Origin of the sequence: Streptomyces sp. NPDC087787, assembly GCF_044743035.1 — a bacterium.
Lineage (GTDB): Bacteria > Actinomycetota > Actinomycetes > Streptomycetales > Streptomycetaceae > Streptomyces.
The window spans coordinates 113,287-215,081 of sequence record NZ_JBIUVQ010000016.1; the positions used below are offsets into that span (position 1 = coordinate 113,287).

Annotated in this window: 98 protein-coding genes, 2 tRNA genes and 2 pseudogenes (1 of these 102 running past the window's edge); 39 read left to right on the forward strand and 63 right to left on the reverse strand. The window is 71.6% G+C overall.

Annotated elements, in window-relative coordinates; all coding sequences use genetic code 11:
• Positions 1-2,336 carry the 5' portion of a phosphoenolpyruvate carboxylase gene (gene ppc, locus ACIOWN_RS24875; protein ID WP_401983354.1) on the reverse strand. Its footprint begins 406 nt before the window's first position, so only the first 2,336 of its 2,742 coding nucleotides appear in the window; it begins with the start codon at positions 2,334-2,336; the stop codon falls past the left edge of the window.
• Positions 2,337-2,626: 290 nt separating this feature from the next.
• Between ppc and ACIOWN_RS24880 the strand changes: the two genes are divergently transcribed.
• Genes ACIOWN_RS24880 through ACIOWN_RS24895 form a run of 4 tightly spaced genes read left to right on the forward strand, consistent with a single transcriptional unit; the run spans position 2,627 to position 4,865 of the window.
• Complete coding sequence (locus ACIOWN_RS24880; protein WP_362345416.1) at positions 2,627-3,634, forward strand: acyl-CoA desaturase; 1,008 nt, start codon at positions 2,627-2,629, stop codon at positions 3,632-3,634.
• Positions 3,631-4,305: a TetR/AcrR family transcriptional regulator gene (locus ACIOWN_RS24885; protein WP_358734940.1), complete on the forward strand. Its 675-nt coding sequence runs from the start codon at positions 3,631-3,633 to the stop codon at positions 4,303-4,305. The genes ACIOWN_RS24880 and ACIOWN_RS24885 overlap by 4 nt, the downstream gene beginning before the upstream one ends.
• A 60-nt stretch (positions 4,306-4,365) precedes the next feature.
• Positions 4,366-4,620 (forward strand): type II toxin-antitoxin system Phd/YefM family antitoxin, encoded by a 255-nt coding sequence (locus ACIOWN_RS24890; RefSeq protein WP_326802806.1) that lies wholly within the window; start codon positions 4,366-4,368, stop codon positions 4,618-4,620.
• Positions 4,617-4,865, forward strand: coding sequence for a type II toxin-antitoxin system RelE/ParE family toxin (locus tag ACIOWN_RS24895; protein WP_326802807.1), 249 nt, complete (start codon positions 4,617-4,619; stop codon positions 4,863-4,865). Before ACIOWN_RS24890 ends, ACIOWN_RS24895 begins: the two co-directional genes overlap by 4 nt.
• Here ACIOWN_RS24895 and ACIOWN_RS24900 read toward each other — a convergent pair.
• Entirely contained in the window at positions 4,840-5,220 is a 381-nt protein-coding gene (locus ACIOWN_RS24900) for a VOC family protein (RefSeq protein ID WP_401983355.1), read from the reverse strand. The genes ACIOWN_RS24895 and ACIOWN_RS24900 overlap by 26 nt on opposite strands.
• A 3-nt stretch (positions 5,221-5,223) precedes the next feature.
• Entirely contained in the window at positions 5,224-6,042 is an 819-nt protein-coding gene (locus ACIOWN_RS24905; RefSeq protein ID WP_401983394.1) for a trans-aconitate 2-methyltransferase, read from the reverse strand.
• 139 nt (positions 6,043-6,181) lie between these two features.
• On the opposite strand from ACIOWN_RS24905, the gene tamR reads away from it, so the two are divergent.
• Positions 6,182-6,679 carry a MarR family transcriptional regulator TamR gene (tamR, locus tag ACIOWN_RS24910; protein ID WP_100571061.1) on the forward strand — a complete coding sequence of 166 codons (498 nt, stop codon included), beginning with the start codon at positions 6,182-6,184 and terminating at the stop codon, positions 6,677-6,679.
• A 63-nt stretch (positions 6,680-6,742) separates the two neighbouring features.
• On the opposite strand, the gene ACIOWN_RS24915 is transcribed toward tamR, so the two are convergent.
• Positions 6,743-7,516, reverse strand: coding sequence for a response regulator transcription factor (locus ACIOWN_RS24915; RefSeq protein WP_362345421.1), 774 nt, complete (start codon positions 7,514-7,516; stop codon positions 6,743-6,745).
• A 188-nt stretch (positions 7,517-7,704) separates the two neighbouring features.
• On the opposite strand from ACIOWN_RS24915, the gene ACIOWN_RS24920 reads away from it, so the two are divergent.
• Positions 7,705-8,148, forward strand: coding sequence for a GNAT family N-acetyltransferase (locus ACIOWN_RS24920; protein WP_401740245.1), 444 nt, complete (start codon positions 7,705-7,707; stop codon positions 8,146-8,148).
• Between the two features lie 14 nt (positions 8,149-8,162).
• Here ACIOWN_RS24920 and ACIOWN_RS24925 read toward each other — a convergent pair whose 3' ends face one another.
• From ACIOWN_RS24925 to galT, 4 genes are all read right to left on the reverse strand, one after another.
• Complete coding sequence (locus ACIOWN_RS24925; RefSeq protein WP_401983356.1) at positions 8,163-8,777, reverse strand: Uma2 family endonuclease; 615 nt, start codon at positions 8,775-8,777, stop codon at positions 8,163-8,165.
• Positions 8,778-9,046: 269 nt separating this feature from the next.
• Positions 9,047-10,201 carry a galactokinase gene (gene galK / locus ACIOWN_RS24930; RefSeq protein ID WP_362345425.1) on the reverse strand — a complete coding sequence of 385 codons (1,155 nt, stop codon included), beginning with the start codon at positions 10,199-10,201 and terminating at the stop codon, positions 9,047-9,049.
• Positions 10,202-11,170: a UDP-glucose 4-epimerase GalE gene (galE, locus tag ACIOWN_RS24935; protein ID WP_401983357.1), complete on the reverse strand. Its 969-nt coding sequence runs from the start codon at positions 11,168-11,170 to the stop codon at positions 10,202-10,204. It lies immediately after the preceding gene.
• Positions 11,167-12,228, reverse strand: coding sequence for a galactose-1-phosphate uridylyltransferase (gene galT / locus ACIOWN_RS24940; RefSeq protein ID WP_362345429.1), 1,062 nt, complete (start codon positions 12,226-12,228; stop codon positions 11,167-11,169). The genes galE and galT overlap by 4 nt, the downstream gene beginning before the upstream one ends.
• Positions 12,229-12,450: 222 nt before the next feature.
• Between galT and ACIOWN_RS24945 the strand changes: the two genes are divergently transcribed.
• Positions 12,451-14,142 (forward strand): sodium:solute symporter family protein, encoded by a 1,692-nt coding sequence (locus ACIOWN_RS24945; protein WP_401983358.1) that lies wholly within the window; start codon positions 12,451-12,453, stop codon positions 14,140-14,142.
• 20 nt (positions 14,143-14,162) lie between these two features.
• Complete coding sequence (locus tag ACIOWN_RS24950) at positions 14,163-14,492, forward strand: hypothetical protein (RefSeq protein WP_401983359.1); 330 nt, start codon at positions 14,163-14,165, stop codon at positions 14,490-14,492.
• A gap of 35 nt (positions 14,493-14,527) precedes the next feature.
• Here ACIOWN_RS24950 and ACIOWN_RS24955 read toward each other — a convergent pair whose 3' ends face one another.
• The 4 genes from ACIOWN_RS24955 to ACIOWN_RS24970 form a co-directional block, all read right to left on the reverse strand.
• Positions 14,528-15,199 carry a LuxR C-terminal-related transcriptional regulator gene (locus ACIOWN_RS24955; protein WP_362345434.1) on the reverse strand — a complete coding sequence of 224 codons (672 nt, stop codon included), beginning with the start codon at positions 15,197-15,199 and terminating at the stop codon, positions 14,528-14,530.
• A 263-nt stretch (positions 15,200-15,462) separates the two neighbouring features.
• Positions 15,463-17,346 (reverse strand): PQQ-binding-like beta-propeller repeat protein, encoded by a 1,884-nt coding sequence (locus tag ACIOWN_RS24960; RefSeq protein ID WP_401983360.1) that lies wholly within the window; start codon positions 17,344-17,346, stop codon positions 15,463-15,465.
• A gap of 111 nt (positions 17,347-17,457) precedes the next feature.
• A complete protein-coding gene (locus tag ACIOWN_RS24965) occupies positions 17,458-19,353 on the reverse strand; it encodes a PQQ-binding-like beta-propeller repeat protein (RefSeq protein ID WP_362345438.1) in 1,896 nt (631 codons plus the stop codon).
• 266 nt (positions 19,354-19,619) lie between these two features.
• Complete coding sequence (locus ACIOWN_RS24970; protein WP_362345440.1) at positions 19,620-21,434, reverse strand: ABC-F family ATP-binding cassette domain-containing protein; 1,815 nt, start codon at positions 21,432-21,434, stop codon at positions 19,620-19,622.
• Positions 21,435-21,592: 158 nt separating this feature from the next.
• Between ACIOWN_RS24970 and ACIOWN_RS24975 the strand changes: the two genes are divergently transcribed.
• Positions 21,593-22,183 carry a Uma2 family endonuclease gene (locus ACIOWN_RS24975; protein ID WP_326802825.1) on the forward strand — a complete coding sequence of 197 codons (591 nt, stop codon included), beginning with the start codon at positions 21,593-21,595 and terminating at the stop codon, positions 22,181-22,183.
• 13 nt (positions 22,184-22,196) lie between these two features.
• Here the strand turns inward: ACIOWN_RS24975 and ACIOWN_RS24980 are convergent, their stop codons facing one another.
• From ACIOWN_RS24980 to rsmI, 6 genes are all read right to left on the reverse strand, one after another.
• A complete protein-coding gene (locus ACIOWN_RS24980; protein ID WP_401983361.1) occupies positions 22,197-23,090 on the reverse strand; it encodes a 4-(cytidine 5'-diphospho)-2-C-methyl-D-erythritol kinase in 894 nt (297 codons plus the stop codon).
• Positions 23,087-23,956, reverse strand: a complete 870-nt coding sequence (gene rsmA, locus ACIOWN_RS24985) for a 16S rRNA (adenine(1518)-N(6)/adenine(1519)-N(6))-dimethyltransferase RsmA (protein WP_362345445.1) — start codon at positions 23,954-23,956, stop codon at positions 23,087-23,089. The genes ACIOWN_RS24980 and rsmA overlap by 4 nt, the downstream gene beginning before the upstream one ends.
• Before the next feature lie 412 nt (positions 23,957-24,368).
• On the reverse strand, positions 24,369-25,928 hold the full coding sequence (locus ACIOWN_RS24990; RefSeq protein WP_401983362.1) for a ubiquitin-like domain-containing protein: 1,560 nt from the start codon (positions 25,926-25,928) through the stop codon (positions 24,369-24,371).
• Between the two features lie 53 nt (positions 25,929-25,981).
• Positions 25,982-26,860 carry a TatD family hydrolase gene (locus ACIOWN_RS24995; protein WP_401983363.1) on the reverse strand — a complete coding sequence of 293 codons (879 nt, stop codon included), beginning with the start codon at positions 26,858-26,860 and terminating at the stop codon, positions 25,982-25,984.
• Between the two features lie 120 nt (positions 26,861-26,980).
• On the reverse strand, positions 26,981-27,391 hold the full coding sequence (locus ACIOWN_RS25000; RefSeq protein WP_401983364.1) for a hypothetical protein: 411 nt from the start codon (positions 27,389-27,391) through the stop codon (positions 26,981-26,983).
• 246 nt (positions 27,392-27,637) lie between these two features.
• Complete coding sequence (rsmI, locus tag ACIOWN_RS25005; RefSeq protein WP_362345452.1) at positions 27,638-28,486, reverse strand: 16S rRNA (cytidine(1402)-2'-O)-methyltransferase; 849 nt, start codon at positions 28,484-28,486, stop codon at positions 27,638-27,640.
• Positions 28,487-28,606: 120 nt separating this feature from the next.
• On the opposite strand from rsmI, the gene ACIOWN_RS25010 reads away from it, so the two are divergent.
• On the forward strand, positions 28,607-30,355 hold the full coding sequence (locus tag ACIOWN_RS25010) for a phospholipid carrier-dependent glycosyltransferase (protein ID WP_362345454.1): 1,749 nt from the start codon (positions 28,607-28,609) through the stop codon (positions 30,353-30,355).
• Positions 30,356-30,813: 458 nt separating this feature from the next.
• Here the strand turns inward: ACIOWN_RS25010 and ACIOWN_RS25015 are convergent.
• Positions 30,814-30,918: pseudogene (locus ACIOWN_RS25015) on the reverse strand (D-2-hydroxyacid dehydrogenase family protein); the annotation flags it as partial.
• Between the two features lie 102 nt (positions 30,919-31,020).
• Between ACIOWN_RS25015 and ACIOWN_RS25020 the strand changes: the two are divergent.
• The 5 genes from ACIOWN_RS25020 to ACIOWN_RS25040 all read left to right on the forward strand — a co-directional run bounded on the left by ACIOWN_RS25020 (position 31,021) and on the right by ACIOWN_RS25040 (position 36,489).
• Complete coding sequence (locus ACIOWN_RS25020; RefSeq protein ID WP_362345456.1) at positions 31,021-31,290, forward strand: hypothetical protein; 270 nt, start codon at positions 31,021-31,023, stop codon at positions 31,288-31,290.
• A gap of 709 nt (positions 31,291-31,999) precedes the next feature.
• On the forward strand, positions 32,000-32,209 hold the full coding sequence (locus tag ACIOWN_RS25025) for a hypothetical protein (protein WP_362345458.1): 210 nt from the start codon (positions 32,000-32,002) through the stop codon (positions 32,207-32,209).
• Between the two features lie 138 nt (positions 32,210-32,347).
• Positions 32,348-32,896 carry a DUF4142 domain-containing protein gene (locus tag ACIOWN_RS25030; RefSeq protein WP_401983365.1) on the forward strand — a complete coding sequence of 183 codons (549 nt, stop codon included), beginning with the start codon at positions 32,348-32,350 and terminating at the stop codon, positions 32,894-32,896.
• Between the two features lie 152 nt (positions 32,897-33,048).
• A complete protein-coding gene (locus ACIOWN_RS25035; protein ID WP_362345461.1) occupies positions 33,049-34,674 on the forward strand; it encodes a penicillin-binding transpeptidase domain-containing protein in 1,626 nt (541 codons plus the stop codon).
• Positions 34,675-34,818: 144 nt separating this feature from the next.
• Complete coding sequence (locus tag ACIOWN_RS25040) at positions 34,819-36,489, forward strand: penicillin-binding transpeptidase domain-containing protein (RefSeq protein ID WP_401983366.1); 1,671 nt, start codon at positions 34,819-34,821, stop codon at positions 36,487-36,489.
• 33 nt (positions 36,490-36,522) lie between these two features.
• Here the strand turns inward: ACIOWN_RS25040 and ACIOWN_RS25045 are convergent, their stop codons facing one another.
• Positions 36,523-36,879 carry an SsgA family sporulation/cell division regulator gene (locus tag ACIOWN_RS25045; protein WP_401983367.1) on the reverse strand — a complete coding sequence of 119 codons (357 nt, stop codon included), beginning with the start codon at positions 36,877-36,879 and terminating at the stop codon, positions 36,523-36,525.
• A gap of 165 nt (positions 36,880-37,044) precedes the next feature.
• Between ACIOWN_RS25045 and ACIOWN_RS25050 the strand changes: the two genes are divergently transcribed.
• From ACIOWN_RS25050 to ACIOWN_RS25065, 4 genes are all read left to right on the forward strand, one after another.
• Positions 37,045-38,100, forward strand: a complete 1,056-nt coding sequence (locus ACIOWN_RS25050) for an energy-coupling factor ABC transporter permease (RefSeq protein WP_401983368.1) — start codon at positions 37,045-37,047, stop codon at positions 38,098-38,100.
• Between the two features lies 1 nt (position 38,101).
• Positions 38,102-38,893 (forward strand): cobalt ECF transporter T component CbiQ, encoded by a 792-nt coding sequence (gene cbiQ / locus ACIOWN_RS25055; protein ID WP_401983369.1) that lies wholly within the window; start codon positions 38,102-38,104, stop codon positions 38,891-38,893.
• Entirely contained in the window at positions 38,881-39,639 is a 759-nt protein-coding gene (locus ACIOWN_RS25060) for an ABC transporter ATP-binding protein (protein WP_362345471.1), read from the forward strand. The genes cbiQ and ACIOWN_RS25060 overlap by 13 nt, the downstream gene beginning before the upstream one ends.
• 155 nt (positions 39,640-39,794) lie before the next feature.
• A complete protein-coding gene (locus ACIOWN_RS25065; RefSeq protein ID WP_401983370.1) occupies positions 39,795-40,958 on the forward strand; it encodes a serine hydrolase domain-containing protein in 1,164 nt (387 codons plus the stop codon).
• 18 nt (positions 40,959-40,976) lie between these two features.
• Here the strand turns inward: ACIOWN_RS25065 and ACIOWN_RS25070 are convergent, their stop codons facing one another.
• The 8 genes and pseudogenes from ACIOWN_RS25070 to ACIOWN_RS25105 form a co-directional block, all read right to left on the reverse strand.
• The gene (locus ACIOWN_RS25070) at positions 40,977-41,252 is read right to left on the reverse strand and encodes a DUF1876 domain-containing protein (RefSeq protein ID WP_100571142.1); all 276 of its coding nucleotides are present in this window, start codon (positions 41,250-41,252) and stop codon (positions 40,977-40,979) included.
• A 71-nt stretch (positions 41,253-41,323) separates the two neighbouring features.
• A pseudogene (locus ACIOWN_RS25075) lies at positions 41,324-41,443 on the reverse strand (EamA family transporter); the annotation flags it as partial.
• Between the two features lie 182 nt (positions 41,444-41,625).
• Entirely contained in the window at positions 41,626-42,204 is a 579-nt protein-coding gene (locus tag ACIOWN_RS25080; RefSeq protein WP_362345474.1) for a class F sortase, read from the reverse strand.
• A 220-nt stretch (positions 42,205-42,424) separates the two neighbouring features.
• The gene (locus ACIOWN_RS25085; protein WP_362345476.1) at positions 42,425-42,919 is read right to left on the reverse strand and encodes a sortase; all 495 of its coding nucleotides are present in this window, start codon (positions 42,917-42,919) and stop codon (positions 42,425-42,427) included.
• 328 nt (positions 42,920-43,247) lie between these two features.
• The gene (locus ACIOWN_RS25090; RefSeq protein WP_362345478.1) at positions 43,248-44,036 is read right to left on the reverse strand and encodes an EamA family transporter; all 789 of its coding nucleotides are present in this window, start codon (positions 44,034-44,036) and stop codon (positions 43,248-43,250) included.
• On the reverse strand, positions 44,033-44,533 hold the full coding sequence (locus ACIOWN_RS25095; protein ID WP_362345480.1) for a YbaK/EbsC family protein: 501 nt from the start codon (positions 44,531-44,533) through the stop codon (positions 44,033-44,035). The genes ACIOWN_RS25090 and ACIOWN_RS25095 overlap by 4 nt, the downstream gene beginning before the upstream one ends.
• Before the next feature lie 143 nt (positions 44,534-44,676).
• A complete protein-coding gene (locus tag ACIOWN_RS25100) occupies positions 44,677-46,893 on the reverse strand; it encodes an MMPL family transporter (RefSeq protein ID WP_401983371.1) in 2,217 nt (738 codons plus the stop codon).
• 104 nt (positions 46,894-46,997) lie between these two features.
• Complete coding sequence (locus tag ACIOWN_RS25105; protein WP_362345483.1) at positions 46,998-47,594, reverse strand: TetR/AcrR family transcriptional regulator; 597 nt, start codon at positions 47,592-47,594, stop codon at positions 46,998-47,000.
• 155 nt (positions 47,595-47,749) lie between these two features.
• Between ACIOWN_RS25105 and ACIOWN_RS25110 the strand changes: the two genes are divergently transcribed.
• Positions 47,750-51,385, forward strand: a complete 3,636-nt coding sequence (locus ACIOWN_RS25110; RefSeq protein ID WP_401983372.1) for a S41 family peptidase — start codon at positions 47,750-47,752, stop codon at positions 51,383-51,385.
• A 122-nt stretch (positions 51,386-51,507) separates the two neighbouring features.
• Here ACIOWN_RS25110 and ACIOWN_RS25115 read toward each other — a convergent pair whose 3' ends face one another.
• From ACIOWN_RS25115 to ACIOWN_RS25130, 4 genes are read right to left on the reverse strand one after another with little or no spacing between them, the layout of a single operon-like run.
• The gene (locus ACIOWN_RS25115) at positions 51,508-51,786 is read right to left on the reverse strand and encodes a hypothetical protein (RefSeq protein ID WP_362345487.1); all 279 of its coding nucleotides are present in this window, start codon (positions 51,784-51,786) and stop codon (positions 51,508-51,510) included.
• A 5-nt stretch (positions 51,787-51,791) separates the two neighbouring features.
• Complete coding sequence (locus ACIOWN_RS25120) at positions 51,792-52,685, reverse strand: SDR family oxidoreductase (RefSeq protein WP_362345489.1); 894 nt, start codon at positions 52,683-52,685, stop codon at positions 51,792-51,794.
• The gene (locus ACIOWN_RS25125; protein WP_401983373.1) at positions 52,682-53,737 is read right to left on the reverse strand and encodes an alpha/beta fold hydrolase; all 1,056 of its coding nucleotides are present in this window, start codon (positions 53,735-53,737) and stop codon (positions 52,682-52,684) included. Before ACIOWN_RS25125 ends, ACIOWN_RS25120 begins: the two co-directional genes overlap by 4 nt.
• Entirely contained in the window at positions 53,734-55,299 is a 1,566-nt protein-coding gene (locus tag ACIOWN_RS25130) for an NAD(P)/FAD-dependent oxidoreductase (RefSeq protein WP_362345493.1), read from the reverse strand. Before ACIOWN_RS25130 ends, ACIOWN_RS25125 begins: the two co-directional genes overlap by 4 nt.
• Positions 55,300-55,506: 207 nt before the next feature.
• Between ACIOWN_RS25130 and ACIOWN_RS25135 the strand changes: the two genes are divergently transcribed.
• Positions 55,507-56,127, forward strand: coding sequence for a MerR family transcriptional regulator (locus tag ACIOWN_RS25135; protein WP_362345973.1), 621 nt, complete (start codon positions 55,507-55,509; stop codon positions 56,125-56,127).
• A 31-nt stretch (positions 56,128-56,158) separates the two neighbouring features.
• On the opposite strand, the gene ACIOWN_RS25140 is transcribed toward ACIOWN_RS25135, so the two are convergent.
• Entirely contained in the window at positions 56,159-56,962 is an 804-nt protein-coding gene (locus ACIOWN_RS25140; protein ID WP_362345495.1) for an exodeoxyribonuclease III, read from the reverse strand.
• 82 nt (positions 56,963-57,044) lie between these two features.
• Here ACIOWN_RS25140 and ACIOWN_RS25145 point away from each other — a divergent pair, with 82 nt between their 5' ends.
• Entirely contained in the window at positions 57,045-57,527 is a 483-nt protein-coding gene (locus tag ACIOWN_RS25145; RefSeq protein ID WP_362345497.1) for a GNAT family N-acetyltransferase, read from the forward strand.
• A gap of 256 nt (positions 57,528-57,783) precedes the next feature.
• Here ACIOWN_RS25145 and ACIOWN_RS25150 read toward each other — a convergent pair whose 3' ends face one another.
• The 8 genes from ACIOWN_RS25150 to galU all read right to left on the reverse strand — a co-directional run bounded on the left by ACIOWN_RS25150 (position 57,784) and on the right by galU (position 64,401).
• Positions 57,784-58,083 carry a hypothetical protein gene (locus ACIOWN_RS25150; RefSeq protein ID WP_401983374.1) on the reverse strand — a complete coding sequence of 100 codons (300 nt, stop codon included), beginning with the start codon at positions 58,081-58,083 and terminating at the stop codon, positions 57,784-57,786.
• A gap of 696 nt (positions 58,084-58,779) precedes the next feature.
• Positions 58,780-58,853 (reverse strand) — tRNA-Ala (locus ACIOWN_RS25155).
• Positions 58,854-58,927: 74 nt separating this feature from the next.
• Entirely contained in the window at positions 58,928-60,166 is a 1,239-nt protein-coding gene (gene glpR / locus ACIOWN_RS25160) for a gephyrin-like molybdotransferase receptor GlpR (protein WP_362345501.1), read from the reverse strand.
• A 195-nt stretch (positions 60,167-60,361) separates the two neighbouring features.
• Positions 60,362-60,988 carry a GNAT family protein gene (locus ACIOWN_RS25165; RefSeq protein ID WP_362345503.1) on the reverse strand — a complete coding sequence of 209 codons (627 nt, stop codon included), beginning with the start codon at positions 60,986-60,988 and terminating at the stop codon, positions 60,362-60,364.
• Positions 60,989-61,008: 20 nt separating this feature from the next.
• Positions 61,009-61,551 carry a molybdenum cofactor biosynthesis protein B gene (locus ACIOWN_RS25170; RefSeq protein WP_401983375.1) on the reverse strand — a complete coding sequence of 181 codons (543 nt, stop codon included), beginning with the start codon at positions 61,549-61,551 and terminating at the stop codon, positions 61,009-61,011.
• Entirely contained in the window at positions 61,548-62,060 is a 513-nt protein-coding gene (moaC, locus tag ACIOWN_RS25175; RefSeq protein ID WP_362345506.1) for a cyclic pyranopterin monophosphate synthase MoaC, read from the reverse strand. The genes ACIOWN_RS25170 and moaC overlap by 4 nt, the downstream gene beginning before the upstream one ends.
• An 86-nt stretch (positions 62,061-62,146) precedes the next feature.
• Positions 62,147-63,469 (reverse strand): gephyrin-like molybdotransferase Glp, encoded by a 1,323-nt coding sequence (glp, locus tag ACIOWN_RS25180; protein WP_401983376.1) that lies wholly within the window; start codon positions 63,467-63,469, stop codon positions 62,147-62,149.
• 5 nt (positions 63,470-63,474) lie between these two features.
• The gene (gene galU, locus ACIOWN_RS25185; RefSeq protein WP_362345510.1) at positions 63,475-64,401 is read right to left on the reverse strand and encodes a UTP--glucose-1-phosphate uridylyltransferase GalU; all 927 of its coding nucleotides are present in this window, start codon (positions 64,399-64,401) and stop codon (positions 63,475-63,477) included.
• A gap of 103 nt (positions 64,402-64,504) precedes the next feature.
• Here galU and ACIOWN_RS25190 point away from each other — a divergent pair, with 103 nt between their 5' ends.
• Positions 64,505-65,119 carry a 5-formyltetrahydrofolate cyclo-ligase gene (locus tag ACIOWN_RS25190; RefSeq protein ID WP_401983377.1) on the forward strand — a complete coding sequence of 205 codons (615 nt, stop codon included), beginning with the start codon at positions 64,505-64,507 and terminating at the stop codon, positions 65,117-65,119.
• Positions 65,120-65,218: 99 nt separating this feature from the next.
• Here ACIOWN_RS25190 and ACIOWN_RS25195 read toward each other — a convergent pair whose 3' ends face one another.
• Positions 65,219-68,095, reverse strand: a complete 2,877-nt coding sequence (locus ACIOWN_RS25195) for a penicillin acylase family protein (RefSeq protein WP_401983378.1) — start codon at positions 68,093-68,095, stop codon at positions 65,219-65,221.
• Between the two features lie 214 nt (positions 68,096-68,309).
• Between ACIOWN_RS25195 and ACIOWN_RS25200 the strand changes: the two genes are divergently transcribed.
• From ACIOWN_RS25200 to mscL, 6 genes are all read left to right on the forward strand, one after another.
• On the forward strand, positions 68,310-69,818 hold the full coding sequence (locus ACIOWN_RS25200) for a potassium/proton antiporter (RefSeq protein ID WP_362345975.1): 1,509 nt from the start codon (positions 68,310-68,312) through the stop codon (positions 69,816-69,818).
• Between the two features lie 208 nt (positions 69,819-70,026).
• A complete protein-coding gene (locus ACIOWN_RS25205; protein WP_362345515.1) occupies positions 70,027-71,319 on the forward strand; it encodes an MFS transporter in 1,293 nt (430 codons plus the stop codon).
• 67 nt (positions 71,320-71,386) lie between these two features.
• On the forward strand, positions 71,387-71,716 hold the full coding sequence (locus ACIOWN_RS25210; RefSeq protein ID WP_362345517.1) for an FmdB family zinc ribbon protein: 330 nt from the start codon (positions 71,387-71,389) through the stop codon (positions 71,714-71,716).
• 76 nt (positions 71,717-71,792) lie between these two features.
• The gene (locus tag ACIOWN_RS25215) at positions 71,793-72,626 is read left to right on the forward strand and encodes an S-methyl-5'-thioadenosine phosphorylase (protein WP_362345519.1); all 834 of its coding nucleotides are present in this window, start codon (positions 71,793-71,795) and stop codon (positions 72,624-72,626) included.
• Between the two features lie 237 nt (positions 72,627-72,863).
• Positions 72,864-73,448, forward strand: coding sequence for a hypothetical protein (locus ACIOWN_RS25220; protein WP_401983379.1), 585 nt, complete (start codon positions 72,864-72,866; stop codon positions 73,446-73,448).
• A gap of 63 nt (positions 73,449-73,511) precedes the next feature.
• Positions 73,512-73,973: a large conductance mechanosensitive channel protein MscL gene (gene mscL, locus ACIOWN_RS25225; protein WP_401983380.1), complete on the forward strand. Its 462-nt coding sequence runs from the start codon at positions 73,512-73,514 to the stop codon at positions 73,971-73,973.
• A 28-nt stretch (positions 73,974-74,001) separates the two neighbouring features.
• On the opposite strand, the gene ACIOWN_RS25230 is transcribed toward mscL, so the two are convergent.
• Positions 74,002-74,184 (reverse strand): hypothetical protein, encoded by a 183-nt coding sequence (locus ACIOWN_RS25230; protein WP_362345524.1) that lies wholly within the window; start codon positions 74,182-74,184, stop codon positions 74,002-74,004.
• 64 nt (positions 74,185-74,248) lie between these two features.
• Here ACIOWN_RS25230 and ACIOWN_RS25235 point away from each other — a divergent pair, with 64 nt between their 5' ends.
• Together ACIOWN_RS25235 and ACIOWN_RS25240 are read left to right on the forward strand one after the other, a co-directional pair.
• Positions 74,249-75,277: a P1 family peptidase gene (locus tag ACIOWN_RS25235; RefSeq protein ID WP_362345526.1), complete on the forward strand. Its 1,029-nt coding sequence runs from the start codon at positions 74,249-74,251 to the stop codon at positions 75,275-75,277.
• Positions 75,278-75,483: 206 nt separating this feature from the next.
• Complete coding sequence (locus tag ACIOWN_RS25240) at positions 75,484-76,230, forward strand: DUF6227 family protein (protein WP_100571112.1); 747 nt, start codon at positions 75,484-75,486, stop codon at positions 76,228-76,230.
• 68 nt (positions 76,231-76,298) lie between these two features.
• Here ACIOWN_RS25240 and ACIOWN_RS25245 read toward each other — a convergent pair whose 3' ends face one another.
• The 5 genes from ACIOWN_RS25245 to ACIOWN_RS25265 all read right to left on the reverse strand — a co-directional run bounded on the left by ACIOWN_RS25245 (position 76,299) and on the right by ACIOWN_RS25265 (position 82,590).
• Positions 76,299-76,550, reverse strand: a complete 252-nt coding sequence (locus ACIOWN_RS25245; protein ID WP_362345528.1) for a hypothetical protein — start codon at positions 76,548-76,550, stop codon at positions 76,299-76,301.
• A gap of 111 nt (positions 76,551-76,661) precedes the next feature.
• Complete coding sequence (locus ACIOWN_RS25250; RefSeq protein WP_401983381.1) at positions 76,662-78,875, reverse strand: fructose-specific PTS transporter subunit EIIC; 2,214 nt, start codon at positions 78,873-78,875, stop codon at positions 76,662-76,664.
• Between the two features lie 154 nt (positions 78,876-79,029).
• A complete protein-coding gene (gene pfkB / locus ACIOWN_RS25255) occupies positions 79,030-79,977 on the reverse strand; it encodes a 1-phosphofructokinase (protein WP_362345532.1) in 948 nt (315 codons plus the stop codon).
• Entirely contained in the window at positions 79,974-80,735 is a 762-nt protein-coding gene (locus tag ACIOWN_RS25260; RefSeq protein WP_362345534.1) for a DeoR/GlpR family DNA-binding transcription regulator, read from the reverse strand. Before ACIOWN_RS25260 ends, pfkB begins: the two co-directional genes overlap by 4 nt.
• Before the next feature lie 265 nt (positions 80,736-81,000).
• Positions 81,001-82,590, reverse strand: coding sequence for an MFS transporter (locus ACIOWN_RS25265; protein ID WP_401983382.1), 1,590 nt, complete (start codon positions 82,588-82,590; stop codon positions 81,001-81,003).
• A gap of 62 nt (positions 82,591-82,652) precedes the next feature.
• Between ACIOWN_RS25265 and ACIOWN_RS25270 the strand changes: the two genes are divergently transcribed.
• On the forward strand, positions 82,653-83,702 hold the full coding sequence (locus ACIOWN_RS25270) for a YafY family protein (protein ID WP_362345538.1): 1,050 nt from the start codon (positions 82,653-82,655) through the stop codon (positions 83,700-83,702).
• Between the two features lie 446 nt (positions 83,703-84,148).
• Here the strand turns inward: ACIOWN_RS25270 and ACIOWN_RS25275 are convergent, their stop codons facing one another.
• Positions 84,149-85,147 (reverse strand): sigma-70 family RNA polymerase sigma factor, encoded by a 999-nt coding sequence (locus tag ACIOWN_RS25275; protein WP_362345539.1) that lies wholly within the window; start codon positions 85,145-85,147, stop codon positions 84,149-84,151.
• Between the two features lie 438 nt (positions 85,148-85,585).
• Complete coding sequence (locus tag ACIOWN_RS25280; protein WP_362345541.1) at positions 85,586-86,371, reverse strand: class III extradiol ring-cleavage dioxygenase; 786 nt, start codon at positions 86,369-86,371, stop codon at positions 85,586-85,588.
• 99 nt (positions 86,372-86,470) lie between these two features.
• Between ACIOWN_RS25280 and ACIOWN_RS25285 the strand changes: the two genes are divergently transcribed.
• Positions 86,471-87,010 (forward strand): MarR family transcriptional regulator, encoded by a 540-nt coding sequence (locus ACIOWN_RS25285; RefSeq protein WP_362345543.1) that lies wholly within the window; start codon positions 86,471-86,473, stop codon positions 87,008-87,010.
• Positions 87,011-87,102: 92 nt separating this feature from the next.
• Here ACIOWN_RS25285 and ACIOWN_RS25290 read toward each other — a convergent pair whose 3' ends face one another.
• A complete protein-coding gene (locus ACIOWN_RS25290; protein WP_401983383.1) occupies positions 87,103-88,644 on the reverse strand; it encodes an MFS transporter in 1,542 nt (513 codons plus the stop codon).
• A gap of 228 nt (positions 88,645-88,872) precedes the next feature.
• Complete coding sequence (locus tag ACIOWN_RS25295; RefSeq protein WP_362345546.1) at positions 88,873-89,526, reverse strand: TetR/AcrR family transcriptional regulator; 654 nt, start codon at positions 89,524-89,526, stop codon at positions 88,873-88,875.
• Between the two features lie 353 nt (positions 89,527-89,879).
• Between ACIOWN_RS25295 and ACIOWN_RS25300 the strand changes: the two genes are divergently transcribed.
• The 3 genes from ACIOWN_RS25300 to ACIOWN_RS25310 all read left to right on the forward strand — a co-directional run bounded on the left by ACIOWN_RS25300 (position 89,880) and on the right by ACIOWN_RS25310 (position 93,154).
• Positions 89,880-91,175 carry a M6 family metalloprotease domain-containing protein gene (locus tag ACIOWN_RS25300; RefSeq protein ID WP_401983384.1) on the forward strand — a complete coding sequence of 432 codons (1,296 nt, stop codon included), beginning with the start codon at positions 89,880-89,882 and terminating at the stop codon, positions 91,173-91,175.
• Positions 91,176-91,378: 203 nt separating this feature from the next.
• Positions 91,379-93,025 carry an IclR family transcriptional regulator C-terminal domain-containing protein gene (locus ACIOWN_RS25305; protein WP_401983385.1) on the forward strand — a complete coding sequence of 549 codons (1,647 nt, stop codon included), beginning with the start codon at positions 91,379-91,381 and terminating at the stop codon, positions 93,023-93,025.
• Positions 93,026-93,081: 56 nt separating this feature from the next.
• A tRNA-Arg gene (locus ACIOWN_RS25310) sits at positions 93,082-93,154 on the forward strand.
• Positions 93,155-93,262: 108 nt separating this feature from the next.
• On the opposite strand, the gene ACIOWN_RS25315 is transcribed toward ACIOWN_RS25310, so the two are convergent.
• The 11 genes from ACIOWN_RS25315 to ACIOWN_RS25365 form a co-directional block, all read right to left on the reverse strand.
• A complete protein-coding gene (locus ACIOWN_RS25315) occupies positions 93,263-94,393 on the reverse strand; it encodes a tyrosine-type recombinase/integrase (RefSeq protein WP_401983386.1) in 1,131 nt (376 codons plus the stop codon).
• Entirely contained in the window at positions 94,393-94,605 is a 213-nt protein-coding gene (locus tag ACIOWN_RS25320) for a helix-turn-helix domain-containing protein (RefSeq protein ID WP_161243481.1), read from the reverse strand. The genes ACIOWN_RS25315 and ACIOWN_RS25320 overlap by 1 nt, the downstream gene beginning before the upstream one ends.
• On the reverse strand, positions 94,598-95,893 hold the full coding sequence (locus tag ACIOWN_RS25325) for a replication initiator (RefSeq protein ID WP_401983387.1): 1,296 nt from the start codon (positions 95,891-95,893) through the stop codon (positions 94,598-94,600). The genes ACIOWN_RS25320 and ACIOWN_RS25325 overlap by 8 nt, the downstream gene beginning before the upstream one ends.
• 153 nt (positions 95,894-96,046) lie before the next feature.
• Positions 96,047-96,292 (reverse strand): SpdD protein, encoded by a 246-nt coding sequence (locus ACIOWN_RS25330; protein WP_401983388.1) that lies wholly within the window; start codon positions 96,290-96,292, stop codon positions 96,047-96,049.
• A gap of 25 nt (positions 96,293-96,317) precedes the next feature.
• Positions 96,318-96,512 (reverse strand): hypothetical protein, encoded by a 195-nt coding sequence (locus ACIOWN_RS25335; protein WP_161243478.1) that lies wholly within the window; start codon positions 96,510-96,512, stop codon positions 96,318-96,320.
• 15 nt (positions 96,513-96,527) lie between these two features.
• On the reverse strand, positions 96,528-96,719 hold the full coding sequence (locus ACIOWN_RS25340) for a mobile element transfer protein (protein WP_161243477.1): 192 nt from the start codon (positions 96,717-96,719) through the stop codon (positions 96,528-96,530).
• Between the two features lie 2 nt (positions 96,720-96,721).
• Positions 96,722-96,904: a hypothetical protein gene (locus ACIOWN_RS25345; RefSeq protein ID WP_161243476.1), complete on the reverse strand. Its 183-nt coding sequence runs from the start codon at positions 96,902-96,904 to the stop codon at positions 96,722-96,724.
• A gap of 16 nt (positions 96,905-96,920) precedes the next feature.
• Positions 96,921-97,574, reverse strand: a complete 654-nt coding sequence (locus ACIOWN_RS25350) for a DUF2637 domain-containing protein (RefSeq protein ID WP_401983389.1) — start codon at positions 97,572-97,574, stop codon at positions 96,921-96,923.
• An 88-nt stretch (positions 97,575-97,662) separates the two neighbouring features.
• Complete coding sequence (locus ACIOWN_RS25355) at positions 97,663-99,039, reverse strand: FtsK/SpoIIIE domain-containing protein (protein ID WP_401983390.1); 1,377 nt, start codon at positions 99,037-99,039, stop codon at positions 97,663-97,665.
• Positions 99,039-99,395 (reverse strand): hypothetical protein, encoded by a 357-nt coding sequence (locus tag ACIOWN_RS25360; protein WP_161243473.1) that lies wholly within the window; start codon positions 99,393-99,395, stop codon positions 99,039-99,041. The genes ACIOWN_RS25355 and ACIOWN_RS25360 overlap by 1 nt, the downstream gene beginning before the upstream one ends.
• Before the next feature lie 155 nt (positions 99,396-99,550).
• The gene (locus tag ACIOWN_RS25365) at positions 99,551-100,336 is read right to left on the reverse strand and encodes a GntR family transcriptional regulator (RefSeq protein ID WP_401983391.1); all 786 of its coding nucleotides are present in this window, start codon (positions 100,334-100,336) and stop codon (positions 99,551-99,553) included.
• A 107-nt stretch (positions 100,337-100,443) separates the two neighbouring features.
• Here ACIOWN_RS25365 and ACIOWN_RS25370 point away from each other — a divergent pair, with 107 nt between their 5' ends.
• Genes ACIOWN_RS25370 through ACIOWN_RS25380 form a run of 3 tightly spaced genes read left to right on the forward strand, consistent with a single transcriptional unit; the run spans position 100,444 to position 101,718 of the window.
• On the forward strand, positions 100,444-100,851 hold the full coding sequence (locus ACIOWN_RS25370; protein ID WP_361426903.1) for an NUDIX hydrolase: 408 nt from the start codon (positions 100,444-100,446) through the stop codon (positions 100,849-100,851).
• Between the two features lie 46 nt (positions 100,852-100,897).
• A complete protein-coding gene (locus tag ACIOWN_RS25375) occupies positions 100,898-101,326 on the forward strand; it encodes an ATP-binding protein (RefSeq protein ID WP_401983392.1) in 429 nt (142 codons plus the stop codon).
• Positions 101,326-101,718: a hypothetical protein gene (locus ACIOWN_RS25380; protein WP_401983395.1), complete on the forward strand. Its 393-nt coding sequence runs from the start codon at positions 101,326-101,328 to the stop codon at positions 101,716-101,718. Before ACIOWN_RS25375 ends, ACIOWN_RS25380 begins: the two co-directional genes overlap by 1 nt.
• The last annotated feature ends 77 nt before the right edge of the window (positions 101,719-101,795 follow it).

Sequence of the window (101,795 nt, forward strand, 5' to 3'; positions counted from 1 at the left end):
ACGGTGTCCCCTTCCAGCCGCAGGCCGGCCTCGCGCAGCGCCTTCAGGCCGGAGCCCACGCCGAACCAGCCGGGCACGATCTGCCGGGACTGGGTCCAGCCGAACACCCAGGGGATGGCCCGCAGTCCGTCGAGTCCGGCGCCGGAGTCGGGGCGGCGCGAGGGCCGTGAGCCCAGGTGCAGGTCGGCGAGCTGGTCCACGGGGGTGGAGGCGAAGAAGTACGCCGGCAGGTCGGGGTCCTCGACGAGCCTGCGGTAGGCGGCGTGGGCGGCGTCGGACACCACGTCCATCGCCGCGTCCCAGCGGGCCAGCGCCTCCACCGACTGGCGCGGGGCGGTGTGCAGGGCGGATGCCTGGAGGGTCGCCGCGAGCGTCAGTTCCAGGTTCTCCCGGGCCAGGGACGGGATGAGGTACTTGTCGGAGATGACCTCGCCCTGCTCGGTCACCTTGATCTCGCCCTCCAGGGTGCCCCAGGGCTGGGCGAGGATCGCGTCGTGGGTGGGGCCGCCGCCGCGGCCGACGGTGCCGCCACGGCCGTGGAAGAGCCGCAGCCGTACGCCGTAGCGGTGGGCGACGTCGCGCAGCCGCCGCTGGGCGCGGTGGATCTCCCACTGGCTGGTGGTGATGCCGCCGAACTTGGAGGAGTCGGAGTAGCCGAGCATGACCTCCTGCACATCGCCCCTCAGCGCGACCAGGCGCCGGTAGGACGGGTCGGAGAGCATGTCCTCCAGGATGGTGTCGGCTGCCCTGAGCTCGTCGGTGGTCTCAAGGAGCGGCACGATGCCGATCTTCGCCCAGCCGGCGTGCAGGTCGACGAGTCCGGCCTCGCGGGCCAGGACGGCGGCGGCGAAGACGTCGTCGGCACCCTGGCACATGGAGATGATGTACGACTCGATCACCTCGGGCCCGAAGACGCGCAGGGCCCGCTTGACCGTCTCGAAGACGCCGAGCGTCTTGGCGCCGGCCGCGTCGACGGGAGCCGGGCTCGGGCCGAGCGGCCGCCTGGACCTCAGCTCCTTGGCGAGCAGCTTGGCGCGGTACTCGCGGGGCATGTCGGCGTAGCGCCAGGACTCCTCGCCAAGTCGGTCGAACAGCTGACCGAGGGCGTGGTGGTGGGCGTCGGCGTGCTCGCGGACGTCCATGGTGGCCAGCTGGAGGCCGAAGGCGGCCAGGGTGCGGATGGTGCGGCCCAGGCGGCCGTCGGCGAACAGGCCGCCGCGGTTCTCGCGCAGGGACTCCTGGATGATCCGCAGGTCGCCCAGGAGTTCGGCGGTGCCGAGGTAGTCGCGTCCCGGCTCGTGCGGGGTGCCGGTGGCCAGGCGCTGCTTGGTGTTGACGAGCTTCTGGCGGATGCAGGTGGCCTTGAGCCGGTAGGGCTCCTCGGCGTTGAGCCGCTTGTAGCGGGGGCTGATCTCCGGCAGGTTCTCCAGGTCGGTCCCGAGGGACTGGAGCAGCGCGTCGGTGGCGCCGGTGTAGCGGATCGAGTTGGACAGGAAGCCGCGCAGCTCGTCGATCATGTCGAGGGCGTCGTTGATGCCGTGCTCGTGCTGGAGGATCAGCACGTCCCAGGTGACCTCGGGAGTCACGTTGGGGTTTCCGTCGCGGTCGCCGCCGATCCAGGTGCCGAAGGTGAGGGGGCGGGTGTCGTCGGGCAGCTTGACGCCGACGCGCTCCAGTTCCGCGGTGAGGTCCTCCAGGACGTCGCCGACGGCGCCGGCGTGGAGTTCGTCGAGGTAGTAGATGGCGTTGCGGGACTCGTCGGCGGGCTCGGGGCGGACCACGCGGAGTTCGTCGGTCTGCCAGACGAGGTCGATGTTCTCCGCCAGCCGGGTGTCCAGGCGGCGGCGGTCGGACTCGGCGACCGGGGCCTCCAGGAGCGCGGCGATGCGCCGGAGCTTGTTGAGCACCGAGCGGCGGGCGGCCTCGGTGGGGTGGGCGGTGAACACCGGGCGGACGTTGAGGTGCCGGACGGTCTCCCGCAGGTGCTCGGGGTCGGCGTCCTTGAGGCGGTCGGCGGTGCGGGCCAGCAGTCCGCCCTCCGCGGCACGCCGGGCACGCAGTTCGCGTCCGCGGTGCACCTGCTCGGTGACGTTCGCCAGGTGGAAGTAGGTGGAGAAGGCGCGGACCAGCTTGGCCGCGGTGTCGAGTTCGGTACCGCGCAGCAGTTCGGCGGCGGCCTCACCGTCCTCCCGGGTGAGGCGGCGGACCTTCTCGACGAGGTCCAGGAGTTCGGGGCCTTCCTGCCGTACGAGGGCCTCCCCGAGAAGGTCACCCAATCGGCGGATGTCGGCACGCAGCTCGGCGCTGGTCGTCGTCTGGTCGTCGGCACTGCTCACAGGTGCGGCTCCTTGCGGGTTGAAGCACGTCTGGGAGGGGACCCGGACGGGTGCCGCGCGGCGGCTGCCGCTTACGGGCCGAGTGTCCGGGAAGGAATTCTTCAGAGCGGACCGCGCTGTCCGACCGCCTCCAAGTCTAGGTGTCGCGGGGGACGCGCAGACCAGGGGCTCTTGCCGCGGCGCGACGCGCTGCCATACTTACGACGCCGTAGGTTACGGAACCGTAGGGAGCTGACCGGTTCCCTGACCCCGACGACCCGTCTCGACTCTCGACCCCACAGGGGACGCCCATGACCACAAGCTCCGATGTGATCGACGACGCCCCGAAGGCGACCGACACCTCTCTTGCCTCCGCCACCCTTGGAGGTGAGCAGAAGCGTTCGATCGAGCAGATCACGCTGCTGCTCTTCATCACCGTTCCGTTCCTCGCACTGCTCGCCGCGGTGCCGCTGGCATGGGGCTGGGGGGTGAGCTGGCTGGACCTCGGCCTGCTGGTCTTCTTCTACTTCCTCGGCTGTCACGGCATCACGATCGGTTTCCACCGGCATTTCACGCATGGCTCATTCAAGGCGAAGCGGCCCCTGAAGATCGCGCTGGCGATCGCGGGGTCCATGGCGGTCGAGGGACCCCTGGTCCGCTGGGTCGCCGACCACCGCCGCCACCACAAGTTCTCCGACCACGAGGGTGATCCGCACTCCCCGTGGCGGTACGGCGAGACGGTCCCGGCGCTGCTGAAGGGCCTGTGGTGGGCCCATATCGGCTGGATGTTCGACGAGGAGCAGACGCCGCAGGACAAGTACGCCCCGGACCTGATCAAGGACCGGACCCTGCGGGCGGTCTCCCGTCAGTTCATCCTCTGGACGGCGGTGTCGCTGCTGCTGCCGGCGCTGATCGGCGGCCTGGTCACGATGTCGTGGTGGGGCGCGTTCACCGCGTTCTTCTGGGGCTCGCTCGTCCGGGTGGCGCTGCTGCACCACGTGACCTGGTCGATCAACTCCATCTGCCACGCGGTCGGCAAGCGCCCGTTCAAGTCGCGGGACCGCTCCGGCAACGTGTGGTGGCTGGCGATCCTGTCCTGCGGCGAGTCCTGGCACAACCTGCACCACGCCGACCCGACCTCCGCCCGGCACGGCGTGGAGCGCGGACAGATCGACTCCTCGGCCCGGATCATCCGCTGGTTCGAGCGGCTCGGCTGGGCCCACGACGTGCGCTGGCCGTCACGCTCGCGTATCGATTCCCGTCGCAACGACGAGCAGGGCGGCTCCCGGCGCCGGAGGAAGACCGCCGAGGCGGCATGATTGACGGCGTGGCGACCGACTCGAGCACTTCCAGCAATGAAAAGCCGCGGCGCACGCGCCGTACCCGGATGACCGGTGCCGAGCGCCGCCAGCAACTGCTGGAGATCGGTCGCACGCTGTTCGCGGCGAAGGGTTTCGAGGGCACCTCGGTGGAGGAGATCGCGGCGAAGGCCGGGGTGTCCAAGCCGGTGGTGTACGAGCACTTCGGCGGCAAGGAGGGCCTGTACGCGGTGGTGGTCGACCGCGAGATGCGGCGGCTCCTCGACATGGTGACCGGCTCGCTGACCGCGGGCCACCCCCGCGAGCTGTGCGAGCAGGCGGCGTTCGCCCTGCTGGACTACATCGAGGAGTACACGGACGGCTTCCGTATCCTGGTCCGCGACTCCCCCATCCCCCAGTCGACGGGGTCCTTCGCGTCCCTGATCTCCGACATCGCCACCCAGGTGGAGGACATCCTGGGCCGCGAGTTCAAGTCCCGCGGCTTCGATTCGAAGCTGGCCCCGCTGTACGCGCAGGCGCTGGTCGGCATGGTCGCCCTGACCGGCCAGTGGTGGCTGGACGTGCGCCGCCCGAAGAAGGCCGAGGTCGCCGCCCACCTGGTCAACCTGGCCTGGCACGGCCTCGACGGGCTGGAGCCGCGGCCCCGGCTGATCGGGCACCGGAAGAGCTGAGATCGCCCCATTGAGTGATCTCAATAGACCGCAAGATTAACCTTGTGGCACGATTCGAGTATGACTGAGATCGCGATCAGCGCCGCCCGTTCCCAGCTCGGTGACCTCGTCCGTCGTGCGGCTCACAGCCGCGAGACGATCGCTCTGACCGACCACGGGCACGTGGCCGCCCTCCTCGTATCTCCGCAGGTGATAGAGGATCTTGAGGACGCCTTGGCGGTCTCCGACTACCAGCGGCGGAAGGCCGAGGGAACGCTGGGTGAGGGCATCCCTATGGCGGAGGTCCGGAGGCGACTGGGGCTTGAAAAGCCGTGACCTACGAGATCATCTTTGAACCGCACGCCCTCGACGTCGCAGCGCGATTCCTGAAGGAGGACCCAGCCGCCCTCGCCGGGGTCCTGGACGTGATCGACGAGCTGGCCCACGATCCGCGTCCCGCGGGGTCGACGCCGTACGGCCTGGACATTCGCCGCCTCCGCGTCGGCGAGTACCGGGTTCTGTACGTCATCGACGATGAGGTCATCCGCGTCCTCATCACGCACCTCGGTCGGACGGCCTGAGCTCCTCAAGGAACTCCAGCCGGTTCCCCACCGGATCCTCCGAGTAGAAGCGCTTGTGGCCAGGCAGGTCGTCGTCCCAGGTGACCTGCGCGCCCCGCTCGGCCAGCCGGGCCGCGTACGCCTCGATGGCCGTCACCCGCAGGCCCGGGTGGGCCTTCTTCGCCGGGCGGAAGTCTTGCTCGATGCCCAGGTGGAGCTGTACGGACCCCGCCTGGAACCAGCAGCCGCCGCGCGCGGCCAGTACCGGCGGCTTCGGGACCTCGGTCATGCCGAGGACCCCGGCGTAGTAAGCCCGCAGCTCCTCCTCCGAACCGGGCGGGGCGGCGAGCTGGACGTGGTCGATGGCGGCGAGCATGCCTCAGGCCTCCTTGGTGGCGACCGCGAAGACGCGGCGGAAGGGGAACGGGGTGCCGTGCGGTCCGGCCGGGTAGGCCTCGCGCAGGGCGGTGCGGTACTCGGCCAGGAACTCCTCGCGGGCCGCCGGGTCGTCGGCGAGCGCGGTGAGCACGGGCCGCAGCCCGGTGCCCTTCACCCAGTCGAGGACCGGGTCCTCACCGGTCAGCAGGTGGATGTACGTGGTCTCCCAGACGTCGGCCGCGCAGCCGAGGCCGGTCAGCCGCTCCAGGTAGGCCTCGGGGCCGAGCACCGCGTCCGCGTGCCGCAGGGTGTCCCCGAGCCGGTCGCGCCAGCGGGCGGAGCCGGCGAGTTCGCGCATGAGCCGGTGGCTGGAGGCGGAGAAGTTGCCGGGGACCTGGAAGGCGAAGGTGCCGCCCGGGCGCAGCCCCGCCACCCAGTCGGCGAAGCGCTCCGGATGGCCGGGCACCCACTGGAGCGTGGCGTTGCTGACGATCAGGTCGTACGGCTCGTCCGGGGTCCAGGTGCGGGCGTCGGCGGGTTCGAAGTCGAGGCGGCCGCCGCCGGGGGTGGGGCCCTCGTGGTCGACCACGGCCTTGTCGAGCATCTCCGGGGAGTTGTCGTAGCCGGTGATGTGCGCGGTGGGCCAGCGGTCGGCGAGCAGGACGGTGACGTTGCCGGGGCCGCAGCCGAGATCGGCGATGCGGGGCCGGTCGCCGGGCAATGCGGGGACACGGGCGAGGAGGTCGGTGAAGGGGCGGGCCCGGTGTCCGGCGTGGCGCAGGTACTGGGCGGGGTCCCAGGCGGGACTCTGGGCGGACATGGCGGCCTCCAGGAGGTGCGGGACGTGGTGCGGGTGGTCGTCGGCGGCTGCGTCCACCACTCTCCCCGGCATCTATCTCGACGCCAAGAGACTTGACGCCAAGAGACTTCACGTCGACACAACCACTACACTGATCGCCATGGAGGACGAGGTCGATCGGCTGGTCGCAGCATGGCGCCGGGAGCGCCCGGACCTCGACGTGGAACCGCTCGAGGTGCTCAGCCGGGTGAGCAGGCTGGCCCGGCACCTGGACCGCGCACGCCGGCTGGCCTTCTCCGAGCACAGTCTGGAGCCCTGGGAGTTCGACGTCCTGACGGCGCTCAGGCGCGCGGGCTCGCCGTACCAGCTCTCCCCCGGGCAGTTGCTGACCCAGACGCTGGTCACCTCGGGCACGATGACGAACCGTATCGACCGGCTGGCCAAGAAGGGCCTGGTGGAGCGGCTTCCCGACCCCAGCGACCGGCGCGGGGTGCTGGTCCGGCTGACGGACGAGGGCCGGGACCGCGCCGACCGGTCCCTGGCCGGGCTCCTGGACCAGGAGCGCGCGCTGCTGGCCGAGCTGTCGACCGCGCAGCGCGGCGAACTGGCCGGACTGCTCCGCCAGTTGACCGCCCCGTTCGACAACATCCCCGGCTGAGGGGGCCACCCGGGAGGTCAGGCGCTGCTCTCCCCCACGATCCCCGGCTGAGGGGGCGCCTGGTCAGGCGCTGCTGCTCTCCTCCACCCCGATGCGCCCGGCGGGCCCCAGATCGGCCGGCCCCACCCCGGCCCGGCGGGCCAGGGCCACGGCGGCCAGGGTGGAGTGCACGCCGAGCTTGCCCAGGACGTTCTGCATATGGGTGCGCACGGTGTGCGGGGACAGGTACAGCCGCTCGGCGACGGCCTTGCGGCCAAGACCCGCGACCATGCAGCGCAGCACCTCCCGCTCGCGCGGGGTCAGCGACTCCACCAGGCGCTCGCTCTCGGTACGGTGCTTGCGGGCGGCGGTCAGCTCCCGCAGGACGCCGGTGAGCAGGGCGGGCGGCAGATGGGTCTCGTCGCGCAGGACCCCGCGGATGACCGTGAGCAGCCGGGACAGCGAGCAGTCCTTGGCGACCCAGCCGCAGGCACCGGCCTGGAGGGCGAGGGCTGCGCGGCGCGGGTCGTCCTTCTCGGCGAGTACGACGGTCCGCACCCCGGGCTGGGCCCCCCGCACTCCGGCGACCAGGGAGATCCCGTCCACCAGTCCGTCCTCGTCGCCCTCCCGCACGGGAACGGCGGGCCGGGCCGCGGGGACGTTGCCGCCGAGGTCGGAGTCGACGAGTACGACGTCGAAGCGGCGGCCCTCGGCGGCCGCCCGCTCCAGACAGCGCAGCGCCGCCGGGCCGGAGCCGGCCGCGGACACCTCCACGTCGGGCTCGGCGGCCAGGGCTGCGGCGAGCGACTCGGCGAAGATGCGGTGGTCGTCGACGACCAGGACTCGGACACGAACCACTGAAAACCCCCTTCGGACGGCACTCGCCGTACCGGACCGCCTCCGCGCCCGACGCTGTCCTGCCCGAGCCGTCTCGCCCCCTGACCAGCACCGGCCCCCACCGGTGCCGCTCATCAGAGTACGGGCGGCGGCCAGGAGGGGAAGGCAATTCGCAGAACTGACCAGCCGACGCGTTTAGGGTGTGCCGCATGTTTCGTATTGAGGCAGAAGTCGACAAAGAGCGCCGCGATCTGCTCCGCTCCCGCCTCCGCGACACGAACACCGCGGCCTCGCCGTTCATCGCCGACCTGCGCAGAACCCCGGCCGCCCGGGAAGTCCCCCTTCACCTCTGGGCGTTGAACGACTCCGGCGACCTGGCGGGCGGCCTGGTGGGCCACACCTGGGCGACCTGGCTGCACGTGACCCACCTCTGGGTCGACACCCCCCACCGCGGCACGGGCCTCGGCTCCCGCCTCCTGGCCCGCGCCGAGCGCATCGCCCACCGCGACCGCGCCTGCACCGCCGCCCGCCTGGAAACCTGGGACTTCCAGGCCCCCGGCTTCTACCGCAGGCACCACTACAAGGTGGTCTGCGCGATCCCCGACTACCCCCCGGGAATCACCGAATACACCATGATCAAGCCGCTGCCCTGAGCGGCCGCAATCCCTCAGAGCGCGTCGAGCGCCTCCGTGCTGATGTCGATGTCGATCTCGTAGGGCACGTCGAGCTTGAGCCGGTCGCGGTGGGTGCCGGTCAGGGCGTACGTCTTGGTCAGCGGGTCGAGTTCGTAGGTGCGGACCACGGGATGGTGATCGGAGCCGCTCATCTCGACCAGCCAGAAATGCGGGATACCCGCGGCGGCGTACTCGTGCGGCTTGGTGTCGTGGTCCCGGGCCTCGGAGTCCGGCGAGACGACCTCGACGGCCAGCAGGACATCGGCGACGGGGAAGCGGGTCTGCTCCCTGCCGGTGACCGCCTCCGCGCGGACCACGGACAGGTCCGGCTCCGGTGCGTTACGACGGTCCAGCACGACGGTCATCTCCCGGCGGATCTTCATCGTCGTGGGAACCGTGCGGCGCAGGCCGGTCACCAGAAGGTCGATCACGATGCTGTGGAAATACCGCTGCGGACTGACGAAGACAAGGCTCCCGTCGATCAGCTCGGTGTGCGGCGGGAGGTCGGGCACCGTGAACAGGTCGTCCACGGTGTATCCGTCCCGGTGCGGCACCGGCCAGCGGCAGCCGGGCTCAGCGGTCGGCTCGGCAGTGGGCTCGGCGGTCATGATTCCTCCCAAGGGTGACGACCCGGCCGGTGGGGTGACCCGGCGAACGTGCGGCCGCCTCTTCGCATATCGTCACTGATCTCTCATGCGCCCAACCCGGAACGGTTCCGAGCGCCCCTCGAACGTGGCGTGGTGCGGCTGGAGTCCTGACAGGTCTTCCGTAGGTCCCTTATCAGCCCAACCGCATGTCCATCATCACCAATGCCGTCCTTCCGCTGAGGAGGCGATGCTGAGAGCTCACTGTTCTTCCAGCCGTCGACGGTCGGGCGTCAGGCCAGCCGGCGGGCGCCCGCTGAGGGGACCGCCTCGAAGACTCGTGGGCCGGTGTGGCCCGCCTTGGTGAAGGCCTCTTCCATTGCCTTGGCGAGGCTGGGGACTTCGGCGGAGTCCGTCAGGACGATCGCCGAGCCGCCGAAGCCGCCGCCGGTCATGCGGGCGCCGAGGGCGCCGGAGGCGAGGGCCGTGTCGACGACCAGGTCCAGTTCCGGGCAGGAGACGCGGAAGTCGTCGCGCAGGGAGGCGTGGCCCTCGGTCAGGATCGGGCCGATCGCCCTGATGTCGCCCGATTCCAGGAGGGACACCACCCGCTGAGCCCGCCTGTTCTCGGTGACGACGTGGCGGACAAGCCGGGCCACCTCCTCCTCACCGGCCAGCTCGGCCAGCGCCGCGTCCAGCCCGTCGTGGGGGATGTCCCGCAGGGCGTCCACGCCCAGCAGGGCCGCGCCCTTCTCGCAGCCCGCGCGGCGGCGGCCGTACTCGCCGCCGCTGTGCGCGTGCTCGACCCGGGTGTCGACGACCAGCAGGCGCAGGCCCTCGGCGGCCAGGTCGAAGGAAACCTGGCGCTGGGACAGGTCCCGGGTGTCCAGGAACAGCGCGTGGCCCTCCTCGCAGCAGGCCGAGGCGGTCTGGTCCATGATGCCGGTCGGGGCGCCGACGTAGACGTTCTCGGCGCGCTGGCACAGGCGGGCCAGCCGCCAGCCCTTCAGGCCCAGGGCGTAGAGGTCGTTCAGGGCCAGGGCGACCACGACCTGCAGGGCCGCGGAGGAGGACAGTCCGGCGCCCGTGGGGACCGTCGACGTCAGGTGGACGTCCGCGCCGGTCACCTCGTGGCCCGCCTCGCGCAGGGCCCAGACCACGCCCGCGGGGTAGGCGGTCCAGTCGCGGTCGGACTCCGGGGTCAGCTCGTCGAGCCGCAGTTCCACCGGCCCTCCCGGCACGTCCGCCGAGTGCAGCCGCAGTACGCCGTCGTCGCGGCGCGCGACCGCGGCCGTCGTCACGTGCGGCAGCGCGAAGGGCATCACGAAGCCGTCGTTGTAGTCGGTGTGCTCGCCGATCAGGTTGACGCGGCCCGGCGCCGCCCAGACCCCCTCCGGCTCGGCGCCGTACAACTCGACGAAGCCTTCTCTGACCTCAAGTACCCCCACTTACCGCTCCCTTGCGATGTGCTGCGCGAACTCCCAGGCATCCGCGACGATACCCGCGAGGTCGGTGCGGGACGGGTTCCAGCCGAGCTTTTCGCGGGCGGCGGCCGCCGAGGCGACCAGGACCGCCGGGTCGCCGGCCCGGCGCGGGGCCACGACCTCGGGGACGGGGTGGCCGGTGACCCGGCGGACGGTCTCGACGACCTCGCGCACGGAGAAGCCGTTGCCGTTGCCGAGGTTGCACACCAGGTGCTCGCCGGGCCGGGCGGCGTCCAGGGCCAGCAGGTGGGCCTCGGCGAGGTCGGCCACGTGGATGTAGTCGCGCACGCAGGTGCCGTCCGGGGTCGGATAGTCGTCGCCGAAGACGGAGATCGCCTCCCGCCTGCCCCGGGCGACCTGGAGGACCAGCGGGATCAGGTGCGACTCGGGGTCGTGGCGTTCGCCGTAGACGCCGTACGCGCCGGCCACGTTGAAGTAGCGCAGCGAGACCGCGCCCAGGCCGTGGGCCGCCGCCTCGCCGGCGATCATGTGGTCGACCGCGAGCTTCGAGGCGCCGTAGGGGTTGGTGGGCCGGGTCGGGGCCGTCTCGGTGATGGGCACCTGCTCCGGCTCGCCGTAGGTCGCCGCCGTGGAGGAGAAGACCAGCGTGCGTACGCCCGCCCCGCGCATCGCGGCGAGCAGGGCCATCGTGCCGCCGACGTTGTTGTCCCAGTACTTCTCCGGCTTCAGCACCGACTCGCCGACCTGCGAGGAGGCGGCGAAGTGCAGCACCCCGGCGAAGGAGGGGTCCAGCCACTTGGCGGCGTCCCGGATGTCGCCCTCGACGAAGGAGGCGCCCGCGGGCACGCCCTCGCGGGAGCCGGTGGAGAGGTTGTCGAGCACGACGGCCTCGTGACCGGCCTCAAGAAGGTGCTGGGCGACCACACTGCCGACGTAGCCCGCGCCACCCGTCACCAGGTACTTCCCGCTCATGAACCCGCTACCTCCCGCAGCCGCTGCGCCGCGCGCTCCGGCGGCACGTCGTTGATGAACACGTTCATGCCGGACTCGGAACCCGCAAGGAACTTCAGCTTTCCGGAAGTGCGGCGGATGGTGAAAAGCTCGAGGTGGAGGGCGAAGTCGTCGCGCGTGACGCCGTCGAACTCGTCCAGCGCGCCGAACGGCGCCTGGTGCCAGGCCGCGATGTACGGCGTCGGCGGGTCGCCCTCGCCGAACAGCCGGTCGAAGCGCCGCAACAGATCGAGGTGGATCCGGGGGAACTCCGCGCGCGCGGCCTCGTCGAGCCCGAGCAGGTCGGGGACCCGGCGCCGGGGGTAGAGGTGGACCTCGTAGGGCCAGTGCGCCGCGTACGGCACGAAGGCCACCCAGTGCTCGCCCTCGACGACGACCCGCTCGCCGGCCGACTCCCGGTCCAGGACCGCGTCGAAGAGGTTCTCCCCGCCGGTGGCCTCCCGGTGGGCCGCCAGTGAGCGCAGCATCAGCGCGGTGCGCGGGGTGGTGAAGGGATAGGCGTAGATCTGGCCGTGCGGGTGGCCCAGCGTCACGCCGATCTCGGGGCCGCGGTTCTCGAAGCAGAACACCTGCTTCACGGCAGGAAGCGCGGACAGTTCCGCGGTGCGGTCCGTCCACGCGTCCAGGACCAGCCTGGCCTGCCGCTCGCTCAGGTCGGCGAACGAGGCGTCGTGGTCGGAGGTGAAGCAGACGACCTCGCAGCGGCCGAGGTCGCCGGCCAGCGAGGGGAAGCGGTTCTCGAATACCACCACGTCGTAGGAGGAGTCGGGGATCTCGCTGAGGCGGTCGCCGGTGGAGGGGCACAGCGGGCACTCGCCGGCCGGCGGGTGGTAGGTGCGGCCCTGACGGTGGGAGGCTACGGCGACCGCGTCACCGAGCAGCGCGTCCCGGCGGATCTCCGAGGTGGTGACCGTCCGTTCCAGCGGGCGCCGGTCCACGGCCTCGCGCACGGTGTCGTCCCGCAGGTCGTAGTAGATGAGCTCACGACCGTCGGCCAGCCGGGTCGAGGTCTTCTTCACTGTCGGACTCCCTACTGGTCCCCGGGCCACCGGTCCGCGAGCCCGCCCCCGTCGACGCCCAATCACCCAACACAATCAAACATAACATCTCACAACTCACCAGACCCTCATCTGTTGGGGTTACATCACGATCGAACAAAGTCCACCAACAAAACTGTTCAAATAATGAACGCGGAGGCGTAGGTTCCCGCTGGACCAGTTCGCGCGACGAAGCGAGTTCACATGCAAACCCCCACAACCGCACCCGTACACCTGGCAGCGGGGCTCCGACTGCCCACCAACGGGCTCGACTACGCGATCCTCGCGATCTACTTCGCCGTGGTCCTCGGCATCGGCTTCGCCGCCCGCCGTTCGGTGAGGACCAGCCTGGACTTCTTCCTCTCCGGGCGCTCGCTGCCCGCCTGGATCACCGGCCTCGCGTTCATCTCCGCCAACCTGGCCGCCACCGAGATCCTCGGCATGGCCGCCAACAGCGCCCAGTACGGCGCGTACACCGTGCACTGGTACTGGATCGGCGCCATCCCGGCCATGGTCTTCCTCGGCCTGGTGATGATGCCCTTCTACTACGGCTCCAAGGTGCGGTCCGTACCGGAGTTCCTGCTGCTGCGCTTCGACAGGTCGGCGCATCTGCTCAGTTCGATCCTGTTCGCCTTCGCGGCCATCCTGATCGCCGGTGTGAACCTCTACGCGCTCGCGATCGTCGTCGAGGCGCTGCTGGGCTGGCCGCAGTGGGTGGCGATCGTCGTCGCCGGCTTCTTCGTCCTGGCCTACATCACCCTCGGCGGCCTGTCGTCCGCGATCTACAACGAGGTGCTGCAGTTCTTCGTGATCCTCGCGGCCCTCATCCCGATCGTGGTGCTCAGCCTGAAGAAGGCCGGCGGCTGGGACGGGCTGACCTCCCGGCTCACCGAGCAGCACGGGGCGAACTTCACCACCGCGTGGGGCGGTACGGGGATCGGCGACGCCAACCCGCTCGGCGCCAACTGGCTGACCATCGTCCTCGGCCTCGGCTTCGTGCTGTCCTTCGGCTACTGGACGACCAACTTCGCCGAGGTGCAGCGCGCGCTGTCCGCGAAGAACCTGTCCGCCGCCCAACGCACCCCGCTGATCGCCGCGTTCCCGAAGATCTTCATCGTCTTCCTGGTGATGATCCCCGGCCTGGCCGCCGCCGTGCTGGTGCCCGGCTTCGGCACGGCCGACTCGGGGCTCCAGTACAACGACGCGATCCCTTACCTCATGCAGGAGTTGCTGCCCAACGGTGTGCTGGGCATCGCGGTCACCGGTCTGCTCGCGGCCTTCATGGCCGGCATGGCGGCCAACGTGTCGTCCTTCAACACCGTGTTCACCAACGACATCTGGGCCAAGTACGTGGTCCGGCAGCGCGAGGACGCCTACTACGTCGGCTTCGGCCGGCTCATCACGGCCATCGGTGTGGTCGCGTCGATCGGCACGGCCTTCCTCGCGTCCTCGTTCTCGAACATCATGAGCTACCTCCAGACGCTGTTCTCCTTCTTCAACGTGCCGATGTTCGTGGTGTTCATCGTGGGCATGTTCTGGAAGCGGGCGTCCATGAAGTCCGGTTTCTGGGGTCTGCTCGCCGGTACCACCGCCGCGATGGTGAACTACTTCGTCCTCTACAAGCAGGACATCGTCCACATCCCCTCCGACCAGGGCGCCAACTTCGTCTCCGCGATCGCCGGGTTCGCGGCCGGCGCGGTGGTCATGGTGGCCGTGTCCCTGTTCACCAGGCCCAGGCCGGAGGAGGAACTGCGGGGCCTGGTCTACGGCACCAGGTCGCCCGGCCTCGCCGAGCCGCCCGCGCCCGGCGACGAGGCCTGGTACCGCCGCCCGGCACTCCTTGGCTGGGGTGCCGTCGTGCTGGCCGCCCTGTGCTACGTCCCGTTCTCGTTCTGATCGCGGAGGATCGACCGACCATGCAAGAGCCCGAGAACCCCGGACGCTCCGGGTACTCCGAGAACGACGTCCAGCGCGAGGTCACCGACCTGGAGAGCAGGTCCGCGACCGCCGCGCGCATCTTCGACCTGCGGCGGATCATCGGTGGCCTGTTCGTGCTGTACGGCGTCATCGTGACCGTCACCGGGATCACCGACTCCCAGGCCGCCATCGACAAGGCCCAGGGCGTCAACATCAATCTGTGGACCGGCACGGGCATGCTGGTCCTGGGCGTGTTCTTCCTGGTGTGGATGAAGCTGCGCCCGGTGGCCCCGCCGGAGGAACCGCGGGAGGAACCGCGGGAGGACTGACACAGGCGTCCCCCGTCCCGAGCGGGAGGCCGGGGCTACGGCAGCGGGCCCGCCCGGTCGAGCAGGCCGGTGCGGGCCGCCAGGGCCGCCGCCTCCAGCCGCGAGCCCACCCCGAGCTTCATCAGGACGCGCTGGACATGGGTCCGGGCCGTGCTGGGGGCGATGCCCATACCGGCCGCGATCAGCCGGGTGTCCTCGCCCTCGGCGACCCGGACCAGGACCTCCACCTCGCGCGGGGTGAGCATCCGCAGAAGACGCTGGCCCTCGTCGTCCGGTGGGGCGGCGGGGTTCAGCAACTCGCCGAAGGCGCCCTGGAGGAGCTGCGGGGCGACGGCGGCCTCGCCCGCCCGCGCCTTGATGATCGCCCGCTCGACGCCCTCGATGCGCTCGTCGTGGCGTACGTACCCCGAGGCCCCCGCCGCGAAGGCGGCCGCGATGCCCCGCGGGGACGGAACCGGGCCGAGCACGATCACCGCGACCTGCGGACGCTCCCGCTTGATCTTCACCACCGGCTCGAAGGTGCCGGGCTCGGCCGGTGTCGCCGTGCCCAGCAGGCACACCTCCGGTGCGCGGCTGATCACCAGATCCGCCGCGCCCGCGGCCGGCGCGGTGGCGGCCAGCACGCGGTGCCCGCGCAGCTTCAGCGCCGAGGCCAGCGCCTCGGCCAGTAGCCGGTGGTCGTCGACCACCATGAGCCGCACTCCCATCAAGCCCCCCAGTCCCCCCACGGATGTCCGCATCCCGCCCGGGCGGCGGCCCCCCGGCACGCCGCCCGTCATGCCCCCGGAAGCTACACGCTTGTTCGACGTCGCGCTGCCCCTACCGGCGAGAAGTGCCCCGGATCGGCGACCTTTTCGCATTCCTCGCATTCAAAACTGATTTCGAGGGTCGTGCGGGGGCGCCGAGTGGTACGCGCACGGCCCCGTCCCCGGTCGGGGACGGGGCCGTCTCGTTCCGGCCGTGCGGCGGGTCAGCCGCCCGTTCCGAAGGCGAGTGCCAGGTAGTCCTTGCCGAACGAGGACGACGACTTGCGGGCGAAGACCGACGACATGTAGAGGTGGCCCTGGGAGTACAGGAACTCCGCGCGCTCCGGCAACATGGAGGTCTCCGCGTCGCGCACGTCCCGCGAGGACGGGTTCTCCATCAGCTTGGTCTGCTTGAAGCTGCTGCCGTCGATGCTGACGATCTGGCCGCCCTTGTCGTAGGGCGGGCTCTTGTACGCGATGACGTCGGAGCCGTCCATCCGCAGCGGGTAGATGTGGTACCCGTCGCCCGAGTCGGCGCGCTGGCCGGTCTGCTTGCCGGTGCCGAGGTCGAACGCGACGACCTCGTTGATCTTGCGGTACTTCTCGCTGCCGTCGTGGTCCTCGGTGGGCACGTACAGGCGGTCGTTGCCGACCGCGAGGCCCCGGCAGTCCTCGACCTTGCTGATGCCGTCGCAGCGGGCCGCGTAGGTGTCGCCGGGCGCCGAGATGTGGGCGCGCAGCTTGCCGGTCCCGTTGTCGACGGAGAAGAAGTCCGAGATACCACTGCCGTCGCCCGCGCTCCGGCCGACGTCGGCGGCCAGGACGAGCGGATCGGTCGAGACGATCGCGGCGTACTCGATGCCCTGCGACATCTTGTACTCCGAGATCACCTTGCCGGACTTCGGGTCGATGGTCTGGATGTGCAGCTGACGCTGCCCGTACTGGCCGCACTTGCGCACCGCGACCAGCTTCGCGCCGCCGCCGTACCCGGCGTCGTAGCAGGTGTCGGCCGCCTTCGGGGCCCACAAAACCTTGCCGTCGGCGATGTCGAAGGCGGCGCCGCCGTTGGTGCCGCCCACGGCGACCGTGGCGCCGCTGACGGTGACGTTGTCGAGCCTGACGAGCTGGTCACCGGACTTGACGGTCTGCGTCCACAGCTTCTTGCCGGCGTCGAGGTCGATCGCGGCGACCTGGCTGCAGCCGTGCGTGGGCTGGTCCTTGGTCGGCATGGCGGGCTCGTAGACGATCGCCGTGCGGTCGTCCGAGGTGGAGTGGACGCTGGCCGTGCACACCGGGCCGGGCAGCCCGATCGTCCAGAGCTTGGTGCCCTTGTCCCGGTCGTAGCCGACGACCTCGGCGACGCCGGTCTTGACGTACGCCTTGCCGGTGAGCCAGGAGCCGCTGGTGGTGACCAGGTCGCTCACCTCGGGCATCGGCACCTGGTAGAGGACCTTGGAGGCCGGGTCGGACGGCGCCTTCTCCGTGCCGCCGGAGGCCGGCTTGCCGTCGTCCCCCTTGCCGCCGGTGCCGCCGCTGGAGTTCGCGGTGTCCTGCTTGCCGCCGTCGGACCGGTGCGAGTACCAGATGCCGGTGCCGATGATGAGGGCGATCACGACGACGGTCGAGACGATCATCGCGACCTGGGCGTTGACCTTCCGGCCGCCGCCGGGCTGTCCGGTCTGCGGCTGCAGCGGCACGGTCGGCGGCTGGGCGGGGTAGCCGTATCCGGGCTGCTGGGCGCCGTACGGGTTCGGCTGCCCGGCGGGGGGCTGGGCGTAGGGGTTCGGCTGCCCGGCGGGGGGCTGGGCGTACGGGTTCGGCTGCCCGCCCGGGTAGCCGTAGCCGGACGGGGGCTGCGGCGGTCCGGCCGGGGGCGACGTCTGCGGGGCGCCGTGCTGCGGCGGTGCCTGCGGGTAGCCGTAGCCGGGCGCGGGCTGGGGGGACTTGGCGAGGTCCGGACCGCCCGCGGGCGGCGTCTGCGCGGGCGGCACGGGCGGTGCCGGCGATGCGGGCGATGCGGGCGGTGCGGGCTGCTGTGGCCGGCCCTGGGGCTGGCCGTAACCGCCGTGCTGCGGTGGCTGGTTGGGCGGCGGGGGCGGCTGGGTCATGACAAGTGCACCTCGGGGAAGCTGAGCGGGACGGAACGACGGGGACGACGGGGAAGCCGGGTGGCCAGGACGGCGTGCGGCGCCGGCCGCGTGGGACGCGGCCGGCCGGGCTCACTTGCCGTAGGCGAGCATCAGCTTCTCCTTCGTGTCGGACTTTCCGCTCAGCCGGGTGGTGGAGAGGTAGAGGCGTCCGTCGACCCAGTCGACGGCCCGCGAGTAGAAGCCGTTCTCGATCGACGCGGTGCCCTCCGGGTTCTGCAGCAGCTTCACCGGGGTGTGGGCGGAGCCCGCCGTGGCCACGGACACGACCTGGCCGCCCTCGCGGTACGACGGCTCGACGTACACGACGAGCTGACCGTTCTCCGCCTTGAGCGGCATCATCGAGGTGTCCGTCGGGGACTTCACGCGCCACTTCTCCTTGCCGGTGGCGAGGTCGATGGCGACGATCTCGTTGGCGCCGGTGGTGACGTCGGTGGGCAGGTAGAGGGTGTCGGCGTCGGAGGCGACGGCCTGGCAGCCCTGGAGCTTGCGGGCGAGGATGGCCCAGCCGCACTGGGCGTTGAACTTCGCCTTGGTGTCCACCTGGGAACGGATGGCGCCGCCGCTGCCCAGCGTCGAGATGTTCCAGTGCTTCTTGTCCTCGTCCACCGAGTAAAGGATCACCGGGTCGACGGAGTAGACCCGCTCGACCGACCAGTTCTTGGGGATCTTCTTGGTCCACCTGACCGCGCCGGTGGCGGGGTCGAGTTCCTGCACCTCGTCGTGCTCGTTGGAACTTCCGGCCCCGCAGGACGCCACCGAGATCAGCCGCGCACCGCCCGCGAAGGCGCCGGGGAAGCAGGCGTCGCCGTAACGCTTCTTGTCGAACAGCTTCTTTCCGCTGTCGATGTCGTACGCCGTGCCCGACTGCGAGCGGCCCACCATCAGGGTCTTGCCGGCCACGGTCATCTCGATGGTGAGCGTGCTGTCGAACAGCTCGCCGTCCGCGACCTTGGCGGTCCAGCCCTTCGCCCCGGTGTTCAGGTCGATCTGCTGGAGCTGGTTGCACTTGGCGCGGTCGCTGCTGCCGCTCATGTAGGCCACGACCACCTTGTCGCCGGCCGTCTTCCGCGGTGTCACCGCGCAGATCTTCTCCGGGAACGTGATCGGTTCCCAGGTGGGCCCGCCGTCAGCGACGTTGTAGGCGAAGACCTGCTTGTACGCCGCCTTCACCGCCGTCCTGCCGGTGATCCACATACCGGGGGCATCGGCGCCGCCACCGGGCGCGGAGGGTGCCTCCTTGTACCAGAGCACCTTCGCCTCGCCGGACTTGCGGCCCGCGTTGAGGTCCTCCGTCTCCCCCTTGTCGTCCTTGCCGTCGCCGCCGCCGTCACCGGGGTCGACCGGGGCGTCGGAGACCGCGGACTTCGAGGGCTTCGCGTCGTCGCTCGCCCCGGCGACCGGCTTCTTGCCGTCGTCGCCTGTGAAGGCCCACACGCTGAGGCCGACGACGAGCAGGGCGGCCACCGCGGCGCCGATGACGGCCGCGGTCCTGCCCTTGAACGGGCCGCCGGAGCCGCCGGGGGGCGGGGTGCCGGGCGCGCCCGCGAAGTGGGGCTGCTGCGGATAGCCGTATCCGGGCTGCCCGTACGGTCCCGGCTGCTGGGGCGGACCGTACGGTCCCGGCTGCGGCGGCCCGTACGGACCGGGTGCGGCGGGCGCTCCGTAGGGGCCGGGCTGGGCGTAGGGCCCGGGCTGCTGCGGATAGCCGTAGCCGGGCTGGGGCGGTCCCGCGGGCGGGGGCGGGCTCTGCGGCGGCTGGGCCGGCGGCGGGGGCGTGGCCTGGCGCGGGTCCTGGGGCGCGCCGAAGCCGCCCTGGGCCGGCGGGGCCTGGGGCGGCGGGGTCTGCGCGGGCGGCTGCGGGGGGCCGAAGCCGCCGGACTGCGGCGGCTGGTCCTGCGGTTGTGGCGGCTGATCCTGCGGTGCTCCGAAGCCGCCCTGGGGCGGCCGGCTGGGCGGCTGGGACATCAGCGCGCTTCCCCCTCAATCACTGCTTTTTAGCCGTGCCCTGAGGTCTCGACACGCCCAGAGCCGCCCGGGAAAGTTCCCGGACGGCTCATTCCTATCACTCGTAACCCGGCCGTCACCGGTACACGTCAGCCCCTGTTCCCAAGGGAGAACCGGCCCGTGACGCGCCCGTTATGCGTGGCGGGCCCGGCGGACTTCCCTCCAGAAAACCGACACGTCCCGTTCACACGGGGCGTGCGCCCGCCCCGACGCACCGGCCCGAACCGCTACGCGTCCTCGGCGAGTTCGAGCCAGCGCATCTCCAGTTCCTCCCGCTCCCCCGCCAAGGCGCGCAGCTCGGCGTCGAGTTCGGCGACCTTCGCGAAGTCGGTGGCGTGCTCGGCGATCCGCGCGTGCAGCGTGGACTCCTTCTCGGAGACGCGGTCCAACTGCCGCTCGATCTTCTGCAGTTCCTTCTTCGCGGCGCGCAGTTCGGCGGCGCTGCGCTCGGGCGCGGCCTGCTCGGCGGCGGGCGCCGGGACCGGGGCGGCGGCCGCGGCCTGCTGCTCCATCCGCTGCCGCCGCTCCAGGTACTCGTCGATGCCGCGCGGCAGCATCCGCAGCGCGCCGTCGCCGAGGAGCGCGTACACCGTGTCGGTGGTGCGCTCGACGAAGAAGCGGTCGTGGGAGATGACGACCATCGAGCCCGGCCAGCCGTCGAGGAGGTCCTCGAGCTGGGTGAGGGTCTCGATGTCGAGGTCGTTGGTGGGCTCGTCGAGGAAGAGCACGTTGGGCTCGTCCATGAGCAGGCGCAGCAGTTGCAGCCGCCGCCGTTCACCGCCGGACAGGTCGCCCACCGGCGTCCACTGCTTCTCCTTGCCGAAGCCGAACGTCTCGCACAGCTGCCCGGCGGTCATCTCCCGCCCCTTGCCGAGGTCGACGCGCTCGCGCACCCGCTGCACGGCCTCCAGGACCCGCCAGTCGGGGTCGAGTTCGGCGACCTCCTGGGAGAGGTAGGCGAGCTTGACGGTCCTGCCGACGGCGATCCGCCCGCCGGAGGGCTGTGCCTCGCCCTCGGTACGGGCGGCGTCGGCCATGGCCCGCAGCAGGGAGGTCTTCCCGGAGCCGTTGACGCCGACGAGACCGATCCGGTCGCCCGGTCCGAGGTGCCAGGTGACGTGCTTGAGCAGCACCTTCGGCCCGGCCTGGACGGTGATGTCCTCCAGGTCGAAGACCGTCCTGCCGAGGCGGGAGGAGGCGAACTTCATCAGCTCGCTGCTGTCGCGGGGCGGGGGCACGTCGGCGATCAGCTCGTTGGCGGCCTCCACCCGGAAGCGGGGCTTGGAGGTGCGGGCGGGGGCGCCGCGCCGCAGCCAGGCCAGTTCCTTGCGGATCAGGTTCTGCCGCTTGACCTCCTCGGTGGCGGCGATCCGCTCGCGCTCGGCGCGGGCGAAGACGTAGTCGGAGTAGCCGCCCTCGTACTCGTACACGGCCCCGCGCTGCACGTCCCACATGCGGGTGCAGACCTGGTCGAGGAACCAGCGGTCGTGGGTGACGCACACCAGCGCGGAGCGGCGCTCGCGCAGGTGCCGGGCCAGCCAGGAGATGCCCTCGACGTCGAGGTGGTTGGTGGGCTCGTCCAGGACGAGCAGGTCCTGTTCCTCGATGAGCAGCTTGGCCAGCGCGATCCGCCGCCGCTCACCGCCGGACAGCGGCCCGATGACCGTGTCGAGGCCCTTGGGGAAGCCCGGCAGGTCGAGCCCGCCGAACAGTCCGGTCAGTACGTCCCTGACCTTGGCGTTGCCCGCCCACTCGTGGTCGGCCATGTCCCCGATGACCTCGTGGCGGACGGTGGCCTCCGGGTCGAGGGAGTCGTGCTGCGTGAGCACCCCGAGCCGCAGTCCGCCGGAGTGCGTGACCCTTCCGGTGTCGGCGTCCTCCAGCCGGGCCAGCATCCGGATCAGCGTGGTCTTGCCGTCACCGTTGCGCCCGACGACCCCGATCCGGTCCCCTTCGGACACACCGAGCGAGACGCCGTCGAGCAGGGCGCGCGTGCCGTACACCTTGCTGACGTTCTCGACATTGACCAGGTTGACGGCCATTTCACTCCTGTGCGCGGGGGGTCGGTCAGCCTTCAAGCGTAGGGCCTCGGAGATGAGGAGCGACGCGCGAGGCGATCGTCACCCTTTGTGATGACGTGATCGGCAACGGGCGGCTACCGTGGAGGGCAGGCAGCAGAATCCCGTCCATGGGAGGAACCATGACCGCCGAGTCCACCGAGCAGCCTCACTGGCCGATGCCGCCGATGGACGGTTACACCGTGGACGATCTGTTCACGCTGCCCAATCTCCCGCCGCACACCGAGCTGATCGACGGGAGCCTGGTCTTCGTGAGTCCGCAGCGCTACTTCCACTTCACAGCGATCGATCTGCTCGTGAGTGGCCTGCGCAGTACTCTGCCGCCCGAGCTCAAAGTCGCCCGTGAGATGACCGTCCTGTTGGACAAGCGCAACGGGCCCGAGCCAGACATCTCCGTCGTCACGGCGAGCGCCAAAACAGGACCGATGCAGACGCACTTCGACGGGAGAGACGTCCGCCTGGCCGTCGAGGTCATTTCCCCGGAGTCCGAGTCACGTGACCGCTACACCAAGCCGGTCAAGTACGCCGCAGCAGGCATCCGCCATTTTTGGCTGGTCGAGATGGCGGGTCCCGACAGCCGCCCAGTCGTGCAGGTCTACGAGCTGGCCCAGACAGCCCGCGAGTACGCCTTGACCGGCATTCACCACGATCACCTCAAGGTCGACGTGCCCTACACCATCGACATCGACCTGACCGCCATCGACAACCTCTGAGCCGCCCGGCTCCTCAGAGCACCGTCGCCCCCGCCGCGGGCCCCCTGGCCACCCGTACCGTGCGGCAGGTGCCGGACTCCCGCAGGGCTCGCGCCACTGCCCCCGCCGACTCGGCGTCAGCCGTGAGGAAGGCCGTCGTCGGCCCCGAGCCGGAGACCAGGCCCGCCAGGGCACCGGCCTCACACCCCGCCGCGAGCGTGTCCGCGAGGGACGGGCGCAGGGAGAGCGCCGCGGGCTGGAGGTCGTTGGAGAGCGCGGCGGCGAGGGCCGCGGTGTCCCCCTTCTCCAGGGCGGCCAGCAGGTCCTCGGAGGCGACCGGCTCCGGAATGTCCGTGCCCTCGGCGAGCCGGTCGAACTCGCGGAACACCGCAGGCGTGGACAGCCCCCCGTCGGCCATCGCGAACACCCAGTGGAAGGTGCCGCCGACCTCCAGCGGGCGCAGCTTCTCCCCGCGCCCGGTGCCCAGCGCCGCCCCGCCGACCAGGCTGAACGGCACATCGCTGCCCAGTTCGGCGCAGATGTCGAGGAGTTCGTCGCGGGAGGCGTTCGTGCCCCACAGCGCGTCGCAGGCCACCAGCGCGCCCGCGCCGTCCGCGCTGCCGCCCGCCATGCCCCCGGCGACCGGGATGTCCTTGGCGATGTGGATGTGCACGTCGGGGCTGCGGCCGTAACACTCGGCGAGGACGAGCGCCGCGCGGGCGGCGAGGTTCGTACGGTCCAGCGGGACCTCGCCGGCGTCCGGACCCGCGCAGGTCACGCGCAGTTCGTCGGCCTCGGTGACCGTGACCTCGTCGTACAGGCCGACCGCGAGGAAGACGTTCGCCAGGTCGTGGAAGCCGTCGGGGCGGGCGGCGCCGACCGCGAGCTGGGCGTTGACCTTGGCCGGGACGCGTACGGTGACGCTCACTTACCGGTCTCCTTGTGTTCGGCGATCCGTGCGAACTCCTCCACGGTCAGCGACTCGCCCCGCGCCTGCGGGGAGACCCCGGCGGCGACCAGGGCCGCCTCCGCCGCCGCGGCCGAACCGGCCCACCCGGCGAGCGCGGCCCGCAGGGTCTTGCGGCGCTGGGCGAAGGCCGCGTCGACGACGGCGAAGACCTCGCGCTTGGTGGCGGTGGTCGCGATCGGTTCCGTGCGCCGGACCAGCGACACCAGTCCGCTGTCGACGTTGGGCGCGGGCCAGAAGACGTTGCGGCCGATGGCCCCGGCCCGCTTGACCTCGGCGTACCAGTTGGCCTTCACGGACGGCACGCCGTACACCTTCGATCCGGGCGCCGCGGCGAGCCGGTCGGCGACCTCCGCCTGCACCATCACCAGAGTCCGCTCGATGCTCGGGAAGGTGTCGAGCATGTGCAGCAGGACGGGCACGGCCACGTTGTACGGGAGGTTCGCGACCAGGGCGGTGGGCGCGGGGCCCGGCAGCTCGGTGACGTGCATCGCGTCGGAGTGGACCAGCGCGAAACGGGCGGCGCGCTCCGGCATGCGGGCGGCGACGGTCGCGGGCAGCGCGCCGGCGAGCACGTCGTCGATCTCGACGGCGGTGACCCGCTCGGCGGCCTCCAGCAGGGCCAGGGTGAGGGAGCCGAGCCCCGGGCCGACCTCGACGACCACGTCCTCGGGCTGGACGTCGGCGGTGCGGACGATGCGGCGGACGGTGTTCGCGTCGATCACGAAGTTCTGGCCGCGTTGCTTGGTGGGGCGCACGCCGAGCGCGGCCGCGAGTTCGCGGACGTCGGCGGGGCCCAGGAGGGCGTCGGGGGCGGGGCTGCTCACGGCACAAGGGTACGGGGACGCGAACCACGCAACCGCCACGGCCACCGGGCCCGCCCAGCGGCCACCCGAAGCAGAAGCCCACGCACGGCGGACGGCGCCGGGGGACGGCGCGGGGGCGGGCGCCGGCGGGCGGCTCGCCCACGCACGGCCGGACGGCGACGGCGCCGGCGGGGCAACGCAAAGACTCGCCCACGACCGCCGCTGGCCCCGGCGACCCGCGCGAGGGCCGTCCTGCGGCCGCCCCGGGGACGAGGCCCACCCCGCAGCCGCCCTGGAGCGGGGCCGACCCGCGGCCGTCCGGAGCGGAGGCGGGCACAGAGGGTCCCGCTCGCCTGCTCGCGGCGTCCGCGCACGGTGGGCGGCGGGCGCGGGACGGCCGACGCCGCCGGGGCTCGTCCGCGTCTCCGCGCGCCTACCCCTGCAGTCGGTCGCCGCAGTGGGGCCAGGGGCTTGAGCCGCGGCTGACGTACAGCTTCTTCGCGCGGTAGGTCTGTTCCTCCGCCGGGGCGTCCTGGGGGCGGCCCCGGCCGCCGAGGCGGTGCCAGGTGCCCTCGTCGAACTGGTACAGGCCGCCGTACGTGCCCGAGGGGTCCACGGCGTCCGCCCTGCCGCCGGACTCGCACTGCGCCAGCCCCTGCCAGTCGAGGTGGTCGGCGCCCCGTACCGACCGCGGGTGGGCCCTGGTGCCGAACTTCACGATCTGCGTCCGCGGCGCCCGCACCACCTCCGACTCCACGCGCCACGGCCGCTGCCGCACGCCGTTGACGGTACGCACGGAGTACACGATCCGGCGCACCCCCGGCTGTCCGGCACGCTCCACGACCTCCGTCCCCGTGAAGAGGGACGGGTCGGCGGTGCGCCGTACGGCGAACGGGACGAGTTCCTCGCGCACCTCCCGGCTTCCGGTGATCCGCAGCACGGTGACCGTCTGCCCGTCGCGCGGAAAGCTGGACGGCGCCACGGAGGTGGTGTCCTGGCCCCGCAGGGTGATCCCGGCCTCCCGCACCACGTCCCGCACGGTCGCCGCGTTGGTGCGGATCGTGCGGGCGCGGCCGTCCGCCATGACGGTCACCGAGCGTTCGGTGCGCACGTCCAGGGCGAGTCCGGCGCGTCCGATGGGCTGCGAGCGCGCGGCCGACAGATACGCGCCCTCCGCGCGCACGCCCAACTGCCCGAGCGCCTCCTCGACCGTGCGCGCCGTCGTCCACACCTCGCGGCGCTGTCCGTCGAGCGTGAGCCGGACCGGCCGCCCGCGGCGCACGGTGATCTCGTCGCCGCTGGTGAGCGCGGCCTCGGCGCCGGGCACCACCACGTCGTGCGGCCCCAGCCGCACGCCCTCGTCGGCCAGCAGTCCGGAGACGTCGTCTGCGAAGGTGTGCAGAGTGCGCCCGGTGCCGTCGACGCTGAGCTCGATCGCCTTGTCCGTGGCGACGAACGCGGTGGTCCCGCCCGCCAGGAACGCGACGACCAGCGCGCGGGGCAGCAGCCGGCGCACACAGTCCGGCCGTTCCGCGTACCGCGCCCTGCGCCGCCGCGCGCCCCGGTGCGTGCCGCCGCCGCCTGTGCCGCTCCCCGCATCGCTTCCGGCCGGGTGGCTCTGCCGGGGCATCACCAACTGGGTCGGCTCGTGGGCGGCGGACCGGCCGACGGCCTCGTAGGCGGGTCGGTACGTGTCCGCGTACGGCGGCCCCTGGGGCCCGTACGGCAGCGTCCGCGCGGTGTGCACGTCGTGATGGACACCGGCCTGCTCGTACTGCCAGTACGGGTCGCCCTGCTCGTACAGTCCGCCGACCTGCTCGTACGGGTTGTACGGGTCGTACGGGTTGTGGCGGCCCCCGTACCCCACATGATTCCCGTACCCCTCGTACAGGCTGTACCGCTCGTACGGGTTGTACGGCCCGTACGGCTCATACGCCTCGTGGTTCTCGTATGCGCCGTAGGCCTCGCGGGTCTCGTACCGCAGATCGCTCACGCGGCGAGAACCTAGCGGAGCGCCCGTCACTCTCCAAAGTGATTCGCGTGCGCTCAGTAGCCGAAAGCGCGGGCCGTGTTGACCGCGAGCGCCGTCGCCAGGGTGTCCTCGTCGATGCCGCGCACGGCGGCCATCGCACGCACCGTGACCGGAACGAGGTACGGGGCGTTGGGCCGTCCGCGGTACGGCGCCGGCGTCAGGAAGGGCGCGTCGGTCTCCACCAGGACCAGTTCCAGCGGGGCGACGGCGAGGGCGTCCCGCAGGTGCTGGGCGTTCTTGAAGGTGACGTTTCCGGCGAAGGACATGTAGTAGCCGGCGCGGGCGCACACCTCGGCCATCTCCGCGTCGCCCGAGTAGCAGTGGAACACCGTCCGCTCGGGGGCGCCCTCCTCCTTGAGGACGCGCAGGACGTCGGCGTGGGCGTCCCGGTCGTGGATGACGAGGGCCTTGCCGTGCCGCTTGGCGATCTCGATGTGGGCGCGGAAGGACCGCTCCTGTGCCGCCTCGCCCTCGGGTCCGGTGCGGAAGTAGTCGAGCCCGGTCTCGCCGACGCCCTTGACCTGGGGCAGCGCGGCCAGCCGGTCGATCTCGGCCAGGGCCTCGTCGAGCGCGGCGTCCCCGCCCGGCTCGCGCGCGCCCTGCCGCGACCAGCCGTCCGGATCGCCGTGGACGATGCGCGGGGCCTCGTTCGGGTGCAGGGCGACCGTCGCGTGGACGCTGTCGTACGCGGCGGCCGTCTCGGCGGCCCATCGCGAGCCGTCCAGGTCGCAGCCGACCTGGACGACCGTCGTCACGCCCACCGACGCGGCCTTGGCCAGGCCCTCCTCGACCGTGCCGGACTGCATGTCGAGGTGGGTGTGGGAGTCGGCGACCGGTATCCGGAGCGGCTCCGGAAGCGGGGGCGCCGCGTTCTTGTCGGCGTTCGAAGGCATGACCCGATCCTACGGAAGGGGCCGGTCGTCACCCTTCGCCGTCCGCCGGCGGCAGGAACGCGCCCTCCTCAGTCCGCCTCCTCAGTCCGCCTCCTCAGTCCGCCATCTCAGTCCGCCTTGTCAGCCGGCCTTGCGGTGGAAGGGGTGCAGCAGGTCCGACAGGTGCCAGTGGTGGTCGCCGTGGGCCTCCTGCGCACGGTCCGCCGCCTCCTCCCCGGGCGGGGGCTCGTGCCGGTGCTCCTCGTGCCGGTGCAGATGGCTCTGCGCGGACGACACCCGCCCGGCCCGCATGATCCGGACGACGTGCCCGTCGCAGTTCTGGCAGTTCGGCCGGCTCAGCGGGGACGGGACGAGGCGGCCGTCCGCCACGTACCGCACGCACTCGTGGCCGTCGCCGTCCGTGTAGTGCTCGATCTCGTACGACTGCTCCCACCCGTGCCCGCACCTCATGCAGGCGAAGGAGTAGGACTCGTTGACGACGGCGGTGGCCGTACCGCGGTGGCCGAGGCCCCGCCCTTCGATGTCGCTCATGCCAGCTCCTCGTGTCCGCGTGTCCGCTGGACAAAGGGGACGGTTGCCGTCCCGTCGTCCAGTGAACCCCTCCGCCGGCGGCGGCGCACAAGGGCTGGGGAGTGTTGGAGGCGTTTTGGGCCCCGCTTGCCAAAGGGTCCCTCCGACGGCCGAAGTCCCTTTGCCTTCCCGGACGGCTCTTTGCCGCTCCATGGGGCGGCCGCTCATGAGAGACGCGCCCTGCTCAGAGGGGGTGTGAGCGCGGTCTCACGCCCCGGCGCGCTTGGCGGCGACCACCGCGTCGAACACCTCCCGCTTGGGCACCCCGGCCTCGACCGCGACGGCCGCGATGGCCTCCTTGCGGCGTTCCCCGGCCTCCTCGCGCACCCGCACCCGCCGCACCAGTTCCTCGGGGCCGATCTCCTCGGGCCCCTTCTCGGGCGCCCCCTCGACCACGACGGTGATCTCGCCGCGCACGCCCTCGGCCGCCCACGCGGCCAGCTCCCCGAGTCCGCCGCGCCGGACCTCCTCGTAGGTCTTGGTCAGCTCCCGGCAGACGGCGGCCCGCCGCTCGGCGCCGAAGACCTCGGCCATCGCCGCGAGCGTGTCGTCGAGCCGGTGCGGGGCCTCGAAGTAGACCAGCGTGCGCCGCTCGTCCGCGACCTCCCGCAGCCGGCTCAGCCGCTCGCCCGCCTTGCGCGGCAGGAACCCCTCGAAGCAGAACCGGTCGACCGGCAGCCCGGACAGCGCGAGCGCGGTGAGCACGGCGGAGGGGCCCGGTACGGCCGTCACCCGGACGTCCTGCTCCACGGCGGCCGCGACCAGCCGGTAGCCGGGGTCGGACACGGACGGCATGCCCGCGTCCGTCACCAGCAGCACACGCGCTCCGCCGAGCAGCTCCTCGACCAGCTCGGGCGTGCGGGCGGACTCGTTGCCCTCGAAGTACGACACGACGCGCCCCTTGGGGGTGACGCCGAGCGCCTGGGTGAGCCGGCGCAGCCGCCGGGTGTCCTCAGCGGCGACCACGTCCGCGCCGGCCAGCTCCTCGGCGAGCCGGGGCGGCGCGTCCTGGACGTCGCCGATGGGGGTGCCCGCCAAAACAAGGGTTCCAGTCACGCCTCCCATCCTCTCAAGCGCCGTCGCGGGCGAACGCCGAGTGCCGTCGTGGGCGAACGCGTCCCGGCCGGTACCGGCCATGCGCGGGACTCACACGGAACGGTTCCCTACGATGGCGCGGTGACCAGTACCGCGTCCCACACGGACCCCCGGCAGGGCCCGGCCCCGCACGACCAGCGGCCGACATGGCAGCAGCGCCTGCGCCGCTTCGGCCACTCCGCGGGGCCCGCAAGCGGCGAGGGGGGCGTCGTCGACCGGCTGGTGCCGCCGTATGCGCAGCCCGGCGGGCGCCTGTGGGCGGCCCTGGGCATCCCGCGGACCCTCGCCGACCGGATCGCGCGCTGGTCCGGCTGGGGCGGCCCGCTGCTGGTCACGCTGGTGGCGGGCGTGCTGCGGTTCTGGAACCTGGGCAGCCCGAAGGCGGTGATATTCGACGAGACGTACTACGCCAAGGACGCGTGGGCGCTCGTCCACCGCGGCTTCGAGGTCAACTGGGACAAGAACGCCAACGACCTGATCCTCAAGACCGGCGGGCACGTCCCCATTCCCACGGACGCGGCCTATGTCGTGCACCCGCCGGTCGGCAAGTACGTGATCGGCCTCGGCGAGCTGCTCTTCGGGTTCAACCCGTTCGGCTGGCGCTTCATGACGGCCCTGCTCGGCACGCTGTCGGTGCTGATGCTGTGCCGGATCGGCCGTCGCCTGCTTCGCTCCACCTTCCTCGGCTGCCTGGCGGGCGCGCTGATGGCGGTGGACGGCCTGCACTTCGTGATGAGCCGGACCGCGCTGCTCGACGGCGTGCTGATGTTCTTCGTGCTGGCCGCCTTCGGCTGCCTGCTGATCGACCGCGACCGGACCCGGGCGAAACTCGCCGCCGCGCTTCCCGCCGACGACGACGGGCGGGTGCGGCCCGACGCGTACACGGCCGAGACGGCCCGCCTCGGGCTGCGCCCGTGGCGCTGGGCGGCGGGCCTCATGCTGGGCCTGGCGTTCGGCACCAAGTGGAACGGCCTGTACGTCCTGGCCGCGTTCTGCGTGATGGCCGTGCTGTGGGACGTGGGCGCCCGCAAGGTGGCCGGCGCCTGGCGCCCGTACTCGGCCGTGCTGAAACGGGACACCGGCATCACGTTCCTGGCCACGGTCCCGGTCGCGATCGCCGTGTACCTGGTCTCCTGGATCGGCTGGATCCGCTCACCCGCCGACGGCAGCGGCGGCTACTTCCGCGACTGGGCCGCGAACGACGGCAAGGGCGGCGGCTTCGCCTTCCTGCCGGACTGGCTGCGGAGCCTGTGGCACTACGAGCACGAGGTCTACAACTTCCACGTCGGCCTGTCCTCGCCGCACAACTACCAGTCCAACCCGTGGAGCTGGATCGTCGACGGCCGTCCGGTCTCGTACTTCTACGAGTCGCCCTCCCCGGGCACGGCGGGCTGTCCCACGGACGCCGCCGGCAAGTGCGCCCGCGAGGTCCTCGCCATCGGCACGCCGATGCTGTGGTGGGCGGCCTGCGCCGCGCTGGTGTACGTGCTGTGGCGCTGGTTCTTCCGCCGCGACTGGCGTGCGGGCGCCATCGCCTGCGCCGCCGCCGCCGGCTATCTGCCCTGGTTCCTGTACCAGGAGCGCACGATCTTCTTCTTCTACGCCATCGTCTTCCTGCCCTTCCTCTGCCTGGCCGTGGCGATGCTGATCGGCGCGATCGTGGGACCGCCCGGTTCCTCGGAGACCCGCCGCGTCGCGGGCGCGACCGGCGCGGGCGTCCTGTTCCTGCTGATCGCCTGGAACTTCGTCTATTTCTGGCCGCTGTACACGGGCACGTCGATCCCCATCGACTCGTGGCGGTCGCGGATGTGGCTGGACACCTGGGTCTAGCTGGACAGACACACCACGAGGGCGCGGCCGATGGCCGCGCCCTCGTGGTCGTTGATGGTCGTTGGCGGTCACCACCGGCCGCCCTCGGACGGCCCAGAGACGGCCCACGGCAGATTTACGGACCGATCACGCTTGGCACGCCATCCAGCCCACAACCTGCGGTGATACCTCAGGCCTGATGACAGCGACGCCTCACCGTCCACGCCACGTCCACAGCCGAAATGCACGGCTCGCTCGGTCGGCAAGTCGTCACTCAGGAGTCTTCGTCGTCTGCCGGGCTCAGCCGTCATCCGGTAGGGCAGAGCTTCGCGGCCGCGTCCAGCCACTCCCCGTAAGCCTGCTCGTCCTTCATGTCCCACAGCAGGACACCCGCGACTGTGAGTCGCGCAGGTGTGGGGCCGCCCACAGCCACCGACCGTCGGCCCCGATCGCGGCGACCGACCCCGGTCAGCCGAGACGCGTACCGGCTCGCTCGCGAGGTACGCCCGAATGTCCTCCACGGCGTGGCCGTAGTGCGTCGCGTACTCGGTCCGCGAGACGCAGCCGAGGTGTGGGGCGGCGAGCTCCGTCCGCGACCACCCTGCCGGATTCCGAAACCATCACTACCACGCGGCGGTTGGACCACGCGGACGCGTCCGGCGGTGTTTCCCGAGCATCCTGCGGGCATGGAGTCATGCGGCTGCGGTGAGGAGCAGATCCCTTGGGTGTTGGCGGAGTTCGGACTGTTCGCGACGGTAGGCCTTGTCCTGACCGTCGGCGTCGTGATGCTCCTGGCGGGCTGGCTGCTGGCGACGGCGAAGTGGCTGATCAGGAATCGGGTACGCCGCCCAATGCGCGGCACCACAGACCCGGCGCCCGCGCCGACGACGACCAGCGAGAGCCCCGGGGACGGGTCTCTGCTGTCCGGCTTCACCTGGCGCTACGAAGATCCCTGACCGAACGACCATGATCCGCGGCCACTCGCACCGGCCGCGCGCTGTTCCCGGCCTGGTCAACGCCCAGGGCCTGTCCGGCGGATCAGGTCGGCTCCAGCCCACGGGGCCTGTCACACCAGGTGACCGGGGGCCGGCGCATGCAGCTGCAGGGCGGAGGACGGAGTCGACGCGGCGCAACGGAGGTGTCCCCTGCTCGCTGAGCTTGAGGGAGACCGACGACAACGCCGCCGGGGTTTCCCCTGCTCGAAAAGCTTGGGGAGGGCGTGCCGGCCCCCGCAGTCCGTACGTACACGCACCTGATGCCGAGCAGTGAGGGCCGCACCCGGAAGGCCGTCGACAGCCTCTATCTGGCGCCGAACCCTCAAGATCACGGCCCAGAGACGGCCCAAGCTGCCTGATCCGGCCCCGACCAGAGGCAAACACCCTGGTCGGGGCCCTGCGGGGCCGAATCACACAGACTTCGTCCATTTCTGGCCGCTGTACACGGGCACGTCGATCCCCATCGACTCCTGGCGTTCACGCATGTGGCTGGACACCTGGGTCTGACGGGGCCCGGCGTCACGGCAGGCGAGCGGATGCCTTACGCAACAGGGCTTCGACGGCACCGAGTTCATCCGCGGAAATGGATTTCGATGCCTCAAGATGCGCGCCCCGGCCGTCGCAGTGACACTGAAAGGACGTCTGAGCAAGCGCCGAAAGGAGCCACCCTATGCGTATTCGACGCGCTGTCACCGCCGCCCTCGCCGCGGCCGCCCTCGCCGGGCTCGGCGTCGTCAACGCCGCGACTGCCCAGGCCGCTCCGCCCCGCATCAGCTGGGGCGACTGCACCTCCAACGGTGGTTACGTGGTGAACCCGTCTCCCAGCGCCTACGTCTGTAACGGCGGGAAGTACGGCGGAGCAGCCATCACGGCGATGTAGGCACGGCCCACGGACTGCCCAAGCTGCCTGAGACGACCCCGGCCGGAAGCGAGTGCCCCTGGCCGGGGCCCTGCAGGACCTTCGCGCAAAGAGGACGGAGTTTCCCCGAGGCTTGCACGTGCGACCTGTGGAGGACTCATGCACACGACTCGATCCCGTGCCCGTTTCGCCGCCGTCTGCGCCACCACCCTGTGCGTCACGGGTGCCCTGTCGCTCCCGGCCCTCGCTTCGTCGTCGCCCTCGCCGTCGGCGCTCTCCAGGCTGGACAAGCAGTTCCTGACCGCCGCCCATCAGGGAAACCTGTGGGAGATCACGACCAGTGAGCAGGCTCAGAGCGCCGCAACCACCGCCTGCGTCAAGCGAGTCGGCGTGGACCTCATCCGCGACCACCGCACCCTCGACGCCGCTGTCGTGAAGACCGCGACCCGACTCGGCATGGTGCTGCCGTCCACGCAGACGGACGCGCAGCTGAGGCAGACCGCCGCCCTCAAGCGCCTCGCCGGGACGCGCGCGTACGACACCGCGTGGCTCAAGGCCCAGTACCCCGCCCATGTGCAGACCCTCGCGCTCATCGACAAGGAGATCGCCACGGGCGCCAACCCCGTCGTCAAGTCCCTGGCCAAGAGCGCCCGCCCGGTGGTCGCACACCACATCGAGATGGTCAACCACGGCGTGTGCCACGCGTAAGAGCCCGCCGGCTCACGGATGTGAGCAGGAGTCAGCCGGCTGATCACCGTCAGCCGGCTGATCACTGTTCGGACACCATTCGAAAACGGCCCCACAGGCTCCCCGCCGGCCGCCTACAGTGCGGTGGTCCGCAACGGGGAGGGAGCGCTTCCATGCGCAAGGGGGTCAAGGCCGCTGTCATCGGCGGGGTGTTCGCCGCGATGATCGGCGGCGCGGGGTACGGGACGTACAACTTCATGTCCGCGCTGAGCGGGAGCACGGTCACCGGCAGCGGCCCGGCGCCGGCCAGGACCGGGCCGCCGAGCCGTGACGAGGTCAAGGAGACCTCGGCGAAGTTCTTCGCCGCCTGGGAGAAGGACCAGCCCGCCGAGGCCGCCTCGTACACCAACTTCCCCGATGCGGCCGAGCAGTTGCTCACGGCCTACGGACGCGACGCGCACATCACCGGCGTGAGGATCACCCCCCGCACCGCCGCCGGGGCCACCGTGCCCTTCTCGGTCAAGGCCACCGTGTCGTACGACGGGAAGTCCAAGCCGCTGGCCTACGCCGGCCGGCTGACCGTCGTACGCGGCGTGTCCACCCACCAGCCGCTGGTCGACTGGCAGCCCTCCGTCGTCCACCCCGACCTGGTCAAGGGCGACACGCTCGTCACCGCGGAGTCGGCGTCACCGCCGATCGAGGCCGTCGACCGCAACGGCGTCGTGCTGACCAGGGACAAGTACCCCTCGCTCGGGCCGATCCTGGACGAGCTGCGGGCCAAGTACGGCGACAAGGCGGGCGGCGAGCCGGCGGTCGAGCTGAGCATCCGGCACGAGGACTCCGGCGCCGCCGAGACCCCGCTGGTCACCCTCGCCAAGGGCCGGCCGGGCAAGCTGCGCACCACCCTCAGCGCGAGTGCGCAGGCGGCGGCCGAGCAGGCGGTGCAGCGGTACGCCGAGTCGTCCGTGGTCGCCGTGAAGCCGTCCACCGGCGAGGTGCTCGCGGTCGCCAACCACCGGGCGGACGGCTTCAACGCGGCCTTCCTCGGCCGGCTCGCGCCCGGCTCCACCATGAAGATCATCAGCGCGGCCACCCTCATCGACAACAGGCTCACGACGGCTGCCGGGCCCGCGCCCTGCCCGAACGAGGCGGTGTGGCAGAGCCAGACCTTCCACAACCTCAAGAACATGCCGCCCAACGAGCAGGCCACCCTCGCGGACAGCTTCGCCCGGTCCTGCAACACGGCGTTCGTGAAGTACGCGGACGACGTGCAGGTGGACTCCCTGACCAGGGAGGCCGAGGAGCGCTTCGGGCTCGGCCGGGACAACTGGAAGGTCGGCATACCCTCCTTCGACGGCTCCGTCCCCGCCTCCGGCGGCCCGGACACCGCCGCCAACCTGATCGGCCAGGGCCAGGTCCAGATGAGCCCGCTGAACATGGCGTCGGTGACGGCGACCGCGATGACCGGCACCTTCCGCCAGCCCGTCATCGTGTCCTCCACGCTCGACGGCCGCCCGCTGGCCCAGGCCCGGGGCCTGCCTGCGGGCACGGTCGCCCAGCTGCGGCAGATGATGTACCGCACCGCCACGAGCGGCACCGCGGCCCAGGCGATGTCCGGGCTCGGCGGCAGCATCGGCGCCAAGACCGGCTCCGCCGAGGTGGACGGCCAGGACAGGTCCAACAGCTGGTTCACCGGTTACCGCAACGACATGGCGGCGGCTGCCGTGACCCAGGAGGGCGGCCACGGAGGCGACGCGGCGGGCCCGATCGTGGCGTCCGTCCTCCGCAAGGCCGGCTGACCCTCACACCCCTGCCCGCCCGCCCTGGGACCACGCCCCCTGGGTGCACCCATGGGAAGAAGCCCTAGGGTGGGGCCGTCATTGAGGATCGCGGGCGCAGTGGGGCAGCGGGGGCCCCGGGGGATTGGCGGAGGACGGAAGGCAGTGGGGAACAGAAGGCGCGTCGCCGAGCGACGGAAGACGACTCCGGCCATGGTCGGCGGGGTGATCGCCGTCGTCGTCGGCGGGGCCGGCATCGGCGCCTACGCGCTGTACGGCGGCGGTGCGGCCGCCGACGACCGGCCGCAGACGACGGCCGCGCGCGGGCCGGAGAAGAAGACCGGCCCGCTGTCGGCGGCCGAGGTGCAGACCACGGCCGAGGGATTCCTGGCGGCCTGGCAGCAGGGCAAGCCCGCCGAGGCGGCCGCCGCGACCAGCGACGCCACGGCGGCCACCGGCCTGCTCACCGGCTACGCCAAGGACGCGCACCTGAAGGACGTCACCCTGACCGCGGGCACCGCCGCGGGCGACAAGGTGCCGTTCTCCGTGAAGGCCACGGTGTCCTACAAGGGACTGACCAAGCCGCTGGCGTACGACAGCGCGCTGACCGTCGTGCGGGGCGCCACGGACGGCGAACCGGTCGTGGACTGGCACGCCGCCGTCGTCCACCCCGACCTGAAGGACGGCGACACCCTCGTCACCGGCGAGTCCGGCACCCCGCCGGTCAAGGCCCTGGACCGGAACGGCGCGGAGATGACCACCGCCACGTACCCGTCGCTGGGCCCGGTCCTGGACGGACTGCGCGAGAAGTACGGCGCGACGGCCGGCGGCAGCGCGGGCGTGGAACTGCGCGTGATCCGCGGCAAGGAGTCGAAGAAGGCGGACCTGTCCGACAAGACGCTGGTCGAGCTGAGCAAGGGCGCACCGGGGACGGTGAAGACGACGCTGAGCCCGTCCCTCCAGGCGGCGGCCGAGAAGGAGGTGTCGAGGACCGACCGGGCCTCGGTGGTCGTGATGCGCCCGTCGACCGGCGAGATCCTCGCGGTGGCGAACTCCAACCGCGGCTTCAACACCGCCTTCCTCGGTTCCCTCGCCCCCGGCTCCACGATGAAGATCATCACCTCGTCGCTGCTCTTCGAGAAGGACCTGGCCTCGGCGAACAAGCCGCACCCCTGCCCGAAGACGTTCTCCTACGGCGGCTGGAAGTTCCACAACGACAAGGACTTCGAGATCAAGGGCGGCACGTTCAAGGCCAGCTTCGCCCGCTCCTGCAACACGGCCTTCATCAGCCAGGCGAAGAAGCTGAAGGACTCCGACCTGACCCAGCAGGCCCAGCAGGTCTTCGGCCTGGCGATGGACAACTGGGCGATCGGTGTGCCGTCCTTCGACGGCGCGGTCCCGGTGCAGACGGCGGCCCCGATGGGCGCCTCGCTCATCGGGCAGGGCGGGGTCCGGATGAACCCGCTGAACATGGCGTCGGTGGCGTCGACGGTCAAGGCCGGCGTCTTCCACCAGCCGTACCTGGTCTCCCCGGACACCGACCACCGCGAGCTGGCCACGGCCTCCCGGACGATGTCCGCCTCCACCCTGTCCCAGCTGCGCGAGGTGATGCAGTACACCGCCGCGTACGGGACGGCCGCCGAGGCCATGGCCGGACTCGGCCCGGACTACGGCGCGAAGACGGGTTCCGCCGAGGTGGACAACCAGGAGAAGGCCAACGGCTGGTTCACCGCGTACCGGGGCGACCTCGCGGCCGCGGGGGTCGTGCAGGCGGGCGGCCACGGCGGCGACACGGCCGGTCCGATAGTGGCGTCCCTGCTGAGGGCCGGGAGCTGACGGCGGCCGGACGCACCGCAGGCACCGGCGGCGTCACCCGTGGGTGACCTCCGCCGGTGACGCCGCCCGGTAGGTCCGCCTCAGGAACCTGAGCACCGCTTTCGTGTCGAGCTGGACCACCGAGACACCGCCCGTGGAGTGGAACTCGATCACGGCCTGCACCCGCCCGCAGGGCCACACCCGCACGTCACCGCTGCCGGCCGGGGCACGCAGCCCCTGTTCCAGCAGCGACCGCGGGAAGGTCCACTCGTGCGGGCCGGGCAGGTCGACCATGACGGCGCGCGGATCCTGAAGGGAGTCGTAGCGAAGGACGACCGGGACGGCCCCGGCATCATCGGGCACGTCTTCGGTGAGGATGTGGGCTCGTGCGTGCTGTTCGACCACCGACATCGGACGACCCCTAACGCTGTGTGACCTGTGCGAGGGCTGGACATCCGCTTTCCCTCCAATGTCGCACATTTCCAGGATTCCGCTTCCTGAACATTCGCGAGCCGGTCACATCGACGACAGTCTCGCTCTTGCAATGACTTCGCAACAAGCCCTTATCATCGAACGGTGCATGTGCCTGACGGATTCATCAACGCGCCCACATCCGCCGTCGCCGGAGTCGTCGCCGCCGGCGCCGTCGCCGTGAGCCTGCGCGGTGCGCGCCGGGAACTCGACGAACGGACCGCGCCGCTGGCCGGTCTCGTCGCGGCGTTCATCTTCGCCGTGCAGATGCTGAACTTCCCCGTCGCGGCCGGCACCAGCGGCCACCTCCTCGGCGGAGCACTGGCCGCGATACTCGTGGGCCCCTGCACCGGGGTCCTGTGCGTCAGCGTCGTCCTGCTCATGCAGGGCATCCTCTTCGCCGACGGCGGCCTGACCGCGCTCGGCGTCAACATCACCGACATGGCGGTCGTCACGACGGTGGTGGCCTACGCCGTCTTCCGCGGACTGGTCAAGGTGCTCCCGCGGCGCCGCGGCTCGGTCACCGCGGCCTCCTTCACCGCCGCGCTCGTCTCCGTCCCCGCCGCCGCCGTCGCCTTCACGCTGATCTACGCGGTCGGCGGCACCACCGACGTGGAGATCGGCAAGGTCGCCACCGCCATGATCGGCGTGCATGTCCTCATCGGCATCGGCGAGGCCGCGATCACCGCGCTGACCGTCGGCGCCGTCATCGCCGTACGCCCGGACCTGGTGTACGGGGCGCGCGGCCTGGAGCAGCGCCTGAAACTTCGGGTGAACGGCGAACTCGTCGACGCCCCCGCGGCCGAGCCGGAGCCCGTGCCCGCCGCCGCCCGGTCCCACCGCAAGGTGTGGATCACCGGCCTGGTCACCTCCCTCGTCCTCGCCGGATTCGTCAGCTTCTACGCCTCGGCCAACCCCGACGGCCTGGAGAAGATCGCCCACGACCAGGGCATCGACAAGAAGGAGGAGGCGCACGCCTCCGCAGGCTCCCCGCTCGCCGACTACGGGGTGAGGGACATCGCCGACGCCCGGCTGTCCGGCGGGCTCGCGGGCGTGATCGGTGTCGGGGCGACCGTCGTCGCGGGCAGCACCGTCTTCTGGGTGGTCCGCAGGCGGCGCACGGCCGCCGAGCCGTCCGATCCCTCCTCCCAGGCCGCCTGACATGGGGGCGGATGGGGGTACCACCCACGCGTTCAGCAGTGGGGGAGCACACCGGTTGTACCGGCACGGGCACTCCCCCGTGCACGCGCTGCCGCCGCACACCAAGCTGGCCGCCGTCTTCGCCTTCGTCGTGGTCGTGGTGTCGACCCCGAGGGAGGCGATGTGGGCGTTCGCCGCGTACGCCGTGCTGCTCGCCGTCGTCGCCACCGTGGCCCGCGTGCCCGCCGGCTTCCTGCTCAAGCGGCTGCTGATCGAGGTCCCGTTCGTCGCGTTCGCGGTGCTCATGCCGTTCGTGGCCCAGGGCGAGCGGGTGGACGTGCTCGGGATGTCCCTGAGCGTGAACGGGCTGTGGGGCGCCTGGAACGTGCTCGCCAAGGGCACCCTCGGCGTCGCCGCGTCCGTCCTGCTGGCGAGCACGACCGAACTGCGCGAGCTGCTGCTCGGCCTGCAACGCCTGAAGCTGCCGCCGCTGCTGGTGCAGATCGCGTCCTTCATGATCCGCTACGGCGACGTCATCACCGACGAGATGCGGCGGATGCGGATCGCCCGCGAGTCCCGCGGCTTCGAGGCGCGGGGGATCCGGCACTGGGGCGTGCTCGCCAAGTCCGCGGGCGCCCTGTTCATCCGCTCCTACGAGCGCGGGGAGCGCGTGCACCTGGCCATGGTGAGCCGGGGCTACGCCGGTTCGATGCCGGTCATCGACGAGGTGACCGCGTCCAGGGCGCAGTGGTCGTACGCCCTGGCCCTCCCCTGTGCCGCGTTCGCCGTCTGTCTGCTGGGATGGGTCCTGTGACAGCTTCTCTGGAGGTCTCCGGCCTCGCCTTCGCCTACCCCGACGGCCACCAGGCCCTGTTCGGCGTCGACTTCAGCGTCGGGCGCGGCGAACGGGTCGCCCTGCTCGGCCCCAACGGCGCCGGGAAGACCACCCTGGTGCTGCATCTGAACGGCATCCTGGGCGGGGGCACCGGGACGGTGACGGTCGCCGGGCTGCCGGTCGGCAGGAAGCACATGGCCGAGATCCGGCAGAAGGTCGGCATCGTCTTCCAGGACCCGGACGACCAGTTGTTCATGCCGACCGTGCGGGAGGACGTGGCCTTCGGGCCCGCCGCGGCCGGACTCAAGGGGCCGGAACTCCAGGCGCGGGTCGCCACGGCCCTGGAGCGGGTCGGCATGGCGGAGTTCGCCGACCGCCCGCCGCACCATCTCTCCTTCGGCCAGCGCCGCCGGGTCGCGGTGGCGACCGTCCTCGCCATGGAGCCGGAGATCCTGGTCCTGGACGAGCCCTCGTCCAATCTGGACCCCGCCTCGCGCCGTGAACTGGCCGACATCCTGCGCTCGTTGGACGTGACGGTGCTCATGGTCACCCACGACCTGCCGTACGCGCTGGAGCTGTGCCCGCGCGCGCTCGTCCTGAGCGACGGCGTGATCGCGGCCGACGGACCCACCGGCGAACTGCTCGCCGACGACGCGCTGATGCGCGCCCACCGCCTGGAGCTGCCCTTCGGCTTCGACCCGCGCTCCGTGACGATGGGCGCGTGACGGGTTTCGGGACGCCTCTGCCCGAGGTGAGCGGACGCCCGGCAACGCCGACATAACGATCGTGCCAAGCCGACCCGCCGCAGGAATCGCAGGCCCGGGCCACCGGTTGCACCCACTGTCGCAGGCGAAGAGCGGAAGGAGTGGCGGACGTGGACATGCACGGCACAGTGGCCGAGGGCTTCGAGCCGGTCGGGGAGGCGTTCGCGGCGAACTTCGCGCTGCGGGGCGAGCGGGGCGCCGCGGTGGCCGTGTACCGGGACGGGCACCGGGTCGTGGACCTGTGGGCGGGGACGAGGGACGTAGACGGTACGGCGGACTCGGCGCCGTGGGAGCGGGGCACCGCGCAGATCGTGCGCTCGGCGACCAAGGGCGTCGCCGCGGCCGTGCTCCTGCTGCTGCACCAGCGCGGGGAGCTGGACCTGGACGCGCCGGTGGGAACGTACTGGCCCGAGTTCAAGGCGGCCGGCAAGGAGCGGGCACTGGTCCGCGACCTGCTGGCCCACCGTGCGGGCGTCCCCGTTCTCGACCGGCCGCTCACTCCTGAGCAGGCCGCCGATCCGGTGCTGGGCGCCGACGCGGTCGCCGCGCAGGCGCCGGTCTGGGAGCCGGGCACGGACCACGGCTACCACGCGCAGACGTACAGCTGGCTGACGGGCGAGCTGGTGCGGCGGGTCACGGGCCGGACGATCGGCGAGTGGATCGCGCGCGAGGTGGCCGGCCCGGTGAGGGCCGACCTGTGGGTGGGGCTGCCGGCGGGCGAGAGCGGGCGTGTGGGCCGCGTGGGCCAGGTGGAGCCCCCGCGTACCGCCACGGGGCTTCGCACCCGCCCCAAGCGGTCCGTGGCCGAGGCGTACGCCGACCCGGAGTCGCTGACCCGGCGGGCGTTCGCGGCGATCACCCCGCTGCCCGACGAGAACGACCCCGCCTACCGCGCGGCGGTCCTGCCCGCGTCCAACGGCATCGCCACGGCCGACGGTCTGGCCCGCTTCTACGCGGCGCTGATCGGCGAAGTGGACGGCGGCACCCGCCTGTTCACCCCGCGGACCATGGAGCTGGCCCGCACGGAGCACTCCGCCGGGCCCGACCGCGTGCTGGTGGCCCCCACCCGCTTCGGCCTCGGCCCCATGCTGCACAGCCCCGCGTCGCCCCTGCTCGGCCCCGGCTCCTTCGGCCACCCCGGCCGCGGCGGCGCCCTGGCCTTCGCCGACCCGGACTCGGCCGTCGCCTTCGCCTACGTCACCAACGGCTTCCAGCCCAATGTGACGGCGGACCCGAGGGCCCAGGCCCTGGTCCACGCGGTGCGGGCGTCCCTGGCGTAGCCACCTCCCCGCGGGAGTTCAGACGTGGATGGGCTGCGACACGCGGCCCGAGGCCTCGTCGATCTCGCCGTGCGCCTTGGTCAGGAGCTGCATGGCGAGTTCGTTGAGGGCCCTCGCGCCGGCGATCTCCTCGCCGACCCGCGGCTGGTCGGAGTCGGTGCGGTGGCGGCTGGCCCTGCCGTGGCCCCGGACCTCGCTGCCGTCGGGCAGGCGGACCAGCGCCGCCGCCCGGGTGTGCTGGCCGTCCTCCTGGAACTCCAGCTCGATGTGCCATCCCACAACGGTTTTCATCATGACGGTCACCTCCGGAACACCTGATTCCAGAGTGCCCCTCACCCGTCGCCCGCGCACCCAAGGAGCCGCCGCTACCCGGTGTGCAGCATCAGCCCGATACCGACGACCAGCAGCCCGGCGGCCGCGATCCGCGGCGCCCCGAAACGCTCCTTGAAGAACACGGCCCCGATCACGGCGCCCACGATGATCGACGGGCGAGCCCGCGGCGATCTACTGCCGCATGCCGGGGTCGAGGACCAGACCGGGGTGGAATGTGGAGTTCGACACGGGTTCCGCGACCGTCGCGGTCAAGGCGTCCGAGCAGATGGCGGGCGACGTTGTGCCTACGCAGTAGCCGGCGTCCGCGTCCAGCGGCCAGCGCCCGTTCGGCCGGCTACGTCACCGCGGTCAGCGTCGCGTAGACCACGACGTTGCTCAGGTAGCCGGTGCGCTTGGTGTAGCCGCCACCGCAGGTGATCAACCGGAGTTCGGGCCGGCCGGAACTGCCGTAAACCTTCTGGCTGGGGAACTTCTTCCTGTCGTAAAGCTCGACGGCGCGGACGGCGAACACCGTTGTCCGCCGGTCCGCCCGGATGATCTCGATGGTGGCGCCCTTGGTCAGGGCGCCGAGGTGGTAGAAGACACCGGGGTCGCCGGTGGGTGTGTCCAGATGCCCGGTGGCGATGGCGGTTCCTGCCGAGCCGGGAGCCGTCCCGTCGCCGTACCAGCCGACGAGGCCGGGTTTGCCACTTGGTGGAGTCCGTAGCGCCCCTGCCGCATCGAGGCCCACTCGTGTCATCGGGGCGTTCACGCCGATGGCGGCGATACGGAGCCGGACCGGATCCGCGGGGGGCAGCGGACGGACCGTGGGGCGGGTGGGGTCCGCGGAGGCCGAGAAGGCCTGGGCCGCCGATGGCTGCGGTGGCTTCTCGTCGTACGCCCCGCTGCTCAGCAGCACCGCACCTGCCGTCATCGCGCAGGCCAGAAGGAGCGTTGCAGGGATGCACGGATCTCGGGAAGCGCTGGTGTGGTGTCCGGGTGCCATCGCGGTTGGGCCTTTGCTTCAGGGCGGGTGCGTTGCAGCGGGTGATGTGGGCCTCGCGGTGAACGGGCCTCGCGGCCACCGGATCCATTCCGTTTCGGGGGCGGGTTACAGGCCGAAGCGGACGGGGCCGGCCGGCGGAGTCGGACGGTCAGGTCCGGTTGTCGTTCGGGCGGCGGCGCATCCAACCCACACCCCCGGCGGCGGCCGTGACGAGCAGCCCACCGCCCAGAGCGAGCCCCGTACCCGTGTCTTCGGCTGATCCGAAGCCGGCTCTGACCGAGCCGCTCGGAGGGCGGCCGATGACCCGGTACGTTTCCGTGACCTTGGTCCGTGGCGGACACTTCAGGGTGACTGTGTCGCTGCTGCCCGGCCTGGTTCCTTCCGGGATCTGGAACTGGCCGGTGAGTACGCCCTCCTGGTCGCCTCCGAAGAGGTGGAACTCTCCTCCCACCTCCGACCAGCCCTTGCCGTAGTCCGCGTCGGGGTCGCAGGCCCTCGTACTGACCGTGACCGTGGAACCGGGGTAGGCATTCCACGGGTCGATACGGACATCTGAGTCATCAGCGGCGGCAGCGGCCGGGATCTGCAGTCCGAGGGCACCGACAGCCAGTCCGATACCTGCACCCAAGAGTGTGTAACGCATGCGAATCCTCCAACGGAACTGTGTCCGGTCTGTCTGCGCGGCGCCTCTCCTGTGCTCCGCTCACGAGGCAACCGACAGTCCGACAGTCCCGCAACCTGACGCATCGCCACATGTGTCAACCAGTCAGGTGCCGCGGCGTTCCCCCTTGATCACTTACGCAGGTCACCGACGCGGAGATCGTCACTACCAATCACCCACCGTCCCGTCCCCATAACGGTGAAAGTCGACCGGGCGGCCTTGCTCGATGTGGTCCGCCTCAGTCAGCCGTGCCGGGGGCGGCGTGACCTTCCTGCGGGCCGGGACGACCTTGATGCGATCACCGCCGGCATCACTCGCTGGGCCGAGAGGAAACTGCGGCCCAGTTATTCCTGCGTGAGCAGCGCTTGACCGACGACTCCCGCAACGCGGCGATCGGGGCGAGTTCCGCCTTCGTCTGCGCCCACAGCACCAGCGCGTACGCCGCCACGGACAGTGCCGCGCCGAGCAGCCCCACCGCGGCGTACGGCCGCAGCACGCCGACCGTGCGGCCGCGCCATTGCCACACCGCGTATGCCGGGACCACCACGCCCTGGATCGCCATCAGCCAGGCGATGTAGCCGAGGGACGACCCGGAGGCCCGTACCCCGAGCCCGTCGACGACCGTGTACGCCGCGATGGCCAGTCCGGTCGCCAGGGCCGCGCCGATCGCCGCCCAGTCGGGCCGGCGTCCGCGCAGGCCCCACAGGGCGACACCGGTCAGTCCGGCGCAGGACACGACGATGCCCGCGGCGGCCCAGCCGTCGGGCACCTCGTGCGCGAAGAGGGCGGCGAGCACGGTGACGACGAGCGGGGCGGTGCCGCGCGCGATCGGGTAGGCCTGCCCGAAGTCGCCGAGCCGGAAGGACGTCATCAGCAGGGCGTAGTACACGACGTGGATGGTGGCCGAGAAGAGCAGGTACGGCCAGGCGGCGCGGGCCGGGAGGGCGGTGAACGGCGCCATGGCCAGCCCGATCAGCAGGCCGCCGCCCGCGATGAGTGTGAACCCGGTCAGTTTGTCGGTGATGCGGTGGGCGATCGCGTTCCAGCCGGCGTGGGTGACCGCGGCGAGCAGGACGGCCGCGGTGACCACCGGTGTCACGAGGTGCGCTCGCGCACGTCCACCAGGGTGCCGCCGGCCTGGGCGACCAGCGCCCCGGGTGCCATCGGGAAGACGGTGTACGGGGTTCCGGCTGCCGCCCAGATCACGTCGTGGCCGAGCAGCGACCGGTCGGCGAGCACGCGCGTGCGGGTCCGGTGCCCGAAGGGCGGTACGCCGCCGATGGCGTACCCGGTCGCCTCCCGCACGACGTCCGCCTCGGCCCGCGTGACCTTCTCGGCGCCGAGCTCCTCCCGGACCCGCTCGACGTCCACCCGGGAGGCGCCGTCCATGAGCACCAGCACCGGCTCCTTGTCGGCCGCGAAGATCAGCGACTTGCAGATCTGGCTCAGTTCGCAGCCGATGGCCGCCGCGGCCTCGGCGGCGGTCCTGGTCGCCTCGGGGAACCTGCGGACCTCGGGGAGCAGTTCGCCGAGGCCCAGCTCACGCAGTGCGTCGGCGAAACGGGGGTGGGCTCCCGACCCGGATGTCGTCGTCATGAACGGCAGGCTAGCCGCCGGTTCCTGACATCACGAAGGAATTCCCACGTGGTGGACGGGGCGCCGGGGACGGACGAGGCCGGTGAGGGTGCGCCGTCCCCACGGCACCCTCACCGGCCGTTCATTTCCGGCGGGCTACGAGGTCACGCCCCGACCAGCTCCCGCCGTTCGTCCGGGTCGGCGTGGAGCGGCTGCTCGGTGTGCAGGGCCGTACCCTCCACGTCGACGTCGGGCAGTACGCGCTCCAGCCACCCCGGCATCCACCAGGCCCGCCGGCCCAGCAGGGCCAGTACCGCCGGCACGATCGCCATGCGCACGATGAACGCGTCGAAGAACACCGCGATCGCCAGGCCGAAGCCGATCATCCTGACCATCGACTCGCTGGAGCCGATGAAGCCGGAGAAGACGGCGATCATGATGACCGCAGCGGCCGTCACCACCCGCGCCCCGTGCCGGAACCCGGTCACCACGGCCTGGCCCGGCGCCTCCCCGTGGACGTACGCCTCGCGCATCCGGGTGACGAGGAAGACCTCGTAGTCCATCGCGAGGCCGAAGACGACGCCCACCATGAAGATCGGCATCATCGACATGACCGGGCCGGTCTCCTCGACGTGCATCAGGCCCGACAGCCAGCCCCACTGGAAGACCGCGACCACCGCGCCGAGCGCCGCCAGCACCGACAGCAGGAAGCCGAGCGCCGCCTTGAGCGGGACGAGGACCGAGCGGAAGACCACGATCAGCAGCAGGAAGGCCAGGCCGACCACCAGTGCCAGATACGGCAGCAGCGCGTCGTTGAGCTTCTGCGAGACGTCGATGTTCATCGCCGTGGAGCCGGTGACGAGCACCTTCGCGTCGGTCTTCGCCTCGATGTCGCCACCCGCGCCGCGGATGGCGTGCACCAGGTCCTCGGTGGCGGTGGAGGACGGCTTGGAGTCGGGGACGACGGTCACCATCGCGGTGTCGCCGGCCTCGTTGGGCTGCGCCTCCGTCACCGTCACGACGTTCTTGAGGCCCTTGATCTCGTCGGTGACCTTGGTGAAGGACGCCTTGGGGTCGGCGCTGCCGCCGGCGTCGACCACGAGCAGCAGGGGGCCGTTGAAGCCGGGGCCGAAGCCCTCCGAGAGCAGGTCGTAGGCGCGGCGCTGGGTGGTGGAGACGGGCTGGGAGCCGTCGTCCGGCAGGCCCAGTTCGAGGGAGGCGGCCGGGATCGCGGCGGCGCCCAGGCCCAGCACGCCGAGCAGCAGCACGGCGACCGGGCGGCGGACCACGAAGCTCGCCCAGCGAGTGCCCATGTTGGGCCGCTCCGGCTGCGGCGCGGGGCGCCGGCGGCGGAGCAGCCCGCTCGTCGCGCCGATCGGCTTGACCCTGCGGCCCGCGTAGCCCAGCAGCGCCGGGATCATCGTCAGCGCGATGAGGACGGCGATGACGACCGTGCCGGCCGCCGCCAGGCCCATCTTCGTCAGCATCGGGATGTTGACCACGGACAGGCCCACGAGGGCGATGACGACGGTCAGACCGGCGAAGACCACCGCGGATCCCGCCGTACCGACGGCCCGTCCGGCGGCCTCCTCGCGCTCGCGGCCTTCGGCGAGTTCGGCGCGGTAGCGGGAGACGATGAACAGTGCGTAGTCGATGCCGACCGCGAGGCCGATCATCGTGGCCAGGATGGACGTGGTGGAGCCCAGGTCCAGGGCGTTGGCGAGGGCGGTGATCGTCGAGACGCCGATGCCGACGCCGATGAGCGCGGTCAGCAGGGGCAGTCCGGCCGCGACGAGCGAGCCGAAGGTGATGACGAGGACGACGGCCGCGATCGCGATGCCGATGACCTCGCTCGCGCCGGTCTCCGGCGCGGTCTGGAGGGCGTCGCCGCCGATCTCCACGGTCAGCCCGGCGTCCCGTGCGTGCTGGGCGGCCTCCTTCAGGGCGGTGCGGGAGGAGTCCTCCAGCTCCATGCCGGAGACCTTGTACCGCACCGAGGCGTAGGCGATCGTGCCGTCCTGGCTGACGGCGTGCACCTCGTAGGGGTCGGCCACGGAGGCGACCTCCGAGCCGCTGGACAGCTCCTCGACCGTCTTCTTCACGGTCGCCTTGTTCCCGGCGTCCGTCATCTTCTCGCCGCTCGGTGCCTTGAACACGACGCGGGCGGTGGCTCCGTCGGCGCTCGCGCCGGGGAACCGCTGTTCCAGCAGGTCGAAGGCCTTCTGCGCCTCGGTTCCCGGAATGGAGAAGGAGGTGTTTCCGGCGGCCGGCGCGGAGGCCGCGCCGACACCGGCGAGGGTGAGCAGCACCAGCCAGGCGAGGGCGACGAAGTGCCGTCGCCGGAAGGCGAGGCGGCCGAGTCTGTAGAGGAACGTGGCCACGTTGACGTACTCCCGGTCATGTCGTGGGAATGAAGGTGGGCAGGGGTGATCAGCCCGAGGACGTGAGCGGTGACGTCAGAGGGTGGGCTTGCTGGGGAGAGGTGTCAGGAAGTCGGTACGCCGAGGGCGGGGAGGACCACGGCGTCGAGGTACGAATGGAGGAAGTCCTGGGTCGGCGGCAGGCCCTCGATGAGCGCGCGGACGACGAACCCGCCGGCCAGCATGTGCACCACGAAGTCCAGCGCCGGGCAGTCCGCCCGGATCTCGCCCCGGTCGACGGCGCGTTGCAGCAGGCTGCGGAACGCGGCCATCTCCGGTTCGATGAGCTGGTCCCGGAAGGCCTGTCTGAGCTCCGGGTTGGTGTGCATGGCCATGGCCAGGGCCCGGATCAGCGCGGAGTTCTGCTCCATGGCGCAGTCGTCCTCGCGGACGAGGGCGTGCAGGTCGGTGCGGAGCGCTCCGGTGTCGATCGCGTCGAGCCGTGTCGGCTTGCCGTGCCGCATGGCCCGCACGACGAGTTCGGCCTTCCCGCCCCACTGGCGGTAGAGGGTGGCCTTGCTGGACCGCGTGCGGGCGGCGACGGCGTCCATGGTGAGGGAGTCGTAGCCGACCTCGCGAAGCAGGTCGAGTACGGCGGCGTACAGCTCCGCCTCACGCTCGGGCGTGATACGGCTCCGGCGCCCGGTCGCGACCTCGGCCATGTCCTCCGCCTTCCCGCTGGGAACGACACCGTTTCGTACATGAGAAATGTAGCGCACCCGCCGAACGAAACGAAACCGTTTCGTACGTGTCCTGGGTCACGACTGTCGGTTCCGCATAAGTTGCTGTGGCCCATACCCGGGCAAAGCATGGGAAGGTGAGTTATCTGCGCCTGCCGCACCTCAGCGGCGATCTGCTCTGCTTCGTGGCCGAGGACGACCTCTGGCTGGCGCCGCTCGACGGAGCGGGCCGTGCCTGGCGCCTCACGGTGGACCGCACCAAGGTCGGCCCACCCCGCTTCTCGCCCGACGGGCGGCACATCGCGTACACGAGCTGGCGCAGTCTGGTGCCCGAGATCCACCTGGTCGCGGTGGACGGCGGACCGGCCCGCCAGCTCACCTACTGGGGCAGCACCGACACCCGGGTGTGCGGGTGGGCGCCGCCCGACGAGCACGGCCGCACCGACATCCTCGCCGTCGCCTCCCACGGCGAGCCGTTCTCCTACTTCACCTGGGCCTACAAGGTCGGCACCGACGGCTCCCCCGGCCGCAAGCTGCCCTGGGGCCCGGTCTCCGACCTCCAGGTCGCCGACGTGGACGGCGGCCACAAGACCCTGCTGCTCACCGGCACGCCGCCGCACGAAGCGGCCTCCTGGAAGCGGTACCGGGGCGGCGCCACGGGCCGGCTGTGGCTGCACGGGCAGCGGCTGCTCGCCGGCATCGGCGGGCATCTGGCCTCGCCGATGTTCGTCGGCGGCCGGATCGCGTTCCTCTCCGACCACGAGGGCGTGGGCAACCTCTACTCCTGCGCGCCCGACGGCTCCGGCCTGCGCCGGCACACCGACCACGACGCCTTCTACGCCCGGCACGCCTCCAGCGACGGCACGCGGGTGGTGTACCAGTGCGCGGGCGACCTGTGGATGGTGGACGACCTGTCCGCGGACTCGGTCCCGCGCCGGCTGGAGGTGCGGACGAGCGGGCCGCGGGCGGGCCGCCGCCGCTACCAGGTGCCGGCCGCCCAGCACGTCGACGGCATCTCCGTCGACGAGACGGGCCGGGCCAGCGCGGTCGTCGTACGCGGCTCGCTGCACTGGCTGACCCACCGCGACGGCCCGGCCCGCACCCTGATCGACACGCCCGGTGTGCGCATCCGGCTGCCGGAGATGCTCGGCGGGACCGGCCAGGTCGCCTACGTCACCGACGCGGACGGCGAGGACGCCGTCGAGATCACCCACCTCCCCCGCGCCACCGGCGCCCGCCCGCCCCGGCGCCTCGCCTCCGGCCACCTCGGCCGCGTCCTGGAAATGGCCTCCGACCCCGCCGGCGACCGCCTGGCCCTCGCCTCCCACGACGGCCGCCTGCTCCTGCTCGACGTGAGCGACCTGAACGAGGAGGAGACGGCACAGGAGGTGGCCGCGGTCACGGGGCGGGGCGAGGAGACGGCGGAAGCGGCCGCGGTCGCGCCGGCCGGCACGGACAGGACCGAGGGCCACACGGAGGCGCACGAGCACGCGACGACCGACACCGATGCGCAGGACAAGCCGACCGCCACCGATACCGCAGGCGGCGCTCCGGGGGCGGGTGCGACCGATGGTCCGCTCGGCACCGGTGCGGCGGACGGCCCGACGGCCACCGACGCGACGGGTGGTCCCCTCGGGGCCGGAACGGCGGGCGGGTCCGCCGCCGCGGACGCCCGCGGGGGCGTCGGTACCGGTGCGGCGGACGGTTCCGGCGGGGCCGGTGCGTCCGGCGCCGGGGCCCGGGCCGGCGATGGTTCCGGTGGGCGGCTCACCGAGTTGGTGCGGTCCGGGAACGGGCCCGTGCGGGACCTGGCGTTCTCGCCGGACGGGGCGTGGCTGACCTGGTCGCATCCAGGGGTCGGACGGTCCCTGCGCCAGATCAGGATGGCGCGGATCCAGGACCGGCTGATCGTCGACGTCACCAACGGCCGCTTCGAGGACGAGAACCCGGTGTTCACCCGGGACGGCCGGTATCTGGCCTTCCTGTCCTGGCGCGGCTTCGACCCGGTGTACGACGTGCACACCGGGGACCTGTCCTTCCCGCTCGGCTGCAAGCCCTACCTCGTTCCGCTGTCCTCCGCGACCCCGTCCCCCTTCGCGCTGAACCCGGAGGGACGGCCGGCGGCCGGCGGTCTGGACCCCGTCGAGGACGAGGAGACCGGCGAGTCCGGCGCGGTGACCGTGGAGGTCGAGGGCCTGGCGAACAGGGTCACCCCGTTCCCCGTCATCGCCTCCAAGTACTCGGCACTGCACCCGGTCGCCGGCGGCGGCCTCGTCTGGCTGCGCTGGCCGATCTCCGGCGCCCTGGGCGAGACCTTCGCCAACCCGGACGACACCACCGGCCGGCCGACCCTGGAGCACTTCAACATCAGCCGGGCCAAGAAGTACGAACTCGTCGGCCATCTCGACTTCTTCGCCGTCAGCGGCGACGGCACCCGCCTGGTCGTCGTCGACGAGGGCGACCTGCGCGCGGTGCCGTCCACGGAGGTCGGCGACAGCGACACGACGACCTGGATCGACCTGCGCCGGATCCTGCACGTGGTCGACCCGGCCGCCGAGTGGCGCCAGTCGTACGAGGAGGCGGGCCGGCTGATCCGCGCCTACTTCTGGGAGCCGGACATGTGCGGCATCGACTGGAACGCGGTGCTCGCGCAGTACCGCCCGCTGGTCGAACGCGTCGCGTCCCCGGACGAGTTCGCCGACCTGCTGCGCGAGGTCCTGGGCGAACTGGGCACCTCCCACGCCTACGTCTCCCCCGCCCGCCGCAACGAGGGCCCGGCGCACTACCAGCGCCTCCAGGGCCTGCTCGGCGCCAACCTGACCTACCGCGACGGCCGTTGGGTGGTCCGGCGGATCCTGCCCGGTGACTCCTCCGACTCAAAGGCCCGCTCGCCGCTGGCCGGCACGGGCATCCGCGAGGGCGCGGTGCTCACCCACGTCGACGGGCGCCCGGTGGATCCGGTCACGGGCCCCTACCCGCTGCTCGCGGGGACGGGCGGCACGACGGTGGAGCTGACCTTCTCCCCCGCGGAGGGCCAGGGACCGCCGCGCCGGGTCGCCGTCGTGCCGCTGATCGACGAGCGCCCGTTGCGCTACCAGGACTGGGTGGCAAAACGCCGGGCCGTGGTAAGGGAGTTGAGCGGCGGCCGGTGCGGCTACCTGCACATCCCCGACATGGGCGGCTCCGGCTGGGCGCAGTTCAACCGGGACCTGCGCATGGAGGTGTCCCGGCCCGCGCTGATCGTCGACGTCCGCGGCAACGCGGGCGGCCACATCAGCGAGCTGGTCATCGAGAAGCTGACCCGCACCATCCTCGGCTGGGACCTGACGCGCGACGCCCAGCCCGTGTCGTACACCTCCGACGCGCCCCGCGGGCCCGTCGTGGCCCTCGCCGACGAGGCGACCTCGTCCGACGGCGACATGATCACGGCCGCCTTCAAGCTGCTCAAGCTGGGTCCCGTCGTCGGTCAGCGCACCTGGGGCGGGGTGGTCGGCATGACCGGCAGGCACCGCCTCGGCGACGGCACGGTGATCACGGTGCCGATGAACGCGGCCTGGTTCGACGCCTACGGCTGGTCCGTCGAGAACCACGGCGTCACCCCCGACGTGGAGAGCCTGCGCACTCCCCTGGACTGGGCCGAGGGCCGCCATGTCGAGATGGACGACGCGATCGAACTGGCCCTGGAACTCCTGGAGGCCAACCCGGCGGCGGTCCCGCCGGACTACCGTGACGTTCCCGACCGTTCACGGCCGAAGCTGCCTCCGCGCCGCTGAGCCGGGACTTGAGCGGCCGGGCCCGCAGGGACGTGGGGTGCCCCGGCATCCGGGACACCCCACGCCGTCACGCCGTCACGGCCGAGGCCGGGTTCGGCGACAACGCCGACTGCCGGCCGTGGCTAGCGGTCGTAGTCCTGGTTGAGACGGTCTTCCATCTCGTCAGGTGTGTCGTGGGCGTCGTGACGCCCGCGCTCACGCGGCTGGGACGGGCGCTGCCCGGCCTTCTCGCGGCCCTCGCCGGGGCGCTGCCGGCCTCCCTGCGGCCGCTGCTGCTCGCCCATGTCCTGGTGCTTGTCCTTCATACCCATGCTGTTCACTCCCGTGTTGTCGAGGCCGATCCCCAAGTGGGCCAGGGGGTCGGCCTCGACCAGATTCACACGGGCGGTGACCCTGCGCATGTCGATCAGTGACGTTGCGTAGCGGGTGCGGACCGGTGCCGTTCGTCGGCCGCCCCACCCGCCCCGACCAGCCCGGTCCGCACTCCCGACAGCCGGTCGGCGAAGCGCCGTACCTCCCGCTGCCCCACGGTGCCCACCACACCCGGCAGCCACCCGCGCACGCCCTGCATCCCACGCAGCCACCACTGCCCGTACACATGGGCGGCACGCCGCTCGATCCCGGCCACGATCCGGTCCACCGCGGGACCCAGCGGATAGGTCCGGCCGGCCGGCCACGGAAGCCGCTGCCTCAACTCCCGCATGACGTCGTCCTGATCGGCCCCGCGCACCATGTCGGTGTCCGTCCACGACAGGTAGGCGACGCCCACCCGCACGCCCCGGTGGCCGACTTCGGCGCGCAGGCTGTGCGCGTACGCCTCCACGCCGGACTTGGAGGCGCAGTACGCCGTCATCATCGGTGCCGGGGTGATGGCGGCGAGCGAGGCGATCTGGAGCAGATAGCCGCGGCTCGAGGTGAGCGCCGGCAGGAACGCCCGCCCGGTGACGGCCGATCCGATGAGGTTGACCTCGATCACCCGCCGCCAGGACTCGGGATCGGAGTCGGCGAACGGACCGCCGCTCGCCACACCCGCGTTGGCGACCACGATGTCGACCCTGCCGAACCGCTCCTCGACCTCCGCCGCGACCCGGACCATCGCCTCGTGATCGGTGACGTCGGCATGCCAGTGGGCGCTCTCGCCGTGCAGCCGCTTGCCGACCTGTTCGAGCAGGTCCGGTTCCAGGCCGACCAGCGCGATCTTCGCGCCCCGCGCGGACAGTTTGCGGGCGAGCAGTTCACCGACGCCCCGCGCGGCCCCCGTGACGACCGCGACCTGCCCCTCCAGGCTCACCCTGCTCATGCACCCTCCCTGATCCGTGCGACGCCGTGCTGCTCGTGTGCGCTTCCGTGCGCGGTGGCTCGGCCGGGCTCCTGGCCCGTGACCGGCCCGGGGAGGAACCCGGCGACAAGTTCCCGGATCTTCCCGGTGACCGTCCCCGGGTCCTCCACCGGCGTCATGTGGCCGAGCCCCAAAAGCTCGGTCAGGCCAACGCAGTTGGGCAGCGCGGCGACCAGCGACCGCGCGTGCTCCGGCGGGGTCAGCCGGTCGGCCGTGCCCGTGATTACCGCCACCGGCACCCTCAACCGCCGTACGTGGCCTTCGAGATCGAGTCCGTCCAGCACCTGCGACCAGGCGTGACGCACCCGGCGCGGGCAGGCGTGCACGATCCGCGCGCACGCCTCGACCATGCGCGGCGCCGAACCGGGGCCCATCGTGGCGTACTTGAGGATCCGCCGGGCGAGCGGAGTGACCGGTCCGAGCGGCACCCGGGAGCCGAGGACCCGCCGGGTGAGCCAGGTGCGCGGCCGGCCGGCCGGGATCGGTACGACGGTCGACCGGGCCACCAGCCGCGAACTGCCCGTGCTGCACAGCAGAACGGCCGCCGCGTGTTCCTCGAAGCCGGGCCGGCCGGCCGCGGCCATCACCGTCATCCCGCCCATCGAGTGGCCCGCGATCACCGCCTTCTCGCCGGGCGCGAGCGTCGCCGCGAGCACGGCTTCGAGGTCGTCGGCGAGCGCGTCGGTGCCGTATCCCCGGCTCGCCGGGCTGCGTCCGTGCCCGCGCTGGTCGTAGGCGATGACGCGGTGGCCGGCGGCCAGGTCCCGGATCTGCGCGGCCCAGAAGGCGGTCGAGCAGGTCCAGCCGTGGGCGAGGACGACGGCCGGGGCGGCGGGGCCGTCCGCCGGCCCGTGCACCTCGACGTGCAGCCGGGTGCCGTCGGCGGAGACTGCGGTGAGTTCGCGGGCGGGGACGGGAGGGTCGTACGGATCCGGGACGGGCTCGGGGGCAGGCTCCTGGGCAGCGTGGTCCTCCGGGCGGCGTTCGGCCGTCCGGCGGGCGGGACGGCTCACGCGTCCACCTCCACGGGCCGCAGCGCCGGGACCCGCCCCGCCGCGCCCCGGGACCCTGGCGGCCGGAGTATCTGGTACTCCGCGAGGTCCACCCGCCGTGTGGCCTGCCGGAACTCGGTGGTCGTACCGGGCCAGACGGTGGTGTTGCGGCCGCCCGCGTCCAGGTACCAGCTGGTGCAGCCGCCGGTGTTCCACACCGTGCGCTTCATGCGCGCCTGCACCTTGCGGTTCCAGGCGTTCACGGCACTGGGCCGGGCGTCGAGGGCGGCCCGGCCGCCGAGGACGCGCAGTTGGCGCAGGTAGTCGGCCAGGTAGTTCAGCTGGGACTCGATCATCAGGATCATCGAGGAGTTCCCGAGGCCGGTGTTGGGGCCGATGATCGTCATCCAGTTCGGGAATCCGGCCGCGGACGCCCCGCGCAGCGCCGCCATGCCGTCCTTCCAGCTCTCGGCGAGCGTCCGGCCGTCCGCGCCGACGACCCGCTCGGCGATCGGCATGTCGGTGACGTGGAAGCCGGTGCCGAAGACGATCGTGTCCACCTCGGCCTCGGTGCCGTCGGCGGCGACGACGGTCGACCCGCGGACCTCGCTCAGTCCACTGGCGACGACGTCCACGTTGTCCTGCGCGAGGGCCGGATAGTAGGTGCTGGACAGCAGTATCCGCTTGCAGCCGATGCGGTAGTCGGGGGTGAGCCTGGCCCGGAGGTCCGGGTCCTTGACGGCACGGGCCATGTTGGCCTTGGCCAGCCGCTCCACGAAACCGAGCTGACCCGGGTGTCTGGTGAACGCCTGGACCTGCAACTCACGTATGCCCCACAGCAGTCCGCGGCGCAGTTGCGCGGTCAGCGGCAGCGCCCGGTGCATCCGGCGCTCGGCGCCGCTGATCTCGCGGTCGACGCGGGGCATCACCCACGGCGGGGTGCGCTGGAAGAGGGTGAGCCGGGCGGCCTCGGGCTGGATGGACGGCACGATCTGGATCGCGGAGGCTCCGGTGCCGACCACCGCGACCCGCTTGCCCGCGAGGTCGTGACCGTGGTCCCAGCGGGCGGAGTGGAAGACCTTGCCGGGGAAGGAGTCGAGCCCGGGTATGTCCGGGATCCTCGGTTCGGACAGCGGCCCGGTCGCGCTGACCACGACGTCGGCCGACAGGTTCCCGCCAGTGGTGTCGATGTCCCAGCGCAGCCTCTCGCCGTCCCAGGTCATCCTCGTGACCTCGGAGTTGAGGCGCAGGTGCGGGCGGAGGCCGAAGACGTCCGTGACGTGCTCCAGATAGGCGCGGATGTGCTCCTGTCCGGAAAAGGTGCGCGGCCAGTCGGGATTGGGCGCGAACGAGAACGAGTACAGGTGCGAGGGCACGTCGCAGGCACACCCTGGATAGCTGTTGTCGCGCCAGGTACCGCCGACGCTGCCGGCCCGCTCCAGCACGACGAAGTCGGTGATCCCCTCCCGGCGCAGCCGCACGGCGGCGCCCAGGCCACCGAAGCCGGACCCGATCACCGCGACCCGCACATGCCGGTCCGTCCGCCCGTGCCGGTGCTCGTGCTCGTCCTCGTGCTCGGCCATTGAGCGCCCCTCCCATTGACTCGCGTGACAGCGACCCGCGTGCAACCTTCAGCGACTCTGCCAGTGAACACTGGCGCAATGGGGAGCGTAGAGGAGGTCCGTACCGATCGGTAGGGGGGCGACCGAGGAAAAGTTACCGCCGGTACAACATAGGCTGCTGTCGTGGCAGGAGACGGTGGAGCAGGCGGTGGCCGACGCGAGTACCGCATGGAGGAGCTGGCCCGGCTGGCCGGCATCACCGTGCGCACCCTGCGCTTCTACCGCGAGCGCAAACTGATCCCGCCACCGCGCCGCGAGGGCCGTATCGCCTGGTACGACGACCACCACCTGGCCCGGCTGCGCACGATCTCGGCCCTGCTGGAACGCGGCCACACGCTGAACGGCATCGCCGAACTGGCCGAGGCCTTCGACCACGGCCGCGACGTCGGCGACCTGCTGGGCCTCGGCGTCCCCACCGAGGAGACGCCGGTCCGCCTGACCCCCGAGGAACTCGCCGACCACTTCGCGGGCGAGGTCACCGCCGAGAACCTGGCCGCCGCCATGGAACTCGGCTACCTGGGCACCGACGGCGACGAACTCGTCCACATCAGCCGCCGTCTGCTGGACGTCTCCGCCGCCCTGGTCCGCGAGGGCATCCCGCTCGCCGAGGTCCTCGAAACAGGCAGCCGCGTCCGCGAACACGCCGACGCGCTCGCCGAACTCTTCACCGCCCTGATCCTGCGTCACGGCCCCGAGGACGACCTGGGCCGACTGCGCCCGCTGGCCAAGAGCGTGGTGGAGGCGGAAGTGTCGATGGCCCTGGACCGACGGCTGCGCAAACAGCCGTAGCGGAGGCTAGGGTCGATCCAAACGAGAGGCCCTAGAGGTCGTACACCACCGTCACCGGGGCGTGGTCCGACCAGCGCTCGGCATGGGTGGCCGCCCGCTCGACGTACCCCTTGACGGCCCTGGCGGCGAGACCGGGCGTGGCCACGTGGAGGTCGATCCGCCATCCAGTGTCGTTGTCGAATGCCCGCCCCCGGTAGGACCACCAGGTGTACGGTCCCTCGCCGCCCGGGTGCAGTGCGCGCACGACGTCGACGTACCCGCCGGCCTCGGGCGCGAAGACCGTGCTCAGCCACTCCCGCTCCTCGGGCAGGAAGCCCGAGTTCTTGGTGTTGCCGCGCCAGTTCTTGAGGTCGGCCTGCTGGTGGGCGATGTTCCAGTCGCCGCAGACGAGGACCTCGCGGCCGTCGGCGGCGGCCCGTTCCCGCAACTCCTTGAGATGGGCGAGGAACTCGTCCATGAAGCGGACCTTCTCGTCCTGCCGCTCGGTGCCGACCTCGCCGGACGGCAGGTACAGGCTGACGACCGTGACACCGGGCAGGTCGGCCTCGACATAGCGTCCGCTGCCGTCGAACTCGGCCGATCCGAACCCCACCCGGACCCGGTCGGGTTCGCGGCGGGTGTAGAGGGAGACACCGGCCCGTCCCTTGGCCGCGGCCGGCGCGTGCACGACGTACCAGCCGTCCGGCGTACGGACCGGCTCCGGCAACTGGTGCGGCTCGGCCCGCACCTCCTGGAGGCACAGCACATCGGCCCCGGTCCCCGCGAGCCACTCCACGAAGCCCTTCTTGGCGGCGGCGCGCAGGCCATTCACATTGACGGAGGTCACAGTCAGCACCCGGGCACCTTACCGGCACACTGGACGAGGTCTTCCCAAAGGCCTCCGCCTCCCTCCTCCGCCTGGACATACGGTTTCCCACATGAACATCCGCCCCGTGCCCTTCGACCACCCCGACGCCGTCAAGCTGAACGACGAGGTGCAGGCCGAGTACCACATCCGCTACGGCGACGGCGGCGACGCCACCCCCCTCGACGCGGCCGACTTCCGGCCGCCGAACGGCGTGTACCTGATCGCCTACGACGAGGACGGCACCCCCGTCGCCACGGGCGGATGGCGCAGCCAGGACAAGAACGCCGAGGGCAACGAGGACGGCGACGCCGAACTCAAGCGTATGTACGTGACCGAGCCGATGCGCGGCCGCGGCCTGGCCCGCCGCCTCCTCGCCGCCCTGGAGGCCGATGCCCGCGACGCCGGCCGCCTCCGCATGGTCCTGGAAACCGGCGACCAACAGCCGGAGGCCGTCGCCCTGTACAGCTCCAGCGGCTACGAACCGTGCACGAAGTTCGGCTACTACCGTGAGTACGAATCAAGCATCTGTCTGGCAAAGCCGCTCCGGCCCTGACCCGAGCCCGGAGGGGGCTTCGCGAAACACGTCGAAGCCCTGGCCGGTTTCCCGACCAGGGCTTCGAGCTGCGTGGACCTGATGAAATTCGAACCCTGGCCCACAGTTCTTCGCGGTTTCCCGCAGCGTGACTCCGGCCGACCTTGCTCGTCGCCCACTCGGCACAGTTGCCGACGGAGGCGCGGTGTGCGTGTGTGCTCCGGCTGAAGAGCCGTACAACGGTCACACACCGCGCTCCGTAGGCGCTGAGCGGTGACTACCTGTAGCCGCCGTAGCCGTGACCGCCATAGCCGCCGTAGCCGTGGCCGCCATAGCCGCCGTGACCGCCGTAGCCGCCGTAGCCGTGACCGCCATAGCCGCCATAGCCGTGACCGCCATAGCCGCCGTAGCCGTGGCCGCCATAGCCGCCGTGGCCGCCGTAGCCGCCGTGACCGCCATAGCCACCGTGACCGCCATAGCCGCCGCCGTGGCCGCCGCCGTGGCCGCCGCCGTGGCCGCCGCCGCCGTGGCCGCCGCCGCCGTGGCCGCCGCCTCCGGCCTCACCGTAGGAGCTCACGGCGGTCTGCGGGGCGTGAGCCGGAGCAGCAGCTGCGGTCCCCGCCGCACCGATCGCGGCACCACCGGCCACGAGAACGCCGGCTGCGGTAACCGCAAAGAGGTGCTTCAGACGCTGTGCCTGCATGATCTGTGCCTTCCACTTGATCGACTTGCGCGCTGTCGGACGCGCGATTGTCGGCCGCGGCCATGGAAGATGCGCGACGTGATCTTGAATTCCCCCACACGTCATGGCGGGAAGAGCTTCCCTGCCCGGCTCCGTAGTCCCCCAGTGCGGGGGGGTTTCACGAATGCGCCGAGGCTGCGGTCTTCAAGGATCCACCGGAAGGGGCGAACTGCCGGGTTCCGGCTCCCTCTCACCTACGCTAGCCGCCCTTTGAGCGATCGCATCTTGAGCGGGCTGTCGACCATGACCGCCACCCCGGCGAGGACCGCCGTCTGATCACCAGCGCATGCCGCCCAGCTCTGCCCGGTAGGTCAACTCTCCAGCAGAAAAGCGGAGTTGGATCACATCCAGGCCCACAGGCGTCGGTTGGACACAGCTCGTCGTCGAGTGCGGACAGTCCGCCGACGCGCCGGGCGCCGCGGAAGCCCGGCGGGCACCTTGGGCAGCAGGATCCGGAGCGGTTGCCGTACTTCGCTGCCGCACGACACGTCAAAGCCCCGGTCGGTTTCCCGACCGGGGCTTTGAGCTGCGTGGACCTGAGGGGATTTGAACCCCTGGCCCCCTCGATGCGAACGAGGTGCGCTACCGGACTGCGCCACAGGCCCTTGCAACGAGTGAAACTCTAGCATCCTCGTCCGGGTGGTTGGTAATCCGTTGCCGGGCTGGTCAGGGGCGGGAGTCACTCATTGGCCGCGCGGGGGCGGTCGCCCTCCTCGTACTGGTCGAAGAGCGGGGTGCGGCCGCGCTCGCGGGAGCGGCGGGCCGAGGCTGCGCGGCGGGCGTCGGTGCGGCCGTCGGCGGCGGGCCTGTCCTCGGTGTGCGGCTCCGGTTCGGGCGTGGCCGGGGCCGCCGCCTCCTGTTCCGGCACGGCGGCGGAGGACCGCGCCGAGCTCCAGGCGTCCGGCGCGCCGAGGTCCACGTCGGAGGTGGCACGCGGGGCGACCGGGGCGGTGACGTAGGTGGGCAGCGGCACCGGCACCGGGTCCCAGCTGTCGCCCTGGCCGGGGCGGTGCTGGCGCTCGCGCTGCTGGTCGAGCCACTCGGCGTGGTCGGTCTGCTCGACCAGGGCCCGCCGGTCGGCGGCGAGGGCGGACAGGTCCGGGTCCGTCTCCGGCTCGGGGCCCGCGTCGGGCTCGTCCGCGGCGGGATCCAGAGGTGTGCGCCGACGCGGCTGACGGCGGCTCTCGCGCAGCCGCTGCGCGGCGACCTCGGCGCGGCGGCGGTCCATCTGGTAGGCGAAGCGGTGCCGTTCCTGGGAGCGCAGGTACGCGATGTACGCGCTGAGCAGCACGGCGGGCGCTCCGGGCGCCCACAGGAAGGTGAGCCCGCCGACCGCGGCGACGATCGCGCCGAGGGTGAAGGCGAGGAAGAGGATGACGGTGGTGCGTCTGCGGCGGGCGAGGACCTTCGAGCGCCGGGCACGCGCCGCGGACACCTCCGCGCGCGGCGGGCGCCGGGTAGCGGGTACCCGCGGGTGCGCGGACGCCTCGGCGGGCGGACGCGCGGACACGCCGGCCGGCGGTGCCGCCGCCGGTGACGCGGCCCGGGCGGCCGGCTTGGCGGCCGGCTCGCGCTCGTCGTGGCCGCGGGCCGGTTCCCGCCCGTCCCGTGCCGGCGGCTGCCGGCGCTCCGGCGAAGAACGGTCCGGGGGCATGGCGAAGGCCCGGACGTCCACCGAGTCGGTGACGGCGTCCGGCTCCCCGTCGGCGGGCTCCCCCTCCTCGGCGGAGCGCGCCCTGAGGTCCTTGGCGTACCGGCGCTCCATCCCCGCCCGTCCGGACAGGAACCGGATGGCGGTGCTGAAGCGTTCCGTCGGACGGGCCTCGTTCAGCTCGTCCTGCCTACGGAGCCACATCGGCACCAAGTAGGCGGCCCAGGCCCCGACGATGACTGCGTAGATGAGGCCGCTGCTGCTCACGCCTCACACGGTAGAGGGGTTTGCGTGAGGCCATCTGCCAATTGCGCCGGTGTGTCGCACGATCTGGCTGATATTTCGAACTTTTTTTGCGATCGATGTGATCAACAGGACGTCAAGGAGGGGAATTCATTGCCACCCGCACGATCGGGAGCGGGTCCGGTTCAGATCGCCGGCCGATCAATTTCGAACATTCATTCAATTTCCGGGTGAGGTGCGATTCCCCTTCGGCGTCCGCAGGGAACGGGTCCGGCGCCAGCGGTTCAGCAGCCCGTCGGGCACCTCCTCCGCGGTGAGCGCGAACACCATGTGATCGCGCCAGGCACCGTCGATGTGGAGATAACGGGGCCGCAGGCCCTCCTCGCGGAATCCGAGTTTCTCCACCACGCGCCGGCTCGGACCGTTCTCGGGCCGAATGCAGACCTCCATGCGGTGCAGCCCCACCGTGCGGAAACAGTGGTCCACCACCATCGCCACGGCCGTCGGCATCACCCCGCGGCCGGCCACCGACTCGTCGACCCAGTAGCCGACGTGGCCCGAGCACATCGAGCCCCAGGTGATCCCCGCGACCGTCAACTGCCCCACCAGGCGCCCCTGGTACTCGATGACGAACGGCAGCATCCGGCCCGCGTGCGCCTCCGACCTGAGGTGGCGCACCATCTGCCGGTAGGTCGGCCGGTGCGTGATGGGCCCGCTGGGCGTGGGCGGCGGAATCGTCGCCTCCCAGGGCCTGAGCCAGTCCCGGTTGCGCCGGTTCACCTCGCGCCAGGCCCGCTGGTCGCGCAGCTTTATCGGCCGGAGGACGACATCGCCCTCCGCGAGCACGACGGGCCAGGATGGGCTGTTCAGCTCGCACCCCCACTGCCGGCACCGGGTCTGGCGTGGTCGCCGCCGCGCACCTGGTCGACGGCGTGCCTCAACAGCGGTTCCAGGACGGCCAGTCCGTCCTTCACCCCGCCCGTCGAGCCCGGCAGGTTGACGATCAGCGTCCCTCCGGCCACTCCGGCCAGCCCCCGGGACAGCGCCGCGGTCGGCACCTTCCGCATGCCGAACGCCCGGATGGCCTCCGCGATGCCCGGCACCTCGGTCTCGATCACCCGGCGGGTGGCCTCGGGCGTGCGGTCGGTGGGCGAGACGCCGGTGCCTCCGGTGGTGACGACGGCGTCGTAACCGGCCTCGACGGCGGCGCGCAGCGCGGCCTCCACCGGGTCCCCGTCCGGTACGGCCTGCGGCCCGTCGACGGCGAAGCCGGCGCGCCGCAGGCCCTCGGCGACCAGCGGACCGCCCGTGTCCTCGTAGACCCCGGCGGCGGCCCGATTGGAGGCCGTGACCACAAGAGCGCTGTACGGCGCGAGCAGCGCGCCTCCGGCCGACGCGTCCAGTGTCATGTCCGGCTCCAGTCGCCCGACTTGCCGCCCGTCTTCTCCTCCACCCGTACGTCCGTGATGACCGCTCCCTTGTCGACCGCCTTGACCATGTCGATCACGGTGAGCGCGGCGACGGACACCGCGGTGAGCGCCTCCATCTCGACGCCCGTGCGGTCCGTGGTCCTCACCGTGGCCTCGATCTCCACGGCGTCGTCCGCGACCGACAGCTCCAGTCTCACACCGGACACCGACAGCGGGTGGCACAGCGGGATGAGGTCCGGGGTGCGCTTGGCGCCCATGATCCCGGCGATCCGCGCGGTGGCGAGGGCGTCGCCCTTGGGCACCCCCTCGCCGCGCAGCAGCTCGACCACGCGGGGCGAGACGAGGACGCGGCCGCTGGCGCGGGCGGTGCGCGCGGTCACGTCCTTGCCGGAGACGTCGACCATGCGGGCCGCGCCCGCGTCGTCGATGTGCGTCAGCCGGTCCGGCGCTGGGGGTCCGGGGGTCTCCCCCCGGGATGGCACAGTCATGATCGTGTGGGGCTCCAGGTCCGGGCCCGTCGCCGTGCGGCGCACGGGCCTGTTGTGCGCGACACGGTACCGCCACCCCGCGCGGCTCAGCCGAGCAGGACCACCTCGACCTCGGCGCCGGGCTCGACGGACTCGGTGTCCTCGGGCACGACGATGAGCGCGTCGGCCAGCGCGAGGGCGGCGACCAGATGGGATCCGGCGCCTCCCACGGGCCTGACCTCGCCGTCCGCGTGCACCCCGCGCAGGAACTGCCTGCGTCCCTTCGGCGAGGTCAGCGCCCGGTCCGCGGCCAGCGTCGCGCGGGCGGTCGGCCGGTGGACGTCCCGAAGGCCCATCAGGGTGCGGATGACGGGGCGGACGAACAGCTCGAAGGAGACGTACGAGGACACCGGGTTGCCCGGCAGGGCCAGCAGCGGGACGTGGTCGGCGCCGACGGTCCCGAAGCCCTGCGGCTTGCCGGGCTGCATGGCGAGCTTGCGGAACTCCACTCCGCCGCCCGGCTCGTCCTCGTCCCCCACGTGGGACAGCGCCTCCTTGACCACGTCGTACGCGCCCACGCTCACCCCGCCGGTGGTGACCAGCAGGTCGGCGCGGACGAGCTGGTCCTCGATGGTGGAGCGCAGGGTGTCGGGGTCGTCGGGGACGGCGCCCACCCGGTAGGCGATGGCTCCCGCGTCCCGGGCGGCCGCGGTCAGGGCGAAGCTGTTGGAGTCGTAGATCTGGCCGTCGCCGAGCTGCTCGTCGGGCTGGACGAGTTCGCTGCCGGTGGACATCACCACCACGCGCGGGCGCGGACGCACCAGGACCGTGCCGAGCCCGATCGCGGCGAGCAGCGCGATCTGCGGCGGCCCGAGGACCGTTCCGGCCCGCAGGGCGCACTCTCCCGCCTCCACGTCGCTGCCCTTCGCGCGCACGTGCGCGCGTGCCTCGGCGGGCCGGTACACGCGTACGTGCCCGCCGGCGCCCTCGGGGGCGAGGCTGCGGGCGCGCATCGTGTTCACCGGGCCCTCGCCGAGCCCTCCGTCCGTCCACTCCACGGGGACGACCGCCTCGGCCCCCGGCGGCAGCGGGGCACCGGTCATGATCCGCGCCGCCTGTCCCGGCCCCACCCGGAGCAGGCCGGCCGCGCCCGCCGCGACGTCCCCGACGACCTCCAGGGCGGCCGGGAACTCCTCGCTCGCGCCCGAGACGTCCGCGAGCCGCACCGCGTAGCCGTCCATGGAGCTGTTGTCGAACGGCGGCAGGGAGAGCGGCACCGTCACGTCGTCGACCAGGACGCAGCCCTGGGCGTCGAGCAGCTGCAGCTCGATGGGTTCCAGGGGGCGGACGGTGGTGAGGATGTCCTCCAGGTGCTCGTCCACCGACCACAGGTGGTCCGGGCCGGCGGTGCGGGGCTCGGCGCTGCTCAACGTCGTTACATCTCCTCGGCTACGTACCGCTGAAGCCAGGCCCTGAAGTCCGGGCCCAGGTCTTCACGTTCGCACGCGAGTCTGACAATGGCACGCAGATAGTCGCCGCGGTCACCGGTGTCGTAGCGGCGGCCCTTGAAGACGACGCCGTGCACCGGACCGCCGGCCCGCTGCTCGTCGGTGGCCGCCGACGCGTGCGCCTCGGCCAGGTGCTGGAGGGCGTCCGTGAGCTGGATCTCGCCGCCGCGACCGGGCTCGGTCTTGCGGAGTACGTCGAAGATGTGCGGGTCGAGGACGTAACGGCCGATGATCGCGTAGTTGGAGGGGGCCTGCGCCGCGTCCGGCTTCTCGACCAGACCGGTCACCCGGACGACGTCGCCGTTCTCGGTGGCCTCCACGGCAGCGCAGCCGTAGAGGTGGATCTGCTCGGGCGTGACCTCCATGAGGGCGATCACGCTGCCGCCGTAGGTCTCCTGGACCTCGATCATCCGCTGGAGCAGCGGGTCGCGGGGGTCGATCAGGTCGTCGCCGAGCAGGACGGCGAAGGGCTCGCTGCCCACGTGCGGGGCGGCGCAGAGCACGGCGTGGCCCAGGCCCTTGGGGTCGCCCTGGCGGACGTAGTGCATCGTCGCGAGGTCGCTGGACTCCTGCACCTTGGCGAGCCGCTCGCCGTCGCCCTTCTTCTCCAGGGCCGACTCCAGCTCGTAGTTGCGGTCGAAGTGGTCCTCCAGGGGCCGCTTGTTGCGACCGGTCACCATGAGGACGTCGTCGAGGCCCGCGGAGACGGCTTCCTCGACCACATACTGGATCGCCGGCTTGTCGACGACCGGCAGCATCTCCTTGGGAGTGGCCTTGGTGGCCGGCAGGAACCGGGTGCCAAGACCTGCCGCGGGAATGACAGCCTTGCTGATCCTGGGGTGCGCCTGTGTCATGGCCGCAACCCTATCCGCTGCCTTTGCGGGGAATCTGCCTCTCCGGTTAATTGACTCTCATATGAAAAGAAATGCCGGATTAAGGAAGGGTACGGAAGGACAAGTGAGCCACATCGGACGCAGTGCGGACCCTGCCAAGCGAACCTTGCGACGAGAAATCCTCACGGTGAGGAAGACATTGACCGTGGATGAAGTGCGGGAGGCCGCGCACGCGCTGGCGGAGCGCGCCCTGGAACTGCCCGAGCTGACTCAGGCGCGCACGATCGCCGCGTACGTCTCCGTGGGCACCGAACCGGGAACCCCCGCGCTGCTCGACGCGCTGCGCGCGCGGGGCGCGCGCGTGCTGCTGCCCGCCCTGCTGCCCGACAACGACCTGGACTGGGGCGCGTACACCGGGGAGGGCTCCCTCGCGCGCGTGCAGCACGGCGGGCGGATGGCACTGTTCGAGCCGACCGGAGAGCGCCTCGGCCCGGACGCCGTGACGACCGCCGACGTGGTTCTGCTGCCCGGCCTGGCCGTCGACGCGCGCGGGATGCGCCTGGGGCGCGGCGGCGGATCCTACGACCGTGTCCTGGCCCGCCTGGAGGCGGCGCGGGCACATCCCGCCCTCGTGGTCCTGCTGTACGACACGGAGGTCGTGGAGCACATTCCCGAGGAGTCCCACGACCGTCCGGTGCAGGCCGTGGTGACACCGTCGGGCGTACGCCGCTTCACCTGACGCGCGCGGTGTCGGACACGGCCGGCACGGCTCCGGCACGGCGAAGGCCCTCCACGCGTGCGCGTGGAGGGCCTTCGTCGCCGTGGTGGCCTCAGCGGGTCACGGCTTGAGCACCAGCGTGTCCTTCGTGCTCTTGCCGACCGCGTCCGGCGAGAAGGACCACGAGAGCAGCTCGCCCCTGGCCCACTTGCCCGTCTGGTCGGTGTAGTGGGAGCTGAAGGCGTGCCCGGAGGCCCCGGTGAGGTTGATCCACTTGGACTTGTCGAGGTCGCCGAGGTTGACCACCATCCGCATCGACGGCACCCACACCACGCCGTAGCCGCCGGCGGCGTTCCAGCCGGAGGCGTTGACCGCGGCCTCGCCACCGCTCAGCTTCCAGGGTCCGCGGTTGAGGACGTACTGCAGGACGCCCGGCCCCTCGGTGCCCAGGGTCTGGTTCTTCAGGAACAGGCGGTGCAGCCGGCCCCAGCTCCAGGTGTCGATGTCCTTGCCGAGCTTGGCGGTCAGCTCCCAGCGGGCGTCGATCATCGCGCGCTTGAAGAGCTCGTCGCGGTTGTCCGCATTGGGACGGGTGCCGGACGCCGGGGTCTTCCACCAGTCGCTGTCCGGCTTGTCGACGAGCGCCCGGACCACCTCGAACCAGCGGTCGCCGCCGTCGGGCTGCGCCTGGTCGGCGTCGCGCTGACCGCACTCGCGGACCTTCTGGTTCTGGTCGGCGGGGCCGGTGTTGCCGGCGGGCTCCACCCACAGGCACTGGCCCTTGACCCGCAGTTCCTTGGGCAGCTTGTTGCCGAAGGCCAGCTTGAGGACGTTGCGCCAGACGGCGTTGAAGTACGCGGCGGCGGCCGAGTCGGCGTCCTGCGTGCGGTCCCAGCCCTCCAGCAGCTTCTGCGCCTGGCGGACGTCCTTGTCGCCGATGTCGATGTTCAGCAGCTTGGGCACCAGCAGGTTGGCGATCGCGCTGCTGTTGTCCATCTGCATCTGGCGCATGTCGTCGGTGGAGATCTTGCCGCCGCCGTCGATCTTCTTCTGGATCAGGTCGGTGATCCGCCGGCTGCGGGTGCCGTAGCCCCAGTCCGTGGTGAGCGTGTACGGGTAGGTCGCCGGATCGACGACCGCCTGGTTGGCGGTGACGATGTAGCCGCGCTTGGGGTTGTACTCGTAGGGCAGTTCCTGCGGCTTGATGTAGCCGGTCCAGTCGTAGCCGGAGTCCCAGCCCGGCGCCGGGACGGAGCCGTCGTCGTTCTTCGCGCGCGTGGGGATGCGGCCGGGCAGCGTGTAGCCGATGTTGCCCTTGGTGTCGGCGTAGACCAGGTTCTGCGAGGGCACGTCGAACAGCTCCGCGGCCGACCGGAAGGAGTTCCAGTCCTTCGCGCTGTTCATGGCGAAGACGGCGTCCATGGTGGTGCCCGGCTCCAGCGCGGTCCACTTCAGGGCGATCGCGTAGCCGTCGCCGCGGTCGGGCGCCGCGGTGGTGACCGTGGCCTTCTTGCCGACCGTCATCAGTTCGCTCGACCGGTCGGACAGCAGGGGCATCCCGTCGTCGGTCTCGCGCACGACGATCGTCTTGGACGCGCCGCCGGCGACCTTGATGGTCTCCTGGCGGGTCTTGAACGGCACCGTCTTGTTGTCGCGCAGGTAGCCGTTGCCGCTGAGCTTCTCCAGGTACAGGTCCGTGACGTCGACACCGGAGTTGGTCATGCCCCAGGCGATGTCCTGGTTGTGGCCGATGACCACACCGGGCATGCCCGCGAAGGTGTAGCCGGTGACGTCGTAGGGGCACGCCTTGGAGAGTTCGCGGCAGTGCAGGCCCATCTGGTACCAGACCGAGGGCAGCGACGCGGACAGGTGCGGGTCGTTGGCGAGCAGCGGCTTGCCGGTGATGGTGTACCGGCCGGCGACGACCCAGGAGTTGGAGCCGATGCCGTTGCCGTTGACGCCGACGGCCGTCGGGAGGCCGTCCAGGACGTCGTGCAGGCCCATCAGCTGGCTCTGCACGTCGGAGGAGCCGCCCGCGCCCGTCGCGGTGCCGGCGCCGACTGCGCCGCCCGTGCTCGTCGAACCCGTGGTCGTGGTGCCGCTACCCAGGCCGGTCGAGGCGTCGGTGCCCGTGCCGGTACCGATGCCCGTGCCGGTACCGGTACCTGTACCGGTCGGGGTTCCGGCACCCGTGCCCGTGGTGTCGCCGCCCGCTTCGAACGCCTGAGTGAGCGTGTTGTACTGGCCCTCGCCGACGATCGGCTTGTTCCTGCTGTACGGGTAGTCCGGGTACAGGTCCTTGATCTGCTTGGGGCCGAGACGGCTGGTCATCAGGGCCCGGTCGATCTCGTCCTGCATGTTGCCGCGCAGGTCCCAGGCCATCGCCTTCAGCCAGGCCAGCGAATCGACGGGGGTCCACTGCCCGGGCTTGTAGTCGTTGGCGAAGCCCAGGGCCGCGTACTCCAGGGAGATGTCCTTGGCCGCCCGCCCCTTGAGGTAGGCGTTGACGCCCTCGGTGTACGCCTGGAGGTACTTCTTCGTGGAGGCCGACAGCGTCTTGTCGTACTCCTGCCGGGCGACCCGGTCCCAGCCCAGCGTGCGCAGGAACTCGTCGTTCTTGAGCTGGCCCTTGCCGAACATCTCCGACAGGCGCCCGGACGTCATGTGCCGGCGCACGTCCATCTCGTAGAACCGGTCCTGCGCCTGGACGAAGCCCTGCGCCATGAACAGGTCTTCCGCGCCGGAGGCGTAGACCTGCGGGATGCCGTAGCCGTCCCGTCTGACGTCCACGGGGCCCGACAGGCCCTGCAGCGTGATGGTGCCCTTGGTCTGCGGGAAGGAGGCGCGCACGGTACTGACGGACCAGTAAGCGCCGTAGGCGGTGCCGCCGATGAGAGCCATCACCAGGACAAGCACGGCCAAGCGGGCTTTTCGCCCCTTCTTCCTGCCGGACTTGCCGGCCTTGTCACCCGTTGAGGCGGTGGTGTTCGGGGGCATCGCTGTCCTTGCTGTCCTAACGCGAGCGGCAGGTCGGGCTGTGACTTCGAATGAGCGCTGGAGCAACCATAGGCGCAGGGCCCGGTAGCACTTGACGCGGAGTCGGGTCCAGCGGTGGTCGGGCATCCCCATTTCGTCACGGACCGCGTCAAGAAAGCGTCAAGAGTTAGGTAAGGTAACGAAGTAAACCGGGAACTCGCGGAAGGAACCGCTGCTGACTGTTCACCACCTCAACCAGCTCCTGCTCGCCAGCTCGGTCGTCCTGCTCGTCGCGGTCGCAGCGGTCCGGGTCTCCTCGCGCAGCGGGCTCCCCAGCCTGCTCGTCTACCTGGGGATAGGCGTCGTCATGGGCTCGGACGGGCTCGGCGGCATCCACTTCACCAACGCCGAACTGACCCAGGTCATCGGCTACGCGGCCCTCGTCGTGATCCTCGCCGAGGGCGGTCTCGGCACGAAGTGGAAGGAGGTCAAGCCCGTCCTTCCGGCCGCCACGGCCCTCGCGGTGGTCGGTGTCGCCGTGAGCGTCGGCGTCACCGCGGCCGCCGCCCATTACCTCAGCGGTCTGGGATGGCGCCAGTCGCTCATCATCGGCGCGGTGGTGTCCTCCACGGACGCGGCGGCCGTCTTCTCCGTGCTGCGCAGGATCCCCCTCCCCGCGCGCGTGACAGGCACGCTGGAGGCCGAGTCCGGCTTCAACGACGCCCCGGTGGTCATCCTGGTCGTCGCCTTCTCCACCGCGGGACCGATCGAGCACTGGTACGTCCTGGTGGGCGAGATAGCACTGGAGCTGACGATCGGCGCGGCCGTCGGCCTGGCGGTGGGCTGGCTCGGCTCCTGGGCGCTGCGGCACGTGGCACTGCCCGCCTCAGGCCTCTACCCGATCGCCGTCATGGCCATCGCGGTCACGGCGTACGCCGCCGGCGCGCTGGCCCACGGCAGCGGCTTCCTCGCCGTCTACCTCGCGTCGATGCTGCTCGGCAACGCCAAGCTGCCGCACTGGCCCGCCACCCGCGGCTTCGCCGAGGGACTCGGCTGGATCGCCCAGATCGGCATGTTCGTCATGCTCGGTCTGCTGGTCACCCCGCACGAACTGCTCGACGACGTCCTGCCCGCCCTCGTCATCGGTCTGGTGCTGACCATGGTCGCGCGCCCGCTGGGCGTGGTGGCGAGCCTGCTGCCGTTCCGGGTTCCGTGGCAGGAGCAGACCCTTATGTCCTGGGCCGGACTGCGCGGCGCCGTGCCCGTCATCCTGGCGACGATCCCCATGGTGAACGGGGTCGACGCCACCCACCGCATCTTCAACATCGTCTTCGTCCTGGTCGTCGTCTACACCCTCGTGCAGGGACCGACCCTGCCGTGGCTGGCCCGCAAGCTGCGGCTGGGCTCCGGCGACGAGGCCGCAGACCTCGGCATCGAGTCGGCGCCTCTTGAGCGGCTGCGCGGCCATCTGCTCTCCGTCGCCATCCCCCACGGATCGCGGATGCACGGCGTCGAGATCAACGAGCTGCGGCTGCCGTCCGGGTCCGCGGTCACCCTGGTCGTCCGCGAGGGCAGGTCCTTCGTACCGCTGCCGACCACCACCCTGCGGCGCGGCGACGAACTCCTCGTGGTCGCCACCGACCCCGTCCGGGAGGCGGCCGAACAGCGGCTGCGCGCGGTCGGCCGGGGCGGCAAGCTGGCCGGATGGCTGGGCGCCGGCGGCGCGGAGGCGGGCAACCGATGACGAGGTGCGTTCCCCGCGCCCCTGTACGATGACGGGGCACCCTGATCGAACCAACTCTGCCTGACGCAGAGCTGGCGTGACCGTATGGCGGCCGGGCATCCCCCCTCTCAGTGGATGCCGGCATCTACCGCAGTCCGCGCAAGAGGACAGCTCTCGGCCGCGCCCGCACGCCCGGGCCCGCGCTACCAGGCGGCAGAAAGGCACGGCCGTGGGATCCACGGTCACCAGCACCGAACCGGCGCGGACCGCGACGGAATCCTCCCGCCCGGGATACGGGCAGCTGCTGCGCACCCGCGGCGCCTGGACGTTCCTGCTCCCCGGCTTCGCCGCGCGCCAGCCGTTCGCGATGCTCACCATCTCCATCGTGCTGCTCGTGCAGCACACCACCGGCTCCTACGGCGCGGCCGGCGCCACCGCTGCCGTCACCGGCGTCTCCATGGCACTGTTCGCGCCCTACAGCGGACGCCTCGCCGACCGTTACGGGCAGCGCGCGGTACTGGTCCCCGGTGTTCTCGTGCACACCCTCGCGGGGCTGACGCTGACCGGGCTCGCGCTGGCGCACGCCCCCCTGTGGGCGCTGTTCGCGGCGGCCGTGCCGACCGGCGCCTCGGTGCCGCAGGCCGGCCCGATGGTGCGGGCCCGCTGGGGCGTGACGCTCAAGAACTCGCCGCTGATGACCACCGCGGCCGCCTTCGAATCCGTCACCGACGAGCTGACGTTCGTCGTCGGCCCCCTCCTGGCGACCGCCCTGTGCACGACCGTCACCCCGGCCGCCGGACTGGTCACCGAGTCCGCGCTCACCCTCGTCGGCGGTCTGCTGTTCGCCGCGCAGAAGCGCACCCAGCCGCCCGTCACCGGCGGGCACGCGCGCGAGGAGCACGCCTCCGCCCTGCGCGTCCCCGGGGTGCGGGTGCTGATCGCGACCTTCCTCGGCATCGGCTCGGTCTTCGGCGGCATGCAGGTCTCGCTGGCGGCGTTCACCGAGTCGATCGGCGAGCCCGGCCTCAACGGCGTGCTCTACGGAACCTTCGCCGCGGGCAACATGCTCTCCGGCGTCGTGTGCGGCGCCATCGCCTGGAAGAACGCCCCGCAGCACCGTCTCCTCGTCGGCTACACCGCCCTGGCACTGGCCGCGTCCGCCCTGTGGACCGCGCACTCGGTGCTGCTCCTGGCGGCGCTCGGCCTCCTGGTCGGCATGTGCATCGCGCCCGCCCTGATCACCGGCTACACCCTGGTGGAGGGCCTGGTCCCGGCCGGCGCCCGCACCGAGGCGTTCACCTGGCTCACGGGCGCGGTCGCGCTCGGCCAGGCGGCGGCGGTCACCGTCGCCGGACAGCTGGAGGACCGCCTGTGGGGCGGTGCCGGCTTCCTGGTACCGATGGCCGGCACGGTGCTGGCCCTGCTGACCCTGGTGGCACTCAGGTCACGGCTCGCGTCCCCGGCACAGGGCCGCACGGTCGCACGTGGCGTCGGTCACCGAGCCCACGTCACAGTGGACTGATCCCCGGGAATACGTCACTATGGACCGTCGTTAGCACTCATCGAGTGAGAGTGCCAGGAGGAAGACAGTGCCCACCTATCAGTACCAGTGCACCGAGTGCGGCGACGGCCTCGAGGCGGTGCAGAAGTTCACCGACGACGCACTCACCGAGTGCCCCGGTTGCGGTGGCCGCCTGAAGAAGGTGTTCTCCGCGGTCGGCATTGTCTTCAAGGGATCCGGCTTCTACCGCAACGACAGCCGAGGCTCCTCGTCGAGCAGCAGCCCGGCGTCGAAGTCGTCGAGCTCCTCGTCGTCCTCTTCGTCGTCGTCCTCCTCGTCGGGGTCGACCTCCGGCTCGTCCTCGTCGTCGGGTTCGTCCTCGACGTCCGCGAGCTCGGCCGGCAGCTCCGCCGCCTGACGTCTTCCTGCCGGGACCCCGCCGTCGTGGGACGGTGGGGTCCTCGGCGTGCGCGCGTGGCGCTAGTGTGCTGGTCATGGCGAACGCAGAGATCGGTGTCATCGGCGGTTCCGGCTTCTACTCGTTCCTCGACGACGTGACCGAGGTCCGGGTGGAGACGCCGTACGGGGAGCCCAGCGACTCCGTCTTCCTCGGTGAGGTCGCCGGCCGGCGGGTCGCCTTCCTGCCCCGGCACGGCCGCGGCCACCACCTCCCGCCGCACCGCATCAACTACCGGGCCAACCTGTGGGCGCTGCGCTCCGTCGGCGTGCGCCAGGTGATCGGGCCCTGCGCGGTGGGCGGGCTGCGCCCCGAGTACGGTCCGGGCACGCTTCTCGTGCCCGATCAGTTCGTCGACCGTACGAAGTCCAGGGCGCAGACCTACTTCGACGGGCTGCCGCGGACCGACGGCACGGTGCCGAACGTCGTGCACGTCTCGATGGCCGACCCGTACTGCCCGGTGGGCCGCACGGCCGCGCTGAAGGCGGCGCGCGGGCGGGACTGGGACGCGGTGGACGGCGGCACTCTCGTCGTGGTGGAGGGTCCACGCTTCTCAACCCGGGCCGAGTCGCTGTGGCACCAGGCGCAGGGCTGGTCGGTGGTGGGCATGACCGGTCACCCCGAGGCGGCGCTCGCCCGCGAACTGGAGCTCTGCTACACCTCGCTGACCCTGGTCACCGACCTGGACGCGGGCGCGGAGACCGGCGAGGGCGTCTCGCACGAGGAGGTGCTGCGGGTCTTCGCGGCCAATGTGGAACGGCTGCGGGGCGTCCTGTTCGACGCGGTGGCCGCGCTGCCCGCGACCGGGGAACGGGACTGTCTGTGCGCCGGTGCGCTGGGCGGGATGGACCCGGGGTTCACGCTGCCGTAGCGGGCGGCGGCTTGCTCCTTCGAGTGAGGGAGTTGTCCACAACCGGCGGGTAGCACACGGGCTCCGGCGGGCGGCGGCGCGATGACTCATCGTGGGCGTGGCAAGCCGAAATCCCCGTCGCTGGTGGTGGTCCGCATGTCCGTGCCGTCTTCGCCGTATGCGTCTTCGTCGTCGTATGCGTCTCCGTCTTCGCCGTACGCGTCACCGTCTTCGTCCCCGCCGTCCTCGTCCCCGCCGGTGCCGTCGTCGCCCCCGCGCTCTCCGCGCCTGCCTTCTTCCCCGTACGCGCCCGGCACGGACGCCCCGGCCACGTGTGAGGTGCCCCACTTCGCGCCGGTGCGCGTGCGCGGCGGGCGGTACGGACTGCGCGGGCTCGTACGGCACCGCGGGCGCGCGGTGGCGGCCGGGCTCGCCGTGACCGCGGCCGCGCTCGTGGCAGCGGGCACGCGGGACGCTCCGGACCCCGCTCGCGGCGGACCGGCCCGCGAGCGGCCGGCGCCGGCCGACGGAGCCGGTCGGGCCGCCGGTGGCCGCAGTGCGGACGAGGTACGCATGGTGATCGCGCCCGTGCGCATCGCGGACGCGGCCACGGTCCGGCTGCTGCGCCCCGGCGACCGGGTCGACGTGATCGCCTCGGAGGATCCGGCGACGGGCGGCCAGGCCCGGGTGGTCGCGCACGGAGCCCGGGTGGCCAAGGTCCCGGAGCCCGTGGACGACGTGGCCGGGGGCGGAGCGCTGGTCGCGCTGTCGGTACCGCGCTCCACCGCTGCGGGGCTGGCGGGGGCGAGTGCGACGGCCAGGCTGGCGGTGACCTTGTGGTGAGCCGTAGGTTGCGGAGCTGTTCGTTCCGCACATCGCAGTCGCATGTCCAAGGAGGAGCCGCAGGTGAGCGACAAGAGGGACCCGAGCGTCTGGCAGGGCTTCAAGGCCTTCCTGATGCGCGGGAACGTCGTCGATCTGGCAGTAGCGGTGGTCGTCGGCGCCGCCTTCACCAATATCGTCAACGCGGTGGTGAAGGGAGTGATCAGTCCGGTCGTCGGAGCGATCGGGACCAAGAACCTCGACCATTACAACTCGTGCCTGAGCGCCCCTTGCGAGGGCGATCAGGGCATCCGGATCATGTGGGGTTCGGTCCTCGGCGCCGCGCTCCAGTTCCTGATCACGGCCGCGGTGGTCTACTTCCTGATGGTCCTGCCCATGGCGAAGTTCCTGGCCCGCCAGGAGGCCAGGAAGAAGGCCAGGGAGGGCGCGGAGGAGACCGTGGAGGTGACCGAGCTGCAGGTGCTCAAGGAGATACGCGACGAGCTGGTCGCCGCCCGGCGCAACTCCGAATACGGCGAGCGGTAGCGTCCGCGCTCCGGCGGGCCCGCGTGCCTCAGAGGTGGTGGGGAGGCTTCTCGTCCAGGAAGCGCTTGAGGTCGGCCGCCGGGTCGCCTTCCGCGCGCTCGCCCCACCCGCGGTCGGTGTCGTCCGTGGACTGCTGGTTCAGCGGGTCGTCGAAGATCAGCGCGGCCTTCGGGTCACGCGGTTCGGGGGCGGGTTCAGGGGCGGTACTCATGCCTCAAGGGTACGGTCCGCGGCGTGCGGCGTGACGTGCTGTGCGGCCGGGGAGACTGGCTCCCATGACAGTGGACGCTCTGACGGACGTCGAAGGCGTGCGGGTGGGACACGCGACGCGCACGGGCGGCGGTTGGCTCACCGGCACGACGGTCGTGCTCGCTCCGGAGGGCGGCGCCGTCGCTGCCGTGGAGGTGCGCGGCGGCGGCCCCGGGACCAAGGAGACCGACGCCCTGGATCCGCGCAACCTGGTGCGGACGGTGGAGGCGGTCGTCCTGACCGGCGGCAGCGCCTACGGGCTGGACGCCGCCTCGGGAGTGATGGCCTGGCTGGAGGAGCGGGGGCGCGGGGTCAGGGTCGGGCCCGATCCTTCGCACGTCGTACCGGTCGTACCGGCCGCCTGCGTGTTCGACCTGGGCCGCGGCGGTGATTTCCGGGCCCGGCCGGACGCGGCCACCGGGCGCGCCGCGGTCGAGAGCGCGGCGGCGAGCGAGGTGGGCGGGCGGGTGCCCGAGGGGTGCGTGGGCGCCGGTACCGGAGCGGCTGTCGGACCGCTCAAGGGAGGAGTCGGCACGGCGAGCACGGTGCTCGACTCGGGCGTCACGGTGGCCGCGCTGGTGGTGGCCAACGCGGTGGGATCGGCGGTCGATCCGGAAACGGGGGTGCTGTACGGGGAGTTGTTCCAGGGACCGGTGAAGTATCCCGACGCGCGGGTGCACGAGCGCGCGCGGCGGCGCCTCGCCGAGGCCGCCGCGAGGAACGTGCCGCCTCCGCTGAACACCACCCTGGCGGTGGTCGCCACCGACGCGGACCTGACCAAGGCGCAGGCGCAGAAGCTGGCCGGCACGGCGCACGACGGCATCGCGCGCGCCGTACGTCCGGTGCACCTGCTCAACGACGGCGACACGGTGTTCACGCTGGCGACCGGCGCGCGTCCGCTGGACCCCGGCGCCCCGCTCGCCCTGAACGAGATCCTCGCGGCGGGCGCGGACCAGGTGACCCGCGCGATCGTCCGCGCGGTGCGGGCGGCGGAGGCGGTGACCGGGCCGGGCGGGGAGTGGCCGGCCTACGAGGAGCTGTACGGCGCCCGTTGACCTTCCGCGGCGCCCGAAGTCCGGACCCTGTTTCACAACGTGCTCTTGACCAGCGGATCTTGACGGAATTTCGGTTCCGGCGGGAACTTCTCGCGCGGGCCGGCCGTTTTCGTCATGGACGTTTTCTCGGTTCGCGGACATGATGCTCGACCGAGGGGCTACGGTATGCACCCACAAGGTGACATGCAGCAACGCCGGGAGAAACCTTGAGCGTTCCGTACGAGACGACAGCGTACGAGCCACGCGAGTCGCCCGAGTCTCCTGAGGAGCACCTCGCGCGGCTCCTCGGCCGCGCCCTGAACTCCTTCGAGTTACCCGACGAGACCATACGGCGACTCGACTGCGCCCTGGCCTACGACGGTTCGTTGCACTCGGCGCACCACAGCGCCGGACTGCACCGGGAGACCTACCGGCACACCTGGTTGCTCGCCGACGGCTCCGCGCTCACCCTCTGGGAGCTGGTGCACAACACCGCGCCGGGCAGCGAGGTGCAGCACGAGGTGTACGACGACGAGGAGGAGCTGAGCACCGCCACCGCCCGGTTGCCGCTCCCGCCGGACGCGCCGGAGTTCGAACTGCCGGTCCTGGTCCAGCTCTCGCCGCCGCCCCAGGCACGGCACTCGTACGCGTCCGACGACTCGGCCGACCACGCACGCCGTCTGCTGCGGCGCGCGGAGAACGCCGACCGGCCGGGCGCGGACGTCGCGTGCCTGCTGGCGGCGGCGTCCGGTCACCGGATCACCCAGGCCTTCGGCCGCCCCTGCCGCGCGGGCCGGGCCGGGCTGTGCTTCTCGCTCTACGAGCACGCGTTCCTGCTGGACGGCGGCGTGGAGATCTCCCTGTGGGAGGTCGAGCACACGGCTACCCCCGACGGTCGCCACATGTGCGAGGTGTACGTGACGGAGGACGCGGCCCGCGGCGCGATGGAACGGCGCGCGGCGCAGATGTCCTAGAGCCCTCCTGCCGTAGAGCCCTTGAGCCCTTCAGCCGGTGACGATCGCCGGCTCGGCCGGGGTGAGCCTCAGCGGCCGTTGCCGAGTCGGCGCACCAGACCCGCGAAGGCGTCCTTCTCCTCCGAGGTCAGTTCGACGAACTCCCGGCCGGGGCCGGTACCGCGCTGGAGCGGGAGGCCCGGCCTCGGGGCGGACTGCTGTCGAGCGGTCTCGAGACGGGTGGCGCGCCGGATGCGGGCGAGCCCGATCAGGCAGGCGACGGTCAGCGCGGCGGGGACGGCCACACCGATCCACATCAGGGTCGAGACGTGCTGAGGCATGTGTCCCAGTAGACACCACGGTCCGGGACTTTGACCCCGGACCGTGACGTATCTCGCAGGTGCCGTGAACAACTCACAGTGCACCAAAAGGACAAGGAGGCAAGGGGCGGATCAGGCCGTCACCGGCTGCTTCCGGTCGGCGGGCTCGGCCGGCGCTCCCCCGCCCGCCTCGGCGGCGGCCGCACCCGGCGCCGGCTTGCGCAGGGTCTTCAGGCCGACCACCAGGGCGGTGGTCACGCACACGCCCGCCGCGATGGCGACCAGATAGAGGAACGGGTTGCCGATCAGCGGTACCACGAAGATGCCGCCGTGCGGGGCGCGCAGCGTGGCACCGAAGACCATCGACAGGGCGCCGGTGAGCGCGCCGCCGACCATCGACGACGGGATGACGCGCAGCGGGTCGGCCGCCGCGAAGGGGATGGCGCCCTCGGAGATGAAGGAGGCGCCCAGGACCCAGGCGGCCTTGCCGTTCTCCCGCTCGGTGTGGGTGAACAGCTTGCCGCGCACGGTCGTGGCCAGGGCCATCGCCAGCGGCGGGACCATGCCGGCCGCCATCACCGCGGCCATGATCTTCATGGCCGAGTCGCTGGGGTTGGAGACCGCGATACCGGCGGTGGCGAAGGTGTAGGCGACCTTGTTGACCGGACCGCCGAGGTCGAAGCACATCATCAGGCCGAGCAGCGCGCCGAGCAGGACGGCGTTGGTGCCGGTCAGCCCGTTCAGCCAGTCGGTCATGCCCTTCTGCGCGGTGGCGATGGGCTTGCCGATGACCACGAACATCAGGAACCCGACGACCGCCGAGGAGATCAGCGGGATCACCACCACCGGCATGATGCCGCGCAGGGCCGCCGGGATGCGCACCTTCTGGATCGCCATCACCACGCCACCGGCGATCAGGCCGGCCGCGAGACCGCCGAGGAAGCCGGCGTTGATGGTGAGCGCGATCGAGCCGCCGACGAATCCGGGGACGAGGCCCGGGCGGTCCGCCATGCCGTAGGCGATGTAGCCGGCCAGCACCGGGACGAGGAAGGCGAAGGCCACGCCGCCGATCTGGAACAGCAGGGCGGCCCAGCTGTCGGCCTGGGTCCAGACGAAGTGGTCCATCACCGACGGCGCCTTGTTGATCTCGTAGCCGCCGATCGCGAACCCGAGGGCGATGAGCAGACCGCCCGCGGCCACGAAGGGAACCATGTAACTGACGCCGGACATGAGCCACTTGCGCAGCTTCGTGCCGTAGCCCTCGCCCTGCTCGCCGCTCCGCTCGACCGGCGTACCGCCGGGCGCGGGGGCCGTGCCGCTCACCTCGCCGCGCGCTGCCCTGGCGCGGACCTCGGTGATCAGTTCGCCGGGACGGTTGATGCCCGCCTTCACGCCGACGTCGATGACCGGCTTGCCGGCGAAGCGGTCCTTGTCGCGTACGGGGACGTCGTGGGCGAAGATCACGCCGTCGGCCGCCGCGATCACCGCCGGGTCGAGCCGGTCGAAGCCGGCCGAACCCTGGGTCTCGACGACCACCTCGACGCCCGCCTCGCGGCCGGCGTTCTCCAGCGACTCGGCCGCCATGTAGGTGTGCGCGATACCGGTGGGGCAGGAGGTGACGGCGACGATCCGGAACGGACGGTCGCCGGAAGCGCCGGCGGTACCGGAAGCGCCGGAGGCCGCCGACGTGACGCTCGCGTCCGTGGCGGTCCCGTCCGGTGCCGGGGTCGCGTCCGGTGCCGTGCCCGGTGCCGGGGTCGCGTCGGCCGCCACGGCGCCGGAGGAGGCCGCCCCCGGCGTCGCGGCGGTGTCTTCGGGGGCGTCCGTCGCCCGCGTGGAGGCGCCCTCGGCGTCTCGCGCGGCACCCCCGGCGCCCCCGCCACCTGCCGTGGCCTGGCCGGGAGCCTCGTCCCCGCGAATGAGCGCGGCAGCAGCAGCCGCGTCGTCCACCGAGCGCAGCGCGGAGGTGAACTCGCTGTTCATCAGCTGACGGGCCAGCGAGGACAGGATCTTCAGGTGGGCGTCGTCCGCGCCGGCCGGGGCCGCGATCAGGAAGATCAGGTCGGCGGGGCCGTCCGTCGCGCCGAAGTCGATCCCGGTCGCACTGCGCCCGAAGGCGAGCGTCGGCTCGACGACGTGCTCGCTGCGGCAGTGCGGGATGCCGATGCCGCCGTCCAGGCCGGTCGGCATCTGCGCCTCGCGGGCGGCCACGTCGGCGAGGAAGCCCTCCAGGTCGGTCACCCGGCCTTCGGCCACCATCCGCTCGGCGAGGGAGCGCGCCGCCGCTTGCTTGGTGTCGGCGGACAGGTCGAGGTCGACCAGGTCCGCGGTGATCATGTCGCTCATCGCGGGCTCCTTAGCGCGCGTATCGCCCGGTCACTGAGGTGGGCGGGGGTGGGGACGGGGGAGGTGAGGGGGGAGCGGGGAGTGCGGGGAGAGTCGTCAGGGGTGCGGGCCGTGGAAGGCGCCGTACGGCACCGGGTGCAGGGCGGGCGGCCGGTCATGTCACCGGCTCCGTCAGCGCGCGGTCCACCGGCACGTCCGGTGTGACGGTCACCGCCGCGGGGTCCAGGTCGGCGGGGGTCGGCATCAGGCTGCCCGGCAGCTGGACGGCGGCCGCGCCGTGGGCGACGGCGAGGGCGAGGGCCTCCGGACCGGTGCCGCCGGCGATCAGGAACCCGGCGAGGGAGGAGTCGCCGGCCCCGACGTTGCTGCGGACGGCATCCACACGCGCGCTGCCGAACCAGGCGCCCGCGTCGTCGACGAGCAGCTGTCCGTCGGCGCCCAGGCTCGCGAGCACGGTGCGCGCGCCGAGTCCGCGGAGTTCCTCGGCCGCCTTCACCGCGTCGCCGACCGTCGCCAGTGAGCGCCCGACGGCCTCGGCGAGTTCCGCGGCGTTCGGCTTGACCAGGTCCGGGCCCTCGCGCAGCGCCTCGAGCAACGCGGGCCCGGAGGTGTCCAGGGCGATGCGCACACCGGCCGCGTGCGCCTGCGCGACCAGGTCGGCGTACCAGGACGGTGCGAGTCCGCGCGGCAGGCTGCCGCAGCACGCGATCCAGTCGGCGCCGTGCGACTGCCGCCGCACGGTCTCCAGCAGCAACTCCTGCTCCTCTGCGGAGAGTTCAGGACCCGGCGCGTTGATCTTCGTCAGGACGCCGTCGGCCTCCGCGAGCGCGATGTTCGAGCGGGTGGCCCCGGCCACCGGCACCGGCGCGACGTCGATGCCCTGTGCGTCGAGCAGTTCGGCGACGAGTGCGCCCGGTGCGCCGCCCAGGGGGAGGACGGCGACCGTGCGCCGCCCGGCGGCCGCGACGGCGCGCGAGACGTTCACGCCCTTGCCGCCCGGGTCCATGCGCTCGCCGGTGGCCCGGACGACCTGGCCGCGTTCGAGCGCGGGGACCTCGTAGGTGCGGTCCAGGGAGGGGTTGGGGGTGACGGTGACGATCATGCGCGTACTACTTCCGTGCCGCCGCGCTCGATGGCGGCCGCGTCTTCGGGACTCAATCCGCTGTCGGTGATCAGCAGGTCCACATCGTCCAGACCGCCGAAGCGGGCGAAGTGCTCCTGGCCGTGCTTGGCGGAGTCGGCGAGCAGCACCACACGGCGGGCGGCGGCCATCGCCGCCCGCTTCACCGCGGCCTCGGCGAGGTCGGGGGTGGTCAGACCGTGTTCGGCGGAGAAGCCGTTGGCGGCGACGAACAGTACGTCGGCGCGGATCTCGCCGTAGGCCCGCAGCGCCCAGGCGTCCACGGCGGCGCGCGTGCGGTTGCGCACCCGCCCGCCCACGAGGTGGAGCTGCAGACCGGGGTGGTCCGCGAGGCGGGCCGCGATCGGCAGGGAGTGCGTGACGACGGTGAGCGAGGCCTCAAGGGGCAGGGCGGCGGCCACACGGGCCACCGTCGTACCGGCGTCGAGGATCAGCGTGCCCTCGGCAGGCAGTTCGGCCAGGGCAGCCTTGGCGATGCGGTCCTTCTCGTCGGCCGCGGTGGACTCGCGCTCGGCGAGGTCCGGCTCGAAGTCGAGACGGCCGGCCGGGATGGCGCCGCCGTGCACCCTGCGCAGCAGGCCCGCGCGGTCGAGGGCCTTCAGATCGCGGCGGATCGTCTCCGCCGTCACCTGGAACTCCTCGGCGAGCGACACGACGTCCACGCGGCCGCCGTCCCGGGCGAGCCGGAGGATCTCCTGTTGCCGCTCCGGTGCGTACATGTCCGTCCGCCTCCGACTGATGCCCGAACTTGTGGTTTCTCCTCGGAGCGTACGCCGGGATGTCGGAGAAGTAAACAGGTTCGGGCATCTAACCGGGCATGAACGGACTTCCGGTTGTGTCCGGGTCACATTGAGCCCCAGCACCGCTCGTGCGTCGGACAGGTCCAGCGCCACCCAGACGCCGAGGCGCCCAATGCCACCCACAGACGCCGAAGGGCCCGGCACCGTTCGGGTGCCGGGCGCCTTCGGCCCTCGTTCGCGCAGGTCAGCCGACCAGCTCGCCCGTCCGCTCCGCCACCGCGGAACGCTCCCCGGCCTCCCCCGTCCCCCCGGCCCCCTCGGCGCCCTCCGCCTCCCGGCCCGGCCGCTTGGGCAGGGCCGACATCAGGACGAAGATGACGCCCAGCACCGCCGCCACCCACACCAGCGCGTGCTGGAAGGCGTTGACGAAGGCGGGGCCGACCTCGGCCGGGGTCAGACGGTCGCCGATGACGCCGAAGAAGACCACCGACACCAGGCCGAGCCCCAGCGCGTTGCCCATCTGCTGCACGGTGTTGATCAGCCCGGACGCCGAACCGGCGTGCTCGCGCGGGACCTCCGAGAGCACCGCGTCGGTCAGCGGCGCCACGATCAGACCCATGCCCAGGCCCATGACGACCAGCGGGAGCGCCATCTGCCAGGGGGCGATGCGCAGGCCGTACCGCTCGGACTCCGCGATGTAGAGCAGGACACCGACCGCCATCACCAGCGCGCCCGCCTGGAGCACCTTGCGGCCGAAGCGCGGGACCAGCTTCTGCACGGAGACCCCGGCCGCGGCGGACACGGCGATCGAGAACGGTACGCCCGTCAGGCCCGCCCGCAGCGGGCTCCAGCCCAGGCCGACCTGCATGTACAGCGTCCAGACCAGGAAGAACACGCCCAGCGCGACACCGAAGACGGTCTGCACCGCGATGCCCGCGGCGAAGCTCTTCACCCGGAACAGCGACAGTTCGATGAGCGGCGAGCCGTCCCGCGCCGCCTTGCTCCGCTCGCACGCCACCAGCGCCGCGAAGACCACCAGCGCGCCCGCCATCGAGAGGTACCCCCACAGCGGCCAGCCCAGCTCGCGGCCCCGGGTCAGCGGGTAGAGCAGCATCAGCAGGCCCAGGGTGACCAGGGCGGCCCCCACGAGGTCCAGCTTCAGTGCCCGGGGCGCCTTGGACTCGCTGATGAAGCGGTTGCCGAGGACGAGGGCCAGGACGCCGACCGGCAGGTTGATCAGGAAGATCGGCCGCCATTCCAGCCCGAACAGGTTCCACTCGGTGAGCAGCGCGCCGAGCAGCGGGCCGGAGACCGCGCCCAGGCCGACGATCGCGCCGAACAGGCCGAAGACCTTGCCGCGTTCGTGCGCCGGGAAGGTGGCGTGCACGATCGACAGCACCTGCGGGACCATCATCGCCGCCATGGCGCCCTGCAGGATGCGGGCGGCGACCAGCATCTCGGGGTTCGCGGCGAAGCCGCACAGCGCGGAGGCGACGGTGAAGCCGGCGATGCCGAGGAGGAACAGCCGCTTGCGGCCGTGGATGTCGCCGAGCCGGCCGCCGGTGATCAGACCGGCCGCGAAGGCGAGGGCGTACCCGGCGGTGATCCACTGGATCTGGCTGAAGGAAGCGCCGGCGTCCCGCTGGATGGACGGAATGGCGATGTTGACGATCGTGACGTCCACGAGGTCCATGAAGGCCGCGGTCATCACGATCGCCAGCGCGAACCAGCGACGGCGGTCGGCGGGCGGGACCGGGGCCGGCGTCGTGGTCGAGTTCGGGACCTGCGTCGGGACCGGGGCCGGGCTGTCGGCAGGGGTTTCGGTGGAGGACATGACGGCACACTATGCATGCATTAGGTCAGATCATGTCCTATTTCTGCGGCATGCTCGTATGTATGACGACGGACACTCCGGCCCGGCTCCTCCAGCTCCTGTCCCTCCTCCAGACCCCCCGGGAGTGGCCCGGCGGTGAACTCGCCGAGCGGCTCCGGGTGTCCCGGCGCACGGTCCGGCGGGACATCGACCGGCTGCGTGAGCTGGGCTATCCGGTGCAGGCGACCAAGGGGTCCGACGGCGGCTACCGGCTGGTCGCGGGCAAGGCCATGCCGCCCCTCGTACTCGACGACGAGGAGGCGGTGGCGATCGCGGTCGGGCTGCGCGCGGGAGCCGGGCACGCGATCGAGGGCATGGACGAGGCGTCGGTACGGGCGCTGGCGAAGCTGGAGCAGGTGCTGCCGACCCGGCTGCGGCACCGCGTCTCCACACTTCAGGCCGCGACGACCCCGCTGACCAGCGGGGACGGGGCGAGTGTCGCCACGGAGACGCTCACCGTCATGGCCTCCGCGGTGGCGGGGTACGAGCGGCTGCGGTTCGCGTACCGGGCCGGGGACGGAGCCGTGTCGCGGCGGCTGACGGAGCCGTACCGGCTCGTGTCGACCGGCCGGCGCTGGTACCTCGTGGCGTACGACCTGGACCGGGCGGACTGGCGGACGTTCCGCGTCGACCGGGTGAGCGAGCCCTTCGCCACCGGTGCGCGGTTCACTCCGCGGGAACTGCCGACCGGGAGCGCGGCCGAGTACCTCCGGCAGTCGGTGTACCGCCGGCAGGAGACCTACACGTTCACGGTGACCTTCACCGATCCGGCCGAGGTGGTCGCGGCGCGGCTGCCCGCATGGCTCGGCCCGCTGGAGCCCCTCGACACGGGCGGGTGCCGGCTGCGGGCCACGGTCGGCGACAAGGTGGAGTGGCTCGCGGTACGGCTGGCGATGCTCGGCTACGAGTTCACGGTGCTGGAACCTGATGAACTCGTGCAGTGCGTACGGCGGTTGGGCGCGCGGCTGACGCGGGCCGGCGGGGGCGCCGCGAAGCAGGGAGAGGGCCGGGCGGCGCAACGGGAGGGCGGGGAGGCCGTCTTGCCCGCCGGTCTCACGGGGGAGGTTCCGTAGGCCGGCTCGCGCCCGCGCCCTTACTCCGGACCGTGCCCGGAGGGCACAAGTGGAGCCGGGCTCCGGCGCCCCGGGGGGAGAGGCGCCGAAACCCGGCTCTGGGAAGGTCCCGGCGCCGGGGGGGATTGCGTCGGGACGTGGCTCTGGACATCTGTGCGTCCCCGAGGGGGACGGGCCCGGTCCGGTGGACGGAACCGTCCGGGAACCGAACTCCTGGGCTCGGAAAGGTTGTTCCCGTGCCCCCGCCGCTTCAAGCGACGGTACACGGCCATGTTCGCGCGGCCTTTCGCCACCCGGCGTACGCGGTCGCCCGGCGCACCGTCGGCCTCACGCGCCCGGTCTCACCACGCCCCGGCCGGGTCGTCCGCCCGGACAACCGTGAGCCGCGACGACAGCGCGGGCGCGTCCCTGGACGAATCCATGGCCGGATCCCGCTCGGAACGGCCTCACGCCGCCGCGTCGAAGCCGGTGTCGCGGGCCAGCTTCTTCAGCTCCAGCAGCGCGTGCTTCTCGATCTGGCGGATGCGTTCACGCGTCAGGCCGTGCTCCTTGCCGACCTCGGTCAGCGTACGCTCGCGGCCGTCCTCTATGCCGTACCGCATCTTGATGATCGAGGCCGTGCGCTGGTCGAGGCGGCCGATGAGGTCGTCGAGCTCCTCGCTGCGCAGCAGCGTCATGACCGACTGCTCCGGCGAGACGGCGGAGGTGTCCTCCAGCAGGTCCCCGAACTGGGTCTCGCCCTCGTCGTCCACCGACATGTTCAGCGAGACCGGGTCGCGGGCCCAGTCGAGGACGTCCGAGACACGCTCGGGCGTCGAGCCGAGCTCCTCGGCTATCTCCGCGGGCTCCGGGTCGCGGCCGTGCTCCCGGTTGAACTCGCGCTGGACACGGCGGATGCGGCCCAGCTCCTCCACCAGGTGGACGGGCAGCCGGATGGTGCGGGACTGGTCGGCTATCGAGCGCGTGATCGCCTGGCGGATCCACCAGGTGGCGTAGGTCGAGAACTTGAAGCCCTTGCGGTAGTCGAACTTCTCCACCGCGCGCACCAGGCCCGCGTTGCCCTCCTGGATCAGGTCCAGCAGGGGCAGGCCGCTGCGCGGGTAGCGTCGGGCGACCGCGACGACCAGGCGCAGGTTGGAGCGGATGAAGACGTCCTTGGCCCGCTCCCCCTGGGCCACCAGGGCCCGGAGCTCCTCGTCGGCGGCGTCCGTCTTCGTCCCTTCGTGCCCGTCGAGGATCTGCTGCGCGAACACACCCGCTTCGATGATCTGGGACAGCTCGACCTCCTTGGCGGCGTCGAGCAGCGGTGTACGCGCGATCTCGTCGAGATACATGCCGACCAGGTCGCGATCGGCGATCTCGCCGCCATGGGCGCGAACACTGCTTGCCGCGTTCGCCGTCTCGCCGGTGGCGGACTGACGACGGGCGACGGCACGGGTTGCCATGCGTGCTCCCTTGCGATGGTGGGTCAGCGGGTGGTCCTTCAGATGCTCGGCACCTGCCTCGGAACTCTCCTCGGGTGCCCGGCATCCGATGGAAACAACGACTGGAATCCGGACAGAATTCCCAACCCGCCCGCCAATTTTCTGATCATGCAGTACCCTGTCTCGCCGCAGCCGTCGAACTCTGCCGCCGACGGCTGCGGAACCGCAGGTCAGGGCGGCGCCGAGGGGCGTCCTGGATCCTTCACGGACCCCGCCGGTCGCCCCGGATGCGAGACCCCACTCACACCGATGGCGCCACTTCAGGAAAGAGCGTCCTCTTCGACCACCTTCCACCCTGATGGACGAATCGCACTCGCGGAAGGTTGCCGCAAACCCGGACTCTCGGGAAAATCCAAGACTCTCCACACCCTCGTCTTACGCAGCGGGGGCGCGCGTGTCTCAGCCGAACTGCACGGAACGCTTGGCCAGGCCCATCCAGAAGCCGTCGATCACGGTCCGCTGCGCACCCAGCTCACCCCCGGCCTCCGCCGCACCCATGGTCACGAACAGCGGGGCGAAGTGCTCGGTGCGCGGGTGGGCGTACCGGCCGGCCGGGGCCTTGTCGAGGAAGTCCAGCAGGGCGTCCCAGTCACGGGACTCCAGGGCGCGCCGGCCCCAGTCGTCGAACTCGGCGGACCAGCTCGGCACCCCGGCGTGGCGCAGGGCGGCCAGGTTGTGGGTGAAGAAGCCGGAGCCGACGATCAGCACGCCCTCGTCGCGCAGCGGCGCCAGCCTGCGGCCGATGTCCATGAGCCTGACCGGGTCGAGGGTCGGCATGGAGACCTGGAGCACGGGGATGTCGGCGGCGGGGAACATCTCGACGAGCGGGACGTAGGCGCCGTGGTCGAGGCCGCGGTCCGGGACGTCCTGCACGGGCATTCCGGGTGCGCGCAGCAACTTCCGTACGCTCTCGGCGAGTTCGGGTGCGCCGGGGGCGGCGTAGCGCACCCGGTAGTAGTGCTCGGGGAAGCCCCAGAAGTCGTAGACCAGGGGGACCGTCTCGATGGCACCGAGGGCCAGCGGGGCCTCCTCCCAGTGCGCGGAGACCACGAGGATCGCCTTGGGGCGGGGCAGCTCGGCGGACCAGGCGGCGAGCTGGCCGGGCCAGACCGGGTCGTCCGCGAGCGGCGGAGCACCGTGGCTGAGGTAGAGGGCGGGCATGCGCTCTCGGGCGGCGGCGGACATGATGGCGGCTCCCTGCAAGATGCTTGAAAACTAAAGCTCCAAACCCCACGGTACGTCCAACTTGTTTAAAGTTCAAGAAGCTGCTCGTACAGTGGACTCATGAACACGGCACCCGCTTCCGCACCCGAGCCCGCATCCACGCCCCCCGACGCCGACGCCCACCGCTGGCTCACCGCCGAGGAGCAGGGCGTCTGGCTTTCCTACCGGCACGCCACCACCCTGCTCGAGGACCACCTCGACCGCCAGCTCCAGCGCGACGCGGGCATGCCGCACATCTACTACGGCCTCCTCGTCAAGCTCGCCGATGCCCCGCGGTACCGGCTGCGGATGACCGAACTGGCCATGGACGCCAAGATCACCCGCTCCCGCCTCTCCCACGCGATCGCCCGCCTGGAGAAGAACGGCTGGGTGCGTCGCGAGGACTGCCCCTCCGACAAGCGCGGCCAGTTCGCGGTCCTCACCGACCAGGGTCTCCAGGTGCTGCGCCGCACCGCACCGGGTCATGTGACCGCCGTACGCCAGGCGCTCTTCGACCGTCTCACCCCGGAACAGCAGAAGTCCCTCGGCGAGATCATGCAGATCGTCGCCGAGGGACTCCAGCCCGACGAAGCGGGTGCGGACCTGCCCTGGCTCCGCTGAGGGGCGGACAGGCACGGGACAGGTACGTGGCTCACGGCCCCGGTGGGCGCCTCAGCAGGCTCTGAGCAGGCGCCTCATCGGGTGCCCCGGTGTCAGTGGGCGATGACCGGCACCGCCGCCTCGTCCTCGGCGCCCGCGCCGGACCCGGTCACCTTGGTGCCGCCCGGACGCCCCGCGTTGACGAGGGTCAGGGCGATCACGGCGGCCACGACCAGGATGCCGACGGCGAACCAGACCGCGCTGGTGTAGCCGTGCACCATGCTCTCCAGCTGCACCAGCTGCTGCTGGGGCCCGGTGGCGGCACCCTTGATGTGGTCCTGGAGGTACGAGGTCGTGGCCGAGGCCGCGATCGTGTTCAGCAGGGCCGTACCGATGGCGCCGCCCACCTGCTGCGAGGTGTTGACCATCGCGGAGGCGACACCCGCGTCACGCGGCTGGACACCCTGCGTGGCCAGGGACATGGCCGGCATGAACGCCGTACCCATGCCGAGGCCCAGCAGCAGCATCGCGGGCAGCAGCAGGGTGGCGTAGGAGGAGTCGAGCTCCAGCTGGGTCAGCAGCAGCATGCCGGTGGCGGCGACCAGGAAGCCGGGGCCCATCAGCAGCCGCGGTGCCACCCGGGTCATCAGGCGGGTGCCGATCTGGGTGGAGCCGGTGATCATGCCGACGACCATCGGAAGGAAGGCGAAGCCGGTCCGCACCGGCGTGTACCCCCGCACGACCTGGAGGTAGTACGTCAGGAAGAGGAACAGGCCGAACATCCCGATGACCGCCAGGCCCAGCGACAGGTAGATCCCGCCACGGTTGCGGTCGGTGACCACGCGCAGCGGCAGCAGCGGGGCCTTCACCCGCGACTCGACCAGCGCGAAGGCCAGCAGCAGAACGGCGGACGCGACGAACATCGAGACGGTCAGGGTGTCGCTCCAGCCCTCGGACTCGGCGCGGGTGAAGCCGTACACCAGGGAGACCAGGCCGAGGGTGGACAGCACCACGCCCGGGATGTCGAGCGGCGCACGGTTGCGGCCGCCGGCCGGCTCGCGGATGACGAAGTAGGCGCCGGCCGCGGCGACGACCGCGAACGGGATGTTCACGAAGAACGTCCAGCGCCAGTCCAGGTACTCGGTGAGGAATCCGCCGAGGATCAGACCGACGGCACCACCGCCACCGGCGATCGCGCCGTATATGCCGAACGCCTTGGCGCGTTCCTTGGCGTCGGTGAACGTCACCGCGAGCAGGGAGAGCGCGGCGGGCGCGAGCAGCGCACCGAAGACGCCCTGCAGCGCGCGGGCGCCGAACATCATCGCGCCGGTGGTGGCCGCTCCGCCGAGCGCGGAGGCCGCCGCGAAGCCGGTCAGACCGGTCACGAAGGCCCGCTTGCGGCCCCAGAGGTCGGCGATACGGCCGCCGAAGAGCAGCAGTCCGCCGAAGGCGAGGGCGTAGGCCGTGACGACCCACTGCCGGTTGCCGTCGGAGATGCCCAGGTCGCGCTGGGCGGAGGGCAGCGCGATGTTCACGATGGTCGCGTCCAGCACGACCATCAGCTGGGCGAGCGCGATGAAGACGAGCGCCTTCCAGCGGCCCGGATCACCGGACGTCTCCGGGACGCCGGGAGCCTTTGCGGCTGTTTCAGACATGGGTGTACCCACTTCGGGACTTCGTGACGGAAAAAACAGACAGGGACAGACAGAGACAGAGAGACAGACAGAGACGGGGAGAGACAGCGAGAGGCAGGAAGGCGAGAGGAGAAGAGTCGGGAAGTTGCGGAAAGAGGCCGGAACGGGCTGGAAAAGACGGAGAAAACGGCGTCGGAAGGTCGCGGCCGGCCTCACGGCCGGCTCGGGACCGGTTGGGCTTCCAGTCGGTCAGGCCCGGCGGAGGTCCTCCAAGGTCGCGGTCGTACCCGGCAGGACGGATCGGGCCGGGGCCCGCAGCCCGTCCAGGAACAGTTGCAGATGACGGTGGACGAAGCGGTCGATGCTGCCGCAGCCGGTGCCGGCCGGCGGCCGGGAGAGCTGGGCCACGGCGACCATCACGTCGCCGACGCCCACGTCGGGGCGCAGTTGCCCGGCCTCCTTGGCGCGGTCCATGACCTCCTCGACGAGGTGTTCGATCCTTTCACGGGCGGCTTCCAGGTCGGGGTGATGCCGGTCGAACGTGCTGGACACCATCGGGCACAGCGCGCTGATCCGCTCGTCGGCGGAGGCGTGCACGAAGTGCTCCAGGGCACCGAAGGCGTCACCCGTCTCCGCGAGCGCCTGCTCGGCCGCCCGCGCCATACGGTCCATGACGGAGCAGACGACCTCGCGTACGAGGGCGTCACGGTCCGGGAAGTTGCGGTACAGCGTGGCGTTGCCGACACCGGCCCGGCGGGCGATCTCGTCGAGCGGCACCTCGGGGCCGTACTCGACGAACATCTCGCCGGCGGCGGTGACGATGCGCTCCCGGTTGCGCAGGGCATCGGCGCGAGGCCGGGTCGCCTTGCGCTGCTCGGGATTCGCGGTCGTCGCGGCTTGCACGGTGCACTCCTCAAGTCGGTCGGCCGGCCACTCGGCCGACCTTTGCTCGCCCGCCGGTTTGCCGGTCGGTCCACCGACGGCGGGTGAGTCGGGCGGCGTTGCGATCCGGGGAGCTAGTCCCCGTTTCGCGCGGACACACAGCCAAACGGGGAAGAGGTCCCCGGTTATTTCCCGACCGCCGCGAGTTTCTTCGTGACCTGAGTCACACCCGCCCGGGCGTACGCATTCGCGCGACCCGGGCGCCCCGTCGCACGACCGGACCGCTCCAGCGCGCGCCGAACGCCCAGGCGACACAGGGTGATCGCAAGGGTGCAGCCGGAAACCGGTGGCTGCCTGGCGCGAAAGGTGAACGCATGCAGGCGCAGCCGCCCCGCCGCCGTATAGGCCCGATACCCAAGCGCCGTGCGGTCGCCATGGCCTCCGTCACCGTGCTGATCCTCGCGGTCGGCACCTCGGCGGGAACCGGGCACCTCACGGCAGGCGGCACGGCGCCCGACACCGGAACGTCCGCGCTGGCCCGCTCCCCCGCCCTGACCCCCTGCATGATCAGCGGAGCCTCTTCGGTCCAGATGTCGGAGGGCGTCCCCACCACCGGCGGCTACGCCCGCTCCCTCGGTACCGTCCACGCCCTGACCCTGATGATCGACTTCTCCGACGCACCCGGCGAGGACGACGCGCTCGACCGCTTCCACGAGTTCTTCCCGCAGACCCAGGAGTGGTTCCACACCGCCTCCTACGGCCGCCTCGACTACCGCGCGGAGACCCCGATCACCCGGTGGCTGCGCATGCCGAAACCGTTCAAGGACTACGGCCTGGAGCGCGGCGCCCCGTTCGACCCCGGCTACCGCCAGCTGATCAAGGACATAGTCGCGGCCGCCGGCCCGACGGTGGACTTCCGGGACTACGACCTGATCAACATCCTCATGACCCCCAACGCGGGTCCCTCCGCCCTGGACACGGTCCTGTCGGTGACCTTCGCCGGCAACTCGGACGCTCCCGTCGCCAACGGCGTCGCGATGGCCAACGTCTCCTTCATCTACTCCCGCCAGGACGACGGCTCCGGCTCCTTCGAGAGCACCGGCTTCCGCGTCCTGCCCCACGAGAACGGCCATGTCTTCGGACTGCCCGACCTCTACACCCAGGAGGGCGGGGAGGCGGTCGGCCACTGGGACATCATGAGCGAGGACTGGGGCGCCAACAACGACCTGCTCGGCTGGCACAAGTGGAAGCTGGGCTGGCTGGACGCCTCCCAGGTGAGCTGCGCGTCCAAGAAGGGCTCCACCGAGTACACCCTCACCCCGCTGGGCCACGTGGGCGGCCACAAACTGGTCTTCGTCCCTCTTGACGGACGGACCGGTTACGCCCTCGAACTGCGCACGCGCTCGGGCAACGACGAGGACGTGTGCCGGCCGGGCATCCTGGTCTACAAGGTCGACGCCGAGGTCGACACCGGGCAGGGCCCGATCACGGTCCGCGACTCCCACCCCAACTCCGGCGGCTGCACCCACAGCCCCAACGTCGAGGCGGAGCTCTCCGACGCGCCCTTCGCGCCGGGCGAGTCCTTCAAGGATCCCAAGGCCCATCTCCGCGTCGACATGGTCTCGGCCGACCACGCGGGGAACTACCGGATACGGGTCACCCGGCAGTGACGCGCAAACCACGCGGACGGAGCGGACGGAGCGGACGGAGCGGACGCGGCCGTCGCGGACCCGGAGCACACGCACGCGAACCGCGCGGAGGCAGCCCGTACAGACCTGAACCGTTCGCACGCGGACCGAGCGGACGCGCGAACGGACTACCGTAGGCCGCCGTAGGCCTGCTGCGACGACCGCCGTACCGGAGAACCGAACCGATGCCCGCGAACACCACGACGGATCCGGAGGCCCATGAGGCCGCCGGCGCCGACGACGCCCGCACCGGGCCCTCCACGCCAGGCACGCACCCGGCCGCACCCCCCGCCGGGCCGGCCGCCGCACCCGCCGAAGCCGTGACCCCCCTGATGCGGGGCGTGGCCGTGCTGCGGGAGCTGACGCGGGCCGGGGGCACGCTGAGCCCCAGCGCCCTGGAACGCGCCACGGGCCTCGCCCGCTCGACGGTGGACCGCATCACGGGGACGCTCGCCCGGATGGGATACGCACGCCTCGACGGCCGGGACGTCGTCCTCACCCCCCGCCTGATGGAACTGGGCAACGCCTACCTGGCCGCCCTGCGCCTGCCGGCCCTGCTCGGCGCGCGCGCCGACGCGCTCGCCGACGAACTGGACGAGTCGGTGTCCCTGGCGGTCGGCGACCGCGACGGAATCCGCTTCATCCACCAGGCGACCCGCCGCCGCGCGATGTCGTTGAGCTTCCGTATCGGCGACCTGCTCCCGGCCGAACGCACCGCGCCCGGCGCCCTGTTCGCCACCGAGTGGACGGACGAGGACTGGCACCGCTGGCGCGAGCGCCGCGCGGCGGACCCGGAGGACCGGAACTTCCCGGCGGTGCCGCAACGCACCCCCGGGCCGGACGACTTCGAGGAGCGAACCGCTCAAGCCGACCGTGAGGGCTGGTCGTTGGACGACCAACTGATCGAACCGGGCCTGGTCGCGGTCTCCGTGCCGGTACGGAACCCCGCCGACGGCCGGATCGCGTGCGTGGCGAGCGTGGTGAGCCACACCAGCCGCCACTCGGCTCGTGATCTGCGCACGACGCTGCTGCCCCGCCTGCGGAAGACGGTCGCGGCCATGGAACGGGACCTGCGCGAGGCCCCGCTCCCGGCGTCCGTGCCGCCGCCGTCGGGCCTGGCGACCTGGACGGCCGCCTCGAAACAGGAACTGGGCCGCGACTTCGTCGAATCCCTGGCCCGCGGACTGACGGTCCTGACGGCCTTCGACGCGGGCCGGCCCGCCCTGACCCTGACCGAGGTGGCGAAGGCCACGGGCCTGGCCAGGGCGACGGCCCGCAGGGCGCTGATCACCTACGAGCACCTGGGCCTGGTGAGCCAGTCCAAGGGCACCCGCACGTTCACGCTCACTCCCCGGGTCCTGTCCCTGGGCTTCCCGCCGCTCTCCCGGGCCACCCTGTCCGGGATCGCCCAGCCGCATCTGGAGGACCTGGCGGCCCGGGTGCACGAGACGACGTCACTCGCCGTACTGACGCCGTCCGGCGAGGAGATCCAGTACACGGCCCGCGCCACCACGAGCCGCATCATGAGCGTCGACATCACGGTCGGCGCCCGCCTCCCGGCCCGCGCGACGTCCCTGGGCCGAGCCCTCCTGGCAGGCCACGGCTACGCCCTGTCCGACGAGGAACTGGAACAGGGCGTTCGCTCGATCGCCGTCCCCCTCCACGACCGCGCGGGCCGAGCGGTCGCCGCGACGAACATCGCCCTCCACGCGGCCCGCCACACCCGCGAGGAATGCGTCGAGCACCTCCTCCCCGCCCTGACCCGCACCGCCCACCACATAGAGGAGGACCTCCACATGGCCTCACGCTTCACCCGTGTCGCCCTGACCTGACTCCCCACCGCCCCAATCCGGTACGCTGACGCCTGTGGCCCACGGGACCACGATCCGCCTTCGTAGCTCAGGGGATAGAGCACCGCTCTCCTAAAGCGGGTGTCGCAGGTTCGAATCCTGCCGGGGGCACAGAGAAAAGGGCCAGCTCAGGAGGGGTTTCCTCCCAGGCTGGCCCTTCGTCGTGTCCGGGGTCGTGCCACACGCGTGCCACTAAAGTCCACGCGGAGTCCACATCCCCTAGCCGGAGGCCCCTCCCCCGCCGTTTCGGATCATGGCTCCAAGCCGATCGGCGATGGCTCGGTCCCGGTCGCTGGTCATGTGCTGGTAGATCAGCGCGGCTCGGGAGCTGCTGTGCCCCATCCGCGTCATCAGCTCCCGCGTGCTGGCGCCGGCCGTCGAGGCCAGCGTGTTGCCTGTGTGCCGGAGATCGTGGAAGTGCAGCTCGTCTGTGACGCCCGCAGCCTTCCGGGCCTTTACCCAGTCGTCGCGGAAGTTGCTGCGCCGCAACTGCCCGCCCTGCGGCCCGACGAAGACGTGCCCGTCGCGGCCGGGAGCGGCGAAGTGCTCCAGGTGGTGCGTGACCGCGTCGAGCAGTTCGGCCGGGAAGGAGACGGAGCGCACCCCTGCCGCGGATTTCGGCGCCTTGTCGAAGAGCCGGCCATCCTGCAACTCGGCCTGAGCCCGGCGCACGGTAACGGTCAGCCCCTCCAGGTCGATGTCCCGGCGCCGCAGGGCCGCCAGCTCCCCGAACCGCAAGGTGGTGAAGGCCGCCAGGAGCACGAGCAGCCGGTAGCGCGGCGCGATGGAGTCGGCGACGGCGAAGACCTCCGCCACCGTGAGGACCGGCCGCTCGGGCACGTCGTAACGGTCCGCACCCTTGATGCGGCACGGGTTGCGCCGGATCAGCTCGTCGTCCACAGCCGTGTTCATCAGGGCACGCAGCAGTTGGTACGCCTTGACCACCGTCGGCTCCCCGACGCCGGCCGCGAGGAGCTTGCCGCGCCAGCTGCGTACCCGGGCCGTCGTCACGTCGGCCACGCTCCCGGCTCCGAAGGTGGGCAGGATGTGCAGCCGCATCACCGACTCGTTCCGCTCACGGGAGCGGTCGGCGAGTTTCCGGTCCCGCAGCCACGCGGTGGCGTACTCGGCGAAGTTCACCGCCCCGGCGTCCGGATCCGACCACTGCCCGCGCGCGATGTCCGACTCGATGTGCGTCAGGGCGACTTGGGCATCGGTCTTGGTCGCGTACGTCTTCTCCGCCGGGCGCAGTTGCCCCGTCTCCGGGTCCCGGTAGCGGACCTGCCAACGGCCGGACGGAAGCTGTCGGACCGAACCGAAGTCCCGGCGTCTCCCCTTCTTGTTGGCCATCAGGCAGCCCTCCGCAGGGAGCTGCGGCGGTCGCCGATCGGCTGCACCGTATTGGCGTCGATGAAGGCGTTCAGTGCGCTCTCCGGGATACGGACGTGTCGGCCGACCTTGACGAACACGATGCGTCGCTCGGCGATCAGGCGGCGCGGGAAGCGTTCCGTGGTGCCGAGGAGTTCGGCCACCTGCGTCACGGTCAGGTAGCGGTCAGCCATGGGTGGGTTCTCCTTCCGTTCCGGGAGCTGGTTCGAGGGTTTCGGCGAGCCAGGCTTCGGCGTCGGTGAGGCCGGTTCCGGCGTAGACCCAGTGCGCGAGGACGAGGGTCGTGTCCGGGTCGGTCTCGGCCGCCGGCAGGGCCTGTGCGCGGCGCCATTCGGCGCGGGCGTCGCGGAGGGCGCCGAGGGTGGTCGAGTAGCGACGGGACTTGGTGGAGAAGTGGCCGCGGAAACCGAGCATGTGGGCCCAGGCCCGCAGGCGGAGGTGTGCGAGGTCCTTACGGGCGCCGAGGGCCCAGGCGGTACGGATGAGCCGGCGGGCGTGGTCGCTGATGTCGAGCTGGGCAAGTTCGGCGAGGAACCTCAGCGGCCGGTCCAGAGCTCCCGTCGCCGTCTCGGCACCCTTGGTGGCGTACTTGGCGATGTACGCGGCGACGGCCCGCTCGGTCAGTTCTTGGCCGCCGTCGAAGTCGGCCGAGCGGATGGTGCGGACGTCGAGCTGACGGCCGAAGGCGAAGGTGTGGGCGCGGCCGTCGATGACCGGGCCGTCCACGCGGGCGGCGGTGGCGGCGGCCCGGATGGCGTCGGTCAGCAGCTCGGCGGTGGCCCAGGCGGGAGGCGGGGTGTCGCCGCCCTCGGGGCCGTCGATGCGGATGACGGCGTGGAAGTGGACGGCCCCGCGCTTTTGGTACTCGGCGACCTTGGCGAAGGACACCCGGGCGTATTCCCGGAACGCGCGCTGTGTGAGGCCGGCGCGCTTGGCGACCTCCCGGCGCAGGTAGATGGAGAAGCGCCGCCACAGCGGACCGGCGTGCGCGTTCCAGAGCACAGCCGCTTCGTAGTCGTAGGTGTCAGGGTCGAGCGGGGTGCCGAGTGCGGAGTCGTCCTGGTCGTGGAGCGCGCCGCAGCGGCAGGGGCGGACCGATCCGGCCGGGCCGGTGGGGCGGTTGTGGACCGGGCCGAAGCTCGGCGCGGTGAAGGTAGCGAAGACGCGCGGGTGTGCGGCGACGCGTTCGGGGACACCCTTGCCGCCGCGCAGCCCGGAGGTGATCAGGTGGAAGGTGTCGCGGCGGTACACCTCGGCGCAGGCCGCACACCGGGTCGTGCGGCGGTTGTTGCAGCGGACCAGGAGGTGACCGGCCGGGAGACTGGAGGAGTCGAGGTGGTGGAGAACGTTGCCGATCTCGCCGGTGCGGGTGTTCACGTCGTACTCGGTGCGGTGGCCGTCGAGACGGATCGGGTGCGTGCAGCCGCCGAGGCCGGCGAGCTGGCGCAGGAGCGCGGGCATGGTGCCGAGGGCAGCCAGTTCGCCGAGTTCGTGAAGCGGAGGCAGAGTGGCGCGGGTGATGATGGCTTTCTCCTTCTGCTTCGGCTGGAGGAAGACGGCCCCCGGGGCGGCGGATGCTTGGCGGTATCGAGGCCGCCCCAGGGGTCCGGTGCATCAGCGGCGGTGCTGGTCGCGGAGCAGCGAGCGCAGGACCACGGCGGCGACGGCCACGGAGACGGCCGTGACGGCGACGGCGGCCAGGAGCGCGGTCAGCACGACACCGCCGACGAGGACGGCCGCGACCGCTCCGGTGCTGACGGAGATCTGAGGGACCGGCCGCCGAGCGGACACCTGGTCGGCCACGGTGTGGACGTGCGCGGGCGGCGGCGTCGGACTGTCGGGGTACTTGGGCAGGAACACAGCGAAGCTCTCCTTACCTACTCGTCTAGTCATGTGAGCCGTTGACGATGTCCACGCCGGAGCGCGTGCCGGACTCGATGGCCGGGGCCATGAACGTGCGCGAGAGCCAGAAGCCGAAGAGGGCGATCAGGACGACGATCCACGTGCGGACGCCGAGGAACTTGACCGCTCCCCAGGCGAAGAAGCCAAGGACGACGACGAGCGGCAGACTGACAGTCACGGTTTCCGGGTCCTTTCAGCGGACGGGGCAGCGGTGGGTACGGGCGGCCAGCTCGGCGGCGGCGCGACTGTCGTAGTCGGCGGAGAAGCCACAGCGCGGGGCCGTGCAGGCGGCGGTGTGCTTCTCCCGGCCGCGGCCGTCGTAGGACGTGCCGACCTGGACGGGGCCAATGCGGGTGACGGAGCGGAAGCACTTCGGTGCGGGCATGGTCAGTCCTCCTGTCGCTCGCTGGGTCCAGGGAATTCGCGCAGGATCCGGGCGGCTTTCCCGGGGTCCGATGTGCGGTCGGCAGCTTCTTCGGCGAGGAGTCGAGCGAGCGCCGACCGGCCGCTTACCGCCATCTCGCGGGCCGCTTCCAGGTAGTCGGCGGCCGTGTTGAAGCAGAGAGGCATGGTCCCCCTTTGTTGGTCAGGTGAGTTGGGCGGCGATGGCGTCGGCCATGGGCGGCGGGACGCCGAGGCGGGCGCGCAGGGTCGGGGTGTCGATGGCCGTTCCGGTGCGGGCGTGATGCTCGGCAGCGACTTTGCGGGCGTGCTCGACCAGGGCAGCCGGGACAGTGACCGGCGGAGGTGGAGCAGGTACCGGAACGGCTTCCGGTGTCACCGGGGGTTCCGGTGCGGGATCGGGCACGTCCTCCTGGTCCTCGATGTCCTCGGGCTCTTCTCGGCCCACGGCGTCACTGGTCTCGTCGTGCGTGGTCGGCGCCGAGTGGGCGAGGAGGGTTCCGCCGAGGAAGGCGACCGCGGGCCAGCCCGCGACGAGGATGCGGAGCCAGGCCGGCACGTCGTCCAAGTTGAGCAGTCCGGCGGTAGCGACGTTCGCGCCCAGGGACGCGGCAAGTGCGATCACGAACCAGCACCACCCGGCCGCTTTCGCGTCACCGGACCGCAGTCGGCGCCAAGCGGCGACGAGCAGCAGGTCGACCGAGACGGGATAGGCCCACGCCTTCCACCCGTCCTGTCCGGCCGCCGAAGCGACGTCGTGCAGGTGGGCGAAGGACAGCGCGGCGGCGATGACCGCTTGGACGAGCACCGCGTCGACACGGGCCAGGTGGGCGCGCATGCTGCGGCTCCTTCCGGGTTCGGGCATGGGAGGGGTAGGGACATGGCGTGAGGCGGTCACGCCGACCGGGGATGAGTGCGGGCGCGGGTCAGTCGGTCACCGGTCGAGGCCGCACGACCGGGTTCGGTGTCTCGACGGGCCGTACGGGCACGTCGGGCCGGAAGGGCTTGAGCACGGGCAGGTCGGGGACCAGGTGGGCCGACTCGCGGCAGGTCTCGGCAGCATCACCGAGGGAGAGATACGGCGTGCGGATGCGGGACCAGCCGCCGGAGGTGTCACCGGCCACGGCGAGGCCGGGCCGTTCGGGGGCGATGGCGCAGGCGGCGGAGACCGCCTCGGGGGCGATGTCGCCCAGTGCCATCTTGGCGGAGGCTTCGTCGTTGACGCGGTGGCAGACGCGGCCGGTCAACTGGGCTCGCAGCATGGTCGCGCCCTTGCCCAGTTCGGCGCCGAAGCGCTGCCCGCAGACCTCCAGGTAGATGCCGGCGGCCCGGCCGAGTTGGGCGAGCCGGATGAGCTGGGTGACCATCTCGTCCCGGCGTTCCTCGTCCTTCTTCGTGGCGACGAGGAAGAGTTCGGCCACCTCGTCAACGAACAGCACGACGGGCACCGGGCGTTCATGCCCGGGCAGGCCCCAGATGTCGGAGGTGATCTCCTCTTCCGGCGTGCTCGGCGCGATGCCCTGTCGGGCTTCGATCAGGTCGTACCGGTCCTCCATTTCCTTGATCAGCACGGGCAGCAGTTCGGCGGCCTGCTCCGGGTCGGTGGCGAGCGCCGACAGGCGCGGAGCGAAGGGCGCCAGTTCCACGCCTCGCTTGCAGTCGATGCCGACCAGGGCGACGGGTTGGCGGGCGAGGCCGGCGACGAGGTGACGCAGGTACATGGACTTGCCGGACAGCGTGGCGCCGAGGGTGAGTTGGTGCGGCACGGTGCGGTAATCGCGTACGAACGGAGTGGCGTCCTCGCGCAGCGCGACCGGCACCCGGAGAAGGTCCGGACGGAGCTTGCGCGGCATGCGCACTCGCCGCAGCACGTCGAAGCCGACGAGCCGCAGTTCGACCACGCCCGGCTTGACCGTGGTCACGTAGACGGCGTGGACTCCCCAGGCGTGCCGCAGTCGTTCGGCGGAGGCGGCCACGTCGGCGGGTTCCTGTCCCGGGGCGAGCCGCAGACGGACCCGCAGCCCCGTCGTGGTCGGGCGGATGATTCCCCGACGCGGCGGTACGGGCCGGACCTCACCGCGGGTGGTGGCCTTGACCGCCAGGACCCGCAGCCGGGAGGGAGCCACGGTCAGCCCGCACGCCTCCATGACGGAGCCGTAGGAGCTGAGCAGTCGGACCGTGGACACCGGTAAGCCGACCGTGGACCAGTAGACGCCGGGGTGTCGCGCCCGGGCGTAGGCGGCCCCACCGCCGAGTGCGGCGACGGGACCACCCACCTCCAGAAGGGTTGCCAGGTCGGTCATCAGGCCGTGGCCCCCATGGCGGCCGGGAAGGCGGCCGGGGTGACGGCGGCGGCCCGGAAGGCGATGCCGTGGCGCTGCTGGCCGTTGAACACGCTCTCCCACGGCCGGGCGATCAGGCCCGGCAGGGAGACCGGGGCACCGAGGGCGAGCCCTTCCGACACCCCGCTCTCCGGAACGGTCACCTTGATCAGGGACGACTCCCCCTCCTCGATGTACACGACGCCGATCGTCATCAGCGCCTCACCGCTGACGGCGTCCTTCGCGATCTCGCCCGACTGCCGGTCGCGGACCTTGGGCTCGGGCGCCTCGGTCAGCAGGATCGTCGCGGCCGAGGTCTCCACACGGATGGTGCGCAAGGCTTCTTCCCATCTACTCGTCTAGACAAGATGCAGTCTTCGAACCCGACTTCGCCGGGAACGAGATCACCTTGCCACACAACTTGCTCACTCGTCTATACGAGTATGCGTGTCGAGGTGTACGAGTCCGAAGAAGTGGCCTCGCGCACCGCCGATCAGGTCGCCGGAAGCTGGTAGGAGAGGACGTACGCGTCCGCCGCCATCACCGTGTCGCAGACCTCCACGGGCCGCCCCGCAGTGTCGAAGGCGGTACGGATCAGGTGGATCACCGGCACACCGGAGGCCAGTTGCAGCGTCTTGACCTCGGACGGGGAGGGCATCCGGGCCCGGATCTCCTCCTCGAAGTGGTCGAGCTGGTGGCCCAGTTCCTCGAGACGGGCGTAGATGCCACCGGGGCCCGGGTTAGGCTCGGCGATCTGCGTACCGCGGGCGATGTCGAGCGGAAGGTACGACGTGGCGAACTCGACCGGCCGGCCGTCGAGCAGGTACCGGCGGCGCCGGGCGAGCACACGCCGCACGGAACCGAGCCGTGTGGAGATGTCCTGGCTGGCCTTCTCCTCCTTGACCTCTAGGCTGTCGACCTTCGGGTGACTGCCGGCGGCGTCGGCCTCCACGATGAACGCGGACTTACCCTGCTCACGGTGGCGCCGGGCGAACCGATCGGAGGCGAGCCGCCGCACTGGAGGCCGGGGCCGGACGAAGACGCCCTTGCCGTGCTCGGCGTGCACCAGGCCCTCGCCCTGGAGGATCGAGAAGGAGTTCCGGACCGTCATCCGGGAAACCCCGTAGTGCTCGACCAGCTCAGCCTCGGAGGGCAGCTTCTCCCCCTCCTTGAATCGCCCACGGTCGATGGCCTCGCGCAGCTGGTCGGCGATCTGCCGGAAGACGGCACGATCACTGGTCGGGTCGAGGCCGCCGAGAATGCTCGGTAGAGACGTCACGCGTACTCCTTTAGGTATCTAGACGAGTGGGCGAGTGTTGTTGCTACGGTGGAGAGCCTAGTCAGCCGAGAGGGCCGAGGAACGTGAGCACAGAACGCCCGCACTCCGTGAGCGTCGCCGGGGTCATCGTCGATGACCAAGGCCGGGCCCTCCTGATCAAGCGCCGCGACAACGGCCACTGGGAACCCCCGGGCGGAGTCCTCGAACGTGAGGAAACCATCCCCGAAGCCCTCCAGCGTGAAGTCCTCGAAGAGACCGGCATCAAGATCGAGCTTCCCGCGACCCTGACCGGCGTCTACAAGAACATGACGGGCCTGATCGTCTCCCTCGTCTTCCGCTGCCAGGCGGCCGACGGTACTCCCACCACGGGGGACGAGACCCGTGCACTGCGCTGGGCCACCCGCGAAGAAGTCATCGAACTCGCCGACGAGGCGTACGCGATCCGTGTGCTTGACGCACTCGACGCGGCGTCCCCGCCGGCCATCCGCGCCCACGACGGCGTGAAACTCGTCTAGCCCGAACCCGCTGCACATGGCGGCCTATCAGCACGAAGGAACTTGTATGCACGAGTATACGAGTAGCGCCCGGGTCTGGGGGCTCAGTTGCCCAGGATTTCCGGAAGAGGTCAGCAGAGCCCGCCGCTGGACCCGCGACATCCTGCGAGGCTCGCCGTTAGCGGAGGACGCCGAGCTGATCGTCAGCGAGCTGAGCGCGAACGCGATCCTTCACACGGCCAGCGGCCAGACATCCGGCAGCTTCCATCTGGCCCTCGCGGTCTCCCCGCAGGTGATCGCCTTGTCCGTCACGGACGACGGAGGCACGGGCACGGCACCGAAGATCGAGCACCAGGACCAGGAGGCGGAGCACGGCCGAGGACTCGGCATGGTCAGCGTCCTCGCTCACCGAGTGGTGATCCACAGCAGCCAGAACGGCCACACCGTCACCGCGGAACTCTTCACTGACACCCGACCGGGAGCCCACCCGTGCTGATGGACAAGCCCACCCGCGGCTACTGGTACGAGTGTTGGACGGAAAGCCTCGGGGAGACGACAGAGAGGCCGGCCTTCCGCGCTTACTTCGACGCGTACTCGGCGCCCCAGGCAGACAGATGGGTAGCCGTCGCGCTCCGTACGATCTCACCGTCACTCGACGCGGACGCCTCGGATGAGGCATGGGCATGGCTCCACGACGGCCGCAGCGAAACCAGGCGCGCCCTACTGCGTCAGGAACCATGCACGGTGACCATCACCCACGCTGGCACCCGCATCACCTGGGACATCCGGCCAGTGGTCTTCCTGCCGCTCGCACACCGTCAGGGCATCGAACTCCCAGCCTGCGCAAACGACTTCAGGCCCCACGCCACAGTGTCTAGTCCCAGGTGATGTTTGACGTTCTGGTCCCAGCTGTTGCTTGACGGTGGGCCTAGACAACATCGGAAACCTTGTGGGGCTTGTTCGCC

Excerpts from the sequence above, each read along its gene's own strand:
- ACIOWN_RS25285 (WP_362345543.1), top strand. The coding sequence starts at position 86,471 with ATGAACACGGCACCCGCTTCCGCACCCGAGCCCGCATCCACGCCCCCC.
- ACIOWN_RS24995 (WP_401983363.1), bottom strand. The coding sequence starts at position 26,860 with ATGCCTTCGAACGCCGACAAGAACGCGGCGCCCCCGCTTCCGGAGCCG.
- ACIOWN_RS24880 (WP_362345416.1), top strand. The coding sequence starts at position 2,627 with ATGACCACAAGCTCCGATGTGATCGACGACGCCCCGAAGGCGACCGAC.
- cbiQ (WP_401983369.1), top strand. The coding sequence starts at position 38,102 with ATGGGGGCGGATGGGGGTACCACCCACGCGTTCAGCAGTGGGGGAGCA.
- ACIOWN_RS25260 (WP_362345534.1), bottom strand. The coding sequence starts at position 80,735 with ATGTACGCACCGGAGCGGCAACAGGAGATCCTCCGGCTCGCCCGGGAC.
- ACIOWN_RS25065 (WP_401983370.1), top strand. The coding sequence starts at position 39,795 with ATGCACGGCACAGTGGCCGAGGGCTTCGAGCCGGTCGGGGAGGCGTTC.
- ACIOWN_RS24970 (WP_362345440.1), bottom strand. The coding sequence starts at position 21,434 with ATGGCCGTCAACCTGGTCAATGTCGAGAACGTCAGCAAGGTGTACGGC.
- pfkB (WP_362345532.1), bottom strand. The coding sequence starts at position 79,977 with ATGATCGTCACCGTCACCCCCAACCCCTCCCTGGACCGCACCTACGAG.
- ACIOWN_RS25315 (WP_401983386.1), bottom strand. The coding sequence starts at position 94,393 with ATGGCCAACAAGAAGGGGAGACGCCGGGACTTCGGTTCGGTCCGACAG.
- ACIOWN_RS25115 (WP_362345487.1), bottom strand. The coding sequence starts at position 51,786 with ATGCGCAGGGTCACCGCCCGTGTGAATCTGGTCGAGGCCGACCCCCTG.
- ACIOWN_RS24890 (WP_326802806.1), top strand. The coding sequence starts at position 4,366 with ATGACTGAGATCGCGATCAGCGCCGCCCGTTCCCAGCTCGGTGACCTC.
- moaC (WP_362345506.1), bottom strand. The coding sequence starts at position 62,060 with ATGACTGTGCCATCCCGGGGGGAGACCCCCGGACCCCCAGCGCCGGAC.
- ACIOWN_RS24905 (WP_401983394.1), bottom strand. The coding sequence starts at position 6,042 with ATGTCCGCCCAGAGTCCCGCCTGGGACCCCGCCCAGTACCTGCGCCAC.
- ACIOWN_RS25245 (WP_362345528.1), bottom strand. The coding sequence starts at position 76,550 with ATGCCTCAGCACGTCTCGACCCTGATGTGGATCGGTGTGGCCGTCCCC.
- ACIOWN_RS25085 (WP_362345476.1), bottom strand. The coding sequence starts at position 42,919 with ATGCGTTACACACTCTTGGGTGCAGGTATCGGACTGGCTGTCGGTGCC.
- ACIOWN_RS25095 (WP_362345480.1), bottom strand. The coding sequence starts at position 44,533 with ATGACGACGACATCCGGGTCGGGAGCCCACCCCCGTTTCGCCGACGCA.
- ACIOWN_RS25300 (WP_401983384.1), top strand. The coding sequence starts at position 89,880 with ATGCAGGCGCAGCCGCCCCGCCGCCGTATAGGCCCGATACCCAAGCGC.
- ACIOWN_RS25070 (WP_100571142.1), bottom strand. The coding sequence starts at position 41,252 with ATGATGAAAACCGTTGTGGGATGGCACATCGAGCTGGAGTTCCAGGAG.
- ACIOWN_RS25000 (WP_401983364.1), bottom strand. The coding sequence starts at position 27,391 with ATGAGCGACATCGAAGGGCGGGGCCTCGGCCACCGCGGTACGGCCACC.
- ACIOWN_RS25230 (WP_362345524.1), bottom strand. The coding sequence starts at position 74,184 with ATGAGTACCGCCCCTGAACCCGCCCCCGAACCGCGTGACCCGAAGGCC.
- ACIOWN_RS25060 (WP_362345471.1), top strand. The coding sequence starts at position 38,881 with ATGGGTCCTGTGACAGCTTCTCTGGAGGTCTCCGGCCTCGCCTTCGCC.
- ACIOWN_RS25265 (WP_401983382.1), bottom strand. The coding sequence starts at position 82,590 with ATGTCCTCCACCGAAACCCCTGCCGACAGCCCGGCCCCGGTCCCGACG.
- ACIOWN_RS25145 (WP_362345497.1), top strand. The coding sequence starts at position 57,045 with ATGAACATCCGCCCCGTGCCCTTCGACCACCCCGACGCCGTCAAGCTG.
- ACIOWN_RS24950 (WP_401983359.1), top strand. The coding sequence starts at position 14,163 with ATGCAAGAGCCCGAGAACCCCGGACGCTCCGGGTACTCCGAGAACGAC.
- ACIOWN_RS25195 (WP_401983378.1), bottom strand. The coding sequence starts at position 68,095 with ATGCCCCCGAACACCACCGCCTCAACGGGTGACAAGGCCGGCAAGTCC.
- ACIOWN_RS25035 (WP_362345461.1), top strand. The coding sequence starts at position 33,049 with ATGCGCAAGGGGGTCAAGGCCGCTGTCATCGGCGGGGTGTTCGCCGCG.
- ACIOWN_RS24920 (WP_401740245.1), top strand. The coding sequence starts at position 7,705 with ATGTTTCGTATTGAGGCAGAAGTCGACAAAGAGCGCCGCGATCTGCTC.
- ACIOWN_RS25270 (WP_362345538.1), top strand. The coding sequence starts at position 82,653 with ATGACGACGGACACTCCGGCCCGGCTCCTCCAGCTCCTGTCCCTCCTC.
- galE (WP_401983357.1), bottom strand. The coding sequence starts at position 11,170 with ATGAGCGGGAAGTACCTGGTGACGGGTGGCGCGGGCTACGTCGGCAGT.
- ACIOWN_RS24965 (WP_362345438.1), bottom strand. The coding sequence starts at position 19,353 with ATGTCCCAGCCGCCCAGCCGGCCGCCCCAGGGCGGCTTCGGAGCACCG.
- ACIOWN_RS25170 (WP_401983375.1), bottom strand. The coding sequence starts at position 61,551 with ATGACACTGGACGCGTCGGCCGGAGGCGCGCTGCTCGCGCCGTACAGC.
- ACIOWN_RS25305 (WP_401983385.1), top strand. The coding sequence starts at position 91,379 with ATGCCCGCGAACACCACGACGGATCCGGAGGCCCATGAGGCCGCCGGC.
- ACIOWN_RS24945 (WP_401983358.1), top strand. The coding sequence starts at position 12,451 with ATGCAAACCCCCACAACCGCACCCGTACACCTGGCAGCGGGGCTCCGA.
- ACIOWN_RS25105 (WP_362345483.1), bottom strand. The coding sequence starts at position 47,594 with ATGGCCGAGGTCGCGACCGGGCGCCGGAGCCGTATCACGCCCGAGCGT.
- ACIOWN_RS25275 (WP_362345539.1), bottom strand. The coding sequence starts at position 85,147 with ATGGCAACCCGTGCCGTCGCCCGTCGTCAGTCCGCCACCGGCGAGACG.
- ACIOWN_RS25215 (WP_362345519.1), top strand. The coding sequence starts at position 71,793 with ATGGCGAACGCAGAGATCGGTGTCATCGGCGGTTCCGGCTTCTACTCG.
- ACIOWN_RS25080 (WP_362345474.1), bottom strand. The coding sequence starts at position 42,204 with ATGACGGCAGGTGCGGTGCTGCTGAGCAGCGGGGCGTACGACGAGAAG.
- ACIOWN_RS24975 (WP_326802825.1), top strand. The coding sequence starts at position 21,593 with ATGACCGCCGAGTCCACCGAGCAGCCTCACTGGCCGATGCCGCCGATG.
- ACIOWN_RS25355 (WP_401983390.1), bottom strand. The coding sequence starts at position 99,039 with ATGACCGACCTGGCAACCCTTCTGGAGGTGGGTGGTCCCGTCGCCGCA.
- tamR (WP_100571061.1), top strand. The coding sequence starts at position 6,182 with ATGGAGGACGAGGTCGATCGGCTGGTCGCAGCATGGCGCCGGGAGCGC.
- ACIOWN_RS25280 (WP_362345541.1), bottom strand. The coding sequence starts at position 86,371 with ATGTCCGCCGCCGCCCGAGAGCGCATGCCCGCCCTCTACCTCAGCCAC.
- ACIOWN_RS25380 (WP_401983395.1), top strand. The coding sequence starts at position 101,326 with ATGGACAAGCCCACCCGCGGCTACTGGTACGAGTGTTGGACGGAAAGC.
- ACIOWN_RS25025 (WP_362345458.1), top strand. The coding sequence starts at position 32,000 with ATGCGTATTCGACGCGCTGTCACCGCCGCCCTCGCCGCGGCCGCCCTC.
- ACIOWN_RS25130 (WP_362345493.1), bottom strand. The coding sequence starts at position 55,299 with ATGGCCGAGCACGAGGACGAGCACGAGCACCGGCACGGGCGGACGGAC.
- ACIOWN_RS25320 (WP_161243481.1), bottom strand. The coding sequence starts at position 94,605 with ATGGCTGACCGCTACCTGACCGTGACGCAGGTGGCCGAACTCCTCGGC.
- ACIOWN_RS25030 (WP_401983365.1), top strand. The coding sequence starts at position 32,348 with ATGCACACGACTCGATCCCGTGCCCGTTTCGCCGCCGTCTGCGCCACC.
- ACIOWN_RS25235 (WP_362345526.1), top strand. The coding sequence starts at position 74,249 with ATGACAGTGGACGCTCTGACGGACGTCGAAGGCGTGCGGGTGGGACAC.
- ACIOWN_RS24900 (WP_401983355.1), bottom strand. The coding sequence starts at position 5,220 with ATGCTCGCCGCCATCGACCACGTCCAGCTCGCCGCCCCGCCCGGTTCG.
- ACIOWN_RS25350 (WP_401983389.1), bottom strand. The coding sequence starts at position 97,574 with ATGCGCGCCCACCTGGCCCGTGTCGACGCGGTGCTCGTCCAAGCGGTC.
- ACIOWN_RS25120 (WP_362345489.1), bottom strand. The coding sequence starts at position 52,685 with ATGAGCAGGGTGAGCCTGGAGGGGCAGGTCGCGGTCGTCACGGGGGCC.
- ACIOWN_RS25345 (WP_161243476.1), bottom strand. The coding sequence starts at position 96,904 with ATGCCTCTCTGCTTCAACACGGCCGCCGACTACCTGGAAGCGGCCCGC.
- ACIOWN_RS25135 (WP_362345973.1), top strand. The coding sequence starts at position 55,507 with ATGGAGGAGCTGGCCCGGCTGGCCGGCATCACCGTGCGCACCCTGCGC.
- ACIOWN_RS25375 (WP_401983392.1), top strand. The coding sequence starts at position 100,898 with ATGCACGAGTATACGAGTAGCGCCCGGGTCTGGGGGCTCAGTTGCCCA.
- ACIOWN_RS25290 (WP_401983383.1), bottom strand. The coding sequence starts at position 88,644 with ATGTCTGAAACAGCCGCAAAGGCTCCCGGCGTCCCGGAGACGTCCGGT.
- ACIOWN_RS25325 (WP_401983387.1), bottom strand. The coding sequence starts at position 95,893 with ATGCCCGCGCTCCTGCGCCAGCTCGCCGGCCTCGGCGGCTGCACGCAC.
- ACIOWN_RS25045 (WP_401983367.1), bottom strand. The coding sequence starts at position 36,879 with ATGTCGGTGGTCGAACAGCACGCACGAGCCCACATCCTCACCGAAGAC.
- ACIOWN_RS25340 (WP_161243477.1), bottom strand. The coding sequence starts at position 96,719 with ATGCCCGCACCGAAGTGCTTCCGCTCCGTCACCCGCATTGGCCCCGTC.
- ACIOWN_RS24960 (WP_401983360.1), bottom strand. The coding sequence starts at position 17,346 with ATGACCCAGCCGCCCCCGCCGCCCAACCAGCCACCGCAGCACGGCGGT.
- ACIOWN_RS25020 (WP_362345456.1), top strand. The coding sequence starts at position 31,021 with ATGGAGTCATGCGGCTGCGGTGAGGAGCAGATCCCTTGGGTGTTGGCG.
- ACIOWN_RS24955 (WP_362345434.1), bottom strand. The coding sequence starts at position 15,199 with ATGGGAGTGCGGCTCATGGTGGTCGACGACCACCGGCTACTGGCCGAG.
- ACIOWN_RS24885 (WP_358734940.1), top strand. The coding sequence starts at position 3,631 with ATGATTGACGGCGTGGCGACCGACTCGAGCACTTCCAGCAATGAAAAG.
- ACIOWN_RS25250 (WP_401983381.1), bottom strand. The coding sequence starts at position 78,875 with ATGAGCGACATGATCACCGCGGACCTGGTCGACCTCGACCTGTCCGCC.
- galU (WP_362345510.1), bottom strand. The coding sequence starts at position 64,401 with ATGACACAGGCGCACCCCAGGATCAGCAAGGCTGTCATTCCCGCGGCA.
- ACIOWN_RS24925 (WP_401983356.1), bottom strand. The coding sequence starts at position 8,777 with ATGACCGCCGAGCCCACTGCCGAGCCGACCGCTGAGCCCGGCTGCCGC.